The 115,021-nt window shown below is 71.6% G+C and carries 102 protein-coding genes, 4 pseudogenes and 1 CRISPR repeat array (1 of these 107 running past the window's edge); of the genes and pseudogenes, 60 read left to right on the top strand and 46 right to left on the bottom strand.

From position 1 onward, the window contains the following. Positions 1–59, top strand: partial view of a roadblock/LC7 domain-containing protein gene (locus tag OIE51_RS08745; RefSeq protein WP_326596702.1) — the end only. The gene continues 427 nt to the left of window position 1, outside the view; the window shows 59 of its 486 coding nt (coding positions 428–486); its start codon lies beyond the left edge, outside the window; the stop codon is at positions 57–59. Positions 60–82: 23 nt separating this feature from the next. Here OIE51_RS08745 and OIE51_RS08740 read toward each other — a convergent pair whose 3' ends face one another. The 4 genes from OIE51_RS08740 to OIE51_RS08725 form a co-directional block, all read right to left on the bottom strand. Beyond that, positions 83–1,096, bottom strand: a complete 1,014-nt coding sequence (locus OIE51_RS08740; RefSeq protein ID WP_326600564.1) for an NlpC/P60 family protein — start codon at positions 1,094–1,096, stop codon at positions 83–85. A 68-nt stretch (positions 1,097–1,164) separates the two neighbouring features. Further along, positions 1,165–1,419 carry a hypothetical protein gene (locus OIE51_RS08735; RefSeq protein ID WP_326596701.1) on the bottom strand — a complete coding sequence of 85 codons (255 nt, stop codon included), beginning with the start codon at positions 1,417–1,419 and terminating at the stop codon, positions 1,165–1,167. Then, complete coding sequence (locus OIE51_RS08730) at positions 1,416–2,195, bottom strand: helix-turn-helix domain-containing protein (RefSeq protein WP_326596699.1); 780 nt, start codon at positions 2,193–2,195, stop codon at positions 1,416–1,418. Before OIE51_RS08730 ends, OIE51_RS08735 begins: the two co-directional genes overlap by 4 nt. A 38-nt stretch (positions 2,196–2,233) precedes the next feature. Next, positions 2,234–3,211, bottom strand: a complete 978-nt coding sequence (locus tag OIE51_RS08725; RefSeq protein WP_326596697.1) for an AurF N-oxygenase family protein — start codon at positions 3,209–3,211, stop codon at positions 2,234–2,236. Positions 3,212–3,432: 221 nt separating this feature from the next. Here OIE51_RS08725 and OIE51_RS08720 point away from each other — a divergent pair, with 221 nt between their 5' ends. Continuing rightward, positions 3,433–5,394, top strand: coding sequence for a sensor histidine kinase (locus tag OIE51_RS08720; RefSeq protein ID WP_326600562.1), 1,962 nt, complete (start codon positions 3,433–3,435; stop codon positions 5,392–5,394). A 94-nt stretch (positions 5,395–5,488) separates the two neighbouring features. Here OIE51_RS08720 and OIE51_RS08715 read toward each other — a convergent pair whose 3' ends face one another. The 4 genes from OIE51_RS08715 to OIE51_RS08700 form a co-directional block, all read right to left on the bottom strand. Beyond that, complete coding sequence (locus OIE51_RS08715) at positions 5,489–6,550, bottom strand: protein-L-isoaspartate(D-aspartate) O-methyltransferase (protein ID WP_326596696.1); 1,062 nt, start codon at positions 6,548–6,550, stop codon at positions 5,489–5,491. Positions 6,551–6,691: 141 nt separating this feature from the next. Then, positions 6,692–6,817 (bottom strand): hypothetical protein, encoded by a 126-nt coding sequence (locus OIE51_RS08710; protein ID WP_326596695.1) that lies wholly within the window; start codon positions 6,815–6,817, stop codon positions 6,692–6,694. A gap of 79 nt (positions 6,818–6,896) precedes the next feature. Beyond that, a complete protein-coding gene (locus OIE51_RS08705) occupies positions 6,897–7,286 on the bottom strand; it encodes an SH3 domain-containing protein (RefSeq protein ID WP_326596694.1) in 390 nt (129 codons plus the stop codon). Between the two features lie 93 nt (positions 7,287–7,379). Beyond that, complete coding sequence (locus OIE51_RS08700; protein WP_326596692.1) at positions 7,380–7,946, bottom strand: TetR/AcrR family transcriptional regulator; 567 nt, start codon at positions 7,944–7,946, stop codon at positions 7,380–7,382. Positions 7,947–8,398: 452 nt separating this feature from the next. Between OIE51_RS08700 and polX the strand changes: the two genes are divergently transcribed. Beyond that, positions 8,399–10,150 carry a DNA polymerase/3'-5' exonuclease PolX gene (gene polX / locus OIE51_RS08695; RefSeq protein ID WP_326596690.1) on the top strand — a complete coding sequence of 584 codons (1,752 nt, stop codon included), beginning with the start codon at positions 8,399–8,401 and terminating at the stop codon, positions 10,148–10,150. On the opposite strand, the gene OIE51_RS08690 is transcribed toward polX, so the two are convergent. The 6 genes from OIE51_RS08690 to OIE51_RS08665 all read right to left on the bottom strand — a co-directional run bounded on the left by OIE51_RS08690 (position 10,083) and on the right by OIE51_RS08665 (position 17,007). Beyond that, positions 10,083–11,402: a phosphoribosyltransferase family protein gene (locus OIE51_RS08690; RefSeq protein WP_326596689.1), complete on the bottom strand. Its 1,320-nt coding sequence runs from the start codon at positions 11,400–11,402 to the stop codon at positions 10,083–10,085. The genes polX and OIE51_RS08690 overlap by 68 nt on opposite strands. A gap of 78 nt (positions 11,403–11,480) precedes the next feature. Further along, positions 11,481–12,371 (bottom strand): transferase, encoded by an 891-nt coding sequence (locus OIE51_RS08685; RefSeq protein ID WP_326596688.1) that lies wholly within the window; start codon positions 12,369–12,371, stop codon positions 11,481–11,483. Then, positions 12,368–13,630: a glycosyltransferase family 4 protein gene (locus OIE51_RS08680; protein WP_326596687.1), complete on the bottom strand. Its 1,263-nt coding sequence runs from the start codon at positions 13,628–13,630 to the stop codon at positions 12,368–12,370. Before OIE51_RS08680 ends, OIE51_RS08685 begins: the two co-directional genes overlap by 4 nt. A 145-nt stretch (positions 13,631–13,775) precedes the next feature. Beyond that, entirely contained in the window at positions 13,776–16,193 is a 2,418-nt protein-coding gene (locus tag OIE51_RS08675; protein WP_326596686.1) for a phosphoketolase family protein, read from the bottom strand. Continuing rightward, entirely contained in the window at positions 16,190–16,540 is a 351-nt protein-coding gene (locus tag OIE51_RS08670; protein ID WP_326596684.1) for a DUF6766 family protein, read from the bottom strand. Before OIE51_RS08670 ends, OIE51_RS08675 begins: the two co-directional genes overlap by 4 nt. Positions 16,541–16,602: 62 nt before the next feature. After that, a complete protein-coding gene (locus tag OIE51_RS08665; protein ID WP_326600560.1) occupies positions 16,603–17,007 on the bottom strand; it encodes a ChaB family protein in 405 nt (134 codons plus the stop codon). A 202-nt stretch (positions 17,008–17,209) separates the two neighbouring features. On the opposite strand from OIE51_RS08665, the gene OIE51_RS08660 reads away from it, so the two are divergent. Next, positions 17,210–17,797 carry a DedA family protein gene (locus OIE51_RS08660; protein ID WP_326600558.1) on the top strand — a complete coding sequence of 196 codons (588 nt, stop codon included), beginning with the start codon at positions 17,210–17,212 and terminating at the stop codon, positions 17,795–17,797. A gap of 45 nt (positions 17,798–17,842) precedes the next feature. Here OIE51_RS08660 and OIE51_RS08655 read toward each other — a convergent pair whose 3' ends face one another. Further along, positions 17,843–19,384, bottom strand: a complete 1,542-nt coding sequence (locus tag OIE51_RS08655; protein WP_326596683.1) for an alkaline phosphatase D family protein — start codon at positions 19,382–19,384, stop codon at positions 17,843–17,845. Positions 19,385–19,698: 314 nt separating this feature from the next. On the opposite strand from OIE51_RS08655, the gene OIE51_RS08650 reads away from it, so the two are divergent. Together OIE51_RS08650 and OIE51_RS08645 are read left to right on the top strand one after the other, a co-directional pair. Further along, positions 19,699–20,286 carry a DUF2165 family protein gene (locus tag OIE51_RS08650; protein ID WP_326596682.1) on the top strand — a complete coding sequence of 196 codons (588 nt, stop codon included), beginning with the start codon at positions 19,699–19,701 and terminating at the stop codon, positions 20,284–20,286. Between the two features lie 253 nt (positions 20,287–20,539). After that, entirely contained in the window at positions 20,540–21,370 is an 831-nt protein-coding gene (locus OIE51_RS08645; protein WP_326596680.1) for a UbiA family prenyltransferase, read from the top strand. A 102-nt stretch (positions 21,371–21,472) separates the two neighbouring features. Here the strand turns inward: OIE51_RS08645 and OIE51_RS08640 are convergent, their stop codons facing one another. From OIE51_RS08640 to OIE51_RS08625, 4 genes are all read right to left on the bottom strand, one after another. Then, positions 21,473–22,207 (bottom strand): response regulator transcription factor, encoded by a 735-nt coding sequence (locus OIE51_RS08640; RefSeq protein WP_326596678.1) that lies wholly within the window; start codon positions 22,205–22,207, stop codon positions 21,473–21,475. A 70-nt stretch (positions 22,208–22,277) separates the two neighbouring features. After that, a complete protein-coding gene (locus OIE51_RS08635) occupies positions 22,278–23,288 on the bottom strand; it encodes a sensor histidine kinase (protein ID WP_326596676.1) in 1,011 nt (336 codons plus the stop codon). A 468-nt stretch (positions 23,289–23,756) separates the two neighbouring features. Then, entirely contained in the window at positions 23,757–24,080 is a 324-nt protein-coding gene (locus tag OIE51_RS08630) for a hypothetical protein (RefSeq protein ID WP_326596675.1), read from the bottom strand. A gap of 59 nt (positions 24,081–24,139) precedes the next feature. Further along, positions 24,140–24,751, bottom strand: coding sequence for a hypothetical protein (locus tag OIE51_RS08625; RefSeq protein ID WP_326596673.1), 612 nt, complete (start codon positions 24,749–24,751; stop codon positions 24,140–24,142). Between the two features lie 237 nt (positions 24,752–24,988). Here OIE51_RS08625 and OIE51_RS08620 point away from each other — a divergent pair, with 237 nt between their 5' ends. The 3 genes from OIE51_RS08620 to OIE51_RS08610 all read left to right on the top strand — a co-directional run bounded on the left by OIE51_RS08620 (position 24,989) and on the right by OIE51_RS08610 (position 27,646). Then, positions 24,989–25,579, top strand: a complete 591-nt coding sequence (locus tag OIE51_RS08620) for a TetR/AcrR family transcriptional regulator (protein ID WP_326596672.1) — start codon at positions 24,989–24,991, stop codon at positions 25,577–25,579. Between the two features lie 550 nt (positions 25,580–26,129). Continuing rightward, a complete protein-coding gene (locus OIE51_RS08615) occupies positions 26,130–26,852 on the top strand; it encodes a helix-turn-helix transcriptional regulator (protein ID WP_326596671.1) in 723 nt (240 codons plus the stop codon). A gap of 8 nt (positions 26,853–26,860) precedes the next feature. Continuing rightward, positions 26,861–27,646 carry an HAD family hydrolase gene (locus OIE51_RS08610; RefSeq protein ID WP_326596669.1) on the top strand — a complete coding sequence of 262 codons (786 nt, stop codon included), beginning with the start codon at positions 26,861–26,863 and terminating at the stop codon, positions 27,644–27,646. A 6-nt stretch (positions 27,647–27,652) separates the two neighbouring features. Here the strand turns inward: OIE51_RS08610 and OIE51_RS08605 are convergent, their stop codons facing one another. Continuing rightward, positions 27,653–28,345 (bottom strand): 4'-phosphopantetheinyl transferase family protein, encoded by a 693-nt coding sequence (locus OIE51_RS08605; RefSeq protein ID WP_326596668.1) that lies wholly within the window; start codon positions 28,343–28,345, stop codon positions 27,653–27,655. A gap of 368 nt (positions 28,346–28,713) precedes the next feature. Between OIE51_RS08605 and OIE51_RS08600 the strand changes: the two genes are divergently transcribed. The 7 genes from OIE51_RS08600 (at position 28,714) to OIE51_RS08570 (ending at position 34,154) form a co-directional block, all read left to right on the top strand. Then, a complete protein-coding gene (locus OIE51_RS08600) occupies positions 28,714–30,060 on the top strand; it encodes a class I adenylate-forming enzyme family protein (protein WP_326596667.1) in 1,347 nt (448 codons plus the stop codon). Next, the gene (locus OIE51_RS08595) at positions 30,057–30,806 is read left to right on the top strand and encodes an SDR family NAD(P)-dependent oxidoreductase (RefSeq protein ID WP_326596666.1); all 750 of its coding nucleotides are present in this window, start codon (positions 30,057–30,059) and stop codon (positions 30,804–30,806) included. The genes OIE51_RS08600 and OIE51_RS08595 overlap by 4 nt, the downstream gene beginning before the upstream one ends. After that, positions 30,800–31,078 carry an acyl carrier protein gene (locus OIE51_RS08590; protein ID WP_326596664.1) on the top strand — a complete coding sequence of 93 codons (279 nt, stop codon included), beginning with the start codon at positions 30,800–30,802 and terminating at the stop codon, positions 31,076–31,078. The genes OIE51_RS08595 and OIE51_RS08590 overlap by 7 nt, the downstream gene beginning before the upstream one ends. A 100-nt stretch (positions 31,079–31,178) precedes the next feature. Further along, positions 31,179–31,916 (top strand): AfsA-related hotdog domain-containing protein, encoded by a 738-nt coding sequence (locus OIE51_RS08585; protein ID WP_326596663.1) that lies wholly within the window; start codon positions 31,179–31,181, stop codon positions 31,914–31,916. A 46-nt stretch (positions 31,917–31,962) separates the two neighbouring features. Next, positions 31,963–32,274: a YciI family protein gene (locus tag OIE51_RS08580; RefSeq protein ID WP_326596662.1), complete on the top strand. Its 312-nt coding sequence runs from the start codon at positions 31,963–31,965 to the stop codon at positions 32,272–32,274. A gap of 72 nt (positions 32,275–32,346) precedes the next feature. Then, positions 32,347–33,969: an acyl-CoA carboxylase subunit beta gene (locus OIE51_RS08575; protein ID WP_326596661.1), complete on the top strand. Its 1,623-nt coding sequence runs from the start codon at positions 32,347–32,349 to the stop codon at positions 33,967–33,969. Next, positions 33,966–34,154, top strand: a complete 189-nt coding sequence (locus OIE51_RS08570) for an acyl-CoA carboxylase subunit epsilon (RefSeq protein WP_326596660.1) — start codon at positions 33,966–33,968, stop codon at positions 34,152–34,154. The genes OIE51_RS08575 and OIE51_RS08570 overlap by 4 nt, the downstream gene beginning before the upstream one ends. Before the next feature lie 111 nt (positions 34,155–34,265). Here OIE51_RS08570 and OIE51_RS08565 read toward each other — a convergent pair whose 3' ends face one another. Next, positions 34,266–36,635, bottom strand: a complete 2,370-nt coding sequence (locus tag OIE51_RS08565; protein ID WP_326596659.1) for a lamin tail domain-containing protein — start codon at positions 36,633–36,635, stop codon at positions 34,266–34,268. Positions 36,636–36,812: 177 nt separating this feature from the next. Here OIE51_RS08565 and OIE51_RS08560 point away from each other — a divergent pair, with 177 nt between their 5' ends. The 4 genes from OIE51_RS08560 (at position 36,813) to OIE51_RS08545 (ending at position 39,249) form a co-directional block, all read left to right on the top strand. Next, positions 36,813–37,358, top strand: a complete 546-nt coding sequence (locus OIE51_RS08560) for an AAA family ATPase (protein ID WP_326600556.1) — start codon at positions 36,813–36,815, stop codon at positions 37,356–37,358. A 532-nt stretch (positions 37,359–37,890) separates the two neighbouring features. Then, positions 37,891–38,055: a hypothetical protein gene (locus OIE51_RS08555; protein ID WP_326596658.1), complete on the top strand. Its 165-nt coding sequence runs from the start codon at positions 37,891–37,893 to the stop codon at positions 38,053–38,055. A gap of 44 nt (positions 38,056–38,099) precedes the next feature. Then, entirely contained in the window at positions 38,100–38,930 is an 831-nt protein-coding gene (locus tag OIE51_RS08550) for a VOC family protein (RefSeq protein ID WP_326596657.1), read from the top strand. A 55-nt stretch (positions 38,931–38,985) separates the two neighbouring features. After that, positions 38,986–39,249, top strand: coding sequence for a GlsB/YeaQ/YmgE family stress response membrane protein (locus OIE51_RS08545; RefSeq protein ID WP_326596656.1), 264 nt, complete (start codon positions 38,986–38,988; stop codon positions 39,247–39,249). A 153-nt stretch (positions 39,250–39,402) separates the two neighbouring features. Here OIE51_RS08545 and OIE51_RS08540 read toward each other — a convergent pair whose 3' ends face one another. Together OIE51_RS08540 and OIE51_RS08535 are read right to left on the bottom strand one after the other, a co-directional pair. After that, positions 39,403–42,249, bottom strand: a complete 2,847-nt coding sequence (locus OIE51_RS08540) for a type 2 lanthipeptide synthetase LanM family protein (protein ID WP_326596655.1) — start codon at positions 42,247–42,249, stop codon at positions 39,403–39,405. Positions 42,250–42,415: 166 nt separating this feature from the next. Beyond that, complete coding sequence (locus tag OIE51_RS08535; protein ID WP_326596653.1) at positions 42,416–42,622, bottom strand: DUF6229 family protein; 207 nt, start codon at positions 42,620–42,622, stop codon at positions 42,416–42,418. Between the two features lie 360 nt (positions 42,623–42,982). Here OIE51_RS08535 and OIE51_RS08530 point away from each other — a divergent pair, with 360 nt between their 5' ends. The 4 genes and pseudogenes from OIE51_RS08530 (at position 42,983) to OIE51_RS08515 (ending at position 46,480) form a co-directional block, all read left to right on the top strand. Continuing rightward, the gene (locus OIE51_RS08530) at positions 42,983–44,632 is read left to right on the top strand and encodes an alkaline phosphatase D family protein (RefSeq protein ID WP_326596651.1); all 1,650 of its coding nucleotides are present in this window, start codon (positions 42,983–42,985) and stop codon (positions 44,630–44,632) included. A 188-nt stretch (positions 44,633–44,820) separates the two neighbouring features. Then, positions 44,821–45,630 carry an Fpg/Nei family DNA glycosylase gene (locus OIE51_RS08525; RefSeq protein ID WP_326596650.1) on the top strand — a complete coding sequence of 270 codons (810 nt, stop codon included), beginning with the start codon at positions 44,821–44,823 and terminating at the stop codon, positions 45,628–45,630. Between the two features lie 83 nt (positions 45,631–45,713). Further along, positions 45,714–45,905, top strand: a pseudogene (locus OIE51_RS08520) (hypothetical protein); the annotation flags it as partial. Between the two features lie 74 nt (positions 45,906–45,979). Next, the gene (locus OIE51_RS08515; protein ID WP_326596648.1) at positions 45,980–46,480 is read left to right on the top strand and encodes a DUF1772 domain-containing protein; all 501 of its coding nucleotides are present in this window, start codon (positions 45,980–45,982) and stop codon (positions 46,478–46,480) included. 8 nt (positions 46,481–46,488) lie between these two features. Here the strand turns inward: OIE51_RS08515 and OIE51_RS08510 are convergent, their stop codons facing one another. The 3 genes and pseudogenes from OIE51_RS08510 to OIE51_RS08500 all read right to left on the bottom strand — a co-directional run bounded on the left by OIE51_RS08510 (position 46,489) and on the right by OIE51_RS08500 (position 49,743). Beyond that, a complete protein-coding gene (locus tag OIE51_RS08510; RefSeq protein ID WP_326596647.1) occupies positions 46,489–48,813 on the bottom strand; it encodes an Orn/Lys/Arg decarboxylase N-terminal domain-containing protein in 2,325 nt (774 codons plus the stop codon). A 131-nt stretch (positions 48,814–48,944) separates the two neighbouring features. Beyond that, a pseudogene (locus tag OIE51_RS08505) lies at positions 48,945–49,209 on the bottom strand (glyoxalase superfamily protein); the annotation flags it as partial. Positions 49,210–49,374: 165 nt separating this feature from the next. Next, positions 49,375–49,743 carry a MarR family winged helix-turn-helix transcriptional regulator gene (locus OIE51_RS08500; protein WP_326596646.1) on the bottom strand — a complete coding sequence of 123 codons (369 nt, stop codon included), beginning with the start codon at positions 49,741–49,743 and terminating at the stop codon, positions 49,375–49,377. A 102-nt stretch (positions 49,744–49,845) separates the two neighbouring features. On the opposite strand from OIE51_RS08500, the gene OIE51_RS08495 reads away from it, so the two are divergent. Further along, on the top strand, positions 49,846–51,300 hold the full coding sequence (locus tag OIE51_RS08495; RefSeq protein WP_326596645.1) for an MFS transporter: 1,455 nt from the start codon (positions 49,846–49,848) through the stop codon (positions 51,298–51,300). A gap of 69 nt (positions 51,301–51,369) precedes the next feature. Here OIE51_RS08495 and OIE51_RS08490 read toward each other — a convergent pair whose 3' ends face one another. Together OIE51_RS08490 and OIE51_RS08485 are read right to left on the bottom strand one after the other, a co-directional pair. Then, entirely contained in the window at positions 51,370–52,041 is a 672-nt protein-coding gene (locus tag OIE51_RS08490) for a hypothetical protein (RefSeq protein ID WP_326596643.1), read from the bottom strand. Then, positions 52,041–53,291, bottom strand: coding sequence for a CHAT domain-containing protein (locus OIE51_RS08485; RefSeq protein WP_326596642.1), 1,251 nt, complete (start codon positions 53,289–53,291; stop codon positions 52,041–52,043). Before OIE51_RS08485 ends, OIE51_RS08490 begins: the two co-directional genes overlap by 1 nt. 152 nt (positions 53,292–53,443) lie before the next feature. Here OIE51_RS08485 and OIE51_RS08480 point away from each other — a divergent pair, with 152 nt between their 5' ends. From OIE51_RS08480 to OIE51_RS08450, 7 genes are all read left to right on the top strand, one after another. Continuing rightward, positions 53,444–54,748, top strand: coding sequence for an FxsB family cyclophane-forming radical SAM/SPASM peptide maturase (locus tag OIE51_RS08480; protein ID WP_326596640.1), 1,305 nt, complete (start codon positions 53,444–53,446; stop codon positions 54,746–54,748). A gap of 95 nt (positions 54,749–54,843) precedes the next feature. After that, positions 54,844–56,307, top strand: coding sequence for a hypothetical protein (locus OIE51_RS08475; RefSeq protein WP_326596638.1), 1,464 nt, complete (start codon positions 54,844–54,846; stop codon positions 56,305–56,307). 7 nt (positions 56,308–56,314) lie between these two features. Next, positions 56,315–60,229 (top strand): FxSxx-COOH system tetratricopeptide repeat protein, encoded by a 3,915-nt coding sequence (gene fxsT / locus OIE51_RS08470; RefSeq protein ID WP_326596636.1) that lies wholly within the window; start codon positions 56,315–56,317, stop codon positions 60,227–60,229. 56 nt (positions 60,230–60,285) lie between these two features. After that, entirely contained in the window at positions 60,286–61,320 is a 1,035-nt protein-coding gene (locus tag OIE51_RS08465; RefSeq protein WP_326596634.1) for a hypothetical protein, read from the top strand. 105 nt (positions 61,321–61,425) lie between these two features. Next, positions 61,426–62,583 carry a hypothetical protein gene (locus OIE51_RS08460; protein ID WP_326596633.1) on the top strand — a complete coding sequence of 386 codons (1,158 nt, stop codon included), beginning with the start codon at positions 61,426–61,428 and terminating at the stop codon, positions 62,581–62,583. Between the two features lie 121 nt (positions 62,584–62,704). Further along, positions 62,705–63,526: a hypothetical protein gene (locus OIE51_RS08455; RefSeq protein WP_326596632.1), complete on the top strand. Its 822-nt coding sequence runs from the start codon at positions 62,705–62,707 to the stop codon at positions 63,524–63,526. Beyond that, positions 63,523–64,764, top strand: a complete 1,242-nt coding sequence (locus tag OIE51_RS08450; RefSeq protein ID WP_326596631.1) for a DNA methyltransferase — start codon at positions 63,523–63,525, stop codon at positions 64,762–64,764. The genes OIE51_RS08455 and OIE51_RS08450 overlap by 4 nt, the downstream gene beginning before the upstream one ends. Before the next feature lie 156 nt (positions 64,765–64,920). On the opposite strand, the gene OIE51_RS08445 is transcribed toward OIE51_RS08450, so the two are convergent. The 3 genes from OIE51_RS08445 to OIE51_RS08435 are packed head-to-tail and all read right to left on the bottom strand — an operon-like array spanning position 64,921 to position 68,644. Then, the gene (locus OIE51_RS08445; protein WP_326596630.1) at positions 64,921–65,775 is read right to left on the bottom strand and encodes an alpha/beta hydrolase; all 855 of its coding nucleotides are present in this window, start codon (positions 65,773–65,775) and stop codon (positions 64,921–64,923) included. Beyond that, positions 65,772–67,124, bottom strand: a complete 1,353-nt coding sequence (locus tag OIE51_RS08440; protein ID WP_326596629.1) for an amidohydrolase family protein — start codon at positions 67,122–67,124, stop codon at positions 65,772–65,774. Before OIE51_RS08440 ends, OIE51_RS08445 begins: the two co-directional genes overlap by 4 nt. After that, positions 67,121–68,644 carry an FAD-dependent oxidoreductase gene (locus OIE51_RS08435; RefSeq protein WP_326596627.1) on the bottom strand — a complete coding sequence of 508 codons (1,524 nt, stop codon included), beginning with the start codon at positions 68,642–68,644 and terminating at the stop codon, positions 67,121–67,123. Before OIE51_RS08435 ends, OIE51_RS08440 begins: the two co-directional genes overlap by 4 nt. A gap of 424 nt (positions 68,645–69,068) precedes the next feature. Between OIE51_RS08435 and OIE51_RS26905 the strand changes: the two are divergent. After that, positions 69,069–69,344 (top strand): annotated as a pseudogene (locus OIE51_RS26905) (hypothetical protein); the annotation flags it as partial. Between the two features lie 16 nt (positions 69,345–69,360). Here the strand turns inward: OIE51_RS26905 and OIE51_RS08430 are convergent. Next, on the bottom strand, positions 69,361–70,773 hold the full coding sequence (locus OIE51_RS08430) for an MFS transporter (RefSeq protein WP_326596626.1): 1,413 nt from the start codon (positions 70,771–70,773) through the stop codon (positions 69,361–69,363). 138 nt (positions 70,774–70,911) lie between these two features. Between OIE51_RS08430 and OIE51_RS08425 the strand changes: the two genes are divergently transcribed. After that, positions 70,912–71,613 (top strand): GntR family transcriptional regulator, encoded by a 702-nt coding sequence (locus OIE51_RS08425; RefSeq protein WP_326596625.1) that lies wholly within the window; start codon positions 70,912–70,914, stop codon positions 71,611–71,613. Beyond that, positions 71,610–72,218: a carboxymuconolactone decarboxylase family protein gene (locus OIE51_RS08420; protein WP_326596624.1), complete on the top strand. Its 609-nt coding sequence runs from the start codon at positions 71,610–71,612 to the stop codon at positions 72,216–72,218. The genes OIE51_RS08425 and OIE51_RS08420 overlap by 4 nt, the downstream gene beginning before the upstream one ends. Before the next feature lie 106 nt (positions 72,219–72,324). Here OIE51_RS08420 and OIE51_RS08415 read toward each other — a convergent pair whose 3' ends face one another. From OIE51_RS08415 to OIE51_RS08400, 4 genes are all read right to left on the bottom strand, one after another. After that, positions 72,325–72,957 (bottom strand): 3-oxoacid CoA-transferase subunit B, encoded by a 633-nt coding sequence (locus tag OIE51_RS08415; RefSeq protein WP_326596623.1) that lies wholly within the window; start codon positions 72,955–72,957, stop codon positions 72,325–72,327. Beyond that, positions 72,957–73,739 carry a CoA transferase subunit A gene (locus tag OIE51_RS08410; RefSeq protein WP_326600554.1) on the bottom strand — a complete coding sequence of 261 codons (783 nt, stop codon included), beginning with the start codon at positions 73,737–73,739 and terminating at the stop codon, positions 72,957–72,959. The genes OIE51_RS08415 and OIE51_RS08410 overlap by 1 nt, the downstream gene beginning before the upstream one ends. A gap of 32 nt (positions 73,740–73,771) precedes the next feature. After that, positions 73,772–74,695 (bottom strand): VOC family protein, encoded by a 924-nt coding sequence (locus tag OIE51_RS08405; protein ID WP_326596622.1) that lies wholly within the window; start codon positions 74,693–74,695, stop codon positions 73,772–73,774. 87 nt (positions 74,696–74,782) lie between these two features. Further along, entirely contained in the window at positions 74,783–75,628 is an 846-nt protein-coding gene (locus tag OIE51_RS08400; protein ID WP_326596620.1) for a fumarylacetoacetate hydrolase family protein, read from the bottom strand. Between the two features lie 124 nt (positions 75,629–75,752). Here OIE51_RS08400 and OIE51_RS08395 point away from each other — a divergent pair, with 124 nt between their 5' ends. The 4 genes from OIE51_RS08395 to OIE51_RS08380 all read left to right on the top strand — a co-directional run bounded on the left by OIE51_RS08395 (position 75,753) and on the right by OIE51_RS08380 (position 78,059). Beyond that, positions 75,753–76,463, top strand: coding sequence for a GntR family transcriptional regulator (locus OIE51_RS08395; protein WP_326596618.1), 711 nt, complete (start codon positions 75,753–75,755; stop codon positions 76,461–76,463). An 87-nt stretch (positions 76,464–76,550) separates the two neighbouring features. Next, positions 76,551–76,787 (top strand): hypothetical protein, encoded by a 237-nt coding sequence (locus tag OIE51_RS08390; protein ID WP_326596616.1) that lies wholly within the window; start codon positions 76,551–76,553, stop codon positions 76,785–76,787. Further along, on the top strand, positions 76,784–77,485 hold the full coding sequence (locus OIE51_RS08385) for a hypothetical protein (RefSeq protein ID WP_326596614.1): 702 nt from the start codon (positions 76,784–76,786) through the stop codon (positions 77,483–77,485). The genes OIE51_RS08390 and OIE51_RS08385 overlap by 4 nt, the downstream gene beginning before the upstream one ends. A 22-nt stretch (positions 77,486–77,507) precedes the next feature. Next, positions 77,508–78,059, top strand: a complete 552-nt coding sequence (locus tag OIE51_RS08380) for a class IV adenylate cyclase (protein ID WP_326596612.1) — start codon at positions 77,508–77,510, stop codon at positions 78,057–78,059. Between the two features lie 1,310 nt (positions 78,060–79,369). Next, positions 79,370–82,249: a CRISPR direct-repeat array (repeat unit 30 nt; unit sequence GTTGTCACCCCTCGTAGGGGCGATGAGGAC). 133 nt (positions 82,250–82,382) lie between these two features. Here OIE51_RS08380 and cas2 read toward each other — a convergent pair. The 9 genes from cas2 to OIE51_RS08335 form a co-directional block, all read right to left on the bottom strand. Beyond that, complete coding sequence (cas2, locus tag OIE51_RS08375; RefSeq protein WP_326596610.1) at positions 82,383–82,646, bottom strand: CRISPR-associated endonuclease Cas2; 264 nt, start codon at positions 82,644–82,646, stop codon at positions 82,383–82,385. Positions 82,647–82,653: 7 nt separating this feature from the next. Next, positions 82,654–83,634, bottom strand: a complete 981-nt coding sequence (gene cas1, locus OIE51_RS08370; RefSeq protein ID WP_326596608.1) for a CRISPR-associated endonuclease Cas1 — start codon at positions 83,632–83,634, stop codon at positions 82,654–82,656. 4 nt (positions 83,635–83,638) lie between these two features. Beyond that, positions 83,639–84,136: a CRISPR-associated protein Cas4 gene (locus OIE51_RS08365; protein ID WP_326596606.1), complete on the bottom strand. Its 498-nt coding sequence runs from the start codon at positions 84,134–84,136 to the stop codon at positions 83,639–83,641. Next, positions 84,133–86,553: a CRISPR-associated helicase Cas3' gene (gene cas3, locus OIE51_RS08360; RefSeq protein ID WP_326596605.1), complete on the bottom strand. Its 2,421-nt coding sequence runs from the start codon at positions 86,551–86,553 to the stop codon at positions 84,133–84,135. The genes OIE51_RS08365 and cas3 overlap by 4 nt, the downstream gene beginning before the upstream one ends. Before the next feature lie 15 nt (positions 86,554–86,568). Beyond that, a complete protein-coding gene (cas5, locus tag OIE51_RS08355; RefSeq protein ID WP_326600552.1) occupies positions 86,569–87,237 on the bottom strand; it encodes a CRISPR-associated protein Cas5 in 669 nt (222 codons plus the stop codon). A 2-nt stretch (positions 87,238–87,239) separates the two neighbouring features. Beyond that, the gene (cas7i, locus tag OIE51_RS08350; RefSeq protein WP_326596603.1) at positions 87,240–88,265 is read right to left on the bottom strand and encodes a type I-B CRISPR-associated protein Cas7/Cst2/DevR; all 1,026 of its coding nucleotides are present in this window, start codon (positions 88,263–88,265) and stop codon (positions 87,240–87,242) included. Then, entirely contained in the window at positions 88,262–89,737 is a 1,476-nt protein-coding gene (locus OIE51_RS08345; RefSeq protein ID WP_326596602.1) for a hypothetical protein, read from the bottom strand. The genes cas7i and OIE51_RS08345 overlap by 4 nt, the downstream gene beginning before the upstream one ends. Then, positions 89,734–90,444: a CRISPR-associated endoribonuclease Cas6 gene (locus OIE51_RS08340; RefSeq protein WP_326596601.1), complete on the bottom strand. Its 711-nt coding sequence runs from the start codon at positions 90,442–90,444 to the stop codon at positions 89,734–89,736. The genes OIE51_RS08345 and OIE51_RS08340 overlap by 4 nt, the downstream gene beginning before the upstream one ends. Positions 90,445–90,619: 175 nt before the next feature. Beyond that, positions 90,620–91,366, bottom strand: coding sequence for an ISAs1 family transposase (locus OIE51_RS08335; protein ID WP_326596600.1), 747 nt, complete (start codon positions 91,364–91,366; stop codon positions 90,620–90,622). A gap of 255 nt (positions 91,367–91,621) precedes the next feature. Here OIE51_RS08335 and OIE51_RS08330 point away from each other — a divergent pair. The 20 genes and pseudogenes from OIE51_RS08330 (at position 91,622) to OIE51_RS08235 (ending at position 113,042) form a co-directional block, all read left to right on the top strand. Further along, positions 91,622–92,432: pseudogene (locus tag OIE51_RS08330) on the top strand (transposase family protein). A gap of 525 nt (positions 92,433–92,957) precedes the next feature. After that, positions 92,958–93,332: a hypothetical protein gene (locus tag OIE51_RS08325; RefSeq protein WP_326596598.1), complete on the top strand. Its 375-nt coding sequence runs from the start codon at positions 92,958–92,960 to the stop codon at positions 93,330–93,332. After that, a complete protein-coding gene (locus tag OIE51_RS08320) occupies positions 93,326–94,192 on the top strand; it encodes a hypothetical protein (protein ID WP_326596597.1) in 867 nt (288 codons plus the stop codon). Before OIE51_RS08325 ends, OIE51_RS08320 begins: the two co-directional genes overlap by 7 nt. Before the next feature lie 160 nt (positions 94,193–94,352). Then, positions 94,353–94,949 carry an SAF domain-containing protein gene (locus OIE51_RS08315; RefSeq protein ID WP_326596595.1) on the top strand — a complete coding sequence of 199 codons (597 nt, stop codon included), beginning with the start codon at positions 94,353–94,355 and terminating at the stop codon, positions 94,947–94,949. Positions 94,950–94,990: 41 nt separating this feature from the next. Continuing rightward, on the top strand, positions 94,991–95,728 hold the full coding sequence (locus tag OIE51_RS08310; RefSeq protein WP_326596594.1) for a hypothetical protein: 738 nt from the start codon (positions 94,991–94,993) through the stop codon (positions 95,726–95,728). Continuing rightward, the gene (locus tag OIE51_RS08305) at positions 95,725–97,077 is read left to right on the top strand and encodes a CpaF family protein (protein ID WP_326596592.1); all 1,353 of its coding nucleotides are present in this window, start codon (positions 95,725–95,727) and stop codon (positions 97,075–97,077) included. Before OIE51_RS08310 ends, OIE51_RS08305 begins: the two co-directional genes overlap by 4 nt. Further along, entirely contained in the window at positions 97,074–97,988 is a 915-nt protein-coding gene (locus OIE51_RS08300) for a type II secretion system F family protein (protein WP_326596590.1), read from the top strand. The genes OIE51_RS08305 and OIE51_RS08300 overlap by 4 nt, the downstream gene beginning before the upstream one ends. Beyond that, complete coding sequence (locus OIE51_RS08295) at positions 97,985–98,884, top strand: type II secretion system F family protein (protein ID WP_326596589.1); 900 nt, start codon at positions 97,985–97,987, stop codon at positions 98,882–98,884. Before OIE51_RS08300 ends, OIE51_RS08295 begins: the two co-directional genes overlap by 4 nt. A 37-nt stretch (positions 98,885–98,921) precedes the next feature. After that, positions 98,922–99,140 carry a hypothetical protein gene (locus OIE51_RS08290; RefSeq protein ID WP_326596587.1) on the top strand — a complete coding sequence of 73 codons (219 nt, stop codon included), beginning with the start codon at positions 98,922–98,924 and terminating at the stop codon, positions 99,138–99,140. Continuing rightward, positions 99,133–99,528, top strand: a complete 396-nt coding sequence (locus tag OIE51_RS08285) for a TadE/TadG family type IV pilus assembly protein (RefSeq protein ID WP_326596585.1) — start codon at positions 99,133–99,135, stop codon at positions 99,526–99,528. The genes OIE51_RS08290 and OIE51_RS08285 overlap by 8 nt, the downstream gene beginning before the upstream one ends. A gap of 46 nt (positions 99,529–99,574) precedes the next feature. Further along, on the top strand, positions 99,575–99,955 hold the full coding sequence (locus tag OIE51_RS08280; protein ID WP_326596584.1) for a TadE/TadG family type IV pilus assembly protein: 381 nt from the start codon (positions 99,575–99,577) through the stop codon (positions 99,953–99,955). After that, complete coding sequence (locus tag OIE51_RS08275) at positions 99,952–100,401, top strand: pilus assembly protein TadG-related protein (RefSeq protein WP_326596583.1); 450 nt, start codon at positions 99,952–99,954, stop codon at positions 100,399–100,401. Before OIE51_RS08280 ends, OIE51_RS08275 begins: the two co-directional genes overlap by 4 nt. Then, on the top strand, positions 100,398–103,097 hold the full coding sequence (locus OIE51_RS08270) for a BTAD domain-containing putative transcriptional regulator (RefSeq protein WP_326596581.1): 2,700 nt from the start codon (positions 100,398–100,400) through the stop codon (positions 103,095–103,097). Before OIE51_RS08275 ends, OIE51_RS08270 begins: the two co-directional genes overlap by 4 nt. 665 nt (positions 103,098–103,762) lie before the next feature. Further along, positions 103,763–104,929, top strand: a complete 1,167-nt coding sequence (locus OIE51_RS08265; protein WP_326596579.1) for a VWA domain-containing protein — start codon at positions 103,763–103,765, stop codon at positions 104,927–104,929. A 229-nt stretch (positions 104,930–105,158) separates the two neighbouring features. Further along, complete coding sequence (gene fxlM, locus OIE51_RS08260; RefSeq protein WP_326596577.1) at positions 105,159–106,445, top strand: methyltransferase, FxLD system; 1,287 nt, start codon at positions 105,159–105,161, stop codon at positions 106,443–106,445. 6 nt (positions 106,446–106,451) lie between these two features. Next, the gene (locus tag OIE51_RS08255) at positions 106,452–106,634 is read left to right on the top strand and encodes an FxLD family lanthipeptide (protein ID WP_326596575.1); all 183 of its coding nucleotides are present in this window, start codon (positions 106,452–106,454) and stop codon (positions 106,632–106,634) included. Positions 106,635–106,922: 288 nt separating this feature from the next. Then, a complete protein-coding gene (locus OIE51_RS08250; RefSeq protein ID WP_326596573.1) occupies positions 106,923–109,862 on the top strand; it encodes a lantibiotic dehydratase in 2,940 nt (979 codons plus the stop codon). Next, positions 109,859–111,100, top strand: coding sequence for a lanthionine synthetase C family protein (locus OIE51_RS08245; RefSeq protein WP_326596571.1), 1,242 nt, complete (start codon positions 109,859–109,861; stop codon positions 111,098–111,100). Before OIE51_RS08250 ends, OIE51_RS08245 begins: the two co-directional genes overlap by 4 nt. Before the next feature lie 35 nt (positions 111,101–111,135). After that, positions 111,136–112,170 carry a thiopeptide-type bacteriocin biosynthesis protein gene (locus tag OIE51_RS08240; RefSeq protein WP_326596569.1) on the top strand — a complete coding sequence of 345 codons (1,035 nt, stop codon included), beginning with the start codon at positions 111,136–111,138 and terminating at the stop codon, positions 112,168–112,170. Beyond that, positions 112,170–113,042 (top strand): hypothetical protein, encoded by an 873-nt coding sequence (locus OIE51_RS08235; RefSeq protein WP_326596567.1) that lies wholly within the window; start codon positions 112,170–112,172, stop codon positions 113,040–113,042. The genes OIE51_RS08240 and OIE51_RS08235 overlap by 1 nt, the downstream gene beginning before the upstream one ends. Before the next feature lie 117 nt (positions 113,043–113,159). On the opposite strand, the gene OIE51_RS08230 is transcribed toward OIE51_RS08235, so the two are convergent. Then, on the bottom strand, positions 113,160–113,714 hold the full coding sequence (locus OIE51_RS08230) for a GNAT family N-acetyltransferase (protein WP_326596565.1): 555 nt from the start codon (positions 113,712–113,714) through the stop codon (positions 113,160–113,162). A 335-nt stretch (positions 113,715–114,049) separates the two neighbouring features. On the opposite strand from OIE51_RS08230, the gene OIE51_RS08225 reads away from it, so the two are divergent. Further along, positions 114,050–114,925, top strand: a complete 876-nt coding sequence (locus OIE51_RS08225) for an IS5 family transposase (RefSeq protein ID WP_326596563.1) — start codon at positions 114,050–114,052, stop codon at positions 114,923–114,925. Positions 114,926–115,021: the final 96 nt, after the last annotated feature.

Below are 115,021 nucleotides of genomic sequence, written 5' to 3'. Positions count from 1 at the left end.
TGACCCCGGAGCTCCGCGCGGAGCTCCGCCAGGCCACTCCCCGCCCGACCGCGCGGTAGCGCCCGGCCGGCGCCGCGCGGGGTCAGCCGGGGCGGACCGCGCCCCGCACGGGGTCGCTCGCCAGCGGCGCGAGCGTCACCTCGGTGCCGGGGCGCGGGGCGTGGACCACCTGGGCGTCGCCCGCGTACAGCGCCACGTGGCCGGCGTCCTCGCGGTAGATCACCAGGTCGCCGGGGCGGAGCTCGGACAGGGGCACGCGCGGGAGCTCGTTCCACTGGCGCTGGCTCGTGCGCGGGATGGTGACGCCCGCGTGCGCCCACGCCTGGGAGGTGAGGCCGGAGCAGTCGAACGCGGCGGGGCCTTCCGCGCCCCAGGCGTACGGCTTGCCGAGCTGGGCCAGCGCCCAGGTCAGGGCCCGCTGACCGGCGGGCGAGGGCGGCCGGTCGTCGTCGTCCAGGGTGCCGGAGGCCAGCAGCTCGCGCTGCGCCTCGTCCGTCGCGGCCAGCTCCCGGGCCGCCAGCTCGGCCGTCTCCTCGGGGGTCAGGCCGGCCAGCAGCGCGGTCACCTCGTCCAGGCGCCGGTGGATCTCGTCGCGTCGGCTCCGCCGTTCCTCGGCCAGGGTCTCCTCGGTGTCCAGCGCCTCCCGGGCGGCGGTGGTCAGCTCGTCGGCCCGTTCCTCGTTCGCCACCAGCCGGTCGATCTCGGCGGTCTTGGCCGCCGCCGTGCGGACCGCGACCGTCCCGTCGTGCATCGCCTGGCCCGGATCCTCGCCGAGCAGCAGGCGCAGCGCCGGGGGCAGCGTCAAGGCGCCCTGACGGTACTGTCCGGCGGCGAGCCGGCCCGCGAGGCGGCGGGCGGCGGCCAGGTCGGTGCGGGTGTCGGCGAGGCGCTCGGTCAGTCGCTCGACCTCGGCGCGCTGGGCGCGCAGCCGTTCGTCGGTCTCGTTGAACGCCTCGGTCGCCGCGCCCGTCTGCCGGTAGAGGGTCCGCAGCTCCGTCAGCAGCGCCTCGGGGTCGCGAGGTTCGGCGCCGGCGGGCGGCGCGGTCAGTGCGGTGAGCGCCAGGGCGGTCAGGGCGCCGGCCAGGGTCTTGATCATCAACGGCACGCAACGCACCCCACCACAGCCCGCGTCAGGGCGCGCGCCGGAGGAGTGCGAACGGGTGGTCAGCTCCGCCGACGGTGGGCGTGGCGCGGCTCGGCGTCCGGCGCGTACACGTAGCGCCAGCCGCGCGGCAGGCGCAGCAGCCGGGTCTGCTCGGCGGCCTCCAGCCGGTATACGTACACCGTCTCCGGCGCGCCGTCCGCGCCCGGCACCGGCACCTCGTACGTGCGGGGCGGCTTCCCGGTCGGGCCGACGAGCACCGGCAGCACCCGGCCGTCCAGCGGACCGCCCACGAACGGCGTCTCCTCGCTTCTCACGACTCGGAGGACTCCAGCGAGTCCAGCTCGTCGAGCGAGCCCAGTGACGCGGCGGAGCCGAAGATCTCGAAGACGCCGCGCATCCGCAGGATCAGGGTGTCGATCCGGCCGCCGGGCTCCTCGGTGGCGGCGGCCACCAGCACGGCCCGGGCGGTCTCCTCGTCACGCGCGGCCGTGGACGCGAGCTGGAGCAGCAACTGGTCGACCAGCCAGTCCCGCAGATCCTCCACGGGCCGTTCCCGGTCCTCGTCCAGCCAGATCAGCGAGGCGGCCTCCACCGCCGTGATCCAGGTGCGCACGGCCATCGCCAACCGGGGGCCCGGCGACGGGGCCTGGAGGTGCGTGAACACCTGCTGGGCCGCCACCCGGCGCACGCCGTCCACGATCGCCGTCGTGCTGGACGTCTCCACCACGCTGCCGCCCTTGAGGAGGGCGGCGAATCCCTCGTCGTGCTCCACGACGAAGGCCAGATAGCGGTCCAGGCCCCGGGCGAGGCGGTCGCTGAGCGGCCCCGCGGCGGGCATGGCGAAGCACAGCTCCAGGTCGGTGGCCGCGCTGTGCAGCGCGGCCTCGTAGAGCTGCTGCTTGCCGCCCGGGAAGTACCGGTAGACCAGCGGCCGGGAGACGCCCGCCGCGCGGGCGACGTCGTCGAGCGAGACGTCCTCGGGCGCGTTGTGGGCGAACAGGCGCAGTGCGGTGGCGATGAGCTGTCCTCGGCGTTTCTCCACGCTCAGCCTGCGGTACGCAGGACCGGGTAGTGCGGGGCGACTGCTCATGTCGTGAAGGGTAGCGGCCCCGGCCGGGCCGCGCGCCGTCAGGCCAGCAGGCCGGCGCTCCGCCACAGGCGCCGGCTGACGCCGTTCATGACCCCGATCTCCTCCAGAAAGTCGGTCAGGCGCTCGGCGCCCCGCCGCATCACCTGGCGGCGGTGCTCGCTCGCCTTGACCTGGGCGACGGCCTCGGCCCGGTCCAGGCCGATGTTCGTGTACACCTCGGGGTTCACGAAGGCGACGGAGAAGACGCGGGCGAACTCGCCGCACGACAGGCGGGTCAGCTCGCGCTGCCAGCGCGGCGCGGTCCGCATCTGGCGGCGCAGCTCCTCGCGGGCGTACCGCACGTGCCGCGCCTCCTCGACCACGTGGATCCGGGTCACGCCGCGGATCAGCGGCTGCACGCGCTCGTCCGGGAAGGTCAGGCGCTGCATCCAGTCGAGCACCTCCTCGCCGAGGAGGGTCGCGGTGAACGAACCCGGGGTGGTGGAGATGGCCTTGAAGACGCGGGCCAGGTTGTGGTGGATCCGGTTCGGCGGATAGGAGGGCGTGCCGCCCTTGGTGATCGCCCGCGCGAACATCATGGAGTGCCGGCACTCGTCGGCGATCTCGGTGAGCGCGTACCGGACATGGGCGCTGGTCTGGGGCTTGTCGTAGATGTGCCGGACCAGGAGCTGCATGAGGATGATCTCGAACCAGATGCCGAGCGAGGCGAGGGCGGCCGTCTCGTGCCGGGAGAGCTCGACGCGCCGCTCGTGCGACATCTCGTACCAGAGCGGGGTGTCGTAGAGGGACACCAGCTCCGGGGGCCAGAACCACATGCCCTCGTGCCAGGGGGAGTCCCAGTCCAGCTCCCGGTCGGGGTCGAAGGAGTGCTTGGCCGAGGAGGCCAGCAGCCGTTCCGCCACCCGTTCGCGGTCCTTGAGCGCGCCGAGGGCGTCCTGGAGCGTTTCGACGTCGGGGTCGGTGTCGATGGCCGGGTCCACATAGGCGATCAGACCCGCGGAGGCTGAGCGTGTCATAGTCGTATGAGACTGCGCGTCAACAGGTGAGTCAATCCCTTGGACGCGCCCGGTTCACGCGGGTGTTCGCCCGGCCCTCCGGCCTCTTCCGTCCGTTTCTGAACGGCTTTCGTACACCGAGGCGCGTGCTGCCGTTCACCTCCATGTTCATGCCGCCCGTTCATTTCCGCGACATGGGTTCCCGGCCCTGCGGTAACCGGCTTTCGGTGTGCTGGGTGACTATGACGCGACGACGGACGGTCCGGCCGCCGAGCTGGAGCACCATCCGGGGCCGGGTGGCCATCGTGCTCGCCGTGCCCACCTGCCTCCTCCTCGTGCTGGCCGGGGCCGGGGTCGCCGACCGGGCGGCGGACTGGTCCACGGCACGCCGGAGCGGGGACCGGGTCACCCTCGCGCTCGATGTGCAGAGCCTCGTCCGCGAGCTGCAGCGCGAGCACGGACTGACCAGCGGTCTCCTCGTCGGGGCCGGCCGCTACCGCCCCGAACTGGCCGACACCCGGCGGCGGGTGGACGCCATCCACGGCGAGCTGGTCCGGCGCGTGGCCGAGGGCGACGTGACGGCGTACGAGGACGCGCTGGCCGGCCTCGACCGGCTGCCCGAGGTGCGGGCCGAGGTGGACGACGACAGCATCGACCGGGCGGACGGCCTGATGTTCTTCTCCGACGTCATCGCCGATCTCAACGACGCGCAGCTCGCGGAGTACGCGGGCCATGGCGACCAGCGGCTGAGCGACGGCATGGGCGCGCTCCAGGCGCTCTCCGGCGCCACCGAGGCGCTGGCCCGCGAACGTGGCCTGATGAACGGTGTGTTCGTCGCCGGCCGCTTCGCGGAAGGTCAGTACCTGGAGTTCGCCGCCGCCCGCGCCGATCGCGAGTCCGCGCTGCGCTACTACGGCCAGCTCGCGACCGACGATCAACGGGCGGCGCTGGCCGCCGTGTTCGCCACCGAGGAGGCCGGGCTCGTCGAGACCCTCGAAGAGGACGCCGAGGCGGGCGCCGACGGCTCGCCGCTCGACGCCGACGCCGACGCGTGGTGGACCGCCTCCACCGCGCTCACCGACCGCCTGCACGAGACGCAGCAGCGCATCGGCACCGATGTCGCGGATCGCACCCAGGAGTTGCGCGCGGCGGCCACTCGCGAGCTGGTCGGCTTCGTGGCCCTCGGCGCGCTGATCCTCGCCGTCGCCATCGCGCTCGCCGTGCTCGCCGCCCGCGCGATCACCCGCCCGCTGGACGAACTCACCCGGCAGGCCGAGAACGTCGCGGGTCACCGGCTCCCCGAGACCGTCCGCGCCATCCAGGAGGCCGAGCCGGAGGACGCCGAACGCCTCGAACCCCCCGGGCTCGACCCGAGCCTGGGCCGGGGAGCGGAGGAAGTCACCCGCCTGGCAGCCGCGTTGTACGACGTCGAACGCACCGCCGTCGGCCTCGCCGCCGAGCAGACCGTGCTGCGCCGCAACGGCACCGAGTCGCTGGCCAACCTCGGCCACCGCAACCAGCGCCTGGTCCGGCGCCAACTGCGCCTGATCACCGCGCTGGAGAGCAAGGAGCTGGACCCGGACGCGCTGGGCGAGCTGTTCGAGCTGGACCACCTCGCCACGCGCATGCGCCGCAACGCGGACTCGCTGCTGATCCTCACCGGCCAGCCGCTGCCGCCCCGGGTGTGGACCGGCACGGCGGAGGTCGCGGAGGTGGTGCGGTCGGCGGTCTCCGAGGTGGAGGACTACCGGCGCGTGTCGCTGGTCGAGTCGGAAGCATGCCAGGTCCACGGCTGGGTCGTATACGAACTGTCGCACCTGCTCGCCGAGTTGATCGAGAACGCGCTGACCGCCTCGCCGCCCGCCCGGCCCGTCGAGGTGTACGGCTGGTGGGACGGCGCCGAATACTGCCTGGCCGTGGTGGACCGGGGCAACGGCATGACGGAGGAGGAACTGGCGCGGGCCAACGCCCGCCTGGCGGGCCAGGAGAACTTCCTCGTGGCGCCCACCCGCTTCCTCGGTCACTACGTCGTCGGCAGGATCGCCGCCCGCCTCGGCGTCCAGGTGGAACTACGTCACACGCAGAGCGCCCCGACCACCACGACGGCGCGCGGCGCGGGCGTCTCGGCGTATGTGGCGCTCCCGCCCCGGCTGTTGCACCCGGGGGTGGCGCAGGAGCCCCACACCAGCACGGTCCCCGCCTGACGCGCCTGACACGCCTGACGCGCCGGGTCCCCCCGGCCCCCGGTCCCCCCGGCCCCCGGTCCGCCCGGCTGGCCCGGTCCCCCCGGCCCGTGGCTCAGGCGGCGCGTTCCGAGGGCGGCGGCAGCGGGCGGCTCGGGCCGTCGTCGGGCGAGTCGAGCCAGAGCCGGTGCGACCCGTCGGCACCCACGGTCAGGCCGTACCGCTCCGGTCCCGGCCGCCCGGCCGCCGTCCAGTCGGCCAGCAGCGCCGCCCGTTCGGCCCACAGGTCGCGCGGTCCGTCGTACTGGATGCGGGCGGTGCCGTCCTCGCGGGGCGCCAGCCGCGCCCACGAGTCGCTCGCCGGGTGCACCACCCCGTACAGCCGCCGGCCATCCGCGTCGATGAGGCACAGCTCGTGCGCGTCCGGCTGCGCGAGCCCGCAGAGGAACCGCGCCATGTCCGCGCCGGGATCGGCGGGCACCGCGACCTCGGCCTGCCGGCCCAGCGGCACCAGCAGCGCCGGGATGTAGCTGCGCGCGCCGGGTGGCGTGACGGCGGACGGCCGGTCGAGCACCGGCAGGAACGGCCCCTCGGCCGAGCCGTCCTCCCGCACGGTCAGCACCGCGATGCCCAGCCGCAGCGCGACGACCACGGTCCCGCCGGGCACGACCTGGGCCGCCCACGCCGCCGGGACCCGGCCCGTGGCGCTGACGGCGAGCAGCCCGGCGTACGGCGCGTGTTCGGGACAGCCGCGCGCCGCGTCCCCGATCACGGTCGTCGGCGCGAACCCGGCCCCAGCCATCCGGGCGGCGGCGTCCTCGGTGGCCAGGGACACCACCCGGTCGTCGCCGAGCCCGTGGCACAGCAGCGCCGCGCCGTAGCCGTTGCCCTGCCCCACCTCCAGCACGCGCCCCTGGCCGGCGAGGCCGGCGTCGAGCGCTTCGAGCATGGCCGCCGCCGTGCCGGGCCGCACCCCCAGCAGCGGCTCGTCGGCGTGGACCGCCGCCAGGTACTCGGGCTCGCCGGGCCGGTGGGTGTGCAGGTCGGAGACGAAGATCTCCCGGGGCACGGCGGCGAACGCGGCGTGCCAGCGGTCGCCGCGCAGCAGGCCCTCGGCGGCGAGCGCGTCGGCCAGCTCCCGGCGCAGCTCCTCGGCCGGGCGGATGGCGGTGGTCATGGCGGTCCTCCAGGACGTCGGCGGCACAGCGGGAATGGCTGCGGGGTGTCGCGGTGGTTCGCGATGCCCAACGAGTGGCCGCGCGCGACGTAGTGCGGTGCGAGGTTTCCCGGCGGTACCGACACGCCGGGCGTCGCGTTCTCAGCCGCGCGCGCCCGGGACTTCCCGGGCCGCCCCGGCCGGCGCGGTCGCCCCGGCCGGCGCGGTCGGCTCGACGCCGAGCCGCTCCAGGACCCGGACCGCCGTGCCGTGCCGCGGCTCCGTCACCGCCGGGACCAGGGTGGGCGACCCGCGGGGCCGTCCACCCAAGGTGATGGAGGTGGCGCGGCGCGTGCGGTGCGTCCGGTCAGCAGCGCGACGGGGCGGCGCCGTGGAGCGCGATGTCGGCGGCCGGGGCCCAGGCGTAGTGGTCGGTGCGGACGAGGTGCCACGTCCCGCCCGCCGCGCCCTCGGCGGCGCAGATCACCGTCAGCTTCTCGCCCCGGGGGAGGGCGGCGAGGACGGGGGAGCCGGGGTCGGGGGCCTGTCTGAGGTCGGTGCCCGACTCGGCGGTGACCTCGGGGTGGGAGGCGTCGGGGGTCTCGGCTGCGTCGGAGGGTTCCGCGCCGCCCTCCTCGCCCGCGCCGCCCTCCGCGCCGCCCTCCTCGCTCCCCCCTTCGGTGGCGGGACCGGCGATCACCGCCATGGCGACCGCGCCGGTGGCGGCGTACAGCGAGAGTCTGCCGAGTAGCGACATCGCGTGCCTCCTCACTCTCCGCACTCAGCAACAGGGTAAATGCGGCCGAATGGGGGCGCAATTCGTCACCAATGGTGAAAGGGGGCGGCGGTGTCAGGGTCCGATGAGCGCGTGCAGGGCCGGCCGCAGCAGCTCCGTGATGTCGTGGGGCCGCAGACCGCGCAGGGCCTCGACGCCCAGCATCTGGTGACCGATCGTCACGCCGACGGTGACGCAGATCAGCAGCGCGGCGCGCGCCTGCGCGTCGGCGCCGGACAGCACGGCGGTGATCTCCTCGACCTGCCGGTCGAAGGTCTCGGTGGCTATCCGCTGGGCCTCCGGATGGGTGAGCATCGACCGCATCATCGTCAGCGTGGTGGCCGGCAGGCCGTCGAGCTTGCTGCCGAGCGTCGACAGCAGCGCCTCCACGATGTCGGCGGGCTCCTCGGCGGCGGGGGTCGCCAGCGGGACCGGCACCTGCGCGGCCCGCGCGAACAGCTCCCGTTTGGAGCCGTAGTACTGCATCACCAGCGCCGGGTCCACGCCCGCGGCGGACGCGACCCCGCGGATGGTGGTGCGTTCGAAGCCGTGCTGGGCGAACAGGTCCCGCGCCGAGTCCAGGATGCGTTCCTGCGTCCGCTGTCGGCGCTCGGCGCGGGTGAGACCGGGGGACTCGCTCATGGGCCCAGACTCTACTGTCGGGCTCACGCTCCGGAGCGGCCCTTCCAGATTTCCCGCGAGACCCCCTCGGGATCGGCCGCAACGGCCGGATCCGTGTCCCGGATACGGGGCAGCCGAGCCTCCGGCCGGTCGTCCGGCCGGCCCGGATCGCCGGTCACGGCGAACGACGTCCACGCGGACCGGACGCGGGCGGAGAGCGGCTCGACGTCGGGATGCCCCGGGCCGCCCAGGGGGGAGCGGGCGAACGCGGCTTCGACCTGCTCGGTTCGTGGAGCACCTGGTCGCGCGCGGCCCCCGCGACGCCGTCCTGATCGGCGCCGGTCCGGCTGTACAGCGGTCCCTCGGTCCAGCCGGCTCCGGGCACCCGGGCCCCCGCTCGCCATGCCGACCGGGCTCGCCATGCCGACCGGGCTCGCCATGCCGACCGGCCCTTTTCTCCCTAGACTGGCGACATGGCTCGGCCGAACGAGGAGGTCGAGGCGCTGCTCCAGGAGTACGCCGACCTCATCGCGATCAGCGGCGGAGACGCGTTCAAGCAACGCGCCTACGAGAGAGCCGCGCGCGCCATCGGCCGTCACGCGGCGGACATCTCCACCCTGGACCCGAAGCGCCTGCGCGAGATCCCCGGCGTGGGGAAGTCCATCGCCGACAAGGTCGAGGAGTACCTGCGGACCGGGCACGTCGCCGCCGTCGAGGAGAGCAGGACCGCCGTGCCGCCGGGCGTGCGCGCGCTGATGGGCATCCCCACCCTCGGGCCGAAGAAGGCGATGACCCTCTACCAGGACCGGGGCATCGCCTCGGTGGACGAGCTGGTCGCCGCCATCCGCGCCGACCGGCTGGACGGACTGAAGGGCTTCGGGCCCAAGACCAAGGAGAACATCCTGCACGGCGTCGACGTCCAGCGGCAGTCGGGCGGGCGCGTCCTGCTGGACGCCGCCATGCGCCTGGCGGACGAGGCCGTCGCCGGGATCTCGCGCGCGCCCGGCTGCGAACGCTGCGCGTACGCCGGTTCGTTGCGGCGGATGCGGGAGACGATCGGCGACATCGACGTGCTGGCCGCCGCCGAGGACCCGGAGCCGGTGATGGCGGCGTTCACCGCGTTGCCGCTGGTCGCCGAGGTGATCGTGCGGGGGCGGAAGAAGACGTCCGTCCGCACGGCCGCCGGGTTCCAGCTCGACCTGCGGGTGCTGCCGCCCGACTCGTGGGGCGCGGGCCTCCAGTACTTCACCGGCTCGCAGGCGCACAACATCCGCACCCGCGAGATCGCCGTGCGGAAGAAGCTGAAGCTGTCGGAGTACGGGCTGTTCGAGACGGAGAGCGGGAAGAAGGTCGCCGCCCGGACGGAGGAGGAGGTCTACGAACGGCTCGGCCTGCCGTGGATCCCGCCCGCCCTGCGCGAGGACCGGGGCGAGGTCGCCGCCGCGCTGCGCGGGGAGCTGCCCGAGCCGGTCACCGAGCACGACATCCGGGGCGACCTGCACACCCACACGGACCTGACGGACGGCCTGGCCTCGCTGGAGGAGATGGTCGAGACGGCGGCGGCGCGCGGCTACGCCTACTACGCCGTCACCGACCACGCGCCCGAGCTGCGGATGCAGCGCATGACGCGGGAGAAGATGCTCGCCCAGCGGGAACGGGTCCGGGCGCTGGACGGCGGGCACCGGCGGATGCGGCTGCTGCACGGCACCGAGCTGAACATCGACCCGGAGGGGAACGTCGACTGGCCGGACGACTTCCTGGCCGGCTTCGACCTGTGCGTGGCCTCGGTCCACTCCCACTTCGGCCTGGACCGGGACACCCAGACCCGCCGCCTGATCCGGGCCTGCGAGAACCCGCACGTCAACATCATCGGCCACCTCACCACCCGAAAGATCGGCAGGCGGGCGGGCATCGACGTGGACCTGGACGCGGTCTTCGCCGCCGCCGCCCGCACCGGCACGGCCATCGAGGTCAACGGACACCCCAACCGCCTGGATCTGCGCGACGAGCACATCCTGCGGGCGCGGCGGCACGGTGTGCGGTTCGCCGTCGACAGCGACGCGCACGCCACGGCCGAGCTGGGAAACATGCGCTACGGCGTCGGCACGGCCCAGCGCGGCTGGCTGACGAAGGACGAGGTGATCAACGCCTGGCCGCTCACCCGGCTGAGGCGTTTCCTGGCGAAGCGTCCGGGGGGTGCGGGGCGTCCGGGGCGCTCCCGGTGAAACTCCCGGTGAAATGGGTGAGGAACCAGTCGCGGGCCAGCTCCGCCACCTCCGACAGGGCGCCGGGCTCCTCGAACAGGTGCGTGGCGCCGGGAATCAGGGTCAGCTCGCTGGGGCGGCGCAGTGATTGCTGGGCCATCCGGTTCAGCTCGATCACCTGGGGGTCGTTCCCGCCGACGATGAGGAGGGTGGGGGCGGTGACCTGCCCCAGCCGGTGGTCGGCGAGGTCGGGGCGCCCGCCGCGCGAGACGATGGCGGCGATCCGTTCCCGCTGCTGAGGCTCGGCCGCCGCCCAGAGCGCGGCGGCGGCGCCGGTGCTGGCGCCGAAGTAGCCGACGGGGAGATCCGTGGGCAGCCACGCGGTGGCGGTGGTGAGACGGCGGGCGAGCAGGCCGATGTCGAACACGTTGGTCCGGTCGTGCTCCTCCTCGGCGGTGAGCAGGTCGAACAGGAGCGTGCCGAGCCCGGAGTGGTTGAGCGCCTCGGCGACGAAACGGTTGCGCGGGCTGTGCCGGCCGCTGCCGCTGCCGTGCGCGAAGACCACCACGCCGGACGCGCCCGGCGGGACGGACAGCTCGCCCGCCAACTCCGCGTCCCCGGCCGGGATGGTGACCTCGTGGCTGGTGCCGTGCTCCAGGCAGGCGATCACCTCGGCGTCCGTGGTCGGCGCGAAGTCGCGGTAGAACTGGCCGACCGCCGCGAAGTCCGCCGGGGTGTGCGGACACACGAAGGCGTCGGCGTCGTCGCCGACCCGGGCCGCCCCGTCGAGCGGCGCGACCGGCACGGCCAGCACCACCCGCGCGGCGCCGCGCGCGCGGGCGGAGCGGCAGGCGGCGCGGGCGGTGGCGCCGGTCGCGATCCCGTCGTCCACCACCAGGACGGTGCGTCCGGCCACCGAGATCCGGGTCCGCTCCCCCCGGTACTCCCCGGCCCGCCGCGCCAGCTCCACCCGTTCGGCGCTCTCGACCTCGGCCACCTCCCCGTCGCCCACCCGGACCCTGCGCACCACCTCGTCGTTGATGACCCGGGCGCCGTCCTCGGCGATGGCGCCCATGGCCACCTCCGGCAGGAACGGCACGCCCAGCTTCCGCACGAGACAGACGTCGAGCGGTGCCCGCAGCGCCCCGGCCACCTCGGCGGCGACCGGCACCCCGCCCCGGGGCAGCCCCAGCACGACGACGTCCCGCTCGCGCAGCGGCTCCAGCGCCCGAGCCAGCCGCCGCCCGGCGTCGACGCGATCCTCGAAGATCATGCGGGTACCTCCTGGAAGCGTTTTCCTCCATGGAAGCCCCTCGGGCCGCCCGCCGCGCCCCGGGGACCGCCGCGGGGGTCACCCGGCCGGGGCGACCTCCACGGCCAGGTCGTTGTCCACCGTGTAGTACGGGCGGACCGACGCGGCGCCGACGGTCGTCGCCGGGTAGACGAAGATCTGCTTCTTGTCCGCCACATCGTCCAGCAGGCGGGCCACGCGGACGCGGGGGGCCTTCGGCCGGGGGCGGACGAAGACGTCCCAGAAGGCCGGGTCGGGGCCGGGCGGGGCCGGGAAGTCGTAGCGGGCCGTGAAGGAGAACGTGTCGGGGCCCTCCGCCCGTAGCGGCGTCTCCACGACCGGGCCGCCCTTGCCCCGGCAGCGCAGCAGGGCCGCCGCGCCGTCGCCGAGGGTGGTGCCGAGCAGGCGGCCGTGGACCGTCATCGCGCCGTCGGCCACCCGGATGTCGGCCGCCTCCGCGTGCGCGGGCCGCAGCCAGGCGCGGATGGCGAGCCAGCGGTCCTTCGTCGCGTATGGCACGCGGACCGCCAGCGGCAGCGGCAGCGGCGCTCCGGCGGGGCGCTGTCCCGGGGCCAGGACGCGCAGGTCGCGCAGGCCGGGGCGCAGGCGCCGGCGCTCGGCGTCCGGGGCGGCCAGCGCGTACACGTCCCAGCGGCCCTCGGCCAGCACGGGCTCCGGGTCGAGGACCGCCCGCAGCCGACCGGGGGCGCCGGGGACGGGGGTGAGGGCGAGGGTGTGCGTCGTCGTCTCCGGCTCGCCCTTCTTCGGGCGCAGCCGCAGCAGGAGCTGTTCGCCGCCGGTGCTCCCGGGGAGGCTCAGCTCGACGGTGACCCGGCCCTCGGCGTCCACGGCGCAGTCCGCGCGCGGCGCCTCGGGCTTCGCCTCCTGCGCGCGTTCGTGCGCCTCATGGGCGCCGTGCGCCTGGTCCGTCTCGTTGGTCGTGTCGCTCATCGCTGTCCCTTCCGCACGGTCCGCAGCGTGGTGAGGGCCACCGCGAACGCGGTGTCCTTGACGGCGTGGCCGCTGCTGACCAGCCGTCGGCCGAACGAGACACCCCGCCGGCGCGTCCGCCGGCCGCGCTTGGCGTCCAGCAGGCTCGTGAACAGCTCCTCCGCCACTTCGACCACCGGCACCGGGTCGTAGCGCCGCGAGTTCTGGAGCGCGGCGCGGCCCATCCGCAGCCGCAGCTCGTCGTCCTGGACCAGGTCCAGCAGCGCGGCGGCGAGCGCGCTCTCGTCGCCCACCGGTACCAGCCGACCGTCCATGCCGTCCTTGATGATCTCCGCCGGGCCGTAGGGGCAGTCGGTGGAGACGACCGGCAGACCGCAGCGCATCGCCTCGACGATCGTCATGCCGAACGGCTCGAAGCTGGAGGTGACGGCGGCGATCGAGCCCTTCACCCACTCGGCCTCGATGGGGGTGACGGCGCCCATCAGGAAGGCGTTGTTGTTCAGGCCCAGCTCGTCGATGAGCGCGCGCAGCCGGTCCCGTTCCTCGCCCTTGCCGTAGACGCGCAGCTGCCAGTCGGGCCGCTCGGCGGCGACCCGCGCGAAGGCGCGGATGAGCAGCTCGTGACGTTTGGAACGGACCAGTCGGCCGGCCGCGATGACGACCCGGCCGGTGGAGTCGGCGGGCGGCAGGACGGGCGGCGGCACGCTGTTGGGCAGCGCGGTGACGCGCACGTCCGGCAGCCGCATCTTGCGCCGGTACGCCTCGGCGTCCGCGTGGGTCACGGTCGTCAGCGCGTCGAGCCGCGAGTAGACGCGGCGCAGCTCGTTGCGCAGGGCCGGCGGGTGGCTGTCGAGGGTGAGGTGTTCCTGACCCACCAGCACCGCGTGCCGCGGCCCCTGGAGGGCGATGTGCACGTTCAGGCCGGGGCGGGTGCCGATCACGACGTCCGCGTCCAGGTCGGCCAGGGTCGCGGCGATCCGTTCGTCGGTCAGCTCGCTGTACTGGTCGTGGCGGTATTCGGCGGCCGGGAAGACGCGGGCCGGCTTCTGATGCAGGGGGTGGTCCTTCTCGGTCCGCAGGTCCACCAGTGCCCGCATTCGCACCTTCGGACTGAGGGTGAAGTTGGGCTCCTCGCGATGCCGGTTGATGGAGATGATCTCGACGTCGTGCCGCTCGGCGAGGGCTTGCGCCAGGTTGAACGTGGTCTTGATGGTCCCCCCGATCCCATAGCCGTTGTGGAGGAGGAAGGAAATCTTCATGGGGACGTAGACCTCTGTGGTGCGCGGGCGGTTGCCCGCCGTTCGGTGGGGCCGTCGCTCCTCGCCGGCCGTGGGAGCTGCCCGGTGGCCCGCGGGTGGGACGTGATCATGAAGGTAGCGCAGCGGCGGACGCCGCGCGTCGGCCTCACTCGTGGCGCGTCCCGGTGCCGCCGTTCCACTGCCAGTCGGCGACCTCGGGGAGGTCGGTGCCCTGCTCGCGGATCCAGTGGTGGTGGCGGTACCTGGTGTCGGCCATCCGCTGGCGCAGGTGCGCGGCGCGGACCGAGAGGCCGGGGACGCGGTCGATGACGTCCATGACCAGCCGGTAGCGGTCGAGGTCGTTGCTGACCACCATGTCGAACGGGGTGGTCGTGGTGCCGCGCTCCAGATAGCCGCGCACGTGGGTCTCCTCGTGGTTGGCTCGCTTGTAGGTGAGGCGGTGGATCAGCCACGGGTAGCCGTGGTAGGCGAAGATCACCGGCCGGTCGCGGGTGAACAGCGCGTCGTAGTCGCGGTCCGGCAGGCCGTGCGGGTGCGCCTCGGAGGGCAACAGGCGGGCGATGTCCACGACGTTGACGACGCGGACGGACAGCCCGGGCAGATGTTCGCGGAGCAGCTGGGCGGCGGCCATCACCTCCAGCGTCGGCACGTCCCCGGCGCAGGCCAGCACGACGTCCGGCTCGGTGCCGTCGACCTCGGTGCCCGCCCACTCCCAGATCCCGGCGCCGCGCGCGCAGTGGGCGCGGGCCTCCTCGATGCCCAGCCAGTCGAAGCAGGGCTGCTTGCCGGCGACGACGACGTTGACGTACTCGCGGCTGCGCAGCACGTGATCCGCCACGGCCAGCAGGGTGTTGGAGTCCGGCGGCAGGTACACGCGCACGACCTCGGGGGACTTGTTGAGGACGTGGTCGATGAAGCCGGGGTCCTGGTGGCTGAAGCCGTTGTGGTCCTGGCGCCAGACGTGCGATGTGAGCAGGTAGTTGAGGGAGGCGATGGACCGGCGCCAGTCCAGGCGGCGGGCGGTGAGCAGCCACTTGATGTGCTGGTTCACCATCGAGTCCACGATGTGGATGAACGCCTCGTAGCTGGAGAACATCCCGTGCCGCCCGGTGAGCAGATAGCCCTCCAGCCAGCCCTGGCAGAGGTGTTCGGAGAGCACCTCCATCACCCGGCCGCCGCGCGCCAGATGTTCGTCCACCGGCAGGATCTGGGCGTCCCACGCCTTGTCGGTCGTGTCGTAGACGGCCTGGAGCCGGTTGGACGCGGTCTCGTCCGGGCCGACCAGGCGGAAGTCGCGGCGCTCGCTGGTCGCGGCCATCAGCTGGGCGAGCAACTCACCCAGCACGCGCGTCGGTTCGTGTGTGGTCCCGCCCGGGGTCGGCACTGGCACGGCGTAGTCGGCCAGCGGCGGAACGGGCAGCTCGCGCAGCAACAGGCCGCCGTTGGCGTGCGGGTTGGTGCCCAGCCGGCGCGGTCCCGCCGGCGTCCGGGCCAGCACCCGATCGGTCGGGGTGCCGTCCTGGTGGAACAGCTCGCGCGGCCGGTAGGAGTGCATCCACGCCTCCAACTGGCGCAGATGGTCCGGGTTCTCACGGGCACCGTCCAACGGGATCTGGTGCGAGCGCCACGTGCCCTCGACCGGCAGGCCGTCCACCTCGGCCGGGCCGGTCCAGCCCTTCGGGGTGCGCAGCACGATCACCGGCCACCGGGGACGTTCGGTCGCGCCGTGGAAGCGGGCGGCGCGCTGCGCGGCGTCGATCCGGTCCAGCGCGGTGTCCAGCGCGTGTGCGAACGCCTGGTGCGCGGGGCCGGGGTCGTCGCCCGCCGCGGCCGTGACGTGGATCGGCTCGTGGCCGTAGCCGCGCAGCAGCGCGTCCAGCTCGTCCCGGGGAAGACGGGCCAGCACGGTCGGGTTGGCGATCTTGTAGCCGTTGAGGTGCAGGATCGGCAGCACGGCGCCGTCGTGTACCGGGTCGAGGAACTTGTTGGCGTGCCAGGACCCGGCCAGCGGCCCGGTCTCGGCCTCGCCGTCGCCGATGACGCAGGCCACGACCAGCCCGGGGTTGTCGAACGCGGCGCCGTAGGCGTGTGCGAGGGAGTACCCCAGCTCGCCGCCCTCGTGGATCGAGCCGGGCGTCTCGGGCGCCACGTGGCTGGGGACGCCGCCGGGGAAGGAGAACTGCTTGAACAGTCGCCCCATGCCCGCCGCGTCCCGCGTGACGTCGGGGTAGGTCTCCGGGTAACTGCCGTCCAGCCAGGAGCCCGCGAGCACGGCCGGCCCGCCGTGCCCGGGCCCCCACACACAGATCGCGTCGAGATCCCTGGCCCGGATCACCCGGTTGAGGTGCGTGTACACGAGGTTGAGCCCGGGGGAGGTGCCCCAGTGGCCCAGCAGCCGGGGCTTGATGTGCTCGGGGCGCAGCGGCTCGGTCAGCAGTGGATTGGCGAGCAGGTAGATCTGGCCGACGGACAGGTAGTTGGCGGCCCGCCAGTGGGCGTCGAGCGCGGCCAGCTCGTCAGGCCCGAGGGGGGTGGGCGGGGCGGCGGTGGGGGCCTGCGTCATGGTGGTGTCTTCCTGCCCTCTGGGACCGCCCTCGGGTCAGCCCTGGTCGCTGGTGGCGGAGTGCGGCGCGCCGCCCGGCTTGGACTCGGGCGAGCCGCGCTGGATGAGCCGGCCGGTGGCGACGACGCACAGGAGGAACCGCGGAGCTCCGATGGCCAGTTCTCGGTGACGTCCACCGCGAAGTCGGCGGACGTCGAAGAGGACTCGAACGGCACCGGGGCGGCGCCTTCCGCGCGCCGCTCGCTGTTGTCCTCCGCGTGCCCCGCCACCGCCTGCCCGGCCGGGGCCAGGAGGAACGCGCACCCGGACGCGAGGCTCGGCCCGTTGTCGTGCGCGAAGCGGCGCACGGGACGCGCTCCCGGTCCCGTTCCCTGGCCTCAGCGGCCCCTGGCCTCAGCGGCCCCTGTCCTCAGCGGCCCCTGGCCTTGCGGGTGTCCGAGCGGTTCTCCTTGCGGATGGCGTCCAGCAGCTCGGACTTGCTCATCTGCGAGCGGCCGTCGATGCCCAGCTGCTTGGCCACGCCGTACAGATGCTCCTTGGACGCCTGCTCGTCCACGCCCTCCCCGCTGCGCCCGCCCTGCTGGCGCGGCCGGGCCGATCGCGGATCGGACGGCCCCTTGCGGTTCTTCTCCTTGGGCCGCCAGTGGTCACCCACCTTCTCGTGGGTGTGCTTGAGCGCCCCGTACGCCACCCGGTGGGCGCGCTGGCCCTCGCCGTACTCCTTCACCGCGGAGTCGTGTGCCTTGATCCAGGTGCGCTGCGCCTTGGCGTCCGAGCGTTCCAGCGTCGATGGCAATTCCTGGCGTCCCGGCACGGTCACCACCTCCATGGTCGGAAATCGTGGATTCCGGCGAGTACCCGGCCGCCGGGCGGCGAAACCGCCACGAACCGGACGGGTGTGCGGGTGGCCGTGTCAGCCAGGGCCCCGGAAACTTTGTACCGTTCCCCACGTGACCTCTTCCGCCGCACAGACCGCCGTCGGCCCTGGTGGGATCGCCGGGTGGGCGACCGGCCTCATGGAGGCGCTCGGCGCCCCGGGGGCCGGTGCCGCCATCGCTCTGGAGAACCTCTTCCCGCCGCTGCCCAGCGAGGTGATCCTGCCGCTGGCCGGATTCACCGCCAGCCAGGGCGAGATGAACCTGTGGGCCGCGCTGCTCTGCACCACGCTGGGCTCGGTCGTCGGCGCCCTGGCGCTCTACGGGGTAGGGACGGTGCTCGGGCGGGACCGGCTGATCGCCGTCGCGGCGAAGCTGCCGCTGGTGAAGATCGCGGACATCGAGCGGACCGAGCGGTGGTTTCTCCGGCATGGGCCGAAGGCGGTGTTCCTCGGCCGGATGATCCCGCTCTTCCGCAGCCTGATCTCCGTCCCGGCGGGTGTGGAACGGATGTCGCTGCCGGTCTTCGCGGTGCTGACCACCATCGGGTCCGCGATCTGGAACACCCTGTTCGTGGTGGCCGGTTACCGCCTCGGAGAGGACTGGAGCAAGGTCACCGACGCCGTCGGGCTGTACTCCAAGGCCGTCGGCGTCTTCGCGGCCTTGGCCGTGTGCGCCTTCCTCGTGGTGCGGGTGGCCCGCCCGGGGCCCGGCAAGCGCCGGGCCTGAGGGGGCCTGGGGCGGGCCTGAGCGCGCCTGGGGCGCGCCGGTCCCTCACACCACCTCGACGCCGGGCCGACCGTCCACGACCCGCAGCCGGGCCCCGGTGCGGGCCGCCGCCGCGGGCCGCCGGACGGTGTCGACCACCCGGAGCCGGGCGTCGATCCCGTCGCGGTCGATGTCGAACAGGTGGTAGCCGCGGCGGGCGTCGACCAGTTTCCAATGCGGGTTGTCGGGCAGCCGCGGGTCCCACTCGGCGTGGAACGTGGCCTGCTCCTGGTCGCCGTTGGAGCTGATCGAGCAGCCCACGAACTCCGCTCCGACCACCGGCGACGACGGGTCGGCGAAGTCCCGCTTCAGATCGGCCACCATCGTCAGGTGCCGGTCCCCGGTGAGCACCACCGGGTTGCGGACATCCGCCAACACCCCGAGCAGCTCGTTGCGTTCGGCCTGGTAACCGTCCCAGGCGTCGTAGTACCAGCGCTTGCCGTCGCCAGGCAGCAGGTCGGTCTCGGCCATCATGATCTGCGAGCCGATCAGGTTCCAGCGGGCGGGCGACCGGCGCAGCCCGTTGATCAGCCACTCCTTCTGCTCGGCGCCGAGCATCGTCATCCACGGGCGCCGCGCGGCCTCCTCGCTGGTGGCCTGGTCGCTGCGGTACTGGCGGGTGTCCAGCACCTGGAGCCGGGCCAGGCGGCCGAAGTCCAGCCCGCGGTGCATGCGGATGTGCGGCCCGTCGGGCACGGCGGTGGCGCGGACCGGCATGTGCTCGTAGTACGCCTGGTAGGCGGCGGCCAGCCGCAGTGCGAACGCCTCGGGCGATTGCTTGTCGGGGTCCTGCGGGATGCCGCCCGCGAAGTCGTTGTCGACCTCGTGGTCGTCGAAGGTGACGATCCACGGCGCGGACGCGTGCATCCGGGCCAGGTCGGGGTCGGAGCGGTACTGGGCGTAGCGGTTGCGGTACTGGATGAGCGAGTACGGCTCGCCCGTTCCCTCGTGGCGCCGCACGGCGGTGGCCGAGGGGCCGCTCTCGTAGATGTAGTCGCCGGTGAACAGGACGGCGTCCACGTCCTGTTCGGCCATGTCGGCGTAGGCCGAGAAGTAGCCCTGCTGCCAGTTCTGGCAGGAGGCCAGGGCCAGCCGCAGGCGCCCGCCGGAGGCGAGCGGGTGCGGCGCGGTGCGGGTGCGGCCGACCGGGGACAGCTCGCCCCCGGCGCGGAACCGGTACCAGTGGTCGCGGTGCGCGCGCAGGCCGCGCACGTCGACGTGAACGCTGTGGCCGTAGGCGGGTTCGGCGGTGGCCGTGCCGCTGCGGGCGATCCGGCGGAACGCGGAGTCCTCGGCGACCTGCCACTCCACGTCCACGGCCCGGTCGGGCATGCCGCCGCCCGCCAGCGGGTCGGGGGCCAGCCGCGTCCACAGGACGACGCCGTCGGGGAGCGGGTCGCCCGAGGCGACACCGAGAGTGAACAGACCTTCGGGGAGCGGGCGGGTCGCGGCGCGGACGGAGCCGGAGGCGGCCAACGGCCCGGCGGCTGCCGCCCCGACGGCCGCCGCGCCACCAACGAGGAATCGACGTCTGGCGGTTGCGGGCATGTGGGGGTCCCTCTCGTCGATCGGGCGAGCTGTTGCGGTGACCGAGAGAGACGGTGACAGCCGAGCGGGACGGTGCCCTGGCCACACCCTGAACGTCTGGGATCGGGGACATGACAACCTGTTTCCGCAGGGCGGAAACGGACGGTCGTCGGGGCGGCCGGCGCGCGGCGGCCCCTGGCCGAACGGGCACGCCGAACGGGGCGGTTGACCGGGGAGGCAGGAAGGGGGAGCAGAAAAGAGAGCTGTTGGGCGGGGTGGTGACCCCGGCACGCTGAGGGCATCGGTCCCCATCCGCAGCCGAGGAGACACCTCTCATGGCAGTGACCACCAACACGCTTCCGGAGAACAGCACACCTCTGCCCGGCCCCACGGCCAACCGGCAGGATCTGCCGATCCGTTCGAGACTGACGGCGCTGAACGCGTTTCTGCTGAGCGGCCTCACCCTCTGGCTGGGGCTGGTCACGCTCAACAACGTGGACGACTTCGGCACCAACAAGGCGCTCATCAGCAGCATGATCACCATGGGCGACCTCAAGGGTGACCCGGTGCGCGGCAACGGCCTGGAGTGGCGCGCCCTGCCGGAGGCCATGGCGACCCCGGCCCTCATCGGCGTCATCGTCTACGAGGTCCTGGCCGTGGCGTTGCTCGCCTGGGCCGCGACCGCGATGTGGCGGCGGGCGCGCGGCGAGACCGTCAGCATCAACACGACGCAGCGGGCCAACTACGCCCTCGCCGGATTCATGGGGCTTTTCTTCCTCTTCCTGTGCGGCGGCATGTTCTACGGCTACTGGATCTACATAGGCGCCGCACAACAGGTCCACTTCACGGGCCTGATGATCGGTCTGCTGACGACCGTTCTGGTGAACCTGCCCTCGGTGACCGGAGCCCAGCGGGAACAATGACCCCGGCCACCCCGGCCACCCCGGCCGCCGCCGTCCGGCGGGTCTTTCGATACCACCTCCCTTCCCCCAAAGGGGTATCGCCGGACCCGCCGGACGGGGCATGCGCGGCCTCGAAGAGTCTGGCTACTGTGCGCCCATGTGGGAATACGCCCCTCAGAGACGACCGCGGGACAACCTTGTGCGGAACCGCGCCCGGAACGCGCCGATCGAGCCTCGGGAAGTCCTCCTGTTCTTCGAGGAGACACGCCCCAGCGTGCAGGCGATCTTCCTGGTCCGTTTTCTCGTCGGCGCCGCCCTCGCGGACGGCGGCCGGCTGACCGGCTGGGGGCCCTGGCTCATCGGCCCGGCGCTGTGCTGGGCGCTCGCCGCCGCGTTCGCCTACGGCCTCAACGGCGTGTCGGACGTGGCGGAAGACCGGGTGAACGGCACCGGCCGGCCGATCGCCCGAGGCGACCTCTCGCCCGAGTCGGCCGCCCGGATGACGTGGCTGTGCGCGGCCGGCGCCGTGGCGTTCGCCCTGCTGGCCGGGAACGTGGCACTGCTCGGGTGCGTGCTGGCGTTCCTGCTGATCGGCTGCGCCTACTCGGCCGGGCCCTGGCCGCTGAAGCGGAGCACGACCGCGACCTCGGCCGCCGTGCTGGCGATGGGGCTGCTGTCGTACGCGAGCGGCTGGCTGGCGTCCGGCGTCGGGCGGCCCTCGGGCGCCTCGGTGGTGCTGGCCGTCGGCATGGCGCTGTGGATGGCGGCGGTGGGCGCGGTGACCAAGGACTTCGCGCACGCCGAGGGTGACGCGGCGGCAGGCCGCCGCACCTCGGTGACGGCCTGGGGCGAGGCGCCCGCGCGGTGGGTCGCCGCGCTGGGCGCGCTGGGCGTCGCGGCCGGATTCGCCGTGGCGGCCCGCCCGTACGCCGCCGTGCTGGCGCCGACGGCCGGGGTGCTGGCGGTCGGGGCGGGCGCGGTGGCGGTGCTGTGCTGGACCACGCGGCACGACGCCGACCGCGCCGGCGAGCCGTACCGGGCGTTCATGGTGACCCAACACATCGCGCACGTCGTGCTGTTGGCCCGGCTGGCCGAAGTCGTGTGAGCGCCCGGCGGTGGAGAGAGGCAGCTGTGTCACGCCGCGCGCGGGCGTGACCCCCCGTACCGGCCCGGGTCGGCGCCGGTACCGGGGGTCACACCCGCCGCGTCAGAGCCGTCTGCCGAACAGCGGTATCGGGGCGGCGCCTTGAGCCCTGCGGCCCGCCGTCCGCCCCGCCGCCCCGGCGGCTCCGCCCGCGACCGCCGCCAGGGCGGCCGGCTTCTGCCGCGGCAACAGGGCCCGTTCGGTCGCCTTGTTGACGGCGTCGATCCGGGACACGGCGTCCAGCTTGGTGAAGATGTTCCGCATGTGGCGCTTCACCGTGCCCTCGGCGATGCCGAGTTCACTGGCGATCTGCCGGTTGCTCATCGCCCGCGACACCCGCGTGAGCACCTGCACCTCACGCTCCGACAGCACGTCGTCGTCCTCCCGCTCCGGCGACGGGCCGCGCAGGCTGTGCGCGGAGACGGACAGGGTCACCGTGCGGCGCTCCCCGTCGTCACGGCCGCGCACGGCGGTCACCAGCGTCTCGCGCCCGGTGCTCTTGTGCAGATACCCGCGCACCCCGAGGGCGAGCAGATCCTGCACGAAGTGCGGCCCGTCGTACATGCTCAGCACGATGATGCGCAGCGTCGGGTCGCGTTGCAGCAGGCGTCGCACGGTGACGGCGGGTTCGTTGCGGGGCATCTCGATGTCCAGGAGCACGACGTCCGGCCGGTGTTCGGCCGCCAGCCGCACGACCTCCTCCCCGTCGCCGGCCTGGGCGACGACCTCCAGGCCCGGTTCGGAGCCGAGCAGGTCGCACAGTGCTTCGCGCAGCAGGATGTGGTCGTCCGCGACCACGATCCGCACCGTCCTGGGGGCCGTTCTCGGGCCCGTTGTCTCCGTCGCTCTCTCCGACGGGCGCCTGGTTTCAGCGCCGCCTGTCAACTCGTTCATCGGTCTCCGCCTTGATCGGGATCCAGATGGTGACGTCGGTGCCGCGGCCCGGTGAGGAGTGGATGTGCAGGGTGCCGCCGAGCAGCTCCGCACGCTCCCTCAGCCCGGTCAGGCCGTTGGTGGAGCCTTGGCGGGACACCGTGGCAACGTCGAAGCCGCGTCCGTCGTCGATGATCTCGGTCTGGATCTCGTGCGGCGCGATGTCGATGTTGACCACGATATTTCCCGCTCCGGCGTGCGCGAACGCGTTGCGCAGGCATTCGCGGACCATGATGTACAACTCCTCGGCGAGCGGGCCGGGCATCCACTCGTCGAGGCCGCGCACCCACACCTGAACGGACAGACCCGGTTCGCCCATGGACTCGACGAACCGGGTGAGCGCGGCCTCCAGGCTGCCGCCCACGGCGGGGCGGCGCAGCTCGGTGACGAGCTCCCTGGTGCTGGCGAGGGTTTCGAGGATGGCCGCCTGAGCGGCCCGTACATGCTCGGGCACGGTGTGCCGTTCTCGGGTCAACTCACCCTCGAACAGTTCCAGCTGACGCATGGCCAGACTGAGCGAGTTGCCGATCTGGTCGTGGATCTCCCTGGCGAGCCGGCGGTGACCCTGGTCGTGGACCTCCCGCACGCGGTCGAGCATGAAGGAGTCGTAGCCGATGGAGCCGGCCTCCAGGCGTCTGCCGATGCCCTGTTGCAGCGAGCGCACGGCGGCCGAGTAGGTCTGCCAGGAGATGCCGGTGTCCTTGGCGAACTGGATGATCCGGTCGAGGACGACGTCGAAGAGCACGACCCCCGCCCGCACGGAATGGGTCAGGTGGATGCCCTGCCGGACACGCTCGCCGCCGAGGTCGACGACCTCGGCGATGTGGGTGTCCGATACGGCCGCGCGGCCCTGGGCGAGGCTGGCGACGCAGTCGCGGAATATGCGGCGGCCCTGGAGCTCGCACTGCGCCCAGGCTTCGGGAGCGGCGACAAGTGGACTGCTCATCGCGCGCAGCCGGGCGTGATATTGCTCGATTACCGAATCCTCTTGGCGGCGTAAAGATGCCACGAGGAGGGTGTCGGCAGACCTGTCCGGGGCGGCGCTCACCGGGCCGTCCTCCCCGTCCGGCGGCCGACCGCCGCCGCCGCGCCGTCGCTTGGGACAGGCGCGGCCGTGGGGCAGGGACATGAGCGGAGACTGGTCGGCGGATGTGAATATGACTGCATGCCGGTAATCGTCAAGAGCTTTCCCCCTCCGGGCGATGCCGGATAGCACTGCACATCTTGCGGCAGCATAACCGATAGTCAGTTCGGTTGGTATAAAGAGCGCCCCGTCTGATCCTTTACCAGGATCAGCGGGTGCGCAATTGTTTTTTTGTCCGGCCGGGCCAATGGTCGGCGGCCGCGGGTCCGGGACGGCCGGGCACCGTCCCGAACCCGCGGCCTTGGCCCCGCCGCCGTGGCGGGACCCCGGTCAGGGCCTGCGCAGCCGCAGGATCGCGGCCCTCATCTTCAGCAGGACCGGCACCAGGGCGTAGACCACGACCGGGACAACGAGCCCGGTGATGATCAGGACGCGCACGGGCACCGAAAGGTTCTCCAAAGACGGCCCGAGCAGTATCTGCACGATGGTGATGGATGGGTAAACGGCCAGCCACGTAATCAGCACGCGCATATGCACGGACGGCAGTGGAAGGGCCGCCGCCGGGGCCTGGCCGGGAGTGGTGGCGGGGGTCGTGTCGGTGGCGGAAGCGGGCGTCACGGCGGTGGCGCTGGTGTGTGAAACGGTGCTGTGCATGGTCGGTCGCAATCCTGTTTCGTCGGGGAAGCGTGGGGGCTGGCCGGGGTGGCGGAGGCTCAGCCGAGTGCGTACGGCGACGACGGCCGCGGCCCGCGGCCCTCGTGAGCGGCGATCCAGACGTCGTGGAGCCACATCTGTGTGCCGCGCCGGCCGGCGGCCGAGTCCCAGCGGATGTCGCGCTCGTATGTGAGCACGGTGCCGCCGGGGCCGATCACGACCCATGCGTACAGGCCGTCGCGGTGGCGGGTCTTGACCTTGATGCCGGAGACGGTGGCCGCGCCGTCGGGACCGGCCACGTGCTCGTCGTGCCGCGCGATCCACTGCACGGTCAGCCCGGCGGCGTACGCCGGGTCGAACGCGGTGACGAAGGCGAACGCGGCCTCGCGGGCCTCGTGCTCCGGCGGAAGCGGGCCGACCTGGGCCGGGTCGTCGGGATCGAGCCGGGTGTAGCCGAGCAGGACGTCGTCGTCATCGAGCACCACCGTGAGGTGGACTCCCTCGCCGGGGCGGGCCTCCTTGTGGAAGCGGACGACGGTCACCGGACGGCCGTCGTGCTCCGCCACGCGGACGCGCCGCGGAACCCAGCCCTCGCGCAGGGGCAGCCCGGCCTGGATCAGCGCTCGGTCGGCGCGGGCGACATCGTGGAGGGCCACTGCGGTGTCGGTCATGGGATTCCTCATTCGGGAAGCTGCGTGGGTGTCTGTGGGTGTCCGCGCGGGTCAGTGTGGTGGGGTCCGCGCGGGTCCGCGCGGGTCCGTGAGAGGTCGGTGTGGTGGGTCCGTGCTGTGTCCTGGGACCGCGGGCGGCGCTGGCCGCGGTGACTATTCGACGGTAGTCAACCAACTAGTTGGAAGTCAACCATCCAGTTGGTTGGATTGCTGGCCCTCGCACCCTAAGCTGGGGGAATGACGCAGGATCCGACTCCCACCAAGCAACGGCTCCTCTCCGCCGCGAAGGAAGAGTTCGCAGCTCACGGCATCGCGGGCGCCCGAGTGGACCGCATCGCCGCCCTCGCGAACGTCAACAAGGAGCGCATCTACGGGTATTTCGGCAATAAGCAGAAGCTCTTCGACCAGGTCGTCGGCCAGGCCCTCGACGAGCTGGCCGCTGCCGTCCCGCTGGCCCCCGGCGACGACCCCGCCGAGTACGTGGGGCGGGTGTACGACTTCCACCGCGCCAACCCCTCGCTCGTGCGGCTCTTCCTCTGGGAGGCCCTGCACTATCGCGACGACCCCCTGCCCAACGAGTCCGAACGCGCCTCGCTCTACGAACGCAAGGTGGCCAACCTCGCGGAGACCTTCGGCACCGGGATCTCGCCGCGGGTGGCGGCCTGTCTGCTGAGCCTGATCGGCCTGGCCGCCTGGCCCAACGCGGTGCCGCAGATGGCCCGCATGATCCTGGGCACCGCCCCGCCGCACCCCGATCTCCGCGAGTACGTCGTGGCGTTCGCCCGCAAAGCCCTGTCCGACGCCGTCCCCGAACCGGCCGGCGTTTAGTCCCCCCACTCCGGTAGTCCCCCCACTCCCGCCGACGCACGTCCCCCCGGCCCCCCGGCCCGGGGGAACGGCCCCGGCCGCCCCCGGGCGAGGCCGGAACACCACCCCACCGAGCGAAGCCCGGCCCCCGGGTGTTCGCTCGCGCGTCCGACGCACCGCGTCCGGCGCACGTCCGCTCCGCCGTCCCCGACCACCGGCCCCCACCCGGCACCGGTCGTCCGCGCGGCGGGTCGTGTCCCCGGGTGTCGGCCCCAGCTGCCTCCTCCCGAGGTTCGGTGGCTGGCTCCGGGCCTGGGGAACTCCCGGCCGGCCGCGCCCTTCCGGGGCGTCCCGATGGGTCGTCCCGACGGGGGCCTCGTGGTGGTGCCGCGGTGGTAGGTGCGCCCCGATGATCCGCCCCGCGCGGATAGGTTGCCTCGCTACTCCTTTTGGCCACCCCTGGTCCGGTCTTGGAGGCAGTGGACCGTTCCGGCGGGCCCCGCGCGGCTAGCGTCAGTCGTACGGATGCACCCATCCGGTTCAACCGGAATCACCCGTGGGGGAAACACACATGTCGCTCAGCCGCGCAGCCCTGCACGCCGCGACCCGACCGCTCAACATCTTCCTGGCCATCCGCAACGACCTTCAGCGCTACGGCGTCGAGGCCATGCTCCGCTCGCTGGACGTCGTCGGCCACTGCTCCGCGTACCCCGGCCTCGATGCCGCCGTCGAAGCCGTGCGGGATCCGGACACCGACATCCTGCTCACCGCGTCCGATACGGCGGATCACGGCGGGGAGGCCGCGCTACGGCGCGCGGCCCACCGGGGGATACGGGTCCTGCTGCTGCTTCCCAGGCCGAGCGAGGTCAACCTCGACCAGGTCACCTCGCTGCCGGGCGCGTCGCTGCTGCCCATGGACGACCTCGACCCCCACACGCTGGACGAGGTCCTCAGCGCCATGGACGCCGGTGAGGTGTACATCCCGCCCGCGCTCACCCGCGCCCTGCTGCACCGTGCCGGGCACGGCGAGCCCCGGACACAGGCCGCCCCCCGACTGACGCCGCGCGAGAAGGAAGCGCTGGTGCTGCTGGTGGACGGCTACAGCAACAAGCAGATCGCGCGTCGGCTGCGTATCTCGGAGCACGGCGCGAAGCGGCTGGTGGCGAACATCCTCGCCAAGCTCAACTGCCCCAACCGCACCCTCGCCGCGGCCCGTGCGCTGCGCGAGGGGCTGTGCGGCGACCGCGCCGTAGCAGCACCTGTTCCCACCCTTCTCAACGCGACCTGGCGGTGACCGGAACCATGACCGACGTGAAAACGACGACGAGTGCCACCACGACAGTGCCCGCGCCCACGACCGCGCCCACGACCCGGGCGGCCTTCTTCGACGTGGACGAGACGCTGCTCAACGTCAAGAGCATGTTCCACTTCCTGCGCTACTGGATGGCGCGGCAGGGCGACGACGGCAGCGCTCACGACGCCGTGATGGCCGAGGTCCGCGCGCAGGCGGACGGCGGGGTGCCGCGCACGGAGATCAACCGGCGCTACTACCGCCGTTTCGCCGGCGTGGACCATGAGGAGCTGACCCGGGCGGGCCACGAGTGGTACGAGGAGTACCGGGCCGGCCGGACCGCCGTGGTCGTCTCCGCCTGGGCGGCGGCGTCGCGGCACAAGGGCGCCGGGGACACCGTCGTCCTGGTCTCCGGGTCCTTCCGCGGTCTGCTGGAGCCGATGGCCGAGGACCTGGGCGCCGACGTCATCCTCTGCTCGGAGCCGATCGTCGGCCCCGACGGGCGGCTGACCGGCGAGATCGAGCGGCCGATGATCGGCCCGAACAAGGCCGCGGCGGTGCGCTTCACGATGGCCGGCCTCGGCCTCGGGCCGGACGACTGCGCCTGCTACGGCGACCACTCCAGCGATCTGGACATGCTGATGGCGGTCGGCAACCCGGTCGTCGTGGGCGCCGACCCGGTGCTCATCGGTCAGGCGCAGAGCCTGGACTGGCCGGTCCTGCCGGCCACTCCGGGCCCGCTGCGGAGCGCCGGCGCGCTGGCGGCGGTCGAGCTCACCAGGCGCGCCGGCCGCTGAGCGGCGTCAGGCGGCTTGCAGCAGCAGCCGGTCGGCGGCGGTCGCGGGCAGGGCGATGGCGGTGAGCGCCAGCCCTTCCCCCACCGACCACCGGCCGGCGAACTCGTTGATCCGCACACCGTCCACCACCGGGCCCGGCTGCAGCAGCCGGGCCCGGAACGTGCGGGTGGCCGGATCGAAGCTCAGCCGGGCGTCGCGGAAGCCGAGCCAGCGTCCGGTCAGCGGGTTGAACGCCTTGTAGACCGTCTCCTTGGCGCTGAACAGCACGGTCTCCCAGTGCGTGCCGGGGTCGTGCCGGGCCAGCTCCGCCAGGTGCGCGCGCTCCGCCGGGACCGTGATGTGCCGCGCCACGTCGGCGGGCAGCGGCACGTGCCGCTCGGCGTCGATGGCGACCACGTGGAAGTCGCTGGTCCGGGAGACCGCCGCGGCCCGGTAGCCGTCGCAGTGGGTCATGCTGCCGGTCAGCCCGGCCGGCCAGCGCGGCTCGCCCTTCGGGCCCGACGGAACGCCGGCCGGAGGGACGCCGAGCGAGACCATCGCGGCGCGGGCGCAGGTCCTGGTGGTGAGGAATTCGCGTCGGCGCGGCTCGCCGCAGGCGGAGCTGAGCGCCGCCGCCTCCTCGGGCAGCGCGCCGGCGTCCGGCAGATCGGCGGTGGCGGTGGCGCAGGCGACGGCGGACGGCAGCAGCCGCTGAATCATGGGAATCTCCTGGGACGGGCGACGGAAAAAGAATGCGGGCTCACCGAACGCGGGCGTGCTGAGCGGGGTGTGCCGAGTGGGGGTGCGCTGAGCGGGGTGTGCCCCGCGTGGGGGTGTGCCGAATGCGGCGACCGGCTTGCCATCCCAGGACAAGGTCATGGCAGAACCATTACGTTCCCGCGCTCCACAATGCCCGAAATGAGGCCGCCGGGGCCATTGCCCATTCGGGGCTACCCGTTCGGCTACCCCGCCCGAGGTCACAGGAATGGGGCATTGAAGCTCAATTGCCGAGCCTTTTAGAGTCGTGTTTGTAAGCGAGAGCAAGCAAGCGCGAAAATGCCCGGACGGTGAAAGGAGATGAGTGAGTGATGGCACATCCGTTGCTCGACCGCCTGAAATCCTTCGGTGATAACCAAGCCGTGGTTTTCGAAGGGCAGACATGCGGTTATGCCGATCTGCTGCGTCTGGTGGATCAGTGGCGATCCTTCCTCGACGCCAACGGAGTCGCGGCCGGCGAGGTCGTGACGCTGGAAGGCTCGTACTCGCCCGAGGCGTGCGCGGGACTCCTGGCGCTCATCGAGCGCGGGGTGATCGTCGTCCCGCTGACCGTCCTGCCGGCCGCCAAGCGCGCCGACTTCCTGGAGATCGCCGAAGTCGAGGTGGTCATCCGGGTGGACCCGGACGGCGCCCACCAGGCCGAGCGCACCGGCCGCGCCGCGAGCCACGAGCTGTACCCGAAGCTGCGCGAGACCGGCCACGCGGGCCTGGTCCTGTTCAGCTCCGGCACCTCGGGCCGCAGCAAGGCGTCGGTCCTCGACTTCGAGAAGGTGCTGGCCCGTTACGGCGAGCCGGCCCGGCCGATGCGCATCCTGTCCTTCCTGAGCCTGGACCACATCGGCGGCGTCAACACCCTGCTCCACACGCTCAGTCAGGGCGGCACGGTGATCACCGTCGGCGAGCGGACGCCGGAGTCCATCTGCCGGACGGTGCGGGAGCACGGCGTCGAGGTGCTGCCGACGACGCCCACGTTCCTGAACATGCTGCTCATCTCCGGTGCCCACCAGCGGTACGACACCGGGTCGTTGCGGCTCATCACCTACGGCACCGAGCCGATGCCGATGCGCACCCTGGAGCGGCTGCACGCCGCGTTCCCCGAGGTGCGGCTGAAGCAGACGTACGGGCTGAGCGAGCTGGGCATCCTGCCGACGCGCTCGCGCGGCAACGACACGCTGTGGGTGAAGCTCGGCACCGACGCCGGGTTCGAGCACAAGATCGTGGACAACGTGCTGTGGATCCGCTCCGAGATGGCCATGCTCGGCTACCTCAACGCGCCCGCGCCCTTCGACGAGCAGGGGTTCTTCAACACCCAGGACGTCGTCCAGGTGGACGGCGAGTGGATCCGCATCCTGGGCCGGGACTCCGAGATCATCAACGTCGGCGGGGAGAAGGTGTATCCCAGTGAGGTCGAGTCCGTCCTGCTGGAGGTCCCCAACATCGCCGAGGCCATGGTCAGCGGCCGGCCCAGCCCGGTCATGGGCATGGTGGTGAAGGCCAGGGTCACCCTGATCGAGGATGAGGACCGGCGCGAAGTCACGCGGCGCATACGGGAGTTCTGCGCGACGCGGCTGGAGGCGTTCAAGATCCCGGCCCAGGTGGAGATCGCGGACGCGCCGCAGCACTCCGACCGTTTCAAGAAGATCAGGAGCGCGGCGTGAGCGCCCCGGCCGAGGACACCGCCTCGCGCGTCGCGCTCGTCAGCGGCGGCAGCCGGGGGCTCGGCCGGGTGCTGGTCGAGCGGCTGCTCGCGGACGGCTGGCGGGTCGCCACGTTCAGCAGGTCGGCCAACGAGGTCGTCAAGGATCTCCAGGCCGAGCAGCCCGACCGGTTCCTGTGGGAGGCCGCCGACCTGGGCGACGCCGCGTCGCTGCGGGCGTTCGTCCGCACGGTGACCCGCCGCTTCGGCCGGGTGGACCTGCTGATCAACAACGCGGGCGTGCTGCACCAGGAGCTCTTCCTGACCACCAGCTCCGAGAAGACCGCCGAGCTGATCGCCGCGAACCTCGTCGCGCCGATCACCCTCGCCCAGGCCGCCGCCCGCGCGATGACGCGGCAGGGCGGTGGCCAGATTCTCAACGTGTCGTCCATCAACGCCATCCGCGGCTACCGGGGCGTGGCGGTCTACTCCGCCGCCAAGGCCGGGCTCGACGGATTCAGCAGGAGCCTGGCGCGCGAGCTCGGAGCGTTCAAGATCCGGGTCAACTCGATCGTCCCCGGCTTCTTCGACAGCGACATGACGGCGGAGGTCACCGACCGGAACCGGGAGCGCATCCAGCGCCGGACGCCCCTGGGCCGCCTCGCGGACATCGGTGAGATCGCCGACGCCGTGCTCTATCTCACCTCGCCCGGTGCTTCGTTCATCACCGGCCAGACCATCGTCGTCGACGGAGGAATCACATGCTGACTAGCGACGCCATCAAGGACACCGTCCGCCGCGAGATCAACGCCCTGCTGGCGGAGGCCGAACTGCCCGCGCGCGACCTGACCGGAGGCGAGCCGCTCAACGAGCTCAGCCTCAACTCCCTGATGCTCGCCCGCCTGGTGATCCAGCTGGAGAGCGAGTTCGGCGTCGACCCGTTCGAGGACGGCGAGTACGTCATCTCCGACATCAGGACGGTCGACGCGCTGTGCGACGCCTACGAGCACACGCTCAAGGCGACGACGGCCACCGTCTGAGCCCTGCCTGAGCCCTGCCCGGGTCCCGCCCGGGTCCTGCCTGAGCCCTGCCCGGGGCCCGCCCGGGCCCCCGCACCACCGACGGAGAAAGGACCGGACGATGTCGCCTGAAGCACTCGTCGTCGTAGGAGACCGCTTCGAGGAATTCCTCGCCAACCGGGGGACGATCCCCGTCAGCGCCCTGCTGGACCGGCTGCGCGGCGGCGAACCGCCGGAAAGCCTGGCGCTCGCCTTCGGACAAGGTCTGACGGAAGCGCAGCTCGCCGAGCTGCGCGCCCTGCTGGGCCGCGCGGCGGTCGGCGTGCCGGACCGTGCCGAGCGGCGCCTGACCCACAAGCACCGCGCCGAGAATGTGCTGATCGGCCCCGTCGCCCGGCTCGCGGAGGGCCGCTTCACGGCGGACCTGGTGCTGGACGAGCGGGTCGAGGTGCTGGCCGACCACCTGACCGGCCAGCACATCCCGGCCATCACGCTGCTGGAGGCGGCCCGGCAGCTGTGGACGGTGGTCACCGAGCAGTACCTCATCGCGGGCACCGAGCGCACCCGGTTCGTCATCGGCTCGGTCAACTCCTCGTTCCACAGCTTCGTGTTCCCGATGCCCGCCACGTTGCGCTACGAGCTGCTCGACCACGCCACCACCCCGGTCGGCGCCGTCTACCACTGCCGCATCGGCGTCCACCACGGCGAGGAGCCGGCGGCGGCGGTCGTCGAGGCGGAGTACCGGGTGATTCCGGAGAAGCTCAGCGCCAAGCAGGAGGCCATGGCGGCCCGCCGCGCGATCGCCGCCCAGGTCGGCGCGCTGCGCGCCGCCGAGGAGCCGGAGTCCGTCCCGGCCTAGGCTGGCCGACCGACACGATCCACCGCACGAGAGGAACGATGAGCGCATGTTCTGGGCGATCCACTGCCTCGACCGGCCGGACGCGGCCGAACTCCGGGCCGCCGCACGGCCCGAGCACTCGGCCAGGCTCCGGTCCGGGACCGGCCCGCGGCCGGTCTTCTATGGCCCGCTGGTCGCCGACGACGGCACCACCGCGATCGGCAGCCTGATCGTGGTCGAGGCGGACACCCGGAAGGAGGTGGCGGACTGGGTCGCCGGGGACCCGTTCTCCACCGGGGGCGTCTGGGGGCGTGTCGACATCCACGCGCTCTCGCCGTCCGAGCGCTCGCCGGTCCGACTGACCACGCCGGCGCCGTAACGCGGCGGGCGCGAGGAGCGCCGCCGCACGTGCCGCACGTGCCGCCGTAAGTGAGGAACGGAGACAGGCACCATGGACACGATCAGCACTCCCCAGGGGGCCGAAGTCGCGGGACTCGAAGAGGAGTTCGCGGCACCTTCGGTCGGCCCCTCCCTCGCCGCCCGCACCGCGGAGCTGGCGGGGCTGCGCGCCCGGGTGCGGGCGGGCGACCCCGCGGCCACTGAGCGCCAGCACGCCAAGGGCAAGCTCACCGCCCACGAGCGGATCGAACTGCTGCTGGACGAGGGCAGCTTCCAGGAGGTCGAGTCGCTGCGCAGGCACCGCGCCACCGGCTTCGGCATGGCCGAGCGCCGCCCGCACAGTGACGGCGTCGTCACCGGCTGGGGCACGGTCCACGGCCGGACGGTGTTCGTCTACGCGCACGATTTCCGCGTCTTCGGCGGCGCGCTGGGCGAGGCGCACGCCGAGAAGATCCACAAGATCATGGACATGGCCATCGCCACGGGCGCGCCGCTGGTCTCGCTCAACGACGGCGCGGGCGCCCGGATCCAGGAGGGCGTCACCGCGCTGGCCGGATACGGCGGCATCTTCCAGCGCAACACCCGCGCCTCCGGCGTGATCCCGCAGATCAGCGTGATGCTCGGCCCGTGCGCGGGCGGCGCGGCGTACTCGCCGGCGCTGACCGACTTCGTGTTCATGGTCCGTGAGACGTCGCAGATGTTCATCACCGGCCCCGACGTGATCCAGGCGGTGACGGGCGAGAAGGTCACGCAGAACGGCCTCGGCGGCGCCGACGTGCACGCCGGGATCTCCGGCGTGGCGCACTTCGTCTACGACGACGAGGAGACGTGCCTGGCCGAAGTCCGGTACCTGCTCACGATGTTGCCGCAGAACAGCGCCGAGGCACCGCCGTCCGTGCCCGCCGACGACCCGGCGGACCGGCCCTGTTCGGCGCTGATGGACCTGGTCTCCGCCGACCCGACCCGCCCGTACGACATGCGGGAGGTGATCGAGGAGATCGTGGACGAGGGCGAGTTCATGGAGGTGCACGAGCGCTGGGCGGGCAACGTCATCTGCGCGCTCGGCCGTGTCGAGGGCCAGACGGTCGGCGTGGTCGCCAACCAGCCGCTGGTGCTCGCGGGCGTGCTCGATGTCGAGGCGTCGGAGAAGGCGGCGCGGTTCGTCACGTTCTGCGACGCCTTCAATATCCCGCTGATCACGCTGGTCGACGTGCCCGGCTTCCTGCCGGGCGTGCGCCAGGAGCACGAGGGCATCATCCGGCACGGCGCCAAGCTGCTGTACGCCTACTGCAACGCGACCGTGCCCCGCATCCAGGTCATCGTCCGCAAGGCGTACGGCGGCGCGTACATCGTGATGGACTCCCGCTCCACGGGAGCCGATCTCTCCTACGCCTGGCCGTCGAACGAGATCGCCGTGATGGGCGCCGAGGGCGCGGCCAACGTGATCTTCCGCCGCGAGATCGCCGCCGCGGCCGACCCGGAGGCCGTCCGGGCCGAGCGGGTCGCCGAGTACCGCGAGCAGCTGATGCACCCGTACTACGCGGCCGAACGCGGCCTGGTGGACGACGTCATCGCGCCGCACTCGACGCGCGGGGTGCTCGCCGGGGGTCTGCGGATGCTGCGGACGAAGACGGCCCAACTCCCGCACCGCAAGCATGGGAACCAGCCGGCATGAGCGCCATCCGGGTGGTCTCGGGAAATCCCACGCGAGAAGAGCTCGCCGCCGTCGTCGCCGTCCTGACCGCGCGCACCAGCGCGCCCCCCGCGCCGCCGCCGGGCGGCGAACCGGCCGTCCCCGCCCCCTGGGTCGGTCGCGACGACCGCCCGGCGCGCGGTGGCCGCTGGCACCCGGCCAGATGAGCCGGCCCCCGGAACCCCCCCGGAACCCCCCGGGTCCGGGGCGCGGCACCGCGCCGCGCCACGGGGCGGCGGCCCCCCGGCCGCCGCCCCGGGCACGCCCCGGCGGCGGGCTCATGGCAGGGGCAGCCGCACCACCTGCGGATCGTGGTCGCTGATCTGGGCCGCGAACTCGCTGTTGACGTGCAGCACGTCGTAGGCGTATGCGGTGGCGGCCAGCGACGGTGAGATCAGGATGTGGTCCAGCACCTGTGAGTTGCCGTCGAACACGTACGTGTAGCGCTCGGCCGTCGGCAGCGTCGCGGGCAGGTCCGTCAGGGCACCGCCCGCCGTGAGGATGCTGGTGGTCTGGGAGAACTCGAAGTCGTTGAGGTCGCCCAGCACCACGATCGCCGCGTTCGGATCGACCGCCCTGATATCGTCCACGAAGTCACGGACGATCGTGGCCTGTTGGTGCCGCTGCGTCTCGGACGAACGGACCGGCGGCTGGATGTGGCCGAACAGCGGGTCGTCGCCGCCCTTGGAGTTGAAGTGGTTGGCGATGACGAAGACCCGCCGCCCGTTCCAGGTGAACTCCCCGGCCAGCGGCTTGCGGCTGGAGCCGAACGCGGAGTTCTGCGGATCGACCCGGCCCGGCGAGAAGCTGAGCTGCGGCTGCCCGCCCACGTTGCTCACCGTGGTGGCCGCCGTCGCGGTGCCGCCGGCCCGGTCGGTGAAGGACAGGCCCCGGTCCGTGCGGTACAGGAAGGCCACCCGGATGTTGCCGCCCGGCTCGCCGCCGTCCGCGTCGTCGGTCGGGTTGATCTGCCGCCACGAGTACGCCGGGCCGCCGGCCGCGCTGACCGCCGCGGCGAGCTTGTTGAGGGTCTGGTCGGCAGCCACGGTGGTGCTGTTGGCCGGGCCGTCGTTGTCCTGGATCTCCTCCAGCGCGATCAGGTCGGGGGAGCGGAGGTTGTTCACGATGACGGCGGCCAGCGCGTCGAACTTCGACTGCGGGTCGGCCGGGTCGAGGTTCTCCACGTTGAACGTGGCGACCGACAGCTCGCCCGCCGCCGCGGCCTGTGTCGTCTCCGGGGTCCGCCCGCCGTCCGTCACCACCGGGCTGGAGCCGGGCAGCAGCTTGAAGTTGCCGAAGGAGTAGTCCAGCACGCCCGTCACCGAGCCCGACAGCGTGTCCCCGACGTCGGCCGCCGGGGTCGTCGCCAGCACGTCGTCGACGATGACGCGCTCGGGGTTGAAGTCGTCGGACTGGATGGCGATTCCGCCCCGCGTCGTGCGGACCGTGGAGCCGGCCGGCACCACCGGTATCTCCCCGAAGTCGTTGCGCGGGCCGACCACGGGAGCGTTGTCCAGCCGCACCCGCATGCCCTCCAGCGACTCCCAGAAGTCGATGCCGTCCGTGGTGGCGTCGAAGGTGCCCGAGGTCTCCACGTCGCCCGTGGCGTCGTTGTCGATGACCTTCGCGGGCGGCACCCGGCCGCCGGAGCCGACGAGCGTGGCGGCGGGCTGCGCCGCGCCCGTCGAGACCAGGGTCACGGTCGGTGAACCGATCCGCGTCGTTGTGAGGTTGTCCGTGCCGCCGGTGCCGCCCGGCCGGAACTCGGAGACGGTGCCGGTCACCGTCACGCTGTCACCGGCCTGCCGTCCGGGCGCCGAGCTGGTGAAGACGAAGATGCCCTCGCTGGTGGCCGGGTCGGTGTCCGGGCTCGGGTCCTGCATCCAGAATCCGTTGGTGGTGACGGCCGTCACCACACCGGGAACGGCCTGCGTCTGCTGCCCGTTGAGCGGCGAGCGGTGCGCCCGGCCCTGGATGTCGCGGATGCGGGTGCCGCCGGTGCCGCCGCCGGACGCGGAGTTGCGCGGCGTCGGCGAACCGGCCGCGAAATCGGCTGAGTTGATGTCGCTGTCGGTCTGCCCGGCCGCGCCGCGCAGCGCGGCGGTGGTGTTGGACAGCGTCGGCGCCGGACCGGATCCCTCGTACGACGACGCGCCGCTTCCGTAGCCGGCGAAGTCCCGCACGTTCGTCTGGGTCGCGCAGCCGGTCGCGCAGGTCAGGGCGGTCGTGGTGGTACGCAGGGCGACCTTGCCGGTCGTGGCGCTCATCGCGATCGTGCCGGTGGTGTCGGGCGTGGGCAGCGCCTGTCCGGCGCCCGCGCCGGCCCCCTCGCGGACCAGGTGGTAGCGGCCGGGCGCGAGGGAGCCGGACAGCGCCGTGACCTGCCAGCTCGACCCGGTGGACGAGGCGTACTGCACGGACCAGCCGGACAGCGAGACCGTGGTGGCGCCGCGGTTGTACAGCTCGATGTAGTCGTGGGTGTACGGCGCGCCGCTGTTGCCGCCGCCGCCGTAGACCTGGCTGATCACGATGTCGGGGGAGACGGCCGAAGCCCGCGTCGACGGAAAGGCGACCAGCGAACCGGCGAGGACCGCCGAGACGGCGGTGACGACGCCGAGACGGCGCCGACTGCCCGGGAAGAGGGCCATGACATCACTCCATGAGGTGTGCGGGATGACCTGCACCTGCCAACAGATGTTCTACCCGTGTAGAAATGGAGTCCGAGCGGTGTTCCGTGTGAACATCGCGTAAATGGTGGCGCCCGCGCGTCGCGCGCACCCGTCTGGTTGGATGGGGCGATGGAGACGACGAGTGAATTGTCTGAACTGTCCTCTTCAGTGGTGCTGATCACCGGAGTCATGGCGGCCGGCAAATCCACGGTGGCCCAGCTCCTCGCCGAGCGGCTCCCCCGGGCCGTGCACATCCGGGGCGACATCTTCCGCCGCATGATGATCTCCGGCCGTGCCGAGCTGACGCCCGAGCTGACCCCGGAGGCGCTGGCCCAGCTCCGCCTGCGGCACCGCCTGTCGGCGGCGACGGCCGACGAGTACGCGGCGGCCGGCTGGACAGCGGTGATCCAGGACGTCATCCTCGGCCACGCCCTGGCCGACTACGTGGAGCTGGTCCGGACCCGCCCGCTCTATGTGGTGGTCCTGGCCCCCACCCCCGAGGCGGTCGCCCACCGCGAGGGCGCCCGCGCGAAAACGGGCTACGGCGCGTGGTCGGTCCCCGCCCTCGACCAGGTCCTGCGCGTGGACACCCCCCGCCTCGGCCTGTGGCTCGACACCTCGGACCTCACCCCGGCCGAGACCGTGGACGAGATCCTGTCCCACCTCCCCGCAGCCCGCCACGAACCGGGACTGCACCCCTGACACCCACCGACGCGGCCCCCGCGGCGGCTCAGTTCCGCTGCCCGCCGCCGCCGGTCCGGCGGACGTCGGGTGGCGGCGGCCCTGACCGGCGGCGGACGTTCGGGCGCTGGCCCGGGCGCGTTTCGGCGGGAGGCGGTGGCTCCGGCCGTTGCCGCGGCCTGCCGATCCTCGGCCGTCCCCTCCCGTCCTGAGCCGTCCCGTCCCGTCCCGTCCTGAGCCGTCCCGTCCCGTCCCGTCCTGAGCCGTCCCGAGTCGGCCCGTCCTGAGCCGTCCTGAGCTGTCCCGTCCTGAGCCGTCCCGAGCTGTCGCGTCCTGTCCCGTCCTGAGCTGTCGCGTCCTGTCCCGTCCCGGCCCGAGCCGGCCCGAGTCGGCCGGTCGTCCCCGTGCCCCGACGATCGGTCGGCCGCGTCCGCCGGGGTCCGCCCTCGTGACGCGCCCGCGCCCCGCGCCCCGAGCCTCGTTCGCCGTCGCCCGCGCCCCGCGGGGCGCGGGCCGGTGTGACGTTTCGCCCTGGGTGGGTACTCGGCGGCGTATGAATGGCAAGGACCCGCAGTCGCAGCCGCTGACCCCCGATCTGCCGCCGCCGGTCGACGTGCCCGACGTCGAGCGGTCGGAGGAGGAGATCGGGGAGGTGCCGGCGGACGAGCGGGATCGGGACGACGGCGGGGAGCCTGTCGCTCCCGAGCCACCCGACTGAGCGGCTCGCGCCGCGAACGGCGCGCGTGGAAGGGCAGGATCGTCATGATCACCACCGACTTCATCCCGGGTTCGCCCGCCTGGCTCGACCTCGGCGCCCCCGATCTGGACGCCGCGGCGGGCTTCTACGGCACGGTGTTCGGCTGGGAGTTCCAGTCGCTCGGCCCCGAGGCGGGCGGCTACGGCTTCTTCCGTCTCGACGGCCGCACGGTCGGCGCCGCCGGACCGCTCAACGAGCAGGGCGCGCGCCCCGCCTGGATGGTCTACTTCAGGACCGACGACGCCGACGCCTCGGCCCGGACCGTGGAAGAGACGGGCGGCACGGTGCGCGCGGCCCCGATCGACGTGGACGGCGCGGGCCGGATGGGGCAGTTCACCGATCCGCAGGGCGCCCAGTTCGCCGTCTGGCAGCCGGGCGAGAACAAGGGCCTCGAAGCGGTTGACCAGCCCGGCGCCCTCGTCTGGTCCGAGCTGTACACGACCGACGCGCCGGCCGCGAAGGAGTTCTACGGAACGCTCTTCGGCTGGGAGACCCAGGACATGCCGCTCCCGGGCGGCGGCGCCGACGGCGCCACGTACACGCTCATCGGCCCGCCCGGCGGCGGCAGCGACGATCCGGCCCAGGACCGCATGCACGGCGGCGTCATGCAACTCCCGCCCGAGAACCTCGCCCTGAACGGCTTCCGTCCCTACTGGCACCCGGTCTTCGGCTCGACGGACTGCGACGCCACGGTCTCCGCCGTCACCGGGAACGGCGGCAGCGTCCAGATGGGGCCCGAGGACGCGGAGGGCGTCGGCCGACTGGCCGTCTGCATCGACCCGTTCGGCGCCGACTTCGTCGTGCTGACCCCCGCGATGCCGACCGGACAGGACTGACCGGCTCGGAGGAGGGCACCCGGAATGTGTCTCCCATGGTGAAAGGGTGCTGAAAATGGAGATTTCCGGAGTCATCAGCGCGATCGTGATCGGCCTGATCATCGGCCTTCTGGGGCGGCTGGTCCTCCCCGGTCGTCAGCACATCGGCGTTCTGTGGACGATCGCCGTCGGCATCGTGGCGGCGCTCATCGGCTCCGCTATAGCCGAAGGGCTGGACCTCAACGACACCGATGGCGTCGACTGGATCGAGTGGCTCATCCAGATCGCCCTGGCCGCCGCGGGGGTGGCCGCCGTCGACCGGGCCAAGGTCCGCCGCTGAAGCCCCGCCGTTCCCGGCGGTCGGCCCCCGCACGGGCTCCCCGCCCGGGACGGCGGCGGCCCGGTCACCGGGGCGTCCCGGTCACGGCGGCCGGCGCCGGTCGCCGCACGGGAGCCGGGGCGCCGCCGCGCACCTCGCTCGTCCTCGTACGGGTCAGATCTTCCGTTCCAGCAGCAGCGGCGACGGCAGCCGGTGCCGGGGCCGCATGCGCAGCAGTTGATGCACGACGCCGCTCAGCCCGGGCATCAGGCCGGGGGAGAACGCCTCCCGCGCCAGGCCGCCCACCGGCCCGCGTTCCTCCAGGTCGGTCAGTAACCGGCTGTTCAACCACCGCGCTTCGGGCACGCCCTCCTCAACGCCCAGGCCGCGCAACGTCGTCTGTAGCTCCCACAGCCCCAGATCACCGTGGCACAGCGTGTGGCTGAAGCCGAAGCCCTCCGCCAGCCCCGCCGCCCCGGCCCGCCGCGCGGTCGTCAAGTGCCGCTCCTCGCCCGTGCGCCGGTACAGGTCGCAGGCCGCCAGGCCGATGCCCGTGCTGCCGTGGCACCAGGCGTTGGGGAAATCGGTCTCGCCGCCGACGCGCGCGTCGAACCAGTTCGCCGCCTCCGGCCGGTACAGCGTGTCCTCGAACGCCAGGGCTCGGTCCGCGAGTTCACGCCAGCGCGCCCGGTCGGCCACGGTCCCGGCCGGGGAGAGCGCCAGCCGGTGCAGGGCCCAGCCCATGCCGGTGGCGCCGTGCGCGAAGCCGCCGATGCCCTCGGGGAACATCGTGGTCGACCAGCGCGCGCCGCGTTCGTCCAGCAGCGCCGTCCGCTCCAGCCGCCGGCCCGCCAGCGCGGCCGTCTCCAGCCACCGGTCCTCCCGGGTCGCCGCCGCCAGGTTCAGCAGCGGCACGACCACCCCGGCCGCGCCGCCGAGCACGTCCAGCGCCTTGTCGCCCGCGATCACCTCTGGTGTCAGCGCGGCGGCCCGCCGCCGGGCGCGGGCCAGCGTCCACCCGGCGCCCAGCAGGTCGTGCAGCGCGATCCACGTCCACACCTGCGACGCGAGCCCGGTGAAGCCGCCCACCGGCTTCGTCGTCTCGATGTCCTCGGTCGCCGCCAGCACCCGCAGCGCGCCCGACAGCACCTCTCCCAGCCCCTCCACCGGATCGGCCGCCCCCCGCCGCACCTCGCTCGCGTAGCCGGCCAGGGCCAGCACCACGCCGCCCTGCCCGGTGTAGACGTCGGCGGTCAGCGGCTTGATCGTCCACCCGGTGTCCGTCATCACCGGGCTGACCCAGGTGGCCGTCCCGTCCTCGGCGCGCACCGCGCCCTCGCACAGCGTGCGTGCCCCCGCCGCGGCGACGGCCCGGCGGCGTGTCTCGAAGTCCTCGTGCACCGGCTCGACGGGTGGGGCGGGCCGACGCGGCGGCAGCGCCCGCTCGTTGAGATAGGCGCCCACCAGCGCGCCCTGGATGGTCATCTCCTCCAGCGCGAAGTCGCCCGCGCGCCAGTCCCGTACGGCGTCGCACACCGTGCCGTGGTCCACCGTCGCGGTGAACACCGGGATGTCGCCCGTCATGAGGTCGGCGATCTCCCCGTCGATGACCGGCCGTTCGAGTGGCGCGCCCGGGACGGCCAGGGCGTTGCGGCGCAGGATGTCGCGTCCGCGCTCCAGCGCCTGGGCCGGGTCGTGCAGGGAGGCCGGGTGCCACAGCATCCGGCCGACCTCGACATAGCTCTGGGTCGCCCGCCGGATCCGGCGCACCTCCGCGCCGTCGAAGACGCGGAGCACGTTCTCCAGCCGGCTCCCGCGGTCCAGTCGGCGCAGCCGGTCCGTCCAGTCCCGGAAGCCGACCAGCACCTGGTCCCAGTACCGCTGCAACACCGGCTCGGGACAAGGGTGGTTGAGGGCCGGCGGGAGGTCGGCCATGGCGATCTCCATGTGGGCGCGGTCCGAACCGCCGCCCACGATCACGGGCATGGGCACCCGTGGCTGCTGGCCGGGCAGCGCGCCGGCCGCCGACATGTCGACGCCCGCGAGCGCGAAGCCGCCGAGCCGGACGGGCAGGATGCCGGTGCTCAGCACCGTGCGCCGGATCGTCGCGGCGGCGATGTCGACGGCCGCGCCGCGCCCGCTGGGCTCCGGTGGCGCCGGGTCGGGGGCGAACAGGCTCTCGGCGTCCACGACCACGGGCACCGGGCCGTGCGCGATGATGTTCTCGGCGTGCAGGTCGGTGCCGCCGACCAGCCGCATGACGGCGAGCCAGCGCCCGATGTTCCGGTAGAACTGGGCCAGTTCGGCGTCGTCACGGCAGTAGTGGTGGGCCACGTGCTCGGTCCAGCCGTAGCCGCCGCGCACCAGCACCCGCGGCAGGCGCGGACCGTCCTCCCCGCCCCGGTCCCCGCTGCCCTCCCCGGCCGCGCCGGGCACCCGGTCCAGCAGCCCCCGCAACGCCGCGTCCACCTCCATCGGACGCGGCTTGTACATCAAGGGGCCGCCGTCCATCTCCAGCGCGGCGACGCTCCGGCCGCCCCGGTGGGTGTCCCCGGCCCCCAGCCGCAGGGCGCGCAGCCGGCCGGGGGGCGCGCCGAGCACGGCGGGCAGCGCGGCCCGGTCGGCGACCAGGCGCGCGGCCAGCTCGACGGCCGCCTCGATCTGGAACAGGCCAGTGGCGGTGACCCGTTCACCGAGGCCGGGGTAACGGACCTCCAGCCGTTCGCGGAACGTCGGGGTGCTCGCCCGGTCGAGGAAGTCGTCCCAGCGCTGCCGTTCGTCAAGTCCCGCCAGATGGCCCGCGAGTGATGCGGCGCGCAGCTCCAGCAGGAAGACTCGGTTCAACTTGAGCCGGAGCGAGGCGAGCAGCGCCTCGCGCGTGGCGCGGGCGACAACCTCGCGCTCGTCGGGCGCGAGACCGGAGATCGCCGCGAGCCGCGCGTCCAGCGTGGCCAGCAGCGGCGCCGCCCATGCCACGACCGGCCCGGCGAACCAGTCCCCGTCTCTCTCGGCGTCCGTCATGGCGCGCTTCCCCTTCCGTTCCGTCGTGGGGCCGTTCCGTCGCAGGGCCGTTCCCTCGTAGGGGCGTTCCCTCGCAGGGGCGTTCCGTCGTGGGGCCGTCAGGTCGAGGGAAGCGCCTCGCGGGTCCGGCGACCGCCGGCCGGCGGACCCGCGAGGCGCGTGGACGTCAGCAGCAGTAGCTGCCCAGCGAGCCCGAACAGCTGCTGCACCGGGTCAGCAGCGCCTCGGCGGCGTCGACCAGCGCGGCCTCGGTGGCCGCTCCGCCGACGTACAGCGGGCCGGCCGGGTTGTCCTGCCCGTAGGCGCTCTCGGCGCCGTCGAGCCAGGCGGCGACGATCAGGTCGGCGGGCGAGTCGAGTCGGATGGAAGGCATAGCGATACCTCCGGTGGGAGTGGGGGATTGCGGAGAAGCGAGCTTCACATGCCCTTCACTCGACCCGCAAGAACGCATATCCAGCGGAAATCGGCCATCATTTTCTTCATTCCGCCGTCACCCTTTCCGTGTTTCGAGCGTTTTCCCGCCATCCACCGCGGCCCACCGGCCCGTTGACCGGCCGGAAACGCCGGGTGCGCGGCGGCCCCCGCCCCGCGCCCGCCGCAGACCCCTCATCCGTCCCACCCGTCCCGCCCCGCACGAACGCCGGACGGTGGCGGTTTATGGCGCGGCGACGGGCGGACGAACTCTCCATGCCCCCTGACCCGTTGGCCTGACCCGCTTGTAGCATCGTCGCTCGTGACCCACGCCGCTCACGCCGCCCCCGCATCCCACGCCGCGCCCAGCCGCCGCACGGTGGTCACGGCCGCCGCCGCGACCGCCGCCGTGCTGCCGCTCGCCGCCGCGGGCCGGGCCGGCGCCGCCGGGACGCCCGCCTTCCACCACGGCGTCGCCTCCGGCGACCCGCTCCCGGACGGCGTGGTGCTGTGGACCCGCGTCACCCCGGTCCCCGAGGCCGTGCCCGGCTCGGCTGCCGGGCCCGACCTGGAGGTCGCGTGGGAGGTCGCCGAGGACGCCGCCTTCCGCGCCGTCGTGACCTCGGGCCGCACGACGGCCACGGCCGCCTCCGACCACACCGTCAAGGCGGACGTGCGCGGCTTGCGCCCGGACACCGGCTACCACTTCCGCTTCACCGCCGCGGGCGTCCGTTCCCCCGCCGGCCGCACCCGCACCGCGCCCGCCGCCGACGCGGCGGTGGCCAACCTCCGGCTCGGCGTGGTCTCCTGCTCCAACTACGAGGCCGGCCACTTCGCCGCCTACCGGCATCTGGCCGCCCGCGACGACCTGCACGCCGTGCTGCATCTGGGCGACTACATCTACGAGTACGGCACCGGCACGTACCCCGCCGACCCGGTCCGGGTCCAGCAGCCCGCGCACGAGATCCTCACCCTCGCCGACTACCGTGTCCGGCACGGCCATTACCGCACCGACCCCGACTTGCGCGCTCTGCACGCCGCGCACCCCCTCATCGCGATCTGGGACGACCACGAGACGGCCAACGACACCTGGCGGGAGGGCGCGCAGAACCACACGCCGGGCGCGGAGGGCGACTGGTCGGCCCGCCGGGCCGCCGCCGTCCAGGCGTACTTCGAGTGGATACCGGTCCGCCCCGCCGTGGAGGGCACCACCTACCGGCGGTTGCGCTTCGGTGACCTGGCCGACCTCCACCTCCTGGACCTGCGTTCGTTCCGCGACCAGCAGGCCGCCAGCGGTGACGACACGGTGGACGCCCCGGACCGCACGCTCACCGGCCGCGCTCAACTCGACTGGCTCACCTCTGGGTTGTCCGCCTCTGACACCCGCTGGCACCTGATCGGCAACTCGGTGATGATCTCCCCGGTCGCCTTCGGCTCGGTCCCCGCGTTCCTCCTCGGCCCGATCGCCGAATGTCTCGGCGTCCCGGCCGGCGGCCTGGCCGTCAACACCGACCAGTGGGACGGCTACACGGCCGAGCGCCGACGGCTGCTGGACCACCTGCACGACCAGCGCATCACCAACACGGTGTTCCTGACCGGCGACATCCACATGCACTGGGCCACCGACGTCCCGCTGAACGCCGCCACGTATCCCCTGTCGCCGCCCGTCGCCACGGAGTTCGTCGTCACGTCCGTCACCTCGGACAACCTCGACGACATCCTCGGCGTGCCCGCCAACACCGTCTCCCCGCTGGCCGCCACCGCCGTCCGCGCGGCCAACCGGCACGTCCACTGGGTGGACATGGACGCCCACGGCTACGCCGTCCTCGACGTCACCGAACAGCGCGCCCAGATGGACTACTTCACCCTGTCGGACCGCGCCGACCCCGACGCGACCAGCGCTCTGACCCGCTCCTACCAGACCCGGACCGGCACCCAGCACACCACCCGCACCACCACCCCGATCCGCTGACCGGCCGCTCCCTCGCGCGGGAGTGGGCCCATGACTTCCGGCGCCCCCGGCCCGGACGCGCCCCACCGGTCCTCGACCTCGAACCCCGCCGCCCGACCGTCCACGCCCACGTCACGGCCCGCTTCACCATGACCCCGCCGGGCCTCTGACCGATTCCCGGCAGCCCGCGCGTGACGCATGATGGACGCATGCCCGAAGGAGACACGGTCTGGCAAGCGGCCCGGCGGCTCGACACCGCGCTCACCGGCCACGCTCTCATCCGCTTCGACCTGCGCGTGCCCCAGCTCGCCACCACCGACCTGCGCGGCCGGACCGTGCTGGAGACCGTGCCGCGCGGTAAGCACCTGCTCACCCGCGTCGAGGGGGGACTGACCCTCCACTCGCACCTGCGCATGGACGGTTCCTGGAAGGTCTTCGCCCCCGGCGAGCCGTGGCGCGGCGGCCCCACCCACCAGATCCGCGCCATTCTGGCCACCGACAACGACCGCACCGCCGTCGGCTACCGCCTCCCCGTGCTCGACCTGCTCCGCACCACCGACGAACAGCGCGTCGTCGGCCACCTCGGCCCCGACCTGCTCGGCCCCGACTGGGACCCCGACGAGGCCCTGCGCCGCCTCCTCGCCGTCCCGGCCCGCCCGCTGGGGACGGCCCTCCTCGACCAGCGCAATCTCGCCGGCATCGGGAACGTCTACATGGCCGAGCTCTGCTTCCTCGCCCAGGCCACCCCCTGGCTCCCGGTGGGCGATCTCCCGGCCCCCGAGCGCCTGGTCGCGACGGCCAAACGCCTCCTGGAAGCCAACCGCGCCACCCCCAACCGCACCACGACCCCCGCCGCCACCCGCCCCCGCCTGCACGTCTACGCCCGCGCCGGCCAGCCTTGCCACACCTGCGGCACCCCCATCGAGGTCGCCCCCGAACCCCACGACCACCCCGGCCGCGACCGCCCCACGTACTGGTGCCCCCACTGCCAACACGGCCCGAGCCCGGCCCTTCCCTGACGCGCCTTCCCTGACGGGGACCATCACCCTCGCGGTGGGCGGCGGACAGCCGCCCCGACCGCGTCCGGGGCCGCGCGAACCCGGAGTGCGTGCCGCGCCTCCACGACATCCCGAAAAACGGCACCCACCGCGGGCGTTCGATGGCGGGCTGTGGCAACCGGCTGAAGATATCCCGGCATAACGCCCGCCACCGCCGTGATCAGCGGACGGCGCACGGCCGTTGTCGCCTCCGGTTCACCTGGGGTCACTTGTCGATCCTGAACAACAGACCATAAAGTCATCTTCCACGATCACCTTCCCGGCATCACACACCCGGCGAGAGAAAGCAGCTATGAGAAACAGCGCGGTCGTGAAAGTCGCACGCTTTGCGAGCCTCCTGTTCGCGGGGGTTTTCTCCGGTTTCCTCGTCGGGGTCCTGGTCCTGGAGACCTCCCTGCGCAGCTATGACCGCTATGTCTACGCCCAGGTCCGGGAGGTGGAGCTCGACGCGCTGGACGTCCTCGCCTCGGCCACCCTCATTCCCGCGCTTCTCGCCGTGGCCGTGCTCGTGTTCTCCGCGTTCCGGGCGAAAGGCCCCGCGCTCTGGCTGCCGTTGACCGCTTTCGTCCTGCTCCTGATCGTCTTCGTCACGTCCCTCGCGGTGAGCGTGCCGATCAACGGCGACCAGGGCGACTGGGATGTGCAGGCGCCGCCATCCGACTGGGCGGACGTGCGCGACCGTTGGCAGACCGCCCACGTGGTGCGGACCGTCGCGGCGGTGCTGGCGTTCGGCTTCCTGGCCTTCTCCGCCCTGCGCAAGCCGGCTCCCGAGCCGGCCACCGAGCCGGCTCCCGAAGCGACCCCCGCCTGACCGGTCCGCTATTCCCCCGCCGGTCCCGGCAGCAGGCAGGCGATCGAGTAATCCCCGGTGTCCGGATCGACGGTGACGCCGTGCGTCTCACTGCCGAAGCCGGGAAACGCGCGGTCGAACGATTCGAGCGCCCCGAGATACCGCAGCAGTGGCCCGTCGGCACCGCCCACCGACTCGCCGGGCATCAGAACGGGAATCCCCGGCGGCGTGACCGTGACCATCGCCGCCGCCACCCGCCCCGCCGCGTCGGCGATCCGCACGCGCTCGGTGCCGCCCCGGATCAGCTGCCCGTAGCACCACTGCGGCGGGACCACCGGCTCCGGCAGCTCCTGGAACGCCGTGTCCAGCAGCGTGACCAGACCGGCCCGCCGCAGATGGTCGTGCATGGACCGGCACAGGCCGTCCAGGGTCATGTCCGCGTAGCGGCGGGGGAAGCGTCCGACCAGGCCGGGCAGCACCCGATCGAGCGGCGCGCCCTCGTCGTACAGGGCCTTGAAGTCCATCAGGGCGTCCAGCAGCGTCCCCCACTTGCCCTTGGTGATGCCCATGGAGAAGAGAACGAGCGCGGTGTAACTGTCGGTCTTCTCCACGACGATGTTCCGCCGGGCCAGGTAAGCCGTCAGCACCCGGGCGGGAATCCCCCAATCGGCGGTTTCGCCCAGGGCGTTGATTCCGGGGCAGGTGAGCGTCACCTTCACCGGGTCCAACAGGCAGTATCCGTCGTCCAGTCCGGCGAAGCCGTGCCAGTCGGCCCCCGGTTCGAGCCGCCAGCAGGCCGGCTCCGTGCGCAGCAGCTCGACCGGGGCGTCGGCGAACGCGATCCGCTCCCCGGTCGCCGGATCGGTCACGGCCTCCGGCTGCCACGCGCCGAAGAACCAGGCCGGCCGGTCACCGGCGGCCTCGATGCGCGCCCCCGTGCGGACCACCGCCTGCCGGAAGCGGACGGCCTCGGTGACCGCCTCGTCGATCAGCCAGTGCCCCTGCGGGCCGTCCATCATCCCGGCCGCCACGTCGAGCGACGCGATGGCCGGATAGAGCGGTGAGGTGGTGCCGTGCATCATGAACGCCTCGTTGAAGCGCTCATGCTCGACGGGAGCCCTCGGTGCGGCCTTGACGTGCACCATCGCGCTCTGGGACAGCGCGGCGAGCAGCTTGTGCGTGGACTGGGTCGCGAACACGGTGGGGCGGTCGGGCCCCGCGAAGGTCTCGGGCCCCACCGACATCCCGTAACGCCCGGCGTAGAGCGGGTGAAAGCGCGCATAGGCGAACCACGCCTCGTCGAAGTGCACGCGCGGCGTGCTCGGCGCCAGCGCCCGCGCCACCCATACGGCGTCGTAACACAGCCCGTCGTAGGTGGAGTTGGTGATCACCGCGTACTGCGCCCCGGGGGAGACCGCGCGCCGGGTCAGCGGGTTCCCGGCGATCCGGTCCGCCACCGTCCCGGCCCCGATCCCGTCCGGGGGCAGCGGGCCGGCGAGCCCGAAGCCGTTGCGGGTGGGGACGAGATAGACGGGACGGGCACCGGAGAGAACGAGGCCGTGCAGCACCGACTTGTGGCAGTTTCGGTCCACGAGGGCGATCTCGTCGCGGCCCACGCAGAAGTGCCCGACCATGCGGTCGGCGGTGGAGTCGCCGTGCAGCACGAAGTAGGTGCGGTCGGCGCCGAAGATCCGGGCGGCGTTGCGCTCGGCCTCCCCGATCGGTCCGGTGTGCTCGAACAGGGACCCCAACTCCTCGACGGAGATGGACAGATCACTGCGGAACAGCCGCTCCCCGTAGTAGTCGAAGAAGGCCCGCCCGACCGGTGACTTGAGGAACGCCACACCGCCCGAGTGCGCCGGGGTGTGCCAGGAGTACTCGTGAGCGTCGTCGAACTTCCGCAACGCCCGGAAGAACGGCGGCAGTACGGCCTCCCGGTAGGCCCGGGCCGCGCCGGCGACCCGCCCCGCGATGAACGCCGGGGTGTCCTCCAGCGGCCACACGTAGCCGACCACGACCTCCGACACCCACAGCGGCAGCCGCCCGAGATCCTCGTCACCCTCGTCCGTCATCACGAGGAAGACGGGCAGATCCTTGAACCGCCGACCAATCTGCCGCAGCACCGCGTCCCCACCCGGCGCGTTCTCGCCCCCGCCGAGATCCCAGCCCACGACGGCCGCCGCCAGCCCCGATTCAGTCCGCAGTACGGCCCGCGCGTCGGCCTCGCTCCCGGCCCACCGCACCTCTAACCCGCGCGCCTCGACCGCCTCCCGGATCCTGCGGAGCTGCCCGCCCCCGGCTCCCTGGCCGAGCGAACTCTCGCGCAACGCGAACAGCACTGTTCCGTCGGCCATGACGCCCCCATCCGAGCTCGCCGGACTGCTTGTCGGCCAGTATTCAGAGCCGGATCGTGCCAACCCCTCCCTCACCGTTCAAACCATCCGTAGGAGGGACCCCGGGCACATACGACCGGTTCCGTGCCGCGTCAGGCGCCGTCGTCGTCCTCCTCCACCGACGCCACCCGCCGGCGGTTGCCGTCCGGATCGCGGAGTTCGATCTCCTCGCTGTCCCGGGCGGTCTCGATCACCGGCGTCCCGAACTCGGCGGCGACGGCGTCGAGATCACGCACCCGCGGATACGCCAGCGTGTCGGGCCGGGCATCCCCCCTCGTGCTCCGAGAGGAACAACCGCACCGGGTCACGTGCCACTTCGACGAAGAGGGGCAGCCCCGGCTCGAACCGGTGCTCCCACTACCGCGACGGTCCATGTCCGTGACTCCCAGAACACGCAAGGCTCGCACCTCACCTTCGCGGCCTCCGACCGGTCGGCGTCCCCGCATCTGGCGGCCGAGCGCTGACGACGAACGACCGAGGGCGCGCCGGGCGGCAGGCCCGGCGCGCCCTCGGTCGTTCGTCTCAGCCCAAGTGCTTGGCGAGCACGGCCAGATATGTCCCGCGCGCCTCGGCGTGCACCTTGCGGCCGGCCTCGGTCGGGCTCACGAACACGCCGCGGCGGTCGATGTCGCACATCCCGCGGCACACCAGGCCGCACTTCTCCAGCCGGGCGACCATCCGGGACATCGCGCTCTGGCTCAGGTGCATCTCGTCCACCAGATCCTGCACGCGCACCTTGCGGTCCTGGTCCGACAGCAGCCGGTCCAGGGCCTCGTAATCGCTGACTGTCAGACCGTGCTCCTGGAGCGCGCGATCGAGCTCGTGGGCGATCCGGCTGTACTGGGCCAGCAGGGAGCGCCAGCGGTCGATGAGCACGGCATCTGCGGACACGTGAGTACGGTAGCGCATATCCCGAACAACATGCAAGTGAATCTATTGCTCATGCATTAAATGCATGGACAGTAGATGCTCACGCATGTAATGTCCTGGGTCATGCCCCCTTCCACCGACGTTCCCGTGGTCCCGACGCCGTCCGTTCAGCAGTCCACAGCGCAGCCCGAAGAGCAACGCTGGACCCCGCGCCTGTGGGGCGTGCTCGCCGTCCTGTGCCTCGTGCTGTTCCTCGACGGCCTCGACCTCTCGATGGTCGGCGTCGCCCTGCCGTCCATAGGCCGCGAGCTGGGCCTGTCCGCCACCTCGCTCCAGTGGATCATCAACGGCTACATCCTCGGCTACGGCGGGCTGATGATGCTCGGCGGCCGGATGGCCGACCTGCTCGGCCGCCGCCGGGTCTTCCTGATCGCCCTGGCGATCTTCGCCGCGGCCTCGCTGCTCGGCGGACTGGTCGACAGCGGCCCGCTGCTGATCGCCAGCCGCTTCATCAAGGGCCTGGCCGCCGCCTTCACCGCGCCCACCGCCCTGTCCATCCTGACGACCACCTTCCACGAGGGCCCCGCGCGCAACCGGGCGCTCTCCGTCTTCTCCCTCTTCGGCGCCACCGGATACTCCTCCGGCCTGATCCTCGGCGGCCTGCTCACCGGCTTCGGCTGGCGCTGGACGTTCCTGACGCCCGTCCCGCTCGCCGTGCTGGCCCTCGTCCTCGGCTACGCCCTGATCCCCCGGGACCGGCCCGCGGAGACCGGCGGCCACGACCTGGCCGGCGCCGCCACCCTCACCGGCGGCATGCTGCTCACCGTCTACACCGTCGTCTCGGCGCCCGACCGCGGCTGGGGCGCGCCGCTGACGCTGGCGCTCTTCCTGCTGGCCATCGTGCTGCTGGCCTCGTTCGTGCTGATCGAGAAGCGCGTCGCCCACCCGCTGGTCCGCTTCGGCATCCTCCGCATCGCCACCGTGGTGCGGGCCAACCTCAGCATCATCGCCCTCTTCGGCTCCTTCCTGAGCTTCCAGTTCCTCATGACGCTGTACCTCCAGGACGGCCTGGGCTGGTCGCCCCTGAAGATGGCGATGGGTCTGCTCCCGGTCGGCCTGGTCGTGGCGATCGCCTCGCCGTTCGTCGGGCGCCTCATCAGCCGCTACGGAACGCCGCCGCTGATCCTCGCCTCGATGGCCTCGCTGACCCTGGGCTACATCTGGTTCCTGGCCACCGCCGGCACCACCCCCGACTACGCGATCTCGGTGTTCCCGGCCATGCTGCTGCTCGGCGGCGGCTTCGCCTTCGGCTTCAGCGCGATCATGGCGCAGGCCACCGAGGGCATCGGCGACTCCGAACAGGGCCTGGCCTCCGGGCTGGTGCAGACCTCGGGACAGGTCGGCGCCGCCCTCGTCCTGGCCGTCGTCACCGCGCTCGTCACGGACACCACGGCGGGCAGCGCCGACATCGGCGCCTACCGCCCCGGGATGAACCTGGTCACCGCCGTCGCCGTCGCCGGCCTCCTGTTCAACGTGATTCCCCTCTTGCGAGCCCCCCGCACGGCGATCCGTGCCTGAACCCCGCCGCCGGCCACCGGCCCCGCGAGCGCGCGCGTCACGCCGACGCCCGCGGGGCCCTTCGGCTGTTCACAGGGCGCTGACCAGCGTCAACGGCCCGGTCAGCGCCCGGTAACGGCGCAGCAGTGCGCTCTTGGTGCTCGCCCGCACCGTCGCCGTGATCGAAGTCGTCGCCCCCCGGGGCGCCTTGACGATCAGGGAGAGCGGCTGGTCTCCCGCGAGCGGCATCGTCCTCGTGCGGCGCAGGTCCCAGCGCGGCTCGGCGGTGCGCCCCCCCACGGCCAGCAGGAACGTGTCGCCGTCGGGCACCGTCGTGGTCGTGCTCCACTCCACCCCGCCGAAGAGGATCTGCGGGCTCAGTGTCAACGTCCGCTGCCGCTCCCGCTGTTCGGTCACCCGCACGGGCGTCATCGACCAGGCGACCGGCTGGACGGACGCGCCGGGGGAGCTCAGCGTCAGATGGACCGAGGCGCTCTCCAGGCGCGGGGTGGGCGGCTCGGCGGTGAAGCCGATCGCCAGGCGGACCAGGTGATAGACGCTGTGGGCGGCCTCCTGGCGCACGAACAGCTCCAGTTCGGGATCGCTCGCGGCGAACTCCGGTGTCACCGGCACCGCGTGCGGCTCGGCGAAGAGAATCCGGCCGGCCAGGGGCGGCGTCCCCGCCGGGTCGGGACCGCGCACCGGGTCGTCCGACGCCATGGGCAGCGGTCGCATCGTGAGCGGCGGCAATCCGATCTCCATCACCAAAGTCCCATCGGTCGGGGGCGGTCGGGCAGGACGACGAGTCCGGTGCGCACCATCGCGCAGCTGTCGTCGGTGTTCGCGGTGTGCTGCGCGGCGACGCGGGCGGCGGCCCGGACGTTCCCGTCGAGCTGGACCACGCGATAGAACTCGCCGGCGAAGACGTTGGCGCACATGTCGTCCAGCGGGCCGGTGTGCGCGACGACCGTCTCCGCGCTGTTCTCGAACAGGCGGACCACGTCGGCGCTGTCGCAGGAGGCCAGGACCAGGGCGCGGAGCCGGACGCCGTACTCGGTCCGGTAGAGCGCGAGCGTGTCCGCGACCTGGCCGGCGTCCAGGCGGTGTTCCTCGCCGAACGGGTCCTCGAAGACCAGCCGGCCGTCCACGCCGTGACAGGCGAGGTGCAGGATGTCCGGCGGTGGCCGCTCGGTCAGCACGTGCCGCAGATCGGTCGCCCGGGCGGCCGGATACGGGGTGACCCGCAGACGCCCGCCTTCCTTCGCCGCCTGCTGGACCTCGCGCAGGCCGCGGTCCGCGCGCAGGACCTGGTGCCCGGCGGGACTGGCGCCCAGATAGAGGACATGGAGACGCGACGGCGGCACGTCCGGCCCCGGCCCCTGCTCCGGAGCACGGACCGTGGGCTCGGGCTCGGGCTCGGGCTCGGGCTCGGGCTCGGGCTTGGGCTTGGGCCCGCGCGGGAAGCTGGGCGTCAGCGTCTCCCCGTCGCCGGGCAGCAGCGCGGGCAGCCCCTGCTCGTGCCCCTCCCAGACGTCCCGGGCCAGGTTCCGCAGAATCTCGCGGTAGGCGAGCGGATCGGTCCCGCGATCCTGTCGCATCATCTCCAGCAGCCCGGCCTCGGCGTAACGGGAGAACGGCCCCGCCTCGCGCGCCGGGGCCCGTGGCAGGCCGGGCGGCGGATCGACGGGCACCCACAGCACCTGTAACCGCGCCTTCCGCGCCCGGCGGGACCATCCGGGCCGGCGGCCGAGGCGGCGTTCGAAGGCGGCCCAGTCGAGCCCGCAGTCGGCGTCCCGGTAGTACGCGGGGGAGCACAGCGCCACCAGCACGGCGGCGTCGGCCGCCGACAGCGCCGTCCCCGCGCGGCCCGCCCCGGTGCCGGGGCGCCGCAGGACGCCGGTCACCGGCACGCCCGCCACCGCCGCCACCTCGTCACGCAAGTCCCGGTGAAACTGCCCGATATACACACTGGCGTCCACCGCCGCCGCACTCGTGAGGAATGCCGCTCCCACAGCGTCCCCTCTCCCTCGCCCCGGGCGCCGCGCCGCGCCCCACTCATCCCCCACGACCAGCCACATCCGTGCGCTCTTTGGCTGATTGGCGGCTCCAATGCCGTAAGTCGACCTGCTTATCCTATGGATAGGGGGAATATGGAGGTTGGCGAGTGGACGATTCCGCTTCCATCGCGTTACCGCCGTCGACCGTCGAACGCTGGCGCGCCCGGACCAAGCGGGTCCGGTGGCAGATGCCCACCTTCGACTCGGCGACAGCTCCGGCCCGACCCTGGCCGGAGGGCGGCCGGAGACAGGCGACGGCGCGCGCGTTCGACCAGTTCGTCGTCAAGCTGCACAGCCGGTGCAACCTCGCCTGCGACTACTGCTACGTCTACGAACTGCGCGACAGCGGCTGGCGCGACCGGCCCCGGGTGATGTCCGCGGCGACCCTGGACAGCCTGGTGCGGCGGATCGCCGAGCACGCGCGGCGGCACGGCCTGAGCACGGTCCGCGTGATCCTGCACGGGGGCGAGCCGCTCCTCGCGGGGGTCGGGGTCATCTCCCGCCTCGCGGAGGCGACCCGTGAGGCGATGCGCGGCGCGGGCGCCACGGCGCAGCTCGTCATCCAGAGCAACGGGCTGCTCCTGGACCGGCCGTTGCTCGACGAGCTGGCCCGGCACGACATCGGCGTGGGCCTCAGCCTGGACGGCGACCGGGCCGCGCAGGACCGGCACCGCCGCCGGGCCGACGGCCGCGGCAGCCACGCCGACGTGCTCCGCGCGCTGGAGTTGCTGCACCGGCCCGAGTACCAGCGGCTCTTCGAGGGCCTGTTGTGCACGGTCGACCTGGCGAACGACCCGGCCGCGACCTGCCGGGCGCTGGCCGACCACCGGCCGCCGATGGCCGATCTGCTGCTGCCGCACGGCACATGGGACCATCCGCCGCCCGGACATGTCGCGGGCGAGGCGCGCTACGGAGCGTGGTTGTCCGCCGCCTTCGACCGCTGGTGGGCCGACGGACGCCCGTTCCGGCTGCGGCTGTTCGACGCGATCACCGACCTGCTGCTGGCGGGCAGCAGCGGCAGCGAGGTGGTCGGGCTGCTCGCGGCCGACGCCGTCGTGATCGAGACGGACGGCTCCATCGAGTGGGCCGATTCCCTCAAGGCCGTCGCCGACGGGGCCGCCGCCACCGGGCTGAACGTGCGGGAGCACAGCTTCGACGCCGTCCTCGCACTGCCGCGACGGCCGGTGTCCGGCATCGAGTCGCTGTGCCGGACGTGCCGGGCCTGCCCGGTCGGCCGGGTCTGCGGCGGCGGACTCCGCGCCCACCGGTACGGACGCCACCGAGGTTTCGACAATCCGTCCGTGTACTGCCTCGATCTGGCGCTCCTCATCAGCCACATCAGACATCGGCTGGCCGATACCGTGTCAGACACGCCGTCCGTTCCCCTTGACCCGTCCATCTCTTTCGGATGAACTTCCTGCAGATGGCTCATTTTTGCGGTATGAAGACAACGCTGGCCCTAAACTCGAAGGGCAAGCGTCATCAATCCATGCTGGACCGCTCCGCAATGAGAGGCCGTACCGAGTTCGGCGCGGAGGGCGGGCGCCTGGGGGATGCTGTGGAGCCGTTCTTCTACGTGAGTTACGCGAGTTCGACCGGTGATCGAGGCCAAGCACAGCGGTTCTACAGTGATATCCAACAAGAGGTCCACAGCCGCCTGGGCGGCGGGCCGCGGTTCGAGGGACGCCTCCAGTCCGCGAGCCCCCCGGCCGCCGGGACGCCGTCGGCCGCCCTCGACTGTCGCGCCATGGTCGCGCTGTATTCCGAGGAGTATGTCAACAGCCCGGACTGCGCCCGGGACTGGTCGATCTTCCGGGAGCGGATGGACCGCAGGACGCGGCGGACCGGCCAGCGGCCACCGGCCGTGATCGGCGTGCTCTGGCGGACGGAGCGTCTGATGCTGCCTCGCGTGATCAACGAGGCGGGGCCGCTGATCGGCACGGGCGCGGGCGTCGCCGGACTCCTGCGCGACCAGGACGGCTGGGATCGGTACCGCGATGTCGTACGGCTCACCGCGAGCCACCTGATCGCCGGGGCCGAGACCTCCTTACCGCCCATGGCCCCCGAGGACGCCCACGACGTGCCGCTCCGCTTCGGCCCCGGCGCGCTGCGCCCCGCCGCGCCGCCGGCCGCCGACCGCCGGCCGGACCGCGAGCCGGAACGGGAACGGGCGACCGTGCTCCTCCTGGCCGGCACGCGCGACCGGATGGCACCGCTGCGCGCCGACGCCGACCGCTACGGGGAAACCGCCCGCGACTGGCGCCCGTTCGGCCCGCAGTCGGACCGGCCCGCCGCCGAGCTCGTCGCCGACGCCTGCCGGGCGCAGGGCATTGAGCCGACGACCATTCCCGTCCTGGACGCCGACCTCGACCCTGACGCCCACCTCGACACCGATCTCGACCTCGACCTCGACACCGATCTCGCCGCCGCCGCCGGACAGCCACCCGGCCCCGCCCCCGAGCAGTCGGACCCGTCGAACGCCGCCGCCCCCATGGACCCCGCCGCCCCCATGGACCCCGCCGCCCCCTCCAAAGTCCTTCTGATCGTGGACCCCTGGCTGGCGGAGGACCCCGGCTTCCCGGCGCTGTGGTCGAGGCTGACGGCCCGCTGGGCGTCCGCCGTCACGGCGGTGGTGATCGTGCTGTCCCGCACCGACGAGGAGACCAGCGGCAACGCGGCGCGGCTCCGCTCGGCCCTCGCGCTCTCGGCGGCCGGCGCGTTACGTGCCCCCTTCCACGAGGTCGAGTCGGCGTCCGCGCTCGCCCGGGCCACGGCCTGGCTGGCCACCCCGGCCGCCGTCGCCCCGCCGTCGCCGTCGCCCTCGCCGACCTCCGGCGTCACGGCATGGGAGAGCGGTATCGAGCGGCAGTTACGGCGGCGCAAGGAGCGGGCGAGTTGGACACTGAGGGGAATCGCCGCGCGGCCCCCGTTGCTGAACGGGACAGCCGGTGGCGTCTGGGCGGGGGAGTGACCGAGGGATGAGCCGAACGGGGCCGGCCAGAATAATCTCCTTCTACTCCTTCAAGGGCGGCGCGGGCCGCACCATGGCCGTCGCGAACATCGCCTGGGTCCTGGCGGGCGCGGGCAAGGCCGTGCTCGCCGTCGACTGGGACCTCGAAGCACCGGGCCTGCACCGGTACTTCCAGCCCTACCTCATCGACCAGCAGCTCACCGAGACGTCCGGCGTGCTCGACATGTTCCAGGGCTTCGTGGACGCGGCGCGGACCGTCGGCGCCGATCAGGAGGACCTCAGCAGGCTGCACGCCGAGCACGCGAACATGACGCGGCACGTCGTCGGGCTCGAAGTCACGTTCCCCGGCGAGGGCCGCCTCGACTACCTCTCGCCCGGCCAGCAGAACGCCTCCTACCCCAACCGCCTCGCCAAGCTCAACTGGAACGACTTCCACCGCAGCGAGGAGGGCGCCGCCTACATCGAGGCGCTGCGCGGGCGGATGCGCGAGAGCATCTACGACTACGTCCTCATCGACAGCCGGGCCGGCCTGTCGGACGGCGCCGCCATCTGCACCCAGATGCTGCCGGACACCGTGGTGATCGGTCTGGCCCTCAACAGCCAGTCGATCAGCGGCGGCGCGCGCGTCGCGCGCAGCGTCCGCGCCCAGGCCGGACGGGAGATCGGCATCCACGTGGTCCCGATGCACGTCGAGACCTCCGAGTTGCAGCGCCTCGCCCTGCGCAAGGCCGAGACCCGGCAGACGTTCGGCCCGGTCCTCGGCTTCGACGACGAGGCGGCGCTCGACCGCTATCTGTGGGAAGTGCAGATCCCCTACAAGCCGTTCTACGCGCTCGGCGAGGAGCTGGCGGTGTTCTGGGAGGAGCCGTCCGACTCGCTCGGCCTGCTCGCCCAGTACGTCAAGCTGGCCGAGCGGCTCACCGACGGCGAGGTCACCGGCTTCGACTGGGCGCCGGAGAGCGTGCGGCGCCGCTGGCACGAGCTGACCCACCCGGCCGTCTGGCAGCGCAAGCCGGAGACGTCGGTGATCCTGCACGCGCCCGAGGACCAGAACTGGGCGGACTGGATCGGCCATGTGATGGGGCGCGGCGGCATCCGCGTCATCGCCAGGAGCGCGGCCGACGGCGACGCCGGCGACCTGCCGGAGACCGACTCGGTGGTGGTCGTGCTCTCCTCCGCCCTGCACGGATCGCCCGACGACATGACGGTCACCCGGCTCTTCCAGGGCGCCCCCGTCACCGCCGACCGGAACCCCACGGTCATCGGAGTCCGGGTCAGCGGCACGCAGTTGCTGCCGTGGTTCGAGGCGACCGACGCCCTCAACCTCGTCGGCCTGCCCGAGCCGGAGGCCAGGCGGGCGTTCCTCGGCCGCCTCGGACTGTCGGAGAGCGACGGCCGGGCCATGACCGGCCCGCCCGGCTCCGGACCCCGCTACCCGAGCCGGCGTCCCGATGTCTGGAACGTTCCCTCCCGGAACAACGCCTTCACCGGCCGCGCCGACATCCTCGCCGCCCTGCGCACGGGCTTCGATCGCGGCGACGGGGCCCGCAACGCCCAGGCTCTGCACGGCATGGTGGGCGTCGGCAAGCGAGAGGTGGCCCGCGAGTACGCGCACCGCTTCGGCTCCGAGTACGACGTCGTGTGGTGGATCCCGGCCGGCGACCCACAGCGGATCCAGGCGTCCCTGACCGAGCTGGCCCGCGCGGTGAACCGGGCGTCGGGCACCAGGACCGGCGACGACTGGGAGTCCCTGCGCGACGACCTGCGCCGGGGCCGCCCCTACGACCGGTGGCTGCTGATATTCGTGGACGCGGGCGAGCACGAGATGCTGGAGCCGTACATCCCCAGCGGCGGCCCCGGCCACGTCCTGGTCACCTCCCGCAGCAACACCTGGGAGCGGCACGCCGACAGCCGGCGGCTGGACGTCTTCTCCGCCAGGGAGAGCGCCGCCCTGCTCCGCCACCGGCTGCCCAGGGCCGCCGACGACGACCTCGCCCGGCTGGCCGAGGTGCTCGGACACCACCCCTCGGCGGAGGACACCGCGGCGGCCTTCCTGCGGAACGGTCTGCTGCCGATCGGCGACTACGTGGAACGCATCCAGAACGACGACGTGACCCTGCTGGCCGAACGGTCGGGCGACGGTCTCGACTCCGAGTTCGCGGCCCCGTTCCACCTCGCCTTTCAGAGCCTGGAGCAGGAGGCGCCGGCCGCCGGAAAGCTGCTCGACCTGTGCGCGTTCCTCTCGCCGGAGGGCGTGTCACTGCGGATCATCAAGTCACCGGCCATGCTCCGCCGCCTCGCCGAGATCGACAGCCGGCTCCAGGACGGCATGCGGCTGCACAACCTCCTCACCACGCTCGCCAACCGCGCGCTGGCCGAGGTGGACCAGGCGGAGGAGCGGATCAAGGTCCACCGGCTGATCCAGGACCTGCGGCGCAGCCGGATGGATGAGGAGACCCGCGACCGGACCCGGCGCGAAGTGCTGGACATCCTGGCCGCCATGGACCCGGGCGACGCCAACTGCGACGCGCTGCGCTACGAACCGGTCTACGCCGAGCTGGACAAGCATCTACTGGTCTCCGGCGCGCTCGACAGCGACGACCCCGGCGTCCGCCGCTGGGTCGTCAACCAGGTGCGGTACCGGTGGCGTTGCGACCAGTGGACCTCGGCCCGCGATCTCGGTCTCAGCTTGCTGGCGGCGTGGCGCGACCGTTTCGACGGGGACGGCTCCACGCTGCGCCTGGCCACCCAGGTCGCCAACGCCCACCGGTCGCTGGGCGAGTACGACAAGGCGCACGCGCTGGACGCGGCGACGCTGCGCACTCAGCGCCGGCTCCTCGGCCGCCGCGACCCGTACACGCTGATGACGGCCCGGGGTTACGCCGCCGGGCTGCGCGCGGTGGGCGCGTTCGCCGACGGGCTGGCCGAGGACCAGGAGACGCTTGCCGGGTTCCGCGAGCAGTTCGACGACGACCACCCCGACACCCTCAACGCCTCGGCCAACCTGGCGCTTTCGTGGTTCCTCAGCGGAGCGGTGGAGGAGGCCCTCCGCCAGGACCAGGTGACGTTCGAGGGCCGCAGGCGGGTGCTGACCGAAGCCCACCGGCTGACCTGGAAGTCGCACACCAACATCGGCACCTACCAGCGCGAGGCCGGGCTGTTCGAGGACTCCCTCGCCACCCTCGACGAGGCCAGGAACCGGCTCAACCGCATCGACGGCAGCGACTCGCCCCTCACCCTGCGGGCGGTGCGGAGCCTCGGCATGACCTACCTGCGCCTCGGCGACCTCAACGCCGCCACCCAGCTCTACCAGGAAGCGCTCATCTCCTACCGCAGGCAGTGGGGCGACGACCACCCCGACACGATGGCGTGCGTCCTCGCCGTCGCCGCCGGCCTGCACTCCAAAGGCCGGCACGCCGAGGCCGCCGACTACACCCGGGACGTCCTGGAGCGGTACGTCCGGGTCTTCGACGACCGGCACCCCTTCACGGACATGTGCCGCGTCAACCTCGCCCTCTACGCGCTGGAGAGCGGGGCGACGGACGAGGCCACGTCGGTGGGTCGGGTCGCCGCCAGCCAGTTGTCCCTGAGCGTGGGGCCCGACCACCGGTTCACGCTCGTCGCCCGCATGAATTACGTCAACTGCCTGGTCGCCGGCGGGGAGTCGCAGGTCGTGCTGGTCGAGGACGACAAGATCCACGAGCAGTGCGTGCCGCGTTGGGGGCCCGACCACCCGATCACGCTGACGGCCGCCGCGAACCTCGCGCACAGCCGCCCGCGCGAGCCGGGGGACGTCGACCCCGGCACCGAGCCGGCGCGCCGCTGCGCCGACCTGCTCGGCGCGGGCCATCCGCTGGCGCGCGCCCTCGCCGCCCGGCCCTACCGCCGGATCGGCGCCGAACTGGAGGTCACGGACATCTGACGGGGGACCGGCCGGGGCCGGAATCGGGACGACAGACGGGACAGGCAGGGGAGACGATGTCAGCGCCGGAGCAAGGGGCCGACAGAACACCGGGAGGGCACATCAGTTACCCGGAGAAGGAGACGCCGGAGCTTGTCGAGCTGGCCACACGCCTCGACGCGCTCCTCCGGCCCGAGGACGGGGACGCCGGGGGCCTGGGGCACGTCGTGCTCTTCGACGGCCAGCTCCCGATGGTCTCGATCGCGGTCGACCCGGACGTCGCGGGCATCCAGACGCTGCCGTCCGGCGGGCACGACGCCGCAGCGGTCCACGAGCGGACCGGCCGCCAGCTCTACCACCTGCTCACCGGCCTGGAGCCCGAGCTCGCGGCACTGCGCAGCGGGCCGCTCATCCGCACCGTGCTGCGCGCGCCCACCGGTGCGCTCTTCTTCTATCTGATCGACACCGGCGCGTACTTGTACGGATCGACCACCCGGCCGGATCGCATCGACGCCGTCGACCGACAACTGGCCGACGCCGTCAACGAGATACGCGGCCTCGTACGTCTGGGACGCCTCAACTACGGCGCGTTCCTCACCGCCGGACCGTCGGCGTCCCGCCCCCCGACACCCGCCTACGGGACGGCCGTTCCGACCTCCGCCCCCCGACCGCCCGCCGGGGTCCCGGCGGACGGCGACCCGGCGGACCACTCCGGCACGGTCACGCTGCTCCGCGGCTCCCTCGGCGTGGGCCGGCTGCACTACGTGGCGTACTACCGCGACAACCAGCTGGCGGCGACCGACGACATGCTCGACGACGACCGGTTGGCGCCGTTCTTCGCCATGCCCACGAGCGGTCGCGAGCGCAGGCGGGCGCAGTACCTGAACATCGGCCAACTCCTGCCCAGCGTCGTGCGGCGGCTGGACTCCACCCTGCGGGCCGTGGCCGGCGGGCATCTCCTGCGCCTGGTGCTCGACGTCGAGCAGGGCGCCATCTCGTACCACGCGCTGCCCGGGAAGCGGTATCTCATCGGGGTGACGCTCGATCAGGAGCGGGTGGCCGACGCCGACCGCGTCCTGACCGGACTCGGCCGCGACCTCGCGGCCGACTGACGGCGCGCTTCCCGACTGACCGCGCGCTTCCCCGGCCCGCCCGCGGGTATGTCTTCCCGTACGAGAGGGCGGCCGGGACCGCCACTCGCCGGAAGGACGGTGACGATGCGTCCGTCGAGACGGAGAGCGCGCGCCCTGGGTGACGCCATCCTGCGCCCGCTGCTGCTGCCCGCCGGTGTCGTGCTGGTGGGCGTCGCGCTGGGGAGCGGCCTCCCCATGGACGATCTGGTGGGGGAGAGCGCCTACACGTATCTGACCGGGCTGCTCCTCGCGATCGGCCTGTACGGCAGCGTCAACGGCATCTCCCGCCCCCAGGCCCGCGCGGACCTGGGCCGGATCGTCGTCGCGATCAGCTTCGGCGTCCTCCTCAAGGCGGTGCTGGTCGGCGCCGTCCTCGCGCTGGCCTTCCGGGGCGAGCACGAATATCTCGTGCTGGCGGTCGCCATGGCACAGATCGACCCCCTGTCGGTGTCGGCGGTCCTGGACCGGCGGGACATGTCCGAGCGCGCCAAGGCCCTCCTCGCCGCCTGGGCCTCCTTCGACGATCCGGTGACCACCATCCTGGTCGCGTACGCCACCGCGCTGCTCCTGGACGACGGCGCGAGCGTGGGCGCGGGCACGGCGGCCTACGGGGAGACGCTGCTGCTCAACGCCGCGCTGCTGCTGGCCGCCGCCCTGATCTGGCGGGCCCTGCGGAGCGCCTCGTCACCGATCCCCGCCGATGACGCCGCGCACGCGGGCACGACGGCGAACCGGCTGCGCGTCGGCGCGCTGTTGGCGCTGATCGCCGTGGCGGCCTGGCAGTTCCTGATGTTCGGCCTGGCCCTGGCCGCCCTCTTCTTCCGCCCCTACCTGGCCCGCTGGATCCCCCGCGCGACGACCGGCGCGATGCTGACGGCGACGCTCCTGCTGGGCATGCTGCTCTCCCAGGGCGCCCACCTCGCCGTCGGCCTGGTGCTGGGCGCCGCCACGTTCGCCGCCCAGATCGTCGTCGCCACTCTGGTCACCAGAGGCATGGGCACGCACGACCGGATCGCCCTGTCGCTGAGCCAGCAGAACGGCATCACCGCGATCATCCTGGCCCTGGTGCTCCAGCCGATGGTCCCCGAAGCCGTCGGCGTCATCGCCCCCGCGATCTTCACGGTCAACGCCCTCCACGCGACGACGAACGCGCTCCTCCCCCTCCTCCGCCCCCGCCGCACGCGCACCGCGGGAGAGGACACCCCTCAACCCCGCGTTCCCGTCCCGGCCCACCACGGCTGACCGAGGGCCGTCCCGGCCGCCCCGTCCCTCCCGCCGGCTGAACATATACGCTTGACGCCACCCAGGTGATGGGCGAGATCTGGGCCCGTTCGCGATATGGAAAGCTTGCAGGAGAGCAGAATTGAGCGATTTCTGGCACCAGGACGATCTTTACCGCGAGACGATCCTCGCTCCGCTGCGGAAGTGCGCTGACTATCTTCCCAAGATGGGCGGCGACAAGGAAGTCGACCTCGCCGGATTCACGAGCCTGTACGGTGCCGATCCGCTTTACCACTGGGTGGGATTCGACTCCCCCCTGATGTTCGCCGCGCACCGGGCGGCGGGAGGTATGACCTCCGTCTACCGGCAGTTGGGCATGGGCTGCGAGCGGCTGTTCCGTCGGGTCCTGCGCGATCAGTTCTCGCTTTCCGAGGAGCAGGTCGCATGGTCCTATGAGGTTCTTCCCCGGGCTGATTCCCATGACGCCTCCAAGCCGGCGAAGGTGCGCTCGCTTTCGCTCGACGGCCGGGTCGATGTGGAGGACGTGCGGGACTCCGACGCCGCCGCGCGCATGAGCGACTGGATCGACCGTCAGCGAGCGGCACTGGATATCTCGGCTCCGCTGAAGGGCGCGGTATTCGAGGTACGACAGGGCTACAAATCCGCGGATTCCAAACGCCAGAACGCGGACCTGGCCAACGCCGCGCAGGCGCTGGGACATGGATACCTTCCGGTGCTCACCATCATGAGCACACAGATCAACCAGGTCGTCCGCGCGCGATATCGCACGGGCAACTGGTCGGTGCTTATGGGGACCATAGGCTCCCATGACCCTCTGCACAGCACTTTTGACTTCGTGCACCAGGTGGTGGGGTACGATCTCCATGCGTTTTTCGAGCGTAATACAGCCCCCCTCCGTGCCGGCATGGAGGACATCCTCGCTGCTCTCCTGGAGGCCGAGTGACGACCACGGTGGACCGGGCCGCCCTTGCCCGCAACGAGCACTTGACCTTCCGGGCCAACATGGGAGTGGGACGACACGGCTGGCTGCGGCTCACCCCGGCCTACGGCGTCCGCCTGGTGCGCGATCGCCTCTCGCACCTGCCCGAGGGCAGCGTGATCACCGACCCCTTCTCCGGGACGGGAACGACCCCGCTCGCTGCCGCCGAGCTCGGACACTTCGGCCAGTCCGTGGACGTGAACCCGTTCCTCATCTGGTTGGGCACGGTCAAGACGAGCCACTATTCCCCGGAAACCCTCCTCGCCGCCGCCGACGCCACTCAGGAAGTCGTCGCGAGCGCTCGCGCGCACCCGGAGGACAACGATCTCTGGCAGCCCAGCCTTTTCAAGATCGAGAAATGGTGGAGCCCCGGTGCGCTGCACGCGCTGAAGGCTCTGAGGGCTTCCATCGACCAGCACGAGGGGCAAGTAAAGGACCTGCTGGAGATCTCGCTCTGCCGGTCCCTTATCTCGTGCTCGAATGCCGCGTTCAATCATCAGTCCATGTCGTTCAAGGAGGGGGCCGGCGAGTCCGTCCTTTTCGAAATGGACGAGGCAGAGCAGACCTTCGCCGCTTTCGGTACGGAGATGTCATCGATCATCGAGTCCGCCCGCTATGACCTGCTGGGCTCGGCCCGAGTGTACGAGGGTGACTCGCGCGAAGGCGTGCGGGACCTGAAGGAAGCCGACCTCGTGCTGACCTCCCCGCCGTACGTGAACCGCATGTCGTACATCAGAGAGCTCCGCCCCTATATGTACTGGCTCCGCCATCTCGATTTGTCCAGCGACGCGGGCGACCTCGACTGGCGGGCGATCGGCGGCACATGGGGCACGGCGACCTCGAAGCTCAATTCCTGGCAGCCGCACACGGTGACACCCGTGGATGACGCCATGCGGGCGGTCTGCGAGCGCATCGCGACTGACGGCGGCAAGAACGGCCCGCTTCTGTCGACCTACGTGCACAAGTACCATCACGACATGTGGCTCCACTTCCAGGCCATCACCCCGACCCTGAAGCACGGCGGATCGGTCTCCTATATCGTCGGCAACAGCACTTTCTACAAGCACGAGGTGCCCGCTCAGGAGTGGTACGCGGCCATGCTCAGGGAGCTCGGTTACCAGGCCGTCAAAGTGGAGATCATCCGCAAACGGAACAGCAACAAGGCCCTGTTCGAGTACGAAGTCACCGGAACCCGGCCATGAGAGCGACGAGAGGCGACTCGAAGGTGTCCGCGAGGTCCGCCGACGTCGATGCCAACGGACAAGCCCCCGCCCTCGCCGAGGAGTTGGAGGTCGTGGACGCCGCACTCTTTCTTCCCCTCCTCCGACGTACCGGCCGTACCGGGTCGGCCCGGCAGGCTACAGGCGGTCGGTGAGGAACTCGGCGACGACGGCAAGGGTGGCGTGCGTGTCGAAGACGGGGTCCTCGTGGTTGGCGCCGTCGATGAGCACGGTCCTGGCGTCGCCGCCGGCCGCGCGGACCGCCTCGGCCAGCCGGAGGCTCTGGCCGGCGCCCGTGACCGCGTCGCCCGTGCCGTGCAGTAGGAGCATCGGCGGTGCGTCCGGATGGACCCGGGTGATGGGGCTGAGGGCGGCCAGGTCGTCGTAGCCGAGGCGGGGTTCGGGAACGCCGGCCAGCAGGGCCTGGCGCAGCCGCGCGCTGGGCGGGCTCGGGAGGCCGGCCGGCCAGACCGCGTCGCGCAGCTCGTCGGGGAGCGGCAGGCCGGGGTCGGGGCGCAGGTGCGCGGCGGCGGGGGTGAGGTCGTAGGTGCCGAAGTAGCCGACCATGGCGCGGACGGCGGTGGCGGGGGGTTCGGGGGCGAGCGCGAGGTGGGCGGCGAGGTGGGCGCCGGCGGAGGCGCCCCAGACGCCGATCCGGCCGGGGTCAAGGCCGTGCGCCGCGCCCTGGCGGCGCAGCCAGCGGACGGCGGCGCGGGCGTCGTCGAGCTGGGCGGGGAACGGGGCCCGGTGGGCGAAGCGGTAGTCGGCGCTGGCCACGGCGACGCCGTGCTCGGCGAGGCCGGTCAGCCGGTCCCGGTGGTCGGTGCGGCTGCCGGTGAGCCAGCCGCCGCCGTGCAGGTAGAGGACGGCGGGCGCCGGGTCGGTGTGGTGGGCGCGGGGCGGGACGTAGAGGTCGAGGGCGAGCCGGGTGCCGTCCGGGGCCGTGGCGTAGGGGAGGTCTTCGGCGACGCGGACGGCGGGGCGCGTGGTCACGCGGTGGCTCGCCGGTCGGCGACGATGCGGGCCAGGACGCGCCGCCGGGAGCGTTCGGCGTCTGCCAGGAGGCCGGGCAGGGCGGTGGTCAGCATCCGTCCGCCGCGCTTGACGGGTCGGCCGGCGACCAGGACGGTGTCCACGTTGCCCGGGTGGGCGGCGAGGACGACGGCGGCGGCCGGGTCGGTGACGGGGGCGAGGTTGAGGTCGTTGGCCCGGATCAGGATCAGGTCGGCTTGTTTGCCGGGGGTGAGCGAGCCGGTCAGGTCGCCGAGTCCGGCGACGCGGGCGCCGGCCAGGGTGGCGAACTCCAGGACGTCCCGGGTGCCGAGCGGCGGCGGATCCTTGAGCCGGGAGTGGCCGCCACCGGTCCAGGAGCGGTGGTACGCCAGCAGCAGCCGCATCTGGGTGAACATGTCACCGGCGCACTTGGTCTCGGTGTCGCCGCTGAGGCCGGGCCGCAGGCCGGCGGCGAGGATCCGGTCGAGCGGGATGTCGCCCATGCCCGGGGAGTTCAGCTCGCAGTGCACGCCGAGCGAGACGCTCGCGCCGGCGTCGGCGATCATGGCGATCTCGTCGTCGTGGCTGCGGCAGCAGTGGATGAACGTCAGGTCCGGGCCGAGGACGCCCGCGTCGCGGAGCCGGGCGACGGCCCGGTGGTGGGCGTTGTGGGCATAGGCGCCGACATGGACCGTGGTGCGGATGCCGAGGTCGCGGGCCAGGCGCAGGTCGGCGAGCCACACGTCGGGCCGGGCCATCTCCGGGCCGCGGGCCGCCATCGCGAGGGTGAGGAGCTGGTCGTCGGAGGCGACGTAACGCTCCTTGAGGCGGCGGATGTCGGCGGGGTGCGGCAGGGCGCTGTCGCGGGTCCACTCGGGGGTCAGCGGCCAGCCGTGGGCGAAGACGGCGCGGATGCCGGACTCGGTGAGGGCCTGGACGGCCGCGTCGGCGTGGCCGGGAGTGTTCATCACATGGGCCCAGTCGACCAGGGTGGTGATGCCGGCGTCGAGCGCGGACAGGGCGCCGAGCAGGGTGCCGAGATACACGTCCTCGGGGGTGTAGGCGGCGCCGACCGGGCCGAGCATCTCGGCGAAGTACTGGAGCGGGTCGATGTCGGCGTAGGTGTGGCGGACGGCGGTCTGCCAGGTGTGCCGGTGGGTGTCGGTGAACCCGGGCATGACGATCATGTCCGAGGCGTCGATGACCTCCGCGCCGCCGGGGGTCTCCAGGGCCGGGCCGATGGCGCGGATGGTGCCGTCCTCGATGAGGATGTCGGCGGCGGGGAGGTCGCCGAGCGCGGGGTCCTGGGTGAGGACCAGGCCGCCGGCGACGAGGGTCCGGGTGGTCACCGGGCCGCCCCGATCCAGCGCTTGATCTCCTCGGTGGCGCGGCCGGGCGAGGGCTGCTGCTCGTCGGCCCAGGCCACGTACGCGTCGGGGCGGATCAGCAGGCTGCGGACGCGCCGGAGTGAGGGGCCGGTGAGGACGGCGGCGCCGCTGACGGTGCGCAGCGGCAGGCCGGTGGTGTCCAGGTCCGCGTAGCTGTCGTCGCCGACGCAGTCGATCAGCAGGAACCGCTGGTCGCGCAGGAGTTCGTGGACCCGCCGGACGCCGTCGCGGGTGACGAGTTCGAGGTCGGGGGCGCGGTGGCCGGTCAGCGGGTGGCTGCCGGGCGGGGACGGGTAGGGGAAGGTGAGTCCGTTCAGCTCGTGCGCGAGGCGGCTGTTGACCTCGGGCAGCGGTAGCAGGTGTTCCTGGAACATCCGCTTGAACGCGACGCCCTCGGGCGTGAAGTTGAACTGGACGGCGCACTGGGCCTCGACGCTGCGCAGCAACTCCTCGGTGACCGGGCGGCGTTCCTCCTCGTAGGTGTCGAGGAGGCTGTCGTCGGCGTGGCCGTTGACGACGGCGGCGAGTTTCCAGCCGAGGTTGAAGGCGTCCTGGACGCAGAAGTTCATGCCGACGCCGCTGGCCGGGTAGTGGATGCGCGCGGACTCGCCGACCAGCAGGATCCGCCCGGCCCGGAAGGCGGTGGCCAGCCGGAGCGCGTCGGTGAAGCGGGAGGCCCAGCGCAGGCCGTCGAACGCGACCTCGGAGCCGACGATCTCGCGCAGGCAGCGGCGCACCTCGTCCTCGGTGACCGGCTCGGACGGCGGGGCGTGCCGGCGTTCGGCGTGCACGATGTTGAACCGGATCACCTGCTCGCCGTCCCGGCCCCAGGGAAACGAGGTGACCCAGCCGTGCTCGTTGTCGGTCATCAACCGCCAGTCGGGGCCCAGGCGTTCGGCGCGCAGGTCGGCGACGATGCCGGTGAAGGTGGCGCCGTGGCCCTCGAAACCGATGCCGGCCTGCTGCCGGACGGTGCTGCGCCCGCCGTCGGCGCCGACGACGTAGCGGGCGGTCAGCTCGACGCGCTCGCCGTCCTGCCCCCCGGCGGTCACGCGCACACCGTCCGCGTCCTGGGTGACCGTCTCGACGTGGACGCCGTGCCGGACGTCGACGCCCTGCTCGCGGACGCGTTCGAGGAGCAGTTCCTCGGTGATGTTCTGCGGCATGATCAGGCGGAAGCCGAAGCGGGAGTTCAGGTGGTGCCAGTGCACCGGCTGCATTCCGGCCCAGATGTGGACCGGGATGAGCGGGTTCTCCTTGATGGCCCTGGCGCGCTCGATGAAGCGGTCGGCCAGGCCGCGGGCGTCGAGCAGTTCCAGGACGCGGGGCAGGACGGTGCCCGCCCTGGACTCCACCGGCCGGGTGCGGCGTTCCAGCACGGTCACCCGGACGCCCGCCAGCGCCAGCTCGCCGGCCGTGGCGAGTCCGGAAGGGCCGCCTCCCACGACGATGACATCGGTGTCCGTGGGCGTGTGGGTCATGCTTCAGCTCCTGTCCCGGTGCCCGCGACGTCCGTGCGGGCCTGTGCGCATCGTGTCCAGCCAGTGTTCGACATGTCAATGCACTTTCGAAAGATCGAGAGGTCATCGCATCATAGGGGTCATCCGCGGAACGGTCGTGGTCGTCATCGGCCGCGAGTCGTTCGAGGTGGGCCGGGCCGACGCGCCCGGATGCGTCGCCGGGTGCACGGTGGCCAACGCCATCGCCACCCGGGACGTGGAGCTCGCGACGGCCCCACGCCGGTCGTGCACGGCCTGCCCGGCGTGGAGTTCTACGAGATCTGGAGCACGGACGCGACGCCCGCCCCGCTCGGGGCGAGCGAGCCCGACCCCACCCGGCGGGAGCTGGTCGTCGCCCCGGCGCCGGGCGGGACCGTCCTGCGGGTGACCGCGGCTCGCGCCGGGCGGCCCTTCCCCCGTCCACCGCACCGAGTCGGTGGATACGGCATCGTGCAGCGCGGGAAAGGTCGTGACGCTGCTCGACGACGGCGCCGAAGTGGTGCTGCGGCCGGGCGACATCGTGGTCCAGCGGGGCACCCCACACGGCTGGGTGAACCGATCGGGTGCCCCGGTGGACCATCGCGTTCGTGCTGGTGGACGGCGTGTTCACGGCGGATCTCGCCGCCGGCCCGCGGCCGGCTCCGGACGATCCGCTGCCGGGCCGAGCACCGTGCCCGGCTGATCGGCTTGCCGGACGGTCACACGGCCGGGGAGGTCCTGGGGCGGCCCGGCTGCCGACCGTCGCCGCCCGGGGCCGGGCTCTCGGCGGCCACGCTGCCCACCAGCCGGCCGCGGTCGCGCCCCGGGTTGACGCACAGGGCCGCGCACAGGCCGCCCGCGATGGCGATGACGCCGAGCACGGTGAATCCGCGGTGGTAGCCGGTGGCGAGGTCGGGGGCGTGGTCGAGGATGACGCCCATGGCGTAGGGGCCGCCGACGCTGCCCAGGGAGTAGAGGCCGTACAGCGCGCCCAGCACGGCGCCGCGCTGGGCGGGCGGGCAGATCCGGCCGACCGCGTTGTAGGCCGAGGTCATCGCGACCATCGGCAGGCCGGCCGCCAGGGAGACGCCGCAGACGAGCCAGAAGCCCGTGCCGAGGTAGGGGATCAGCACCGCGCAGACGCCGCCGGCCGCGACGGTGGCACCGGTGAACACGCCCAGCGGGACGCGGTCGGCGGTGCCGCGGGACATCAGGCGGCCGGAGAGGGCGCCGAGGACGAGGATGGCGGTGATGCTGACGACGTTCGGCGGGATGACCATGTTGCCCGCCTCGGACGGGTCGTAGCCGACGATTCGGACGAAGTACGGCACCAGCCAGGCGAGGACGACGGCCAGGCACCAGGCGGCGGCGAAGGTCATCGCGAGCGAGCCGAGGAAGGTCGGGCTGAGCAGGATCCGGCGGTAGGGGACGCGTTGCCCGTCGGCCGTGTCGCCGGCGACGGCCGGGGCGGCCTCGGCCGGGGGAGCGGTGGGAGCGGTGGGATCGGCCGGAGTCGGGTGGGTGTCGGCGGGGCGGTCCTTGCCGAGGATGGCGTAGACCACGGCCCACGCGGCGCTGAGTATGGCGGTGGCGGCGAAGGCCCAGCGCCAGCCGTGCTCGGTGATCACCCAGGTCAGGAACAGGGCGGCCGTGATGGCGCCGATGCCGGAGGCGATCTGGGTGAGCGCGGTGGGCAGGCTCCGGCGCTCCGGCGGGAACCAGGCGTGCGCGGTGTGCACGGTGAGCGGGTTGGCCGGGCCCTCGGCGGCTCCCATGAAGATCCGGCTGACGAACAGCGCGGTGAGGGTGGCGCTGATCAGCATCGGGACCTGGGCGACGGCCCACAGCAGGGCGAGCACCACGAAGACCCACTTGCTGCGGACCTTGTTCGCCATCAGGCCGACCAGGATCGACGCCACGGTGAAGAGCAGGTAGAAGCTGCTGCTGGCCAGGCCGTAGGTGGAGTTGCTCAGGTTGAGCTCGTCCATGATCGGGACGGCCGCGAGGCCGAGGACCGCCTTGTCCCAGAAGTTGAGCGCCATGAAGAGCATCAGCAGAACGGTCATGAACCACGCCTGCCGCCGGCTCGGCGGGGAGGGGACGAGCGGGGTCTTGTCATGGGGGTGTGCCACGGTGCACTCCTGTCTCACGGCACGGCAGCGGACCGAGAGGTCGGGAACGGATAGGCAGCATCGTGATCCCCATCGTTCGACAAGTCAATAAGCTTTCGAAACTCAATCGCATCATCATAATCTGCTACCGTCCTTCGTATGTTGCGGAAGGAAGGCCCCACCACCCGCGTCGACGAGGTGTACGCGGGTCTGCGGGGCGACATCCACGCCGGCCGGCTCACCCCCGGCGCCCGCCTCAAGCTCACCGAGCTGCGCGGCCGTTACTCCACGAACATGGGCGCGGTCCGGGAGGCGCTGGCCCGGCTGACGGCCGAGGGCCTGGTGACCTCCGCGCCGCACCAGGGCTACCGGGTGGTGTCGCTGTCGTACCGGGACCTGGCCGACCTCGCCGAGGCCCGGATCGCGATCGAGACCCGGGTGCTCCGGCTCTCGGTCCGGGACGGCGACATGGCCTGGGAGGGCGGTCTGGTGGCCGCCTACCATGTGCTGGAACGCACCCCGCTGATCGGCCCGGAGGGCCCGGACCGCCCGTCCGACGCGTGGAACGCGGCGCACGCCGCGTTCCACGCGGCGCTGATCGCCGGCTGCCGGAACCGCCGGCTGCGGACCGTCGCCAGGGCGTTGCGCGAGGACGCCGAGCTGTACCGCCAGTGGTCGGTCTCGCTCGGCGGACGGCCCCACGACCGCGCCGCCTCCGACCACCGCGAGCTGCTCGAACCCGCGCTCGCCCGGGACGGCGAGCTCGCCGCCGAGCGGCTCGGCGCGCACATCGCGACCACCACCAAGCTGCTGATCAGCCGCGCCACCGACGCGCCGGCCGACGGGACGCCGACGCGGTGAGCGCCGAGCGGCTGCCCCGGCTGACCCGGGACGACCTGGACGAGGAGCAGCTCGCCCTCTACCGGAGCATCACCGCGGGGCCGCGTGCCGCCGGCCCGCAGCTCTTCGCGCTCCAGGACGAACAGGGCGCGCTCAACGGCCCGTTCGGCGTGATGCTGCACGCGCCCGGACTCGGCGGCCCGCTCCAGGAGCTGGGTGCCGCGGTGCGCTACCGGACCGGGATGAGCGGCCGGGTGCGGGAGATCGCGATCCTCGCCGTCGCCGCCGCCACCGGCAGCTCCTTCGAGCGATACGCGCACGAACGGGTCGGGCGCGCGGCCGGGCTCACCGAGCCGGAGCTGTCCGCGCTCCGCACCGGCACGTTCACCTCGGCCGACCCGGCGGAGGCGGCGGCGTACACGCTGTCCGCCCGGCTGCTCGACGACGCGCACCGGCCCTGGGCCGACGCGGACTACACGGCGGCCGAGGGCGCGCTCGGCCGGGCCGGGGTGCTCGAACTGACCGTCCTGGTCGGCTACTACCGCACTCTCGCGCAGCTGATGGATGTCTTCGGCGTCGGTGCCCCGGAAGAGGGAAGCGGGAACGAGGGCGGCACAGCGGACTGAGTGGGGAAAGCTGAGTGGGAAAAGCTGAGTGGGGACAGCTGAGCAGGGAAAGGGGACCGGGCCGCCGGCGAGGACGCGCCGACGGCCCTTTCTCGCGCCCGGCAGGTCAGGGTTGGACCAGGGGCGCGTCGGTCGCCGCCCGGACGTCGTCGGAGGTGACGCCGGGGGCGGTCTCAAGGAGGGCCAGGCCCTCGGGGGTGATGTCGAGGACGGCCAGATCGGTGATGATCCGGTGGACGCAGGCCCGGCCCGTGAGGGGCAGGGTGCACGCGCCGAGGATCTTCGGAGTGCCGTCCTTCGCGGTGTGCTCGGTCAGGGCGATGACGCGGCGGGCGCCGTGCACCAGATCCATGGCGCCGCCCATGCCTTTGACCATCTTGCCGGGGATCATCCAGTTGGCGAGGTCACCGGCCGCGGAGACCTGCATGGCCCCGAGGACGGCGGTGTCGATGTGACCGCCGCGGATCATCCCGAAGGAGAGCGCGGAGTCGAAGAACGCGGCCCCGGGCAGCACGGTGACGGTCTCCTTCCCGGCGTTGATCAGGTCGGGGTCGACCTGGTCGGCGGTCGGGTAGGGGCCGGTGCCCAGAATGCCGTTCTCCGAGTGGAGCACGACACGCACGCCCGGCGGGAGGTGGTTGGGGATGAGGGTGGGCAGCCCGATGCCGAGGTTCACATAGGAGCCGTCGGCCAGCTCGGCCGCGGCGCGGGCCGCCATCTCGTCACGGGTCCAGGGCATCAGGCGCCCACCCTTCCTCGTGCCGGAGGCGCGGAGACCGTGCGGCGTTCGATCGGCTTGTCGGCGGCCTGGGCCGGCGTGAGGGGCACCACCCGCTGGACGAAGACGCCCGGCAGGTGCACCTGGTCGGGGTCGAGCTCGCCCGGCTCGACCAGCTCCTCCACCTCGGCCACGGTGATCCGGCCGGCCATCGCGGCCAGCGGGTTGAAGTTGGTCGCCGAGCGGTGGAAGACCAGATTGCCGTGCCGGTCGCCGCGGGCGGCGTGGACCAGCGCGAAGTCGCAGGTGATGGCCTGCTCCAGCACGTGCTCCCGGCCCGCGAAGCTCCGGGTCTCCTTGGGCGGCGAGGCCACCTCCACCGAGCCGTCCGAGCGGTAGCGCCAGGGCAGGCCGCCCTCGGCGATCTGGGTGCCGACCCCGGCGGTGGTGTAGAAGGCGGGGATCCCGGCGCCGCCGGCCCGCAGCCGTTCGGCGAGGGTGCCCTGCGGGATCAGCTCGACCTCAAGCTCGCCGGCCAGGTACTGGCGGGCGAACTCCTTGTTCTCGCCGACGTAGGAGGCGGTGACCCGCGCCACCCGTCCGGCGACGAGCAGGATGCCGAGGCCCCGGCCGTCCACGCCGCAGTTGTTGGAGGCCAGCCGCAGGCGGCCGGCGCCCTGTTCGTGGAGGGCGCGGATCAGGGTTTCGGGGATGCCGCAGAGTCCGAAGCCGCCGACGGCCAGGGAGGCGCCGTCAGGAATGTCGGCGACGGCCTCGGCGGCGTCGGGTATCACCTTGTCCATCGTGGTCCCGCCGGTCTCGGTGGTCGTGGTGGTCATGGGGCGCTGTGGCTTCCGGTCATGAGTTCGGCCAGGTCGTCGGGGCGGATGAAGGAGGGCGGTGGCGGGGGTCCCCAGCTGAAGAGGCCCTCGGCGCCTTCGAACACCTCCGGCTTCCAGAGCTGGTCGTCGACGACGCAGTCCATGTCGGAGTAGTACTCGGAGAAGTTGCCGGCGGGGTCTTTGAGGTACCAGAAGAAGTTGGAGCCGGCGTGGTGGCGGCCCAGTCCCCATACGTGCCGTTCGGGGTGGTCCTCCAGCATGGCCATGGCGCCGCGTCCGATGTCGTCCACGTCGTCCACCTGCCAGGAGGTGTGATGCAGGAACGCGACCGGCGCGGCGAGGACGAGCAGGTTGTGGTGGTCGGTGGAGCAGCGGAGGAAGGCGCCGACGTCGCCCATCAGGTCGCTGACGCGGAAGCCGAGGCCGTCGCGGAAGAACGCCGTGGTGGCGGCGAAGTCGGTGGTGCCGAGGACGGCGTGGCCGAGCTTGCGGGGCTGGATGGCGTCGGCCCGCTCGATGCCGGGCGCGCGGCTTCCGGGGCGTTCCATGCGGCCCGGCCCGTTGTACGGGGTGGCCGGGGTGACGGGCTGGGTGAGGCGGGGTTCGATCCGCAGGACGGCGCGAACGGCGGTGCGCGGCTCGTAGGCGGTGAGGGTGCCGCCGGTCACGGTCGCCTCCGCGCCGAGGCGCGCCAGGCGGAAGGCCGCCGCCGCCAGGTCGTCGGGGTCGTCCGCGCCGATGACGAGCTCGACCAGGCGCCTGGTGGGGGCGGGCACGACGCGCAGCTGACGGCCGCCGTCCCGGGTGGCGAACCAGCCGTCGTCCTCGGGGCTGAGCCCGAAGTCGGCGTAGTAGGCCGCGGTGTCGGCCGGGTTGGGGACTCCCATCGTCACGGAAGCCAGTCGGTGCAGCGCCATGGGTCGGACTCCTTCGTCACTTCTGAGGCGCGGGCGGTCGGGTCGGGCGGCCGGGGCCGGGGCCGGGGCCGGGGTGAGGCGGCCGGCTCAGCCGGTGAAGGTCTGGCGCAGCTCGCCGATGCCCTCGACGTAGCTGACCAGCTCGTCGCCGGGGACGAGGAAACGCTGCGGGGAGCGGCCCATCCCGACGCCGGCGGGGGTGCCGGTGAAGATGAGGTCGCCCGGGAGCAGGGTCAGCACGGCGGACAGCCGCGCGATCAGGGCGGGCAGCGGGAAGAGCAGGTCGCCGGTGCGGCCCTTCTGGACCTCTTCGCCGTTGATGGCGCAGCCCAGCTCCAGGTCGTCGGGGTCGGCGAACTCGTCGGGGGTGACCAGCCAGGGACCCACCGGGGAGAAGCCCTGGTGGGACTTGGCGAGGCTGAACTGCGGCACCGGGCCGGCCAGCTGCGCGAGGCGCTCGGAGAGGTCCTGGCCGACGGCGAGTCCCGCGACGTGGCGCCACGCCTCGCCCTCCGTGACCCGGTGGGCCTCGGTGCCGATGACGGCGACCAGCTCGACCTCCCAGTCGGTGTGCCCGCCCTCGGGCAGCCGCACCTCGGTGACGGGGCCGGTGATGCTGGTGGGGAACTTGGTGAAGACGGGGGGCACGCCCTCCGGCGCGGTCAGGCCGGCCTCGGCCGCGTGGTCCCGGTAGTTCAGCCCGATGGCGAGCACCTGGCGCGGGGCGGGGGCCGGGGAGCCGAGGTCACCGGGCGCGAAGGCGGTCCCGGCGGGCAGGTCGGCGTGTGCCGCCCACTCCCGGAAGGCGCCCCAGCGCGCGTACACCGCCTGCGGGTCCGCCCCGAACAGTCCGCCGCTGGCTCGCTCCACATCCACGGCCGTGCCGTCCGGCGCCAGCAGCGCCAGACGGCCGGAAACATTCGCGATACGCATGCCCGGCACGCTAGCAGCTTACGAACTTCATGGAAAGATTCGAAAGCTGCGCCTCTCTGACTGTCGACGAACAGCTCTCTTTCGAAAGACCGCCACGCTTTCGCACGACTGCTAGGTTGAGGGCATGGCCAACAACCACAACGGGACGACCCGCGCCGGCGAGGTGTACCAGCGGCTGCGCGCCGACATCCTCGGCGGTCGGCAGCCGCCCGGGCAGCGGCTGAAGTTCCCCGAGCTGTGCGCGCGGTACGGCACCAGCGTGGGCGCGGCCCGGGAGGCCCTGACCCGGCTGGTCACCGAGGGCTTCGTGATCACTCAGTCCCACCAGGGGTACACGGTCATCCCGCTCTCCCACGAGGATCTGGCCGACCTCACCTTCGCCCGCGTCGAGATCGAATCCACGGTGCTGCGCCTCTCCGTGCTGGACGGCGACATGAACTGGGAGGCCCAACTCGTCGCCGCCCACCACGTGCTGGAACGCACGCCCTTCTTCGGTCCGGACGACACCGACCACCCCGGCGACGACTGGGCCGCCGCGCACCGGGCGTTCCACCTCGCGCTGCTCGACGGCTGCCGCAACCGCCACCTGACCGCCGTCGCCCGTGGCCTGCGCGAGGAGGCAGCGCTCTATCTGCAGTGGTCGGTGTCCTTCGGCCGCGAGCCGGACCGGGACATCGCGGGTGAGCACCGGGCGCTGCTCCAGGCCGCCGTGGGCCGCGACGCCGACCTGGCCGCGCGCCTCCTGCGCGAACACATCGCGCACACCGCCCGCCTACTGATCCGCGGCGCCACCGACCAGCCGAACGACGCCCCCGAGGCCGCCACCCACACCTGACCCGCGTCGGCGGCTGAGCTGGCCGTCCCGCCGGATCGCGATCCATCCGTTCCGGGGTGATGGCCGACGTGCGGTGAGCGGGGGGAGATGCGCCATCACGTTCGCGATCCCAGCCCGTCCGGCCGGGTGTCCATCTATCTGGCCAGGAACGGCGCCCGCTTCATCGCGGCGCCGATCCACCCAGACGAGGAGTTCCGCGCCGCTCTCGAACAGCTCCAGGAGGCGCTTGGCTTCACCGAGGTGCACCTCACGGGCGGAGAGCCCACCCTGCACCCGAACTGGCGCAGCTTGTCGCGCTGGCGGGCAACAGCGGCTACCGGGTGAGCGTCACCTCCAACGGCGAGAACGGCGCCAGGATCTTGCCCGGATGCGTGCAGGCCGGGCTCCAGCGCGTCAACTTCTCGGTCTTCGGCACCGACCCCGGCGAACTGGCCGAGGCCCAGAACGCGAAGTTCCGCAGGGCCTCGCTTGCCGCGGCTAAGATCGAGGCGTTGGACGAATCGATCCGTGTGGCACTGGACCTGGGCTTGATGACAAGGGCGAACGTCGTCCTTCCCGACCGCTCTCACATCGGGCGCGTGCACCGGCTTCTGGAGCGGTATTCCCCGCGTCTGTCGGTCCGTGTCCTGTCGTCGCTGGCGGACGGTGAGGAATCGCTTGACGCCATCGACACCCTGCTGGCCGAACTCGGGGCGGAGCCTCACGAGGTCCATCTGATCGCTGGCACGTCAGGCTTTCGCGCCTCCTGTCGACTGCCGAACGGCCGCGTGCTCATGGTCAAGCACATCAGCCCGCTGCGGCTGCCCGAGACGTGCACGGGATGCCGGTTCAACAACGACACCGACTGCCAGGAGGGCTATTACGGCGTGCGGCTCCAACGCGACCTCACGGGTACCTTCCACGTCGGTGTGTGCATTCAGCGTATGGACCTGTGTCTGCCGGTCCACGAATTCGTCCGCAGCGGGCTGTGCGAGCAAATCAGGAAACCGCGCGATCAGGAATTCTACGACCTGCGCGCGTAAACCGACATACCGAAGGAGAGCGATGGCGGAACACGAGTACGAAGCCAAGTTCCTGGCGATCGACGCGGAGAGGCTACAGGGCAAAATCCGCAACGCTGGTGGGGAACAAGTCTTCCCCAAAACCATGTTCACCCGCCTGATCTTCGAGAACGACGCCGTCCAGGGCGAACAGTGGCTGCGACTCAGGGATGAGGGCGGAAAGACCACGCTCACCCTGAAGCAGGTCAGCGACGCCACCCACATCGGGGGTACCACGGAAATCGAAATCGAGGTCAACGACCTGGAGAAGACGGCCGAACTCCTGAAGGCCGTCGGCCTGCGGCAGGTGCGCTATCAGCAGAACTACCGCGAGGAATGGCAACTCGACGGCATCACCTACGACTTCGACACGTGGCCCGACCTGCCCACGTTCCTCGAAATCGAAGGACCATCCGAAGAAGCCGTCCGGAAAGCCGTCGCCGCTCTCGGTCTGGACTACGACGACGCGCGCTTCGGCAGCATCGACCTGGTTTACAAGAGTGAGGCCAACCGAGACATCCTCGCCGAGCCAACCCTGCTCTTCCGGCAGCAATGAGATCACCCCGGAGCCAGTGAGGCGCTGCCCGCAGGTCCCCTGCGGGCAGCGATCCGCCGCTTGACCGGTTGAGCCATGCACCGGCACGGCCCTGCGGGCACGCGGCCCGGTCCTGTCTCCGGGAGGCTCGGCTTGTGCCGCGGTGCGTGGAGTCATCCGTACCTGAGCGTGAACCTGCCCGACGCACCCGAGCAGCTACAGCGGCGCTTGTTCGACGTGACCCGACTGACCATCGACCTGCACCACGACAGCGACGACATCACGTTCACGATCAGGCTGCCCGCTGACCAAGTACCCGAGGTCACCACACGGCCGCGACGATCTTCACGGCACCCCAGCAAGCAGAACGGCCCGTGCCCAGCGATGGGACCACGAGCCGCCTTGTAGATGCTGTAGGTGCCCCCGGCGGGGGACCCACAACATGGGAACGGCCAAAGCCACAGGTCAACACCAAGGTGCTGACTATCCGCGCGGTTGTGCCGACGAAGCGGTGACACGTCTGGCCGCCGCACACGACCGACGTGCCAATGACACGCAGGCCTTGAGTGGCCGATGTGGTGCGCGGGTTGGTGTGCCGAACGGGTCACCCAGAACAAGGGAACGGCCGAGCGCCCGATTGGGCGGTCGGCCACTGATCGTCGAATCCATGGTCCGGCCGACGCGGTGATATGGGTGCTGCGCGCGTTCGAGCCCGCGGCAGGGGTCCTGAGTATGGGAACGGCGGGAACCGGCGGCCGGTACTCATGCGGTGGTCGTGCTGAATGGGTGGGCCGACGATGCTCTGTTGACCCATTGTCTGAGAGGGCCTACGGCGGGCCGGCACCTGCCGGTGACCGTTCCGCCAAGCCGTGGGCGGCACCGTGGACGGTGTAGCTCACCTCTCGTGGCCGACCAATGGGGAATTGCCCCGGCCTGGTTGTTACCCCTCGTAGGGGCGATGAGGACCGCGCGCGTTCGCGCTGATGCGCTGCGCGCTCGGCAGTTGTCACCCCTCGTAGGGGCGATGAGGACGACCCTGCGGCCCGGGTGCCGCATCCAGGGCCTGCCGTTGTCACCCCTCGTAGGGGCGATGAGGACCGCTGCCGTTCCACAGCCGCGAGCCGTTGAATGCGCGTTGTCACCCCTCGTAGGGGCCATGAGGACCCCGGGCGCCGCGCCGTCGGCCCGCTGGGCGTTCACGTTGTCACCCCTCGTAGGGGCGATGAGGACCCGGGCCCCCGGCCGGGCACCCCGCCCTGCCGCTGACGTTGTCACCCCTCGTAGGGCGATGAGGACGCGGCATACGGCCCGTGAGCAGCCCGGGGGCTGGAAGTTGTCACCCCTCGTAGGGGCGATGAGGACCACCGGCAGCGCCACGCCCTCGGCCCGCTGGCGGCGTTGTCACCCCTCGTAGGGGCGATGAGGACCGGCGAGAAGGTGGTCTACGTGGGCCGCGTCGAGTTGTTGTCACCCCTCGTAGGGGCGATGAGGACCCGCGACGTAGATGCCCATGCCCTGCACGGTCTCGAGTTGTCACCCCTAGTAGGGGCGATGAGGACCGGCGAGAAGGTGGTCTACGTGGGCCGCGTCGAGTTGTTGTCACCCCTCGTAGGGGCGATGAGGACCTACCTGCTGTCCACCGTGCACGGGCCGCAGACCTTCCGTTGTCACCCCTCGTAGGGGCGATGAGGACTCATCCAGGCCGTCGAAACCATCGGCGACGGCGGACGGTTGTCACCCCTCGTAGGGGCGATGAGGACACGGCCGGGCCGCCGTCCTCCTCGCCGACACCAACACCATGTTGTCACCCCTCGTAGGGGCGATGAGGACCACGGAGGCAGTTGCCGAGCACGGCCGCACCAGCACGTTGTCACCCCTCGTAGGGGCGATGAGGACCTCCAAGCGGCAGCGGCCTCCGCAGGAGCGCATGTTGTCACCCCTCGTAGGGGCGATGAGGACCGAGGCGCGCAGCATGTGGTGCCGGGTACCGTCCGTGTTGTCACCCCTCGTAGGGGCGATGAGGACCAGCCCGAGCAGTAGCCCAGCACTACGAGCGCGCGTTGTCACCCCTCGTAGGGGCGATGAGGACCTCCTCCATCTCCGCGTCCAGCACGGGCAACATCACGTTGTCACCCCTCGTAGGGGCGATGAGGACCGAGCCAGTCCCCGGTCAAGCCGAGGAACTCGCGCAGTTGTCACCCCTCGTAGGGGCGATGAGGACCGTTCTATCTCTTCGACACGGCCCAGGCCAGCACGTTGTCACCCCTCGTAGGGGCGATGAGGACCGAGCCAGTCCCCGGTCAAGCCGAGGAACTCGCGCAGTTGTCACCCCTCGTAGGGGCGATGAGGACCGTTCTATCTCTTCGACACGGCCCAGGCCAGCACGTTGTCACCCCTCGTAGGGGCGATGAGGACCTTGCTGGAGCAGGGTGCGGACGTCCGCGATCGCGTGTTGTCACCCCTCGTAGGGGCGATGAGGACCCGGGCGGCCTGGATGACCAGGCGCCGCGCGGCTTGTTGTCACCCCTCGTAGGGGCGATGAGGACGTGCACCGCTGCACTCGGGAAGCGCGGCGGTGAAACGTTGTCACCCCTCGTAGGGGCGATGAGGACCAGCGCTCCGTCAATGGGCACCCGGACTCAGTGACGATGTTGTCACCCCTCGTAGGGGCGATGAGGACCGACATCGTCACCGTCCGCACCTTCGAGACCTGCACGTTGTCACCCCTCGTAGGGGCGATGAGGACCGACATCGTCACCGTCCGCACCTTCGAGACCTGCACGTTGTCACCCCTCGTAGGGGCGATGAGGACCCGGCGGCGGCCTGGGCGAGTCCCTCGGGCGCGCCGTGTTGTCACCCCTCGTAGGGGCGATGAGGACAATGGACTCTACGAACCCGTCGCCCTTGAACGTGATAGTTGTCACCCCTCGTAGGGGCGATGAGGACATACGCTCCGAATCGGGACCGCATCGCTGCGGATGTGTTGTCACCCCTCGTAGGGGCGATGAGGACGCGGCAGCGCGCCGTCGGATCCGGTGGGGTTCGCCATGTTGTCACCCCTCGTAGGGGCGATGAGGACCACTGTAGGTCCAGTTCGCGATCGGCCCGGTGTAGTCGTTGTCACCCCTCGTAGGGGCGATGAGGACCGATGGCGGCGTCTTCGAGTGCCCGACCATCCGCATGTTGTCACCCCTCGTAGGGGCGATGAGGACGCAGTACCCGCAACCCGAGGCCCGGCAGGCCCTCCAGGTTGTCACCCCTCGTAGGGGCGATGAGGACGATCATGGCGCACGCCAAGGCGGCCGACATCGTCATGTTGTCACCCCTCGTAGGGGCGATGAGGACAGGGCTGGAACACCACGCTCAGGCCCGCGCACGACCGTTGTCACCCCTCGTAGGGGCGATGAGGACGGACGACATCGCCGAGGGGACGACACGCTTCCTCACGTTGTCACCCCTCGTAGGGGCGATGAGGACTCCAGAAGTCCATCCGGGCCTGGGCGTCCGCCGCCGCGTTGTCACCCCTCGTAGGGGCGATGAGGACTCAGGTGCCACACCGACGCCGGACGCGAACCGTCCCGTTGTCACCCCTCGTAGGGGCGATGAGGACCGGCTTCGTGCGCGTCGCGGGTCTGCTCGAACATGACGTTGTCACCCCTCGTAGGGGCGATGAGGACGCACGACCCGGCCTATCGGCCGGCCAGGGTGTTTGCGTTGTCACCCCTCGTAGGGGCGATGAGGACTCGTCGGCGTCGAGCTGGTACTCGGCGCCGCCCACGGGTTGTCACCCCTCGTAGGGGCGATGAGGACGCGGGGTGCTGACCGCTGACGCCACCGGGGCCATACCGTTGTCACCCCTCGTAGGGGCGATGAGGACCCGCCGGCAGCCTCCCGCACTACCAGTCGGCCCTCCGGTTGTCACCCCTCGTAGGGGCGATGAGGACGGTCCTGGCCGCTGAAGACGCGGAGGGCGGCGTGACGTTGTCACCCCTCGTAGGGGCGATGAGGACCTGGCTGAGTGAGGAGACGCTGATGTCGAACGTTGTGTTGTCACCCCTCGTAGGGGCGATGAGGACTTTCCGGTCTTGGCGCGCAGGCTGGCCTCAGGGTCATGTTGTCACCCCTCGTAGGGGCGATGAGGACCCGTGCGGCCGACCTGCTTCTTGTTCTCCGCCCAGGAGGTTGTCACCCCTCGTAGGGGCGATGAGGACCCCATGGTGAAGGTGCTGGTGGGGGCAATGATGGGGCGGCCATTTTGGCGGGCGTTTGCAGCGGATCGTGGGTTGTGTGGTTGGCGTCGGTGTGTCGCTGAAATTTTGGGTCAGGCAGTGGTGACCCGGTGGGTTAGAGGATGTCGGTGGGGGCGGGTTTGGTTGCGCCCCATTCATGGCGGACGGGGGTGGTGCCGGGTGGGAAGGTGTAGACGAGAACGTTGTCGTAGGTGAGGTCGAGGACGGTTTCGACGGCTGCCTGGAAGCGTCGGAGCTGGGCCTCGCTGAGCTGGCCTTCGAAGACGCTGCGCTGAACGTGGTGGAGGTATTTGCGGCAGGTGCGCAGGATTTTGGGGTTGCGTTTGGCGGCGGTGTCGTAGACGACGATGACGTGCATGCGCCGGTCACCACCAGATCCGGAACGGCTTGTAGAGGGTTCCTTCCAGGCAGTGCCGGGTCAGGGCCAGGGCGTCGAGGTAGAGCAGTTCGTCGTAGGCGACGGGGCGGCCGAGGGCGCGGTGGGTGACGGTGACGGCGAGTTCGTCGCGGACGGTCTGGACGACGAGCTTGCGGCCGGTGTCGCTGAGCATGGCCTGGTTGGTGTCGCGGTCGAAGTGGTGGTGCTTGAGCTGGTTGCGGCTGGCCATGCGCAGCAGGAGCCGTTCGGCGAACAGCGGTTTGAACATCTCGGCCAGGTCCAGGACCAGGGAGTGGCGCTGGCGTTCCATGCTGCTGTGGAGGAAGGCGATGCCGCTGTGCAGGGGGGTGAGGCGCACAGCGGTCAGGACGCGGGCGTAGATGATGCCGTTGACGTAGCTGATGAACGCGTTCCCGGCGTTCTTCGGCGGGCGCCGGCTGCGGCCGTTGAGCTGGAGCCAGTCGGGGAGCTTGGTGTCGATGACCTCCCAGGCCGAGCGGCGGAACGTGCCTTCGGCGCCCATCAGGTGCAGGGGCGTCGTTGCCTCGCGGATGCTCTCCTGGAGAACCGTGTAGGGACGGGCCAGGAGCTTGCGGTCGATGACGCGGCGGACGTTGAAGGCACAGGCGTCGACGATGCTGCGGGCGATGGCCATGCTGGCCTGCGGGTCCCGGGCCAGCGCGGCCTGGGCCAGCACCGTCTCCCCGGACGTGCTGGTGTCGGCGGTCAGCAGCGAGCCGGCGTAATCGCCGTAGTAGCTCAGCAGGTGGACGCTGATCCGGTGCCGGTTGAGCAGGGAGACCACGGACGTGTTCAGGTCCGTCTCCGCGCAGGCGACGATGTCCCGCACGTCGGTGACGGGGATGTGGACGCTGGGGGCGGCGTCGCGTTCGATGACCAGGGACTCGTCCTTGCGGCGGATCCGGCAGGGGCTGGTCAGCCAGTAGGTGCGGGTAGCAGCGGGCATCGGCTTACTCCGTCCAGCAGTAGTCGGCGAAGCTGCACCCGCGGCACCCGGTACGCGGCAGGCGCTCGGGGTAGACCGGCGCGTGCGCGGTGGCCAGCGCGGCGGTGATGTCCTCCTCGGCCTGCGCGGCGGCCTCCGGGGTGTAGGGGTAGCGGTGGGTACGGCGGGTCGCGGGGTAGTGCAGCACCGCGCCTTGCACTTCGACGCCCAGCCGCTGCAACTGGTGGCAGTAGTGGTACGCCTGGGCCCGGTCGGCGTCCGTGGGCCGGGAGGAGGATTTCACCTCGTGCACCCACTGCTGGCCGTCGAGGAAGTCCAGCCGCGCGGCTCCCAGGTCGACGGGACTGTGCCGCGGGTAGGAGACGTCATGGACGGCTTCGCCGGTCTGCACCGCGGCGCTGAGGTGCTCGGGGCGGATGCCCCGCACATACAGCCACAACTGCCGCCGGCAGTGATGCAGGTACTTGATATGGACACCGCCGATGTCCTCGCGGCCGATCACAGCACCTCGCCCGGCTGGTAGGTCCGGGCTGGTGTGCCTCGGACAGACAGCAGACCGAGGCGGGGGTTGTAGTTGCCGTCGATGACGCGTACCTTGAGCTGTTTTTCCCAGCGAGTGAGGCTCGCTGCCCAGTAGGGCATGGGGATGAGGAGGTCGTCGGCCAGGAGGCGCCCTGCGGCGCCTTTGGCTTCGGTGAGGGCTTGGGCGTAGGCGTCTTTGTCCTCCAGCAGGACAGCCTCGGTGCCGTCGAACAGCTCGTCGAAGGTCTCGCTGAGGTCTTCGCGGTCGTCGAAGGGGTGCTCGAACCGGAGGAAGGCGTTGTGGAATGCGTCGAGGTGCTCCATGACGTGGCCGTGCCAGCGTTTTCCCCAGTCGGTGCCGTAGATGGTGTTCAGCCAGGAGGTGGCGTCGGTCTCGTCGATCAGGGCCGTGTCGTGGCGGGTGAGGATCTCCCAGGCGGACTGGACCGGTTCGCGTTCGTAGATGCCGTCGGCGTACTGCTCGCCGGGTCGGCTGCGGCGAGCGGTCCACGCTGGCTGGTGCACGATGACGTCGGCGGGCGGCCGGGCGGCGGTGCGGTTGACGCGGCCGAATCGCTGCAGCAGCGCTTCCAGTGGGGCCGCAGCGGTGAACAGGACATCGAAGTCGACGTCGAGTGAGACCTCGACGACCTGTGTGGCGATCAGCAGTCCGGGTCGGCGTGCCGCGCCGGCGCCGAAGCGGTCAGTGATGGCCTTTTCGATGTCCAGCCGGTCACCACGTCTGAACCGCGAGTGCAGCAGCAGCGCGGCGTGCTCGCCGTGCCGGTCGGCTACGAGTGGGTGTAGTTCTTCGAAGAGGGCCAGCGCGTGGGCGATGTTGTTGGCGACGATGAGAACGGACTCGTCGCGGTCCAGACGTCGGCGGACCTCGGCGAGGGCTGCCGGGTCGGTCAGATGGTGATGGCGCACGGCCAGTCGGTGCCGTGTCGGCGGGCGGGGGCCGGGCGGTTCGAGCAGCGGGATGTTCTCGCGCAGCGCGTGCCGGAAGAGGCCGGCGAGTGAGTCGGGCAGGGTGGCGGAGAGCACGGCGATCCGGCCGCCGAGGTCTTTCCACAGGCGGGCGCTGGCCAGGATGTAGCCCAGGCGGCGCGGGTCGTAGGCGTGGAGTTCGTCCAGGACGAAAACCGAGTTCGCAGCGTCGAGCAGAGTTCCCGAGTGGGCCGGGCCAGCCAGGGCGGCTCGCAGCAGTTGGTAGGGGGTGCCGACACGGACGGTCTCGTGGAACAGGCGGGTGGCCGCGGCCCGGGAGACGGCCTTTGCGGCGGCCGATGCCCGCGAAGTGCTGTCCTCGTCACCGTCCTGAGCGGCGGTGGCGGTGGCCAGGTGGTAGGAGGCGGCCCGTGAATGGGCGACGCCGATGGTGTCGGGGCCACCGAGCAGCTCCCGCAGGCGGCTGGCCATGGCGTTGATCGAGGACAGGTAAGGGAGGGTGTAGAAGACCCGTGGCGTGCCGCCGGTGACGGCCGCAAGGTCGGCGACTTGGCGGGCGGCCCACAGAAGCCCGGCTTCGGTCTTGCCGCTGCCGGTCGGGGCCCGGAGCAGCAGATCACCGACCCGGTCACCGGCCTGCGCCTGGTGCGCGCGCAGGGTGCTGTGCCTGCCGGCGAGATGCTTCTCCAGCAGCGCGGGGAAGCCGGCGTTCAGCGGCTGGGCGACGGCCAGGCGGGCGTGGGCCGAGGACAGGTGGTCGGACATGGTGACCGCTCCTTGCAGCAGGACAGCCGCCACCCCTTCCCTGGGGCCGACCGGTTCGTTCCACCGGTCCAGCAGCGTCTGCAGAAGGGTGTGCGCTTGATGAAGGAGACCGGCTGCGGTCATGTTTCCCGCCGGCTGCTGGGGCGCGGCCGGCAGGGCGTGGGCGGCGGCGGCCTCGCGCAGCCAGCCGGCCATCGCCGCAACGGCAGGCTCGGGGATGGGCGTGAACCGGTCGTGCAGCTCGGCCGCGTCACTGCCGCCGTACAGGGTCTCCAGATCGCGCAGGTTCTGGCCGGTCAGCGCCCGGTGGTGGGTGGCCACGGCGGTGGCCACCCACACCGACAGGGTGGTGTCCTCGATGAGCCAGGGCAGGAATCCCAGCGAGGCCACCTCATGGCGTTCCCCCCAGGCCCGCGTTCGGCCTCGGACCATGGCCTGGAAACCTCCCACGATCTTCCCGGTGTCGTGCGCGAGCGCTGCCCAGCCCACGGCCGACCAGAACTGGCCGCCCATGACCGTCTCGGCCGGCTCGAGGTACCCGACCCTGCGTCGCACCGCCAGCGATGCCAGCAGCGTGTCCAGCAGATGCTCGGTCAGCCCGTCCCCGACCGTCTGATCGCCCTGCGGGCTCTTGGCCCGCAACTGGGACAACTCCGGGGGAGGCAGTGGGGGAGCCGTCATGAGCCGGGCATCTCCTCAAGTGCTGGGGGGCGCGGTGTCCGGGTGCGGGGAAGCCAGAGGCACCAGCGCCTGGCCTTGGGCAGTGGACCAACTGCCTTCGATCACCCGGGCACTGCGGCCGGTCGGATCGAAAAGATAAGAACCCCATCGGGTCCGGTTCCGGTCCGTCGAGGTGGCTGCGGGCATCCGCAGCCGGGTCCCGGCAGCCGGATCGGTGGCGGACTCGGGAACCAGCGCGCCGCCCAGCGTTCCCGGTGACTGCCGTACCGCAACAGTGTCCAGACGGATGCCGACGAGGTCCTGGCTGCGGCCCAGCCGCAGCGGCCAGCGTGGTCGGCGAAGCCGCCGCTCCCAGGCCTCCAGGTCCTCAAACAGCCACAGCCGCAGCATGACGTCAGCCAGGAAATCACGGGAACGAGGAGCGGGCGGCGCCTTCTTGCCCGTGGCCTCCAGCGGGTGATAAGTCTCCAGGTCCGTGCCACCGCCGCGGGCGTGGAAGACCATGGCGAAGGACAACCCGGGGTCGACCTCGCCCCACCCGCCCGCCGCCGCGGCCAGCATGCCGCCCACGGTGGCCGGTGACGGGCAGGGCAACGTCACCTGTACGCCGGAGTACAGCGGGTTCCGGAAAGAAACGACCGGCGCCGTCACGGTCACTTCCAGCGCCGACCGCCCGGTGGGCATGCTCACGCCGCGATGTCCTCGAACCACGAGTCCGCGTCGCCATTCTCGACCTGTCCGGCCAGACCGGTCAGCAGATCCCGCGGGTGCTGCACGGTCACCCGCTTCTCCTCGATCAGGTCCTTCAGCTCCCGGCGGACCCGCTCACGCTGGTCACCCAGGAAGCCAGGCGCCCAGCCGATCATCACCGGCCCATCCAGCTCCCGGCGCCACGCCCGGTACTCCTCCCGCAGCACATCAGCGTCGAACACCGGCTTGCCCTCCCGCGCCGCCAAGACGCGGGTGAAGGGGTTGACACCGCCCTTCATCGGCGCGAGCAGCACCAGCGCCGGTGTGCGGTCGCCGTAGTGCAGAGCCTGCTTGGCCCCGCCCCGCAGCGACGCCAGCGTCCGCAACAGCACCGCCAGCCGGCGCCGCCGTTCCTCCAACGGCAGTCGCACAGCGGCCACGCCCCGGAAGGACACCCCCTGTGCGCCACGGCCCCGGGCCTCATCGGCCACCGCCTGGCTGATCGACACCCGCAGCCCGCTGCCGTCGGTCTCGAACACCCCCACACGCGGCACATCCAGCAGCACATCCCCCGCCAGCACCCCGCTGTACAGCTCGTGCTGATGAATGACTGGGTGCTCACCCGCCGGGAAATCCCGGCTCATCGTCCCGAAATCCGTCGTCGGCGCCTGCGGCACCACCGACACCAGCGTCCCCGTGGCCAGCACCGTGTCCCGCTGATAATTCTCCTTCTTCACCGCCACCATGTAGCCGAACAGGTCATCGTCCAAGAACCGGTCCGGCCGCCCGGCGGTATACGCCTGCTGTGCCTTTCCCGTACCCGAACGCGTCACCTGCGACCGCGGCTCGTCCGCGGGGAGCGAGTCGCGAAGCCACCGGCGGAACGCCTGCGCTGAGATGTAGGGATACTTCTCCCGCCCCACCCGCAGCGTCTTCACACGCCCGATATTGTCCTCGCCCTCACCGTTGTTCGGCGCCCCGGCGACGACATCCTCAACGATCTTCCCGGCCAGAAACGTCACCGCTGGTCCTCTCCGTCCTCATCCATATCACTGGTCCACTCCTGGTCTTCCTCATGCAAGGCGGCCACCGCGTCCTCATCGTCCGCCTCGCCGGCTGCCTGCCACCCCCGCCTGCTCAGTTCCTCCAGGACCCCCACCAGCAACAGGTCCCGGTGGAACCAGGCCGGGTTCTCCGGGGAAGGGTCGAACAGCAGCACCCACGCCCGCTCCGACACCAGCGGCCCGGCCGCCTCTTCGTGCTTCGCGCCCGCCCACTCCACGCCCCGCCGGGTCAGCCAGCCCCGCAACCGCGACGGCTCCCGCAAGTACGCGCGCAGCCTGCGCAACGGACCCCGCGATTCCTGGGCCGCCAGCAGCCCGCCGACCCTCCGCGCGGTCTCCCGGATCTCAGCCAGGTCCTTCTCGATCACCTGCATCACCTCAGTCGCGAACGAAAAAAGCAGTCCGGCAAGCGCGCCGACCTCCTCCCGATCCGGCTCGTGCGCACTCACCACCGAGCCCAGATACCGAACCCCCACCCCCACGATCCGCTCCGGATCACGGAACGCGTTACGAGCCAGAGCGACCACACCCCGGGTATGCGGCGAAGTGTGAGCCCGAACCAGCGCACGGAACCCCCGGCGCCGCTCCGCCAACCGGCACGTCCTGCGCAACCACTCCGCCAGGGGCTGCGCAAGGCCATGGCTCTCCAGCAGCTGGCCGCGGTTGTTGTTGTTGAACACCAGCAATTCAACGCCATCGGCAAGCCGCGCCCCGTAGCCCCGCAGCGCCTCGAGCGCCACGACCTCCCGCACCGTGTCCTGTTTTCCGGCGACATTCCCGGTCGCGGCGATCCGCAGGTTCCGCCCCGCCTGCAGCCCCACCGCCCGCCGCAGGAAACCCTCATCCCAGCTGTGGACCGCCACCGACGACCCACCCGAGAGCTGAGCACCATAGGGCAGCGCGTAAAAGCAGCACACGCACGGCCAGCACAACGCCATCCCCTCATGCCCGCGCGGCGTCGTATTCCGGTAAGCCTCGCTCTCCGCCAGAACCACATCACGCTTGCCGAAAAACCCCACACTCCGGCGCCCACACAGCACGCACCCTGCAGCCGGCCACGACGCCGGCTCCGGCATGCTCAGCCACTCCCTCACCGACCGACGCACATCCTCCGCGGACTTCGCACGCCCATCGGCCGTCCTGCCCTTCCACCGCCCGGGATGATTCATCGGCGCGTTGGGGAAGAAGGACAAGCTGGCTTTCTGCCAGAACCCGTCCACCGCCTTGCTCTCGCGCACCGACGCTTCCACCGCGTCCCGCACCACCACCGCGAACCCCGCCCGGAAACCCTCCGCACCCAGACCTTCCGGATCCGATCCGCCCCCCAGAGCCGCCAGCGCATACGCGCCCACCCGCTGCAGCGGATGCGGCGTCAGCACGATCCGCGCCTGACCGGTGGCCTCGGCATCAGCAAAGCCACCGCCGCTCATGCCTGCACCCAACCAAAGCCGGCCGCGTTCGCCTGCCCAAGTCCCCAACTCCACAGCGCCCGCAACGTCTCAGGCGCCCCCGACAGCTCCACCTCCACCGGAGCACCCGGCTTCGCACCACCCCCCACCGTGAACGACCGCTTCGCCCCGATCCACGTCACCGACTCCAGTTCCACCGCCGGATCCAGCCCCAGCGTCTGCGCTTTACGCACCAGGTTCCCCTGGAAATACTCCGCCCACTGCGGCTCACTGGGCAGCACCCAGTCCTGCCGTGACTCACGCGCCCCCGACTCGTCCCGCCCCGACCCCTTCATCACCACCGGAGTCACCGTCCGCAACCGCACCCGCCCCGACGAACAATCCGGCGGAACCAGCACCTCCAGCCCCGTCAGCCGGAACGCCACCCCACCCCAGTCCACCAGCTCCCGGGCAGCCAAACCCCGCCCCAGCGCCTCCACCACCTCCGGCACCGGACTGCCGAACTCCACCACCCCCGGCCCACCCGCCGCATACTTCCCCCGCACCCGCCGAGCCCGCGGGAACACCGGCGCCCCATGCCCGAACGGCACCATCCCGAACCGCCCCATCCCCTGAGCATGCAACCGGCGCCCCAGCTCAGGAGCCACACGACCCAGCACGTCGTACACCAGCCCACGCCCCGGTGCCAGCACACCCGCCCACGGCAACACCGTCGCCGACGTCGTCACCGCCAACCGCACCCTCACACCACACCCCACACATCAGGCAATCAGCCCACAGCAAGTCCCAATGACCCAGCGGCTGCTGAGTGTAAATGCCGCCACTGACAACGCCATCCGCCCAGAGATCCGACCGGCCCCACGAGCAGGGCTTCGGCGTAGTCGGCGGGCGTCCGTTTTGTGATCATGCGAGGCTGAGGAGTTCGAGGGGTCGGCGGGCGTCGCGCGCGTTGCGGCGGAGCCCGGCGGCGATGTTCTTCACGCCGTTCAGCCGCAGGGCGCCGACGGCGAGGTTGCGCCAGGTCGCCATTGCGCGCGGAGCGTTGCCGGTCGGCAACTGGGAGGCGTCCTCGGCGAAGGTCGTGTCGCGGACGTGGTGCAGCGCCTCGATCTTCCAGTGGTCCCGGATCAGCTGTGCGAGCTGGGCGGGGGTGGCTTGCTCGGCAGTCAGGCTGGTCACCGCGTAGACGGTGGTGATCGTGGTCTTGCCGGTCTTGCGGTCGGTGCGGCGGCGCTTGATCTGGACGGCCTGGCGGGCGCCGGGGAAGAGCAGGTTGTTCACGGTAGCGACTTTGATCCGGCGGATCTCGGAGCGGCCGTGGCCGGTGCCCCGGGTGCGGCCCTGGAGCGGGATGTCCTGCCAAGGCAGGGACTTCAGCTGCTTGCGCAGGTTCTTCTGGTTGCCTTTGACGATCGCGATGTAGTGGGCCCGGCGACCGAGGAGGTAGCCGGCGTGTTCGCGCTGGGTGTGCAGCGCGTCGCTGGTGACGACCGTCCCGGCGAGGTCGGCGACGGTGTCCAGCAGCGGCTGGAAGCGGGTGAACTCTTCGGTTTCACCGAGGATCCGCGGGGCCCGGAGTCCGCTTACTGTGCCCCCTGGAGATGAGCTTAGCCTCGATCCACCGATCAATAGCCGGTCCAGCGTGGACATGAAGGCGCGGATGTACTCTGAGCTGAGACGTTGTAGTCGGCCCGAAGCCGCCGGTGTGGCCCGGTGCCCCAAGTCGGCGGTGATGGGCGGTTCGTGACGGGCGGTGGATCGCCTGCAGGCACGGCTTCCGGTGATCACAGGGTGTGGAATTCGCTGATCACCACAACGGAAGACCGTGAGCCTTTTCCGACCTGGTTGAGGCCGTGGGGCGTTGAGGTGGGGGCTGGGTGCGGGAAGGGGTGAAGCTCCTGGTAGATGGGTTGTCGACCAAGATCAACCTGTCCGCCCGGAGCTTCACGTGCTTGTCTGCCATCGGGGATCGATCTGTCCAGTTCCGCTCTCCGCTACCTGTCGGGCCTGCTGACCGCTCGGCGTCTGGAGCGCGGGACCCGATGGCGGCGCCTCCCGGCAGGCCGGCAGGCTCTGCTGGTCCTGGCCCATCTGCGGTGCGGCCACACCTACGCTCAGCTCGCAGCAGGTTTCGGTGTCAGTACCACCACGGTCTACCGGTACGTCACCGAAGCCGTGGAGGTACTCGCCGCCCTCGCGCCGGATATCGTCACGGCGGCCCGCTCAGCGGCCAACAAGATGTTCGTCGTACTGGACGGGACGCTGCTGCCGATGGACCGGATCGCCGCCGACCGGCCGTACTACTCGGGGCATCAAACATCACAAGCACGGCATGAACGTCCAAGTCCTTGCCGATCCGTTCGGGCGCCTGCTGTGGGCCTCACCCGCTCTGCCCGGAGCGGTCCACGACATCCGCGCCGCCCGCGCCCACGGCATCATCGATGCCCTCAGCAGCGAGAACCTCGCATGCTGGGCGGACAAGGGCTATCAGGGTGCCTGTGGCACCGTCCGGGTGCCCTACCGCGGACGGTGGGAGAAACTCTCCGCAGGTCAGCAGGCAGTCAACCGATCACACGCGAAGATCCGCGCACTGGGCGAGCAGGCGATGGCCGCGCAGAAGACCTGGCGGCTACTGCGAAAGCTGCGGTGCAGCACCACCCGTGTCACCAACCTGATCAAGGCCGTCCTCACCCTCCACCTCACCTGCTCAAACTGAGGTTGGAAAAGGCTCACTGGGTGCTCGCTCGTCCAGGCGCCCGGTTTCAAGGGTGCTCCCCCGGAGGCCAGCGCTTCGTGCCAGCCCGGCGCCATCCATCTGGCCACGTATCGCACTCGGGCCCGAGCGCTCGGCGTACCTCAGGCCCATGACCAGGACCCATCGGCAGGCTCAGCGCGCCCTTGGCGTCGGAGAGACGGCAGCCACAGTAAGGCGCCCCCGTTCGTTGGCGGCGTCAACAAGGGCATGCGAGTTTGTTCTATTTCTACTCTGTCCGGGGCAATCGACATTCTCGAGTGGTCGCACCTGGTGCATGATTGGCTCCGTTAAGTCATGGATCTCTTGCCGGGTGTCGCTTTGGGCTTTGGGGGTCAGGTGCCGATGCATAGGGGCTATTGGCTCACGGTGATGGCGGGGGTGGTGATCCTCGCCGTTGGGTGCGGTGGTAGCTCAGATCCGACGCCTGCGTCTGCGGACGATGCCGGGAGCGACACGACGCCGAGTCCTACTCGCACGGACGGGGCCGTGGCGGCCTACGTCGCCATGTGGGAGGACACGACCGAAGCATCCCGCACCTCGGATGCGGACCATCCCCGCCTTGACGATCACGCCACCGGGAACGCGCTCGACTTGCTGAGGTTCGTCATGGACGGACATGCAGCAGAGGGCCACGTCGCCCAAGGCGCCCCGATGCACGACATTGAGGTTGTCGAGTCGTCGGCTGATCACCTTGACCTGCGCGACTGCATGGATAGCACCGATTGGTTGATGTATGACCTCTCCGGCGAACTGGTCGATGACGTCCCTGGGTCTCGCCGCTGGGTGCACGCAGCGGTGGAACGCCGAGAAGGGGATTGGATCGTGGTCGACCTCGTCCTGGATGAGAGAGCCACGTGCTGAGGTCACAGAGTGGGCGGTTCTCCCTTGCCCTTGCAACGGCGCTGTTCTGGGGCGCACTCGATCCCGCCGAACAGGCGGCGGGCAGCGAGTGGGGACCAGAAGTTCGCTGCTCGCGAGGCCGCTGCGAGATGACAGCGTCGACTGAGGGACGGGCGGCGGAGCTGAGGGCCACCGTCGATAGCGGTGCGACACAATCTGAGGTCGCGGAGCCCGCGCTGAGTCGTGGTCAGGTACCGGATGAACCAGAGCAGTCGAAGAAATTGGTCTACGAGACCAGCGGTTGTGTGGTTACCGTTCCGGAGTCAGGCTTCACTGAGGTCGACTGTGGAAAGGGGAAGCAACCGGAGAAGGCGAGTGCCAGCGGGCCGTCGGCTGGGGAGTTGGGTGGGCGGGCTGTTGAGGAATTGCGGCTGCCGTCGCCGGTGATTCGGTTGAGTCCGTCGGAGGACGCGGTGCAGATGGTGCGTGTGCCGACGTGGCTGTGGGTCGAGCGGGGGGTCTGGGAGCCCGTGGCGGAGACGGTGTCGGTGCCGGGGTTGTCGGTGACGGCGACGGCGCGGCCGGTCCGGGTGGTGTGGTCGATGGGGGACGGCGGTCAGGTGGTGTGCGACGGTCCGGGAACGCCGTACTCGGAGGCGTTCGGGCCGGAAGCCGTGTCTCCAGACTGTGGTTACACCTATTCGCGCTCGTCGGTGAACGAGCCTGAGGGGACGTTCACGGTGTCGGCCGCGGTCACGTGGGATGTGGCCTGGGAGGGTGGCGGGGAGTCGGGGTTGGTGCCGGGCCTGGTGACGGTGGATGAGGCCGTGGTGACGGTGGACGAGATACAGGCGTTGGTGCTGAGCGGCACCGGTCGGTAATCAGGGGTCGGACGACGGCCCGATCGTTCACTGTGTTCTTTTCCCTTGGAGTGGAGTGTTGGGTACCTCCTTGTCTTCTGCGCCCGTTCTGACCAGCCCGGGCGGTGCGTCGAAGGGCCGTCAAGAGGCCCGGTCGCCGGGCGGTGTCACGGTGCCTGGTGTGGTGCGGCGGCGCCCCGGATGGGTGTGGGGCGGTGCGTCGCTGGTCGTGGCCTCGGCGGTGGGGTTCGCGGCGGTGGTGGCGATGGCGGGGGAGCGGGAGTCGGTGCTGGCTGTGGCCCGGGACCTGCCAGCCGGGCACGTGATCGAACCTCGGGATCTGCGCGAGGCGCAGGTGGCGGCCGATAGCGGCGTGGTGCCGGCCGGGCAGGCGGCGTCGGTGGTCGGCAAGGCGGTCGCTGTTCCGCTGGCGGCCGGTTCGCTGTTGGCTCCGGGACAGGTCGGGGGCGATGCGGCCTACCCGCCGCCGGGGCATTCTGAGGTCTCCTTCCAGGTCGCGGCCGGGGACGCGCCGGAGCTGGAGCAGGGACAGAACGTCGCCGTCTTCCCCGGCCCGTCGGGGGCGACGCCGGTGACCGGGGCCGAGGAGGGTGCCTCTCCAGTGGTGGGCACCGTCTCGGCTGTCCGGGAGAGTGACGCCCCTGGGGACCCGTTGTGGGTGACGGTGCTGATCGAGTCGGTGGGAGCGGAGCGCGCCGCGTCGCTGGAACGTCCCCGGGTGGTGGTGCTCGCGCCACGGGACGGTGGTGCTCGGTGAGGCACTTGGTGGTGTGCGGGTCGGTGAAGGGAGCGCCGGGCGTGACGACGACCGCTCTGGCGATGGCCGCCTCGTGGCCACTCCAAGCCGATGGTGGCGTGCGGCCGGTGGTGGTGGAGGCGGACGCCGCCGGTGGGGATGTGGCGGCTCGCCTCGGACGTCCGCACTCTCCTGGGCTGTTGGACGTTGCGGCTGCCGCGCGGCGGTCGCAGCCGGGGTCGGTGCTGGGAGCAGCGCGCGAGCTGCCGTTTGGGGTGCGGGCGGTACTGGCGCCTTCCGGGGCGGACCAGTGCCGCCAGGCGGTACGGCTGCTGGAGGCCGACGGCGAACGGATCCTGCGCGGGGGCGAGACCGAGGTCGGAACGGTCCTCGTGGATGCCGGCCGGGTGGCCGACCTCGGGCAGGGGCTCGTGGCTGTCGCGGATGTGATGGTGCTGGTGACGCGCGGGGGAGTAGACGCCCTCGCGCACGTCTTCGCCTGCCGCGAGGCCCTCTCCCGCAGCGCGGCGCGTTTGGTGCTCGCCGTGGTCGGGGCGTGTCCCTACGGAGAGCGGGAGATCACGCAGACACTGGGAATCGACCGGGTGGTCATGATGCCGTGGGCGCCGCGCTCGGCGGCTGTTTTCTCCGGCTTCTCGGCGGCGCCGCTGCGGACATCGGGCTGGCGGCGTTCGGCCCTGCTGGCCGCCGCGGAACGCCTGGCGGCACAGGTGCGGCAGGACACCGCGCAGCCGGCCAGCGAACGCGCACCGGTAGACCGGGAGGTGGCATTCCGGTGAGAGCGACGACGGACCCGGCCGGAGTGCCGGTCCAGATCGCACGGACGCCCGTGGCGGTGGCGGACTCGATCGCGCTGCGGTTGGCGGGACGGTTGGCCGAGTACGCCCATGCGCGAGAGACGGCCGGCCTGCCGCCGGAGAACGGTCCGCAGCGCGAGGAGACGGTCTCGCGGCTGGTGGCCGACGAGCTGGAAGCTTTCACCCGGGCCGAGCTGGCGGCGGGGCGGCCCTCACCCAGCGAGGAAACAGAAGCTGCGATCTCCCAGATGGTGCGCGACCGGGTGCTGGGCGCCGGGGTGCTGGAGCGGCTGCTGGCCGATGCAGAGGTGGAGAACATCTCCGTCAATGGCGCGGATCGGGTCTGGCTGCGATACGCGGACGGCAGCAAGCGGCGCGGCCCGGCGGTGGCCGCGTCGGACGAGGAACTGGTGGAGCTGGTACGGCTGCTGGGCGCCCGCTCGGGGCTGGAGGAGCGGCGGTTCGACCGGGGCTGCCCGAGCCTGAACGTCCGGTTGCCGGACGGGTCGCGGCTGTTCGCGGCGATGGCGGTGACCGAGCGGGTGTCGCTGTCGATCCGTAAGCATCGCTTCACCACGGTCACGCTGCCGGATCTGGTGCGGCTGGGCGTGTGCGACGAGGCGATGGCCGCCTTCCTGGCCGCGCTGGTGCGGGTACGGAAGAACGTCATCGTCGCGGGTGGGACGAACGCCGGCAAGACCACGTTTCTGCGGGCCCTGGCCTCCCAGATCCCGCCCGAAGAGCGGCTGGTGACAATCGAGGACACCTTCGAGCTCGGTCTCGGCGCCGATGAGCGGGCGCACCCGGATGTGGTGGCGATGCAGGCCCGTGAGGCGAACGTCGAGGGCCAAGGCGCGGTGGACCAGGCCGAGCTGGTGCGGTGGGGCCTGCGGATGGCGCCGGAGCGGGTGATCGTCGGGGAGATCCGCGGTGCGGAGGTGGTCCCGATGTGCAACGCGATGTCGCAGGGCAACGACGGCTCGCTGTCGACGATCCATTCCTCCACGTCACGAGGGGTGTTCATCAAGCTGGCCGCCTATGCGGCACAGTCGCCCGAGCGGCTGTCGCTGGAGGCCACCAACCTCATGGTCGCCGCCGCCGTGCACTTCGTGATCCACCTGGGCTGGGACGCCCACAGGCGGCGCGTCGTTACCTCGGTGCGCGAGGTCTTGGACGCGGACGGCGCCCAGGTGATCTCCAACGAGGTCTACCGGCCCGGGCGGGACGGCCGGGCGGTGCCCGGTACGCCGCTGCGTGCGGAAACGCTGACCGAGCTGGAAGCCGCCGGTCTGAATGCGGAGTTCTTCGCACGGCAGTGGTGGACGGTATGAACGGCACGGAGAGTGTTGTCGAGGCACTGGCGGTGCCGGTCGCTGTGGCTCTGGGCGCGGCGTGTGTCGGCGGAATCTTGCTGTTGGCGGCCGGGTTGAGGCGTTGGCCCGCCCGGTCTCGCCCGACAGGTGGAAGTGCCTCGCTGGCGCGGCGGCTTCCCGTGGCGTGGTGTGGCCGGCGGCTGGGCGGCGCGGTCTGCACCGGCGTGGTGACGGGTGCGCTGACGGGTTGGCCGGTGGGCGGAGCGCTGGCAGCCGTGGGGGCGGTGACGCTGCCGGGGCTGCTGGGCCCCGATCGCGAAGCCGCGCGACGGATGCAGCGGATGGAAGCGATCGCGACGTGGACGGAGATGCTGCGCGACACCCTCTCGGCTGCGGCCGGGTTGGAGCAGGCGCTGCAGGCCACGGCCGAAGTTGCACCGCCGCCGCTGCGGAAGGAGGTCCGTGCCCTGGCAGGCCGTATCCGCGGTGGGCAGGCGCTGCCCGAGGCGTTGGAGGCGTTCGCCGGGGAGGTGGATGACGCGGCGGCGGACACGGTGGTGACCGTGCTGAGGATGGCGTCACAGCGGCAGGCCGCCCAGCTCGCGCCGCTGCTGGGCTCGTTGGCCGACGCGGTGCGCGAACAGGTGGCCATGCGGCAGCGCGTCGCCGCCGAGCGGATGAGTACACGGACTTCCGTGCGGGTGTGCTGTGCCACCACCTTTCTGCTCGCGGTCGGGCTGGTGTGCTTCAACCGTCCCTACCTGGAGCCTTTCAACGGCCCGGTCGGTCAGCTCGCGCTCGCCGTGGCGGGCGGGCTGTTCGCCGCCTCGTTCGCCTGGCTGCACAGCATCGCCGCGATGCGTGAGGCTCCGCGCCTTCTCGCCGACGGACGGGCCGCGCCCGCCGCCCAGGCGGTGACCGCGCCGTGATCGCGATCCTCCTTGGGGTGATGTTCGGCACGGGTCTGGTCATTTTCGGCTACGGACTGAGGCCGCCTCGCCCGGCACTGGCCACGTTGCTGGCGGCGCTGGGCCAGCCCGGCCCCGCCGGGCGGGCCGAACACCCGGACGTGCGCCGGGGGAGTGTGCTGGTGTGGTGCGGACGGCGCGCCGTTCCCGGCCTGCGGGCCCTGGGCCTGCCCACCGCGTCGCTGCGGGCCGACCTGGTGCTGGCCGAGCGGCCGGTCGAGGCGTTGCTGGCGGCGAAAGCTGCCTGCGCCGGCATCGGGCTGCTGGTGCCCTGGGTCGCCACAGGGTTGTTCACGCTCGCCACCGGCTCCTGGACGGGATGGTGGATCCCCGCCTGCGTAGGCATGGTGCTCGCCGCGGCCTTGTTCTTCCTTCCCGATGTCGAGGTGCGGCAACTGGCTGGCCGTCGCCGGGCGGAGCTGGAGCACACCGTCGCCGTGGTGCTGGACCTGACGGTCATCGCGCTGGCCGGGGGAGCGGGCGTCGGACAGGCCCTGGACGACGCGTCCCGAGCAGTACACGGCTGGGCGGCCGGGCAAATCCGCCGGGCCGTCTCCACCGCCCAGGTCACCCGGAGCAGCCCGTGGCACCACCTCGGCGAACTCGGCGAACGCACGGGCGTGAGTGTGTTGTCTGAGCTGGCCGTCGCCATCTCCCTGGCCGGCACCGAGGGAGCGAAAATCCGTTCCTCACTGCAGGCCAAGGCCCAGGCGATGCGACGACGCCAGCTCGCCGACGCTGAAGGAGCCGCCCGCGCGGCCACGGAGCGGATGGCTCTGCCCATCATGCTCCAGTTCCTCGGCTTTCTCATCTTCATCGGCACCCCCGCCCTTGCCCACGTCCTCGCAGGCCTCTGACCCCCATCCGCTGCCGTAAGCAAGAAGGACGACACCTGTGTTCACCGTGCTGCTCACCCACCTGCTGGCCTCGATGCGAAGCCGCGCCGACGAACTGCGGCAACGGCTCGCCGAAGACGGCGGCTACACCACCGAGACCATGGTCATCACCGCGATCCTGGCCATCCTGGGCATCACCGCCGCCGGAATCGTCACCTCCAAGGTCCTCGCCCGCGCGCGCGGCATGGACCTCGAAGCCGAGTACAGCGGTGAATGAGACGGATGACCGTGGCGCGGCCAGCACGCAGCTGGTGCTCGTCACCCCACTGGTGCTCCTACTGATGCTGCTGTGTGCGCAATTCGCCCTGGCCTGGCACGCCCAGCACATCGCCCAGACCGCGGCCACCCACGGCTTGGCGGACGCCCGTGCCCTCGACGGTAACGAGCGCGCGGGGGCCGACACGGCCCGTGCCGCGCTCCGCTCGGCGGGCGGCCGTGTGCTCAGCGACCCGGAGGTGCGGGTGCGGCGCGACGCTACCTCCGCGTCGGTCGACATCGACGGCACCGTCCTCCCACTCATCCCCGGTCTCCACCTGGCCGTCAGCGGCCACGCCGAGGGGCCCGTGGAACGGTTCACGACGGCTGCCGGAGACAGCGATGAATAGCCGCTGGCCCTGGCTCGGACTGGGACGGGACACCGGTTCGGCGGCGGTGGAAGCAGTGGTGGTCACTCCGCTTTTGCTGCTTGTGGCGCTGCTGGTGGTGGCCTTCGGCCGCGTGGCCGACGCCCGCATTCGCGTCGAGGACGCCGCCCAGCACGCCGCCCGCGCCGCATCGCTTGCCCGTGATCCGGAGCAGGCCGAGCAGGCCGCACGCAAGGCGGCGGCCTCCGCTCTCGACGTGTCCGGCGCCGGATGCGCGTCGCACTCCGTGAGGCTTCGGCACGACGGACTCACCCCCGGCAGCGCGGTGACCGCCACTGTCTCGTGCGAAGGCCACATCGGCGACCTGACCGGAAGCGCCTTGCCCGGAAGCCTCCGCCTCAACGCCACCACGACGTCGCCCATCGACCCCTTCCGGAGCACGCGATGAAACTGCCGCCTCGCCTCGCGGACCCGGCCTGGGACGACCTCGGCCAGGTAACAGCCTTCGTCGTCGGGGTGTTCCTGGCACTGTGGCTCTTCGCCGGCATCGTGGTCGACGGAGGTCTCGCCCTGGCGGCCAAAGTCAAAGCGATAGACAACGCCCAAGAAGCCGCCCGCACCGGAGCCCAGAGCCTGGACCTCGCCGCCCTCCGTGAGGACGGAACCGCACGCCTCGACCCCGTCGAGGCAGAGGCCGCCGCCCATGCCTACCTCACCGCCACCGGCGCCGTCGGCCGCGTCGAAGTCACCGACGACACAGTCACGGTCCACCTCACCCGCCACCAGGACACTCAGATCCTCCAACTCGTCGGCCTACGCCGGCTCACCGTCACCGGCAGCGCCGCCGCCCGGGCCGAACGCGGAACGACCACCCAGGCAAGGAGCGCGCAGTGACCGGGCGGAGCTCCAGGCTGTCCGCGCACAGCACCGTATCGGCCGTCATCGCCTTTCTGGCACTCGCCGCAGTTCTGGTAGGTGTCCCCCTCGTGCTCACCGCAGCGGTTGGCCGGCCCTGGCCCGACCCGACCACCTCGCTCCAAGACTTGGCCGGTCGTCTGCGCCAGCCCCTCGGTGACCGGCTGGTCCTCCAACTCTTCGCGCTCGCCGGCTGGCTGTGCTGGGCTGCCTTCGCCACCGCCACGCTGCGCGAAGCCGCCTGGTACCTGCGGAACCTGCCCCGCATGCGGACCGACCGCACCCTTCACGCCGTCCACCTCGAAGCCCTGCCGGCCCCCCGACTGGTCATCGCCGCCTGCATCGGCAGCGTCGTCCTCACCTTGCTCGCCTGGCTCAGGCCCCCGCTCGCCGACGCGGCTCCGGCCACAAACCCCCATCCGGCCACGCAACTGCTCCAGGTCCCAGCACCGCACGCCGACGTTACCGCCCCCGCAGCCGGCGCCGAAGAACCCGGCGGCCACGCGGCCAGCTACACCGTCCAGCCTGGCGACACCCTCTGGGACATCGCCGACCGCTGCCTGGGAGACCCCATCCGCTGGCCGCAGATCTACGCCCTGTCCTCCTCCATCCGTCAGCCCGACGGCCATCACCTCACCGACCCTGACCAGCTCCGACCCGGATGGACCCTGCACCTCCCCATCAGCGCGTCCCACCGTCAGTCAGCTACCCCTCTTCCGGGCCCAGAACGCCCCCAACCCACAGAGGGCCCCACCGAAAGGCCCGCCCCACAAGAGGAGGATCCCAGTCGCGCACCGGCCCCCTCGGAGCAGGAGACACAGCACGACTCCACCGCCAAGGAGGCTGGGGAGGCCGACGCCGAACGGCCGTCAGCGCCTGCCACCGCACGTCCGGTCCACGTGTCCGTCGGTTTCGCGTCGATCATCGGCATTACCACCGCCGCAGGAATCGCCGCAGCAGTGGCCGCCTCCCGTGCCCGTGCTCGCCGCCGTAGCCCGGGCCCCACCACCGAGCCGCCGAACCTGGCCCAAGCTGTCCGCTCCGCCACCCAGGCCACCCTCGCCGCTCTGCGCGCAGAGCAGGACGAAGCGGAGGCACGCGACGCCGACATCACCCGCCGCCCCGCACCAGCCCACCCCGCACGCCCGGGCACCGTCACCTTCGCCCAACGTGACGACGCCGAACTGACCATCAACACGCTCGCCAGCCCCGGCGGCTGGAACCTCACCGGCCCGGGCGCCCTCCCCGCGGCCCGCGCCTTGGCCATGGCGACTCTCAGCGCTGCCCAGCGTCTGGCACCGGACCCGCCCCAGGCCCGACTCGTCATCCCCCGTCCTCTCGTCAGCGTCCTGCTGCCCGAACTCAGCGAGAACGTCCCCGCATGGACTCCGGTCGTGGACACCGCCCACGCCCTACGCACCGTGCAAGCGGCCCGCCTCGAATGCGCCCGCCGCCGGGAAGCCGACCAGCCCGGCACCGGCTCCCACACGCCGTTGATCATCGTTCTCACCGACGAGGTGCCCCCGCCCCACCTCACCCCGCTCACCGACCATGCAGGAGCGGACGAACTTGTCGTCATCGGCGTCGGCACCCAGGCCTTCGCCAACACCGTGCACCTGGACACCGACGGCACAGTCCTCCACACCACCGGCCCCCACCAGCATGCCCTCGAAGGCGCCGCCGCGTTCCTCCTTGCCCCCGAACCAGCCAGGGAACTCCTCACCTGCCTGAACGCCGTACACCCCGCCTCCGGACCGGAACCGGCGGCTGAACTCCCCCCTCCCCAGGGGCCCACTGAGGCCCCGCCCCGCCCCAGCACCGCGACCAGGGAACCACCCCTTCCCCCGCCCACACACCTGGAATCCCCCGACCTGGTGCCCGAGGCGACAGCGAAAGCACCGCTCACCCTCTTGCTTTTCGGCGGGCTCTCCCTGCACACCCCACGTGGCGAATTCCCGCTCGCCATGAAAGAGGCGGCAAAGGAATTCCTGGCGCTTCTCGCCGCACATCCCAAAGGCCTGCGTACCGAAACCATCACCGACGCACTACGCCTCTCGCACGACCCCGAACGCGCAACAAGAGACCTCGTCAACCTCCGCCGGGCCGTCAGGCGCACCCTGCGTCATGCCACCGGAAGCCACAGCGCCGCCTTCATCCTCCAGACCGCAGGCCGCCACCGGCTCGACCCCCAGCTCATCAACACAGACGTCGACGCCTTCTCCACCGCGATCGGCAAAGCCGCCGGCAACCGCGACGCCCACGCCCGCGCCAGGTACCTCCGGGCCGCCCTGGCGGGATACCAGGGACCGCTGTGCGAAGGCGCCGACTATCCCTGGGCTGACGAACTGCGCGAATACTTCCACCACAAGGCCATCGACGCCGCAATCCTCCTGGCCGACCACACCACAGCCGCGCAACCACAAGAAGCCCTCGCGCTGCTGGAACGAGCCGTGACCTGGGAACCCACCAACGAGCCCGTCTGCCAGCGCCTCATGCGCCTGTACCACGACATCGGCCAGCCCGAAGCCGCCCAGCACGTCTACCAGCGGCTTCTCCGCCACCTCACCGAAATCGACGTCACCCCCACCGAAACCACCCGCGCCCTCGCCACACCGAACGGCGGCCACCGCACCCTCCGAACCCCCCGGGCCGCGGGCGCGGCAGCCGGGGCCTGATGACCGACCGGCCATCACGGTCGCTGTCTCCCAACTTCTTCTCTCCGCGGGGATCCAAGGCCTTCGAGCTCCGCAGCCACGACACGGGGGACACCCTCTTACGTCGACCGCGAACGTCATCTCGGTCCCTACCCACGGCAGCACGTACCCGACATGCTGCAGTAAATGGGCCGTGTTGCAGGAGGCGGGTATGAGTGATGCTCTCTACGGATTACTCGCGGCGATTGGCGGTGCGGTGATTACCACTGCCGCAGCTTATTGGGGCCGCTGCAAGTGCAGCGGCGCACGCTCCATGAGCAACGTGAGCAGGCGGATCGAGATCGTCGTGAGGCACGATTCGAGAGAGACGCTGCACGCAGAGAAGCTGAGGCGGCACGGGAGGAGGCGCAGCGCGCGGCTGAGGTGAGGCGAATTGTGAAGCTTCGTACCTCTCTGGCTGCTTGGTATGACTTTCTGGCGCAAACGGCGGTGGCCCTCCCTTACGGTCCAGCCCCGGATATTGAGCGTTTTGATCAAGCCGTTGTACAGCTCCGGGCAGATGCACGTACAGCTCACTATGAGGCTCTTCACGAGGGATGGTGGATGTCTCCGTCGGGCTACGGCCGGTCGGGCTACTCCCCCCGGGGCCTCCGCTGATCCAAGACGCTCTCGATACCGCGACAGCAGTGGTGCGCGAAGCCGTGGTGACGCCATCGCCTTCGTCTGTGGGGTATCCGATCTGGACGGCCGTCCACACCACCCGGGACGAAGACGAGCAGGCCATGATGGAACACGCGAAAGCGTGGTGCCAGGCGCTCGGTGCCGACCCCAGCGGTCCGGAACCGCCTCCGGACCCCACCGGCTCCAGGGGCGAGCTGGCCGAGGCGATCAGCAAGGTCGTCGCTACGGTGGAGGCGAACGAGGCCATGCAGGCCGCAGTCCAAGCCCGCGCCGAGGCCGTCCGCGCCGCCCGGCAGCAGACGAAGGCCGCTCAGGCCGCCCACGCACGTAAAGCAGCCGAGACCGCGCAGAAGGTGTTCAGACGGCCCGGGCGGCCCTACATGCCTCCGACGGCGCCCAAGAAGGGCAGCCCTGACCCCTCCCCAGTGACCGGTACGAGGCTGCCCACCGGCGCCGAGAAGGCGGCGTCCGGGCAACTGGCCAGGGCGCTGCGGGCGGCTGCCTACCGTGAACGCACCACCACCGTCACCGCCTCGGCTGCCCCGCCCGGACGCTTGAACATGCGCCAGGCCCTTGTCCGGGAAGCGCAGAAAGCGGCGGGTGTCACGCCGACCGCGACCCCGTGGACGCACACCGTGCACCGACAGAGCCCGACCCCGCCACTGCGCGTGGGAATCGCGGTCGACGTCTCCGCCTCGATGAAGGCGGCCACCGGGCCGATTGCCTCGGCCGCCTGGATCGTGGCCAAGGCCGCGTCACTGACCGACCCTGACTCGCGCAGCGCCACCGTTGCCTACGACCGGTCGGTGACCGCGATCACCGTGCCGGGCAAGGCACCGAACCGCGTCACGACCTTCACCGCCGAGGGGCGGGGGCATAGCCTCGCCGAGGCGATCGACGCCCTGACAGCGGGAGTCGACCTCCTTCAGTCCGGCACGGGTCGCTTGCTCGTCATCGCCTCGGACGGCCTCTACTCCCCGGACGAAACCGCCCGCGCGGCCCAGCGCATCACCGCCCTGACGAAAGCGGGGTGCGCGGTGCTGTGGCTCGCCTTCGCACCCGACCCGTGGGCACTGCCCGGCACCACTCTCCTGGAACTCACCGACCCGGCCCATGCCGCCGCCGCCATCGGCAAAGCGGCGGCCAGCGCCCTCGCCGCGACCCGCACCTGACCCGTCGCTCGCCCCCGGCCTCCCGGAGGAGGCCGGGGGCGAGCGACGGGCATCCTGCCCACAAAGGCCACGCCGCCGCGCAGCGGCTCGCACAAGGTGTCTTCGCCCTCCGCCCGGGAAAGCAACGGGCTTACGCTCTCGTCCGCTACTCGCCAGTGCACCGATTACTCCCTCATTCCACTGGGCAACGCGACTCACCGGACGGAGTCGTGACGCTACACTCTGGTCCATGACTGCCGATCCCGACTCCAGTCCCGCCCAAGCCGACGCGCAACGGGAGGAGTTGGTCGAGAAGCTTGTTGGCGAGCTCGTGAAACTCGGCGCGCTCCGGTCGGGCGGGGTGGAGGCCGCAATCCGGGCGGTGCCGCGGCACGTGTTCGTTCCGGAGGTGTCGCTTGTTCAGGCGTATGCCGCCGAGGACGCCCCCGTCGTGAAGCGGGACGAGCACGGCGTCACCATCAGCTCGGTCTCCGCTGTGCGTATTCAGGCGCTGATGCTGGAACAGGCCGGGATCCGGCCCGGCATGCGGGTGCTGGAGATCGGTTCAGGGGGCTACAACGCTGCCCTGATCGCCGAGTTGGTCGGAGCGGGTGGCGAGGTCACGACGGTCGATATCGATCCGGACGTGGTCGGCCGGGCCCGGCGCTTTCTCACGGAGGCGGGCTATCCACAGGTGAAAGTCCTGCTCGGGGACGCGGAGCAGGGGGTGGTGTCGGAGGAGCCGTTCGACCGGATCATCGTCACCGCTGGTGCCTGGGACATCCCGATGGCCTGGCTGGGGCAGCTCGCCGAGGGCGGGCGGATCGTCGTTCCGCTGCGGTTGAGGAGCCTGACCCGTTCGATCGCCTTCGATCGGGAGGGCGATCGCCTGGTGAGCCGGTCAGCGGAAGTAACGGGCTTTGTTCCTATGCAGGGTGCCGGTGCCTACCAGGAGCGGCTGTTGTTGCTGCGTGGCAAGGAGATCGGTCTTCGGTTCGACGACGGATGGCCGGCGAATCCGGATCTGCTGAACGGCGCGCTCGCTACCGAGCGGGTGGAGGCGTGGTCAGGGGTGACCATCGGCCGCGCGGTTCCGTACGACACGCTGCAGCTATGGCTGGCCACCGCCCTGGACGGATACTGCCGGCTCTCGGTTGACCCCGACCTGGACACCGGCCTGGTCGCTCCGATCTTCCGCAGGTCCAACGACGCGGCGGTGGACGGCGGTAACTTCGCTTACCTCGTGGCACGGAAGGTGAGCGAGACGGCTTACGAGTTCGGAGCCCATGCCTTCGGGTCGGACGCCGCCACACTCGCCGGGGCCGTGGCCGAGCAAGTGCGCGTGTGGGACCGCGCGCACCGCACCGGCCCCGGTCCGCGCGTCGTTGCCTGCCCTGCCGATGTCCCGGAGGAGCGGCTGCCTGAGGGACGGGTGGTCACCAAGCGGCACATGCGCTTCATCATCTCCTGGCCCGCGACGGGGCCTTCTGCGGTCCGCGGCCAGGATGTCGGGCACCACACCACCGAGAAGGAGTGAGGGCAGATGACAGGGAAGACAGCCGAAACCACCGTCGTGCTGGACGAGGAGTTCACGCTGGACGTGCGGGTGGTCGAAGCCGCACTGCCGGTTGCCGGCTTGCTGCTGAGCACGAGCGACAACTGCGGGCAGACCTGTGAGAAGGATGCCTGCCTGTCCACTGTCGAAGACCCCTCGGTGGCGCCGTAATCCCCGATCCGTCACGAACCGAGGTTTGGTTGCTGGCCCGCCGTAGACGTCTGCCCAGGTGCGGGAGCGGGCCACGCTCCTGTCAGGGAGCCGAGTCGAAAGGGCATGGTGACGGCCAGCGAATCGGGACCTCGGGCGGGGTACCAACACGCGGGTGTAGTGCTGCTCCGCGCCACGACGGCCCCGAGTGGGCTGGATCTGCCGGAGGACCTCGGCCTGTCCGTCAACGACACGGCCTCGCCTGATGCCCATGTCGCCTGGCTTTCGCGGACATGGAGCCGGGCTACGGTGCGTGAGGCCGTTGAGGTGGCCAGCCCGGCCCTGGCCCGGCAGGTGGCGGAGATCCTGGCTCAGCCCCAGGCGCATGCTCGCCGGGTGCGGCGCGCCGTGCTGTCGGTGGTGTCCTACCTGCTGCGCTGGCAGGGTCGGGCGACGCCCTTCGGCCTGTTCGCCGGGGTGGCAGCGGTCCGGCTGCACGACGAGCCAACGGTGACCTGGGGAGAGAACCACCGCTGCACGGTACGGGCTGACGCGCGCTGGCTGGGTGCGCTCGCGAGTCGTCTGGAGCGGCAACCCCGTGTGCTGGAGCGACTTCCGGTCATCGCGAACAGCGCCGCGTTCGTCCGTGGCGGCCGACTGGTGATCCCCGCCCAGCCTCCGGATGGCGCCGAGGCGGTCTTCGCGCCGCTGGAGGTATCCGTTCGCCTGACCAGGCCTGTCCGGGCAGCTCTGGAGGCAGCCCGTCGGCCGACCCCGTTCGGGGAACTCGCCGCCGCTTTGTCCGACCGCTTCCCCGCCGCGCAGCCGGAGCAGATCACCGGGCTGCTGGCCGGGCTGGTCAGTCGGCACTTCTTGCTGACCGGCCTTCGCGCGCCGACGACCGTTCCGGATGCCTTGGGGCATCTCCTCGCTCAGCTTGAGGCGGCGGGTGTCGACGACTGGCCCGAGGTCGCCAATCTGCTGACGGAGTTGCGCACGGTGCGCGGCGAGCTGGAGGACCACGGGCGTGTTGTCATGTCCGCAGCCGGGAAGATTCGAGCCCAGGTGGCTGATCGGATGCGCTCGGTGTGCGACGCGGTGCCACAGCCGCTGGTGGTCGAGACAAGGCTGGACGGCCGGATCACCCTTCCCGAGGCCGTGATCCGTGAGGCCGAGGCCGCCGCCGGGGCGCTGCTTCGGCTGACGGCTCACCCCTTCGGCTATCCACGCTGGAGGGACTTCCATGCCCGGTTCCGGCAACGGTATGGGCCCGGTGCCGTGGTGCCTGTGCGCGACCTGGTACAGACCGATGCGGGGCTCGGCCTCCCCGCTGGCTTCCTCGGCACGCCCCACGGGGCGGACTTCCCACCCCCGCTGGCCGAACGCGACGCGAGACTCCTCGCCCTGGTGCAACAAGCCCTGATCGACGGACGCCAGGAGATCACACTCACCGACACAGTCATCAGCTCGCTCCAAGTAGGCGATGCGGGCGACGTGCTGGCTCCGCCGCGGGTCGAGTTGGCGTTCCAGCTCCACGCCCCGACGGTCCAAGCCCTGGCACGGGGCGCGTTCCGCCTGCTGGTCACTGCGGTCCCACGCCCCGGGGCCAGCATGGCCGGCCGGTTTGCCCACCTGCTCCCCACAGCCGATCAGCGCCGCCTGGCCGCCAGCTACGCTGCCCCGTCCACGGACGGCGCCATCACCGCGCAGTTGTCGTTTCCTCCCCGTAGGCAGCACAGCGAGAACGTGATCCGTACCGGGCAGCTATTGCCCCAGGTGATCTCTCTGGCGGAGTTCCGGGAACCCAACGACGGCCTGATACCGCTGGACGACCTGGCGGTCACGGCCGGCCCGAGCCGACTGGAGCTGGTACAGATCTCGACCGGCCGGCGCATCGAGCCTCGTGTGACGCACGCGTTGGAAGCAGGCCGCCAGACTCCGCCGCTGGCGCGATTCCTCGCGGAGGTGACCACCGCGCGCTGCGCGGTCTACGGCGGCTTCGACTGGGGAGCGGCTGCGAGCCTGCCCTACCTGCCCCGCCTGCGTTATGGGAAGACCGTACTCGCCGCGGCCCGCTGGCTGCTGACCGGCGCTGACTTGCCCGAGCGCAGCGCAGGCGCGGCGGAGTGGGAGAAGGCGCTGGAGACATGGCGGAAGCGCCTGCGCGTCCCGCCCTCCGTGGTGGTGTGCGAGAACGAGCTGCGTCTCCCGCTGGATATGGACCACCCAGTGCAGCGGGCACTGCTCCGCGCCCGCCTCGAACGCGCCGGCCGCGTCGAGCTGCGCGAAGCACCCACCCTCGCCGATCTCGCCTGGATCGGCCGCGCCCACGAACTCCTCGTCCCCTTGCTCCATGCCGGCCCGCGCCAGCGGCAGGCTGAACCACAGGCCGAGGGACGCCCAGTCGTGCCCGGTGCCGGGCACGTGCCAGGCCGGGCGGCCTGGCTGTACGTCCAGGTGTTTGGACACCCCGGTCGCCAGGACGAGATCCTCACCGAGCACCTGCCCGACTTGTTCGACACCTGGGAGGGCGACGTGCCGACGTGGTGGTTCCAGCGGCACCGGCAGATGACAAGCCCTGGCACCGAGCAACACCTTGGCCTGTACCTCCGTCTCTCGGGGCCCGGGACCTATGGGGCCGCCTCGGCCCAGGTTGGGGCGTGGGCCGAGGACCTACGTGAGCAGGGCCTGGTGCCGCACATCCAATTCGCCACCTACCAACCCGAGACCGGACGCTACGGCTACGACGCGGCGATGGAGGCCGCGCACGCGGTATTCGTGGCTGACTCCGCCGCCGCCCTGGCGCAGATTTCCTTCGCCATCAGTGCCGGTGTGCCTCCCGAGGCGGTGACCGCCGCCAGCCTGGTCGACCTGGTCACTTCCTACGCCCCGGCACCCGCAGAGGGCATGGCCTGGCTGATCGACCACCTGCCCCAGCAGCATGGTCCCGTGGACCGTCGGCTCCGAGACGCGGCGCTGGAACTGGCAGACCTCGCAGGCGAATGGGCAGCGCTGCGCGCCCGGCCCGATGGAAAGGGAGTGGCCAGGGCGTGGGCGAAACGCCGCGCAGAACTGGGGGCCTACCGCCAGCAGTTGGCCAGCCAGCGTGATCCCTGGTCCCTGCTGCCGTCCCTGCTCCATGCACACCACGTCCGTACCCTTGGTGTGGCGGGGGATCGCGCACGCCTTACCCACCACCTGGCCCGCGCCGCTGCCCTGCGCGCCCTGCACAGAGCGGAGCGGCGGTGAGCGCCCAGACCCAGCCCGCCGGCCACGCCGCCGAGACTGCGGAAGCACTCGCCCAACACCTCGCTTCCCCCGCCCCGGTCCAGGCAGACGAAGGCTGGCTCGCACAGTCGCTGGCCGAAGGCGCCGCTGGCGTAGCGCTGCTGCACATCGAACGCGCCCTGACGGGTACCGGAACCTGGCGGACAGCACACGCCTGGGCCACCGCGGCCACCGCGGCGGAGGTCAGCGCCGCCGATGTGGCCGGCCTCTACCTCGGTATCCCGGCCATATCCTTCACGCTTCACGCTGCTCAAGCGGACGGGAACCCGCGCTACGCTCCGGCCCTCGGCGGCTTGGACGTACACGTCAGCACGCTCACGCACCGGCGCGTCGACCTTGCCCTGGCCCGCATCGGCAGAGGCGAGTTCCCCGTCTTCGCCGAGTACGACATCTTCCGTGGCCTGACCGGGATCGGCGCCCACCTCCTGGAGCACGCACCTGCGGACGACGCTCTTGGCCGCGTTCTTGCCTACCTGGTCCGCCTCACCCGGCCGCGGCGCGTCAACGGCGCCGACCTGCCTGGCTGGTGGGTGGGGCACGACCCGAGCCGCGGCCAGTCCGCCGCCTTCCCCGGTGGGCACGCCAACCTCGGCATAGCCCACGGCATCACCGGGCCCCTTGCCCTCCTCTCGCAGGCGCTTCGCCGGGGGGTCACCGTGGACGGGCAGGCGGACGCCATCGAGCACATATGCGCATGGCTGGATACGTGGAGGCAGGACGCCGACGCCGGCTGCTGGTGGCCGCAGTGGTTGACCTACGAGGACCTGCGCACCGGGCAGTCCGGCCAGCGAGGTCCGTTGCGACCGAGCTGGTGCTACGGCACCCCCGGCCTCGCCCGCGCGCAGCAACTCGCCGCCCTCGCAACCGGCGACGCCCGCCGTCGGCGCATCGCGGAACAGGCTCTCGCCGACTGCGTCGGTGATCCGATCCAGCTCGCCCGGATTACCGACCCGGGCCTGTGCCACGGCTGGGCGGGCCTGTATCAGACCGCTTGGCGCACCGCCCGCGATGCGTTGACCCCCACCTTGGGCCCGCTGCTGCCCGACTTGGCCCGGCGTCTCCGCGAGCACGGCCACCCCGGACAAGGCGCCGGCATCGGACTTCTCCAAGGCCGCGCCGGTCTCGCTCTCGCCCTGACCACCGCCGCTCACAATGCCCCGCCGGCCTCCGCCTGGGACGCCTGCCTACTGATCACCTGACCCACGAACCCGCCTGAAAAGTGGGAGGTAAACCAATGGACACCGAGTCCCCGCCCGGCACCGCTGAGAAGGCCGTCCTCGATGTCCTCTCCGGCACTCCGGTCATGCAAGCGGCAACCCGCGCCGCCATGAAGCCGACCGACCTCGCCGATGCCGTTGAGCTCTACCGAGCCGCCGGACGGGCAGCGCTCGAAGCCCACACCGATTCCCAACGCGACTGGGTCCAGCTCCGCGTCCTGTTCGCCAACTGGGACACCGCCGAACACGTCGCGGCAACTCGCCTCGGCCCTCACCTCCAGCACGCCGACAACGAGGGCACTCTCGACGGCTGGTGGTTCCTGCGGAAGGCCCCCTGCTGGCGCTTGCGACTCCACCCCGGCCCCACCGCTGCCGACATCGAAAAGAACATCGCCACCATCCTGGACGATCTCGTGGCGGACGGGCTGGTCGAACGGTGGTGGCGGCCCGCAGGCTACGAACCCGAAACCCTCGCCTTCGGTGGCCCGGCCGGAATGCGCATCGCCCACCGCCTCTTCCACGCCGACAGCCGCGGCATTCTCGACTACCTGCGCCAGCTCGGCCGCGCCACACCCCACGAGCACACCCTCGGCCGCCGCGAACTTTCCCTTCTGATGTGCACGGCCCTGTTCCAGGGCGCCGGCCAGGACTGGTACGAGCGCGGAGACATCTGGCACCGCGTCACCCGCATGCGGCCCCTGCCTCCCGACACTCCCACCGATCGGCTGCACGCCATGTCCGACACCCTGCGCCGCCTGATGACGGCTGACACCGCCCCCGGCGGAGCACTGTTCGGGCCCAGCGCGCCGCTCAGCTCGGTGGCGTCGTGGGCGGCGGCGGTCACCGACGCCGGCCATCACCTCGCCGACGCGGTCGTCGTCGGCCGCCTCCGGCGCGGTCTGCGGGACATCCTCGCCCACCACGTGATCTTCCACTGGAACCGGCTCGGCCTGTCCGCCCGCACCCAGAGCATCCTCGCCCGAGCGGCGTGCGACGCCGTCATGAACCCGGCCATCAACTCGCCCACGGCCGCCCCGGGAGGAGGCCGCTGATGTGGCCAAAACCCGAAGACCCCGGCGTCGTCCGCCGCATGCGCACCGCCCACCAGCGGGCAGCGGCCCACCTCGGCACGCTGGCCGAACCCGGCGCCTGGGAGGCCTGGGGCTGGCGCGGACGGACTCTCAGCCGACCCGTCACCGCGACCGACGGCCGCGCCTGGCTTCGCCTCGCCGCACGGACCGGACAGCTACCCGACCCGACCTTCTGGGACGGCGCCATCGAGGCCGAGAAGACCCTGCCCGGCTCGATCCCGCGTCCCCGGCTTCGCGCTTGGCACGACTGGACCGACGGCCCCTGGCACTACCGAGCCGAGCTTTACGACCACATCAGCACACTCACCATCGCCGCCACCAGGGCCCCGACGACGATGCCCAGCCTGCCTTCGACATGGTGGAACGCGCTGAGCACCGCCCTCGACACCATCGCAGCAGTCCCCACCCACCGTGTAACCCTCCACCAGCGCTTCCTCGACCGCGCCATGCCGCGCTACCTCGGCACCGCCATCTCCACGACCGCGCCCTCCTGGTCTACCGCCCACGGCGACCTCCATTACGCCAACCTCTGCGCACCGGCCCTCCACCTCCTCGACTGGGAAGGCTGGGGCCGCGCCCCCACCGGCTACGACGCCGCCATGCTCCACAGCTACAGCCTGCTCGTCCCCCCACTCGCCGCCCGGGTCCGCCGCGAAGCCGCTCACATCCTCGACACTCCTGCCGGCCGCTTCGCCGAACTCGCCGTCATCGCCGAACTCCTGGACACCACCGCCCAAGGCGACAACCTCGACCTCGCTGACCCACTCCGCCACCGCGCCAGCCACCTCCTCGGCCGGGAGGTGCCCGCCGTGGCGGTCCGCCAAGATGCATGAGCGACGAGCTGTTGCGGGAGTTTCTGATCAACGGCGGATCTGCTGATCAAGGAGAGACGCCAGGTGAGCGAGACGATGAATCGGGCACGAGTCCGTGGAAGCCTTTCCGGCGGAAGGTTATGGGCATGCCTCGGGGAGTTCCAGGACCATGGCGTCGTAGAGAGGTGAGTCCGGGCCAGGCTGCATCTGGCCGACTTTGCGGTATCCCCACCTTTCGTAAACGGCACGGGTATCCGAGCGACGGCTGTCGACCAGGAGCGAAGTGCGCGGTCCCTTCTGTTGACGCGTCAGTTCCCGGTGGATGGCGTAGCCGATGCCCTGGCCTCGCCAGGGGGATCGCACCATGATCTCGCACAGCCCCCAGGTGCCCTGTCTCCCGTAGTCGGCGACATCCTGGGAGATCGGGTGCAGGACCGACTCCCACTCTTGGAGGTTGTCGCGTCTGCCGTAGGCGTAGCCCACGACCTGTTGGCCGATCTCGCCGATCACGCATCTCCACTCGCCCTCGGTGGCATGACCGAGCAGGCGTTCCTCGAAGCGCGGCAGGGAGAAGAATGGGTCTTCGGCGGCTTCCTGCGCCCAGACTTCGGCATAGACATCCAGGAGTGTCTGCTTGATGTCGGGCAGGTGATTGGGCAGGTAGGTGCTAAGGGTCAGGATTTCGGCGGGCATGCCAACTCCCTGTATCTGGTGAGGAAGTCCTCGGCCGGGGAGTATCCCGGAGCGCGTGCCGTCAGATCATTGGTGAATGTATCCAGGTGGTCCGCCCACCGTCGACTGTGCACCCGGGAAAGGAGGTCCAGCGCTTGCTGGCCTGCCGTGACCGCTTCCTCGACCTCGCCAGCGGCCAGCGTGCTGCGGGCGAGGCTGACGTGAGCGGCGAAGGTATTGCGTTGGTAGGCGGCGGGGGTGCAAGCCACCGCTTCGCGGTCGGCGTGGGCGGCGCGCGGGAAGGCGCCTAGGGCGTGTATCGAAAGTGGATCTTGAGCTGTGAATGATCACAGTTCATGGGGCGGGGAGATCTTACGGATGATCAGTGGGCGGTACTGGGGCCCTTGTTGCCGAAGGGCACGAGAGCGGGTCGGCCGCCTGTCTGGTCTCGGCGGCAGTTGATCGACGGCATACGGTTCCGGGTCCGGACCGGTGTGCCGTGGCGGGACGTGCCCGTCGAGTACGGGCCGTGGGGCCGGGTCTACGACCTGTTCCGCCGGTGGCAGCGGGACGGTACCTGGCACCGACTCCTCACCCGGCTCCAGTCCCTGGCCGACGCCAAGGGTGCGATCACGTGGGACCTGAGCCTCGATTCCACGGTGTGCCGCGCCCATCAGCATGCGGCTGGGGCCCGCAAGCAGGGTGAACTGCAGAAGGAACTACCGGGTGGCGTGTTCGCCGAGCCGGGCGACCACGGGCTGGGACGGTCACGCGGCGGGTTCACCACCAAGCTGCACCTGGCCGTCGAGCAGGGCCAGAAGCCTATGTCGATCGTGATCACGGGTGGGCAGCGCGGCGACTCGCCGCAGTTCGAAGCCGTACTCCAGAGGGTCCGCGTGCCTCGCATCGGGACGGGCCGCCCACGCGTCCGTCCTGATCGGGTTCGAGCGGACAAGGCGTACGCCTCCCGCCGGAACCGCGCCTACCTGCGCCGGCGCGGGATCCGCTGCACCATCCCGGACAAGGCCGATCAGGCGCGCAACCGCAGAAAGCTTGGCTCCCGCGGTGGCCGTCCACCGAAGTTCGACCCGGAGGACTACAAGGCTCGGAACGCCGTCGAGTGCGGCATCAATCGCCTCAAGAGACACCGCGCCGTGGCCACGAGGTACGACAAACTCGCGGTCCGTTACGAGGCAACTGTCCTGGTAGCGGCCATCAACGAGTGGCTGTGACCAGCACATTCGACGCCATGCCCTCTCCGAGGCGGCCAGCCGCTGATGCACCGCTCGCCCACGCCTGAGTGGTACGGCGTCTGACGGCGGATGCCT

Origin of the sequence: Streptomyces sp. NBC_01803 (assembly GCF_035917415.1) — a bacterium.
GTDB lineage: Bacteria > Actinomycetota > Actinomycetes > Streptomycetales > Streptomycetaceae > Streptomyces.
The sequence above is the reverse complement of the archived record's forward strand: the minus strand, read 5'-3'. Positions and strand labels throughout refer to the sequence as shown.

Coding starts and splice junctions, on each gene's coding strand:
- OIE51_RS08255 (WP_326596575.1), top strand. CDS start 106,452: ATGACAGGGAAGACAGCCGAAACCACCGTCGTGCTGGACGAGGAGTTC.
- OIE51_RS08615 (WP_326596671.1), top strand. CDS start 26,130: ATGTCGCTCAGCCGCGCAGCCCTGCACGCCGCGACCCGACCGCTCAAC.
- OIE51_RS08510 (WP_326596647.1), bottom strand. CDS start 48,813: ATGGCCGACGGAACAGTGCTGTTCGCGTTGCGCGAGAGTTCGCTCGGC.
- OIE51_RS08225 (WP_326596563.1), top strand. CDS start 114,050: ATGGGGCGGGGAGATCTTACGGATGATCAGTGGGCGGTACTGGGGCCC.
- OIE51_RS08405 (WP_326596622.1), bottom strand. CDS start 74,695: ATGGCGCTGCACCGACTGGCTTCCGTGACGATGGGAGTCCCCAACCCG.
- OIE51_RS08715 (WP_326596696.1), bottom strand. CDS start 6,550: ATGACCACCGCCATCCGCCCGGCCGAGGAGCTGCGCCGGGAGCTGGCC.
- fxsT (WP_326596636.1), top strand. CDS start 56,315: ATGAGCCGAACGGGGCCGGCCAGAATAATCTCCTTCTACTCCTTCAAG.
- OIE51_RS08390 (WP_326596616.1), top strand. CDS start 76,551: ATGCGCCATCACGTTCGCGATCCCAGCCCGTCCGGCCGGGTGTCCATC.
- OIE51_RS08685 (WP_326596688.1), bottom strand. CDS start 12,371: ATGAGCGACACGACCAACGAGACGGACCAGGCGCACGGCGCCCATGAG.
- OIE51_RS08555 (WP_326596658.1), top strand. CDS start 37,891: ATGAATGGCAAGGACCCGCAGTCGCAGCCGCTGACCCCCGATCTGCCG.
- OIE51_RS08435 (WP_326596627.1), bottom strand. CDS start 68,644: ATGACCCACACGCCCACGGACACCGATGTCATCGTCGTGGGAGGCGGC.
- OIE51_RS08460 (WP_326596633.1), top strand. CDS start 61,426: ATGCGTCCGTCGAGACGGAGAGCGCGCGCCCTGGGTGACGCCATCCTG.
- OIE51_RS08720 (WP_326600562.1), top strand. CDS start 3,433: ATGACGCGACGACGGACGGTCCGGCCGCCGAGCTGGAGCACCATCCGG.
- OIE51_RS08585 (WP_326596663.1), top strand. CDS start 31,179: ATGTCGCCTGAAGCACTCGTCGTCGTAGGAGACCGCTTCGAGGAATTC.
- fxlM (WP_326596577.1), top strand. CDS start 105,159: ATGACTGCCGATCCCGACTCCAGTCCCGCCCAAGCCGACGCGCAACGG.
- OIE51_RS08620 (WP_326596672.1), top strand. CDS start 24,989: ATGACGCAGGATCCGACTCCCACCAAGCAACGGCTCCTCTCCGCCGCG.
- cas1 (WP_326596608.1), bottom strand. CDS start 83,634: ATGCCCGCTGCTACCCGCACCTACTGGCTGACCAGCCCCTGCCGGATC.
- OIE51_RS08630 (WP_326596675.1), bottom strand. CDS start 24,080: ATGCACAGCACCGTTTCACACACCAGCGCCACCGCCGTGACGCCCGCT.
- polX (WP_326596690.1), top strand. CDS start 8,399: ATGGCTCGGCCGAACGAGGAGGTCGAGGCGCTGCTCCAGGAGTACGCC.
- OIE51_RS08410 (WP_326600554.1), bottom strand. CDS start 73,739: ATGGACAAGGTGATACCCGACGCCGCCGAGGCCGTCGCCGACATTCCT.
- OIE51_RS08235 (WP_326596567.1), top strand. CDS start 112,170: ATGTGGCCAAAACCCGAAGACCCCGGCGTCGTCCGCCGCATGCGCACC.
- OIE51_RS08395 (WP_326596618.1), top strand. CDS start 75,753: ATGGCCAACAACCACAACGGGACGACCCGCGCCGGCGAGGTGTACCAG.
- cas3 (WP_326596605.1), bottom strand. CDS start 86,553: ATGACGGCTCCCCCACTGCCTCCCCCGGAGTTGTCCCAGTTGCGGGCC.
- OIE51_RS08575 (WP_326596661.1), top strand. CDS start 32,347: ATGGACACGATCAGCACTCCCCAGGGGGCCGAAGTCGCGGGACTCGAA.
- OIE51_RS08275 (WP_326596583.1), top strand. CDS start 99,952: ATGAAACTGCCGCCTCGCCTCGCGGACCCGGCCTGGGACGACCTCGGC.
- OIE51_RS08425 (WP_326596625.1), top strand. CDS start 70,912: ATGTTGCGGAAGGAAGGCCCCACCACCCGCGTCGACGAGGTGTACGCG.
- OIE51_RS08565 (WP_326596659.1), bottom strand. CDS start 36,635: ATGGCCCTCTTCCCGGGCAGTCGGCGCCGTCTCGGCGTCGTCACCGCC.
- cas2 (WP_326596610.1), bottom strand. CDS start 82,646: ATGCACGTCATCGTCGTCTACGACACCGCCGCCAAACGCAACCCCAAA.
- OIE51_RS08345 (WP_326596602.1), bottom strand. CDS start 89,737: ATGAGCGGCGGTGGCTTTGCTGATGCCGAGGCCACCGGTCAGGCGCGG.
- OIE51_RS08415 (WP_326596623.1), bottom strand. CDS start 72,957: ATGCCCTGGACCCGTGACGAGATGGCGGCCCGCGCCGCGGCCGAGCTG.
- OIE51_RS08570 (WP_326596660.1), top strand. CDS start 33,966: ATGAGCGCCATCCGGGTGGTCTCGGGAAATCCCACGCGAGAAGAGCTC.
- OIE51_RS08655 (WP_326596683.1), bottom strand. CDS start 19,384: ATGCCCGCAACCGCCAGACGTCGATTCCTCGTTGGTGGCGCGGCGGCC.
- OIE51_RS08495 (WP_326596645.1), top strand. CDS start 49,846: ATGCCCCCTTCCACCGACGTTCCCGTGGTCCCGACGCCGTCCGTTCAG.
- OIE51_RS08475 (WP_326596638.1), top strand. CDS start 54,844: ATGAGAGGCCGTACCGAGTTCGGCGCGGAGGGCGGGCGCCTGGGGGAT.
- OIE51_RS08605 (WP_326596668.1), bottom strand. CDS start 28,345: ATGATTCAGCGGCTGCTGCCGTCCGCCGTCGCCTGCGCCACCGCCACC.
- OIE51_RS08690 (WP_326596689.1), bottom strand. CDS start 11,402: ATGATCTTCGAGGATCGCGTCGACGCCGGGCGGCGGCTGGCTCGGGCG.
- OIE51_RS08635 (WP_326596676.1), bottom strand. CDS start 23,288: ATGAGCAGTCCACTTGTCGCCGCTCCCGAAGCCTGGGCGCAGTGCGAG.
- OIE51_RS08675 (WP_326596686.1), bottom strand. CDS start 16,193: ATGACGCAGGCCCCCACCGCCGCCCCGCCCACCCCCCTCGGGCCTGAC.
- OIE51_RS08230 (WP_326596565.1), bottom strand. CDS start 113,714: ATGCCCGCCGAAATCCTGACCCTTAGCACCTACCTGCCCAATCACCTG.
- OIE51_RS08740 (WP_326600564.1), bottom strand. CDS start 1,096: ATGATCAAGACCCTGGCCGGCGCCCTGACCGCCCTGGCGCTCACCGCA.
- cas5 (WP_326600552.1), bottom strand. CDS start 87,237: ATGCCCACCGGGCGGTCGGCGCTGGAAGTGACCGTGACGGCGCCGGTC.
- OIE51_RS08465 (WP_326596634.1), top strand. CDS start 60,286: ATGTCAGCGCCGGAGCAAGGGGCCGACAGAACACCGGGAGGGCACATC.
- OIE51_RS08580 (WP_326596662.1), top strand. CDS start 31,963: ATGTTCTGGGCGATCCACTGCCTCGACCGGCCGGACGCGGCCGAACTC.
- OIE51_RS08680 (WP_326596687.1), bottom strand. CDS start 13,630: ATGAAGATTTCCTTCCTCCTCCACAACGGCTATGGGATCGGGGGGACC.
- OIE51_RS08400 (WP_326596620.1), bottom strand. CDS start 75,628: ATGCGTATCGCGAATGTTTCCGGCCGTCTGGCGCTGCTGGCGCCGGAC.
- OIE51_RS08705 (WP_326596694.1), bottom strand. CDS start 7,286: ATGTCGCTACTCGGCAGACTCTCGCTGTACGCCGCCACCGGCGCGGTC.
- OIE51_RS08540 (WP_326596655.1), bottom strand. CDS start 42,249: ATGACGGACGCCGAGAGAGACGGGGACTGGTTCGCCGGGCCGGTCGTG.
- OIE51_RS08535 (WP_326596653.1), bottom strand. CDS start 42,622: ATGCCTTCCATCCGACTCGACTCGCCCGCCGACCTGATCGTCGCCGCC.
- OIE51_RS08625 (WP_326596673.1), bottom strand. CDS start 24,751: ATGACCGACACCGCAGTGGCCCTCCACGATGTCGCCCGCGCCGACCGA.
- OIE51_RS08380 (WP_326596612.1), top strand. CDS start 77,508: ATGGCGGAACACGAGTACGAAGCCAAGTTCCTGGCGATCGACGCGGAG.
- OIE51_RS08590 (WP_326596664.1), top strand. CDS start 30,800: ATGCTGACTAGCGACGCCATCAAGGACACCGTCCGCCGCGAGATCAAC.
- OIE51_RS08610 (WP_326596669.1), top strand. CDS start 26,861: ATGACCGACGTGAAAACGACGACGAGTGCCACCACGACAGTGCCCGCG.
- OIE51_RS08240 (WP_326596569.1), top strand. CDS start 111,136: ATGGACACCGAGTCCCCGCCCGGCACCGCTGAGAAGGCCGTCCTCGAT.
- OIE51_RS08730 (WP_326596699.1), bottom strand. CDS start 2,195: ATGAGCAGTCGCCCCGCACTACCCGGTCCTGCGTACCGCAGGCTGAGC.
- OIE51_RS08725 (WP_326596697.1), bottom strand. CDS start 3,211: ATGACACGCTCAGCCTCCGCGGGTCTGATCGCCTATGTGGACCCGGCC.
- OIE51_RS08335 (WP_326596600.1), bottom strand. CDS start 91,366: ATGTCCACGCTGGACCGGCTATTGATCGGTGGATCGAGGCTAAGCTCA.
- OIE51_RS08660 (WP_326600558.1), top strand. CDS start 17,210: ATGGAGGCGCTCGGCGCCCCGGGGGCCGGTGCCGCCATCGCTCTGGAG.
- OIE51_RS08700 (WP_326596692.1), bottom strand. CDS start 7,946: ATGAGCGAGTCCCCCGGTCTCACCCGCGCCGAGCGCCGACAGCGGACG.
- OIE51_RS08545 (WP_326596656.1), top strand. CDS start 38,986: ATGGAGATTTCCGGAGTCATCAGCGCGATCGTGATCGGCCTGATCATC.
- OIE51_RS08550 (WP_326596657.1), top strand. CDS start 38,100: ATGATCACCACCGACTTCATCCCGGGTTCGCCCGCCTGGCTCGACCTC.
- OIE51_RS08300 (WP_326596590.1), top strand. CDS start 97,074: ATGAACGGCACGGAGAGTGTTGTCGAGGCACTGGCGGTGCCGGTCGCT.
- OIE51_RS08600 (WP_326596667.1), top strand. CDS start 28,714: ATGGCACATCCGTTGCTCGACCGCCTGAAATCCTTCGGTGATAACCAA.
- OIE51_RS08650 (WP_326596682.1), top strand. CDS start 19,699: ATGGCAGTGACCACCAACACGCTTCCGGAGAACAGCACACCTCTGCCC.
- OIE51_RS08525 (WP_326596650.1), top strand. CDS start 44,821: ATGCCCGAAGGAGACACGGTCTGGCAAGCGGCCCGGCGGCTCGACACC.
- OIE51_RS08490 (WP_326596643.1), bottom strand. CDS start 52,041: ATGGAGATCGGATTGCCGCCGCTCACGATGCGACCGCTGCCCATGGCG.